Source organism: Aeromonas tecta (genome assembly GCF_000820185.1).
GTDB classification, from domain to species: domain Bacteria; phylum Pseudomonadota; class Gammaproteobacteria; order Enterobacterales; family Aeromonadaceae; genus Aeromonas; species Aeromonas tecta.
The window spans coordinates 229,291-342,738 of the sequence record NZ_CDCA01000025.1 but is presented as its reverse complement, the minus strand read 5'-3'; the positions used below and the strand labels follow the sequence as shown (position 1 = coordinate 342,738).

At 57.4% G+C, this 113,448-nt stretch carries 110 protein-coding genes, 1 pseudogene and 1 riboswitch (2 of these 112 cut by a window edge); of the genes and pseudogenes, 56 read left to right on the top strand and 55 right to left on the bottom strand.

Annotation, left to right across the window (positions count from 1 at the left end):
* Both BN1137_RS10705 and gloB read right to left on the bottom strand, forming a co-directional pair.
* Positions 1-172, bottom strand: partial view of a lytic transglycosylase gene (locus BN1137_RS10705; RefSeq protein WP_050718587.1) — the 5' portion only. 1,382 nt of this gene lie to the left of the window's left edge; the window shows 172 of its 1,554 coding nt (coding positions 1-172); the start codon lies at positions 170-172; its stop codon lies beyond the left edge, outside the window.
* Positions 173-242: 70 nt separating this feature from the next.
* Complete coding sequence (gene gloB / locus BN1137_RS10700) at positions 243-1,007, bottom strand: hydroxyacylglutathione hydrolase (protein ID WP_050718586.1); 765 nt, start codon at positions 1,005-1,007, stop codon at positions 243-245.
* Positions 1,008-1,088: 81 nt separating this feature from the next.
* On the opposite strand from gloB, the gene BN1137_RS10695 reads away from it, so the two are divergent.
* Positions 1,089-1,811: a class I SAM-dependent methyltransferase gene (locus tag BN1137_RS10695; RefSeq protein WP_050718585.1), complete on the top strand. Its 723-nt coding sequence runs from the start codon at positions 1,089-1,091 to the stop codon at positions 1,809-1,811.
* Here the strand turns inward: BN1137_RS10695 and rnhA are convergent.
* Both rnhA and BN1137_RS10685 read right to left on the bottom strand, forming a co-directional pair.
* The gene (rnhA, locus tag BN1137_RS10690) at positions 1,799-2,263 is read right to left on the bottom strand and encodes a ribonuclease HI (protein WP_050718584.1); all 465 of its coding nucleotides are present in this window, start codon (positions 2,261-2,263) and stop codon (positions 1,799-1,801) included. The genes BN1137_RS10695 and rnhA overlap by 13 nt on opposite strands.
* A gap of 394 nt (positions 2,264-2,657) precedes the next feature.
* Positions 2,658-3,230 (bottom strand): hypothetical protein, encoded by a 573-nt coding sequence (locus BN1137_RS10685; RefSeq protein WP_050718583.1) that lies wholly within the window; start codon positions 3,228-3,230, stop codon positions 2,658-2,660.
* Between the two features lie 119 nt (positions 3,231-3,349).
* On the opposite strand from BN1137_RS10685, the gene BN1137_RS21935 reads away from it, so the two are divergent.
* Entirely contained in the window at positions 3,350-3,556 is a 207-nt protein-coding gene (locus BN1137_RS21935) for a helix-turn-helix domain-containing protein (protein ID WP_083443423.1), read from the top strand.
* A gap of 115 nt (positions 3,557-3,671) precedes the next feature.
* On the opposite strand, the gene BN1137_RS21930 is transcribed toward BN1137_RS21935, so the two are convergent.
* Entirely contained in the window at positions 3,672-5,552 is a 1,881-nt protein-coding gene (locus tag BN1137_RS21930; protein ID WP_083443422.1) for a hypothetical protein, read from the bottom strand.
* 744 nt (positions 5,553-6,296) lie between these two features.
* Between BN1137_RS21930 and BN1137_RS10675 the strand changes: the two genes are divergently transcribed.
* Both BN1137_RS10675 and BN1137_RS10670 read left to right on the top strand, forming a co-directional pair.
* Positions 6,297-7,196 carry a HamA C-terminal domain-containing protein gene (locus tag BN1137_RS10675; protein ID WP_050718581.1) on the top strand — a complete coding sequence of 300 codons (900 nt, stop codon included), beginning with the start codon at positions 6,297-6,299 and terminating at the stop codon, positions 7,194-7,196.
* Positions 7,193-9,694, top strand: a complete 2,502-nt coding sequence (locus BN1137_RS10670; RefSeq protein WP_050718580.1) for a DEAD/DEAH box helicase — start codon at positions 7,193-7,195, stop codon at positions 9,692-9,694. The genes BN1137_RS10675 and BN1137_RS10670 overlap by 4 nt, the downstream gene beginning before the upstream one ends.
* On the opposite strand, the gene BN1137_RS21925 is transcribed toward BN1137_RS10670, so the two are convergent.
* The 3 genes from BN1137_RS21925 to BN1137_RS10655 form a co-directional block, all read right to left on the bottom strand.
* Positions 9,680-10,552, bottom strand: coding sequence for a hypothetical protein (locus BN1137_RS21925; protein ID WP_083443421.1), 873 nt, complete (start codon positions 10,550-10,552; stop codon positions 9,680-9,682). The two genes, BN1137_RS10670 and BN1137_RS21925, sit on opposite strands and share 15 nt — an antisense overlap.
* Before the next feature lie 299 nt (positions 10,553-10,851).
* Positions 10,852-11,259: an H-NS family histone-like protein gene (locus tag BN1137_RS10665; protein ID WP_050718579.1), complete on the bottom strand. Its 408-nt coding sequence runs from the start codon at positions 11,257-11,259 to the stop codon at positions 10,852-10,854.
* Between the two features lie 625 nt (positions 11,260-11,884).
* Positions 11,885-12,232 carry a hypothetical protein gene (locus BN1137_RS10655; protein ID WP_050718577.1) on the bottom strand — a complete coding sequence of 116 codons (348 nt, stop codon included), beginning with the start codon at positions 12,230-12,232 and terminating at the stop codon, positions 11,885-11,887.
* A gap of 518 nt (positions 12,233-12,750) precedes the next feature.
* Between BN1137_RS10655 and BN1137_RS21920 the strand changes: the two genes are divergently transcribed.
* Positions 12,751-13,200 carry an antitoxin Xre/MbcA/ParS toxin-binding domain-containing protein gene (locus tag BN1137_RS21920; RefSeq protein ID WP_083443420.1) on the top strand — a complete coding sequence of 150 codons (450 nt, stop codon included), beginning with the start codon at positions 12,751-12,753 and terminating at the stop codon, positions 13,198-13,200.
* A 199-nt stretch (positions 13,201-13,399) separates the two neighbouring features.
* On the opposite strand, the gene BN1137_RS10650 is transcribed toward BN1137_RS21920, so the two are convergent.
* The 10 genes from BN1137_RS10650 to BN1137_RS10605 all read right to left on the bottom strand — a co-directional run bounded on the left by BN1137_RS10650 (position 13,400) and on the right by BN1137_RS10605 (position 22,329).
* The gene (locus BN1137_RS10650) at positions 13,400-14,836 is read right to left on the bottom strand and encodes a glutathione synthase (RefSeq protein ID WP_050718576.1); all 1,437 of its coding nucleotides are present in this window, start codon (positions 14,834-14,836) and stop codon (positions 13,400-13,402) included.
* Between the two features lie 21 nt (positions 14,837-14,857).
* Positions 14,858-15,289: a glutaredoxin-dependent arsenate reductase gene (arsC, locus tag BN1137_RS10645; protein WP_050718575.1), complete on the bottom strand. Its 432-nt coding sequence runs from the start codon at positions 15,287-15,289 to the stop codon at positions 14,858-14,860.
* 2 nt (positions 15,290-15,291) lie between these two features.
* The gene (gene arsB, locus BN1137_RS10640) at positions 15,292-16,362 is read right to left on the bottom strand and encodes an ACR3 family arsenite efflux transporter (RefSeq protein ID WP_050718574.1); all 1,071 of its coding nucleotides are present in this window, start codon (positions 16,360-16,362) and stop codon (positions 15,292-15,294) included.
* Positions 16,359-17,603: an organoarsenical effux MFS transporter ArsJ gene (gene arsJ, locus BN1137_RS10635; RefSeq protein WP_050718573.1), complete on the bottom strand. Its 1,245-nt coding sequence runs from the start codon at positions 17,601-17,603 to the stop codon at positions 16,359-16,361. Before arsJ ends, arsB begins: the two co-directional genes overlap by 4 nt.
* Positions 17,604-17,610: 7 nt before the next feature.
* Positions 17,611-18,627 (bottom strand): ArsJ-associated glyceraldehyde-3-phosphate dehydrogenase, encoded by a 1,017-nt coding sequence (locus BN1137_RS10630; protein WP_050718572.1) that lies wholly within the window; start codon positions 18,625-18,627, stop codon positions 17,611-17,613.
* 10 nt (positions 18,628-18,637) lie between these two features.
* Positions 18,638-19,135: a phosphatase domain-containing protein gene (locus BN1137_RS10625; protein WP_230581507.1), complete on the bottom strand. Its 498-nt coding sequence runs from the start codon at positions 19,133-19,135 to the stop codon at positions 18,638-18,640.
* A 33-nt stretch (positions 19,136-19,168) separates the two neighbouring features.
* The gene (gene arsA / locus BN1137_RS10620; protein ID WP_050718571.1) at positions 19,169-20,944 is read right to left on the bottom strand and encodes an arsenical pump-driving ATPase; all 1,776 of its coding nucleotides are present in this window, start codon (positions 20,942-20,944) and stop codon (positions 19,169-19,171) included.
* 68 nt (positions 20,945-21,012) lie between these two features.
* A complete protein-coding gene (gene arsD, locus BN1137_RS10615; protein ID WP_050718570.1) occupies positions 21,013-21,432 on the bottom strand; it encodes an arsenite efflux transporter metallochaperone ArsD in 420 nt (139 codons plus the stop codon).
* Positions 21,433-21,565: 133 nt separating this feature from the next.
* Entirely contained in the window at positions 21,566-21,946 is a 381-nt protein-coding gene (locus BN1137_RS10610) for an ArsR/SmtB family transcription factor (RefSeq protein WP_050718569.1), read from the bottom strand.
* An 86-nt stretch (positions 21,947-22,032) separates the two neighbouring features.
* On the bottom strand, positions 22,033-22,329 hold the full coding sequence (locus BN1137_RS10605; protein ID WP_050718568.1) for an ArsR/SmtB family transcription factor: 297 nt from the start codon (positions 22,327-22,329) through the stop codon (positions 22,033-22,035).
* Between the two features lie 108 nt (positions 22,330-22,437).
* Here BN1137_RS10605 and BN1137_RS10600 point away from each other — a divergent pair, with 108 nt between their 5' ends.
* Positions 22,438-23,511, top strand: coding sequence for a permease (locus tag BN1137_RS10600; protein WP_050718666.1), 1,074 nt, complete (start codon positions 22,438-22,440; stop codon positions 23,509-23,511).
* 334 nt (positions 23,512-23,845) lie between these two features.
* Here BN1137_RS10600 and BN1137_RS22425 read toward each other — a convergent pair whose 3' ends face one another.
* The 4 genes from BN1137_RS22425 to BN1137_RS21915 are packed head-to-tail and all read right to left on the bottom strand — an operon-like array spanning position 23,846 to position 29,197.
* Entirely contained in the window at positions 23,846-24,259 is a 414-nt protein-coding gene (locus tag BN1137_RS22425; RefSeq protein ID WP_157433705.1) for a hypothetical protein, read from the bottom strand.
* Positions 24,259-26,325, bottom strand: a complete 2,067-nt coding sequence (locus BN1137_RS22420) for an integrase (protein ID WP_157433704.1) — start codon at positions 26,323-26,325, stop codon at positions 24,259-24,261. The genes BN1137_RS22425 and BN1137_RS22420 overlap by 1 nt, the downstream gene beginning before the upstream one ends.
* The gene (locus tag BN1137_RS22415; RefSeq protein ID WP_157433703.1) at positions 26,322-27,977 is read right to left on the bottom strand and encodes a site-specific integrase; all 1,656 of its coding nucleotides are present in this window, start codon (positions 27,975-27,977) and stop codon (positions 26,322-26,324) included. Before BN1137_RS22415 ends, BN1137_RS22420 begins: the two co-directional genes overlap by 4 nt.
* Complete coding sequence (locus BN1137_RS21915) at positions 27,977-29,197, bottom strand: tyrosine-type recombinase/integrase (RefSeq protein WP_083443419.1); 1,221 nt, start codon at positions 29,195-29,197, stop codon at positions 27,977-27,979. The genes BN1137_RS22415 and BN1137_RS21915 overlap by 1 nt, the downstream gene beginning before the upstream one ends.
* A gap of 137 nt (positions 29,198-29,334) precedes the next feature.
* Between BN1137_RS21915 and dnaQ the strand changes: the two genes are divergently transcribed.
* On the top strand, positions 29,335-30,057 hold the full coding sequence (gene dnaQ / locus BN1137_RS10590) for a DNA polymerase III subunit epsilon (protein WP_050718566.1): 723 nt from the start codon (positions 29,335-29,337) through the stop codon (positions 30,055-30,057).
* Positions 30,054-31,307, top strand: a complete 1,254-nt coding sequence (locus BN1137_RS10585; protein ID WP_050718565.1) for a TIGR03503 family protein — start codon at positions 30,054-30,056, stop codon at positions 31,305-31,307. The genes dnaQ and BN1137_RS10585 overlap by 4 nt, the downstream gene beginning before the upstream one ends.
* 74 nt (positions 31,308-31,381) lie before the next feature.
* Here the strand turns inward: BN1137_RS10585 and BN1137_RS10580 are convergent, their stop codons facing one another.
* The gene (locus tag BN1137_RS10580) at positions 31,382-32,899 is read right to left on the bottom strand and encodes an HD domain-containing phosphohydrolase (RefSeq protein WP_050718564.1); all 1,518 of its coding nucleotides are present in this window, start codon (positions 32,897-32,899) and stop codon (positions 31,382-31,384) included.
* Between the two features lie 177 nt (positions 32,900-33,076).
* On the bottom strand, positions 33,077-35,533 hold the full coding sequence (fadE, locus tag BN1137_RS10575; RefSeq protein ID WP_050718563.1) for an acyl-CoA dehydrogenase FadE: 2,457 nt from the start codon (positions 35,531-35,533) through the stop codon (positions 33,077-33,079).
* A gap of 258 nt (positions 35,534-35,791) precedes the next feature.
* Here fadE and lpcA point away from each other — a divergent pair, with 258 nt between their 5' ends.
* The 3 genes from lpcA to BN1137_RS10560 all read left to right on the top strand — a co-directional run bounded on the left by lpcA (position 35,792) and on the right by BN1137_RS10560 (position 37,926).
* Complete coding sequence (gene lpcA, locus BN1137_RS10570; RefSeq protein ID WP_050718562.1) at positions 35,792-36,370, top strand: D-sedoheptulose 7-phosphate isomerase; 579 nt, start codon at positions 35,792-35,794, stop codon at positions 36,368-36,370.
* Positions 36,371-36,491: 121 nt separating this feature from the next.
* Positions 36,492-37,274 carry a class II glutamine amidotransferase gene (locus tag BN1137_RS10565; RefSeq protein ID WP_050718561.1) on the top strand — a complete coding sequence of 261 codons (783 nt, stop codon included), beginning with the start codon at positions 36,492-36,494 and terminating at the stop codon, positions 37,272-37,274.
* Positions 37,275-37,590: 316 nt separating this feature from the next.
* Positions 37,591-37,926 (top strand): Hpt domain-containing protein, encoded by a 336-nt coding sequence (locus BN1137_RS10560; RefSeq protein WP_050718560.1) that lies wholly within the window; start codon positions 37,591-37,593, stop codon positions 37,924-37,926.
* A gap of 8 nt (positions 37,927-37,934) precedes the next feature.
* Here BN1137_RS10560 and BN1137_RS10555 read toward each other — a convergent pair whose 3' ends face one another.
* Entirely contained in the window at positions 37,935-38,858 is a 924-nt protein-coding gene (locus BN1137_RS10555; protein WP_050718559.1) for a gluconeogenesis factor YvcK family protein, read from the bottom strand.
* A 111-nt stretch (positions 38,859-38,969) separates the two neighbouring features.
* Between BN1137_RS10555 and BN1137_RS10550 the strand changes: the two genes are divergently transcribed.
* Together BN1137_RS10550 and BN1137_RS10545 are read left to right on the top strand one after the other, a co-directional pair.
* The gene (locus BN1137_RS10550) at positions 38,970-40,154 is read left to right on the top strand and encodes an FIST signal transduction protein (protein WP_050718558.1); all 1,185 of its coding nucleotides are present in this window, start codon (positions 38,970-38,972) and stop codon (positions 40,152-40,154) included.
* Between the two features lie 18 nt (positions 40,155-40,172).
* Positions 40,173-42,260 (top strand): ATP-binding protein, encoded by a 2,088-nt coding sequence (locus tag BN1137_RS10545; protein ID WP_050718557.1) that lies wholly within the window; start codon positions 40,173-40,175, stop codon positions 42,258-42,260.
* 237 nt (positions 42,261-42,497) lie between these two features.
* Here BN1137_RS10545 and BN1137_RS10540 read toward each other — a convergent pair whose 3' ends face one another.
* The 4 genes from BN1137_RS10540 to narQ all read right to left on the bottom strand — a co-directional run bounded on the left by BN1137_RS10540 (position 42,498) and on the right by narQ (position 46,384).
* The gene (locus BN1137_RS10540) at positions 42,498-43,073 is read right to left on the bottom strand and encodes an LON peptidase substrate-binding domain-containing protein (protein ID WP_050718556.1); all 576 of its coding nucleotides are present in this window, start codon (positions 43,071-43,073) and stop codon (positions 42,498-42,500) included.
* Between the two features lie 316 nt (positions 43,074-43,389).
* Complete coding sequence (locus tag BN1137_RS10535) at positions 43,390-43,815, bottom strand: globin domain-containing protein (RefSeq protein ID WP_050718555.1); 426 nt, start codon at positions 43,813-43,815, stop codon at positions 43,390-43,392.
* Positions 43,816-44,033: 218 nt separating this feature from the next.
* Positions 44,034-44,672, bottom strand: coding sequence for a two-component system response regulator NarL (narL, locus tag BN1137_RS10530; RefSeq protein WP_050718554.1), 639 nt, complete (start codon positions 44,670-44,672; stop codon positions 44,034-44,036).
* Entirely contained in the window at positions 44,672-46,384 is a 1,713-nt protein-coding gene (gene narQ, locus BN1137_RS10525) for a nitrate/nitrite two-component system sensor histidine kinase NarQ (protein ID WP_050718553.1), read from the bottom strand. Before narQ ends, narL begins: the two co-directional genes overlap by 1 nt.
* Positions 46,385-46,463: 79 nt before the next feature.
* Positions 46,464-46,617: riboswitch (molybdenum cofactor riboswitch) on the top strand.
* On the opposite strand from narQ, the gene moaA reads away from it, so the two are divergent.
* The 18 genes from moaA to BN1137_RS10435 all read left to right on the top strand — a co-directional run bounded on the left by moaA (position 46,605) and on the right by BN1137_RS10435 (position 61,934).
* The gene (gene moaA / locus BN1137_RS10520) at positions 46,605-47,585 is read left to right on the top strand and encodes a GTP 3',8-cyclase MoaA (protein ID WP_050718552.1); all 981 of its coding nucleotides are present in this window, start codon (positions 46,605-46,607) and stop codon (positions 47,583-47,585) included. (Overlaps the previous riboswitch by 13 nt.)
* A 252-nt stretch (positions 47,586-47,837) precedes the next feature.
* Positions 47,838-48,347, top strand: a complete 510-nt coding sequence (gene napF / locus BN1137_RS10515; protein ID WP_050718551.1) for a ferredoxin-type protein NapF — start codon at positions 47,838-47,840, stop codon at positions 48,345-48,347.
* 64 nt (positions 48,348-48,411) lie between these two features.
* Entirely contained in the window at positions 48,412-48,702 is a 291-nt protein-coding gene (locus tag BN1137_RS10510) for a chaperone NapD (protein ID WP_050718550.1), read from the top strand.
* A gap of 158 nt (positions 48,703-48,860) precedes the next feature.
* On the top strand, positions 48,861-51,350 hold the full coding sequence (napA, locus tag BN1137_RS10505) for a nitrate reductase catalytic subunit NapA (RefSeq protein WP_050718549.1): 2,490 nt from the start codon (positions 48,861-48,863) through the stop codon (positions 51,348-51,350).
* Between the two features lie 14 nt (positions 51,351-51,364).
* Positions 51,365-52,099: a ferredoxin-type protein NapG gene (gene napG / locus BN1137_RS10500; RefSeq protein ID WP_050718548.1), complete on the top strand. Its 735-nt coding sequence runs from the start codon at positions 51,365-51,367 to the stop codon at positions 52,097-52,099.
* A complete protein-coding gene (gene napH / locus BN1137_RS10495; protein WP_050718547.1) occupies positions 52,096-52,971 on the top strand; it encodes a quinol dehydrogenase ferredoxin subunit NapH in 876 nt (291 codons plus the stop codon). The genes napG and napH overlap by 4 nt, the downstream gene beginning before the upstream one ends.
* A complete protein-coding gene (locus BN1137_RS10490) occupies positions 52,971-53,426 on the top strand; it encodes a nitrate reductase cytochrome c-type subunit (protein ID WP_050718546.1) in 456 nt (151 codons plus the stop codon). Before napH ends, BN1137_RS10490 begins: the two co-directional genes overlap by 1 nt.
* A gap of 11 nt (positions 53,427-53,437) precedes the next feature.
* On the top strand, positions 53,438-54,028 hold the full coding sequence (locus BN1137_RS10485) for a cytochrome c3 family protein (RefSeq protein WP_050718545.1): 591 nt from the start codon (positions 53,438-53,440) through the stop codon (positions 54,026-54,028).
* A 235-nt stretch (positions 54,029-54,263) separates the two neighbouring features.
* A complete protein-coding gene (gene moaB, locus BN1137_RS10480) occupies positions 54,264-54,770 on the top strand; it encodes a molybdenum cofactor biosynthesis protein B (RefSeq protein WP_050718544.1) in 507 nt (168 codons plus the stop codon).
* A 174-nt stretch (positions 54,771-54,944) separates the two neighbouring features.
* Positions 54,945-55,460, top strand: a complete 516-nt coding sequence (gene moaC / locus BN1137_RS10475) for a cyclic pyranopterin monophosphate synthase MoaC (RefSeq protein ID WP_050718543.1) — start codon at positions 54,945-54,947, stop codon at positions 55,458-55,460.
* Complete coding sequence (moaD, locus tag BN1137_RS10470; RefSeq protein WP_050718542.1) at positions 55,457-55,702, top strand: molybdopterin synthase sulfur carrier subunit; 246 nt, start codon at positions 55,457-55,459, stop codon at positions 55,700-55,702. The genes moaC and moaD overlap by 4 nt, the downstream gene beginning before the upstream one ends.
* A 2-nt stretch (positions 55,703-55,704) precedes the next feature.
* On the top strand, positions 55,705-56,199 hold the full coding sequence (moaE, locus tag BN1137_RS10465; RefSeq protein WP_050718541.1) for a molybdopterin synthase catalytic subunit MoaE: 495 nt from the start codon (positions 55,705-55,707) through the stop codon (positions 56,197-56,199).
* A gap of 78 nt (positions 56,200-56,277) precedes the next feature.
* Entirely contained in the window at positions 56,278-57,006 is a 729-nt protein-coding gene (gene modA, locus BN1137_RS10460; protein WP_050718540.1) for a molybdate ABC transporter substrate-binding protein, read from the top strand.
* Positions 57,007-57,216: 210 nt separating this feature from the next.
* Positions 57,217-57,897 carry a molybdate ABC transporter permease subunit gene (gene modB, locus BN1137_RS10455; RefSeq protein WP_050718539.1) on the top strand — a complete coding sequence of 227 codons (681 nt, stop codon included), beginning with the start codon at positions 57,217-57,219 and terminating at the stop codon, positions 57,895-57,897.
* 97 nt (positions 57,898-57,994) lie between these two features.
* Positions 57,995-59,050, top strand: coding sequence for a molybdenum ABC transporter ATP-binding protein (gene modC / locus BN1137_RS10450; protein WP_050718538.1), 1,056 nt, complete (start codon positions 57,995-57,997; stop codon positions 59,048-59,050).
* A gap of 131 nt (positions 59,051-59,181) precedes the next feature.
* Positions 59,182-59,961, top strand: coding sequence for an alpha/beta fold hydrolase (locus tag BN1137_RS10445; protein WP_050718537.1), 780 nt, complete (start codon positions 59,182-59,184; stop codon positions 59,959-59,961).
* Between the two features lie 103 nt (positions 59,962-60,064).
* Positions 60,065-61,108, top strand: coding sequence for a plasmid segregation protein ParM domain-containing protein (parM, locus tag BN1137_RS10440; RefSeq protein WP_232306924.1), 1,044 nt, complete (start codon positions 60,065-60,067; stop codon positions 61,106-61,108).
* On the top strand, positions 61,101-61,934 hold the full coding sequence (locus tag BN1137_RS10435; RefSeq protein WP_232306923.1) for a hypothetical protein: 834 nt from the start codon (positions 61,101-61,103) through the stop codon (positions 61,932-61,934). The genes parM and BN1137_RS10435 overlap by 8 nt, the downstream gene beginning before the upstream one ends.
* Positions 61,935-62,038: 104 nt before the next feature.
* Here BN1137_RS10435 and moeB read toward each other — a convergent pair whose 3' ends face one another.
* Entirely contained in the window at positions 62,039-62,794 is a 756-nt protein-coding gene (moeB, locus tag BN1137_RS10430) for a molybdopterin-synthase adenylyltransferase MoeB (protein ID WP_050718536.1), read from the bottom strand.
* Entirely contained in the window at positions 62,791-64,017 is a 1,227-nt protein-coding gene (moeA, locus tag BN1137_RS10425) for a molybdopterin molybdotransferase MoeA (protein WP_050718663.1), read from the bottom strand. Before moeA ends, moeB begins: the two co-directional genes overlap by 4 nt.
* 308 nt (positions 64,018-64,325) lie before the next feature.
* Between moeA and folE the strand changes: the two genes are divergently transcribed.
* The 3 genes from folE (at position 64,326) to BN1137_RS10410 (ending at position 69,315) form a co-directional block, all read left to right on the top strand.
* Entirely contained in the window at positions 64,326-64,982 is a 657-nt protein-coding gene (gene folE / locus BN1137_RS10420) for a GTP cyclohydrolase I FolE (protein WP_050718535.1), read from the top strand.
* A gap of 328 nt (positions 64,983-65,310) precedes the next feature.
* On the top strand, positions 65,311-66,966 hold the full coding sequence (locus BN1137_RS10415) for a methyl-accepting chemotaxis protein (RefSeq protein WP_050718534.1): 1,656 nt from the start codon (positions 65,311-65,313) through the stop codon (positions 66,964-66,966).
* Between the two features lie 261 nt (positions 66,967-67,227).
* Positions 67,228-69,315, top strand: a complete 2,088-nt coding sequence (locus BN1137_RS10410) for a methyl-accepting chemotaxis protein (RefSeq protein ID WP_050718533.1) — start codon at positions 67,228-67,230, stop codon at positions 69,313-69,315.
* A gap of 152 nt (positions 69,316-69,467) precedes the next feature.
* Here BN1137_RS10410 and BN1137_RS10405 read toward each other — a convergent pair whose 3' ends face one another.
* A complete protein-coding gene (locus BN1137_RS10405) occupies positions 69,468-71,198 on the bottom strand; it encodes a formate--tetrahydrofolate ligase (protein ID WP_050718532.1) in 1,731 nt (576 codons plus the stop codon).
* 66 nt (positions 71,199-71,264) lie between these two features.
* Between BN1137_RS10405 and BN1137_RS10400 the strand changes: the two genes are divergently transcribed.
* Positions 71,265-71,702 carry a hypothetical protein gene (locus BN1137_RS10400; RefSeq protein WP_050718531.1) on the top strand — a complete coding sequence of 146 codons (438 nt, stop codon included), beginning with the start codon at positions 71,265-71,267 and terminating at the stop codon, positions 71,700-71,702.
* A 94-nt stretch (positions 71,703-71,796) separates the two neighbouring features.
* Here BN1137_RS10400 and BN1137_RS10395 read toward each other — a convergent pair whose 3' ends face one another.
* Positions 71,797-72,699, bottom strand: coding sequence for a LysR family transcriptional regulator (locus BN1137_RS10395; RefSeq protein ID WP_050718530.1), 903 nt, complete (start codon positions 72,697-72,699; stop codon positions 71,797-71,799).
* 109 nt (positions 72,700-72,808) lie between these two features.
* Between BN1137_RS10395 and BN1137_RS10390 the strand changes: the two genes are divergently transcribed.
* From BN1137_RS10390 to BN1137_RS10375, 4 genes are all read left to right on the top strand, one after another.
* Positions 72,809-73,369 (top strand): YceI family protein, encoded by a 561-nt coding sequence (locus tag BN1137_RS10390; protein ID WP_050718529.1) that lies wholly within the window; start codon positions 72,809-72,811, stop codon positions 73,367-73,369.
* Positions 73,369-74,106, top strand: a complete 738-nt coding sequence (locus BN1137_RS10385) for a hypothetical protein (RefSeq protein ID WP_050718528.1) — start codon at positions 73,369-73,371, stop codon at positions 74,104-74,106. Before BN1137_RS10390 ends, BN1137_RS10385 begins: the two co-directional genes overlap by 1 nt.
* 185 nt (positions 74,107-74,291) lie before the next feature.
* On the top strand, positions 74,292-75,413 hold the full coding sequence (locus BN1137_RS10380; protein WP_050718527.1) for an adenosylhomocysteinase: 1,122 nt from the start codon (positions 74,292-74,294) through the stop codon (positions 75,411-75,413).
* 76 nt (positions 75,414-75,489) lie between these two features.
* Complete coding sequence (locus BN1137_RS10375) at positions 75,490-75,798, top strand: Rdx family protein (RefSeq protein WP_050718526.1); 309 nt, start codon at positions 75,490-75,492, stop codon at positions 75,796-75,798.
* Between the two features lie 156 nt (positions 75,799-75,954).
* On the opposite strand, the gene pepT is transcribed toward BN1137_RS10375, so the two are convergent.
* Together pepT and BN1137_RS22410 are read right to left on the bottom strand one after the other, a co-directional pair.
* Positions 75,955-77,178, bottom strand: coding sequence for a peptidase T (gene pepT, locus BN1137_RS10370; RefSeq protein WP_050718525.1), 1,224 nt, complete (start codon positions 77,176-77,178; stop codon positions 75,955-75,957).
* 943 nt (positions 77,179-78,121) lie between these two features.
* Positions 78,122-78,268, bottom strand: a complete 147-nt coding sequence (locus tag BN1137_RS22410) for a hypothetical protein (RefSeq protein WP_157433702.1) — start codon at positions 78,266-78,268, stop codon at positions 78,122-78,124.
* Here BN1137_RS22410 and speA point away from each other — a divergent pair.
* Positions 78,249-80,150: a biosynthetic arginine decarboxylase gene (speA, locus tag BN1137_RS10365; RefSeq protein WP_050718524.1), complete on the top strand. Its 1,902-nt coding sequence runs from the start codon at positions 78,249-78,251 to the stop codon at positions 80,148-80,150. The genes BN1137_RS22410 and speA overlap by 20 nt on opposite strands.
* A gap of 93 nt (positions 80,151-80,243) precedes the next feature.
* On the opposite strand, the gene BN1137_RS10360 is transcribed toward speA, so the two are convergent.
* Positions 80,244-81,413, bottom strand: coding sequence for an LPS O-antigen chain length determinant protein WzzB (locus BN1137_RS10360; protein WP_050718523.1), 1,170 nt, complete (start codon positions 81,411-81,413; stop codon positions 80,244-80,246).
* Positions 81,414-81,600: 187 nt separating this feature from the next.
* Positions 81,601-81,822 carry a hypothetical protein gene (locus BN1137_RS10355; protein ID WP_050718522.1) on the bottom strand — a complete coding sequence of 74 codons (222 nt, stop codon included), beginning with the start codon at positions 81,820-81,822 and terminating at the stop codon, positions 81,601-81,603.
* Between the two features lie 157 nt (positions 81,823-81,979).
* Between BN1137_RS10355 and BN1137_RS10350 the strand changes: the two genes are divergently transcribed.
* Positions 81,980-82,567, top strand: a complete 588-nt coding sequence (locus BN1137_RS10350) for a histidine phosphatase family protein (RefSeq protein WP_050718521.1) — start codon at positions 81,980-81,982, stop codon at positions 82,565-82,567.
* A 63-nt stretch (positions 82,568-82,630) separates the two neighbouring features.
* Here the strand turns inward: BN1137_RS10350 and BN1137_RS10345 are convergent, their stop codons facing one another.
* Positions 82,631-83,149 (bottom strand): HNH endonuclease, encoded by a 519-nt coding sequence (locus BN1137_RS10345; protein WP_232306921.1) that lies wholly within the window; start codon positions 83,147-83,149, stop codon positions 82,631-82,633.
* 418 nt (positions 83,150-83,567) lie between these two features.
* On the opposite strand from BN1137_RS10345, the gene BN1137_RS10340 reads away from it, so the two are divergent.
* Positions 83,568-84,035 (top strand): hypothetical protein, encoded by a 468-nt coding sequence (locus BN1137_RS10340; RefSeq protein ID WP_050718519.1) that lies wholly within the window; start codon positions 83,568-83,570, stop codon positions 84,033-84,035.
* A gap of 116 nt (positions 84,036-84,151) precedes the next feature.
* Positions 84,152-84,520: a VOC family protein gene (locus BN1137_RS10335; protein WP_050718518.1), complete on the top strand. Its 369-nt coding sequence runs from the start codon at positions 84,152-84,154 to the stop codon at positions 84,518-84,520.
* Between the two features lie 110 nt (positions 84,521-84,630).
* Here the strand turns inward: BN1137_RS10335 and BN1137_RS10330 are convergent, their stop codons facing one another.
* Together BN1137_RS10330 and gdhA are read right to left on the bottom strand one after the other, a co-directional pair.
* Complete coding sequence (locus tag BN1137_RS10330; RefSeq protein WP_050718517.1) at positions 84,631-84,846, bottom strand: DUF3955 domain-containing protein; 216 nt, start codon at positions 84,844-84,846, stop codon at positions 84,631-84,633.
* 198 nt (positions 84,847-85,044) lie between these two features.
* A complete protein-coding gene (gene gdhA, locus BN1137_RS10325; protein ID WP_050718516.1) occupies positions 85,045-86,391 on the bottom strand; it encodes an NADP-specific glutamate dehydrogenase in 1,347 nt (448 codons plus the stop codon).
* A 581-nt stretch (positions 86,392-86,972) separates the two neighbouring features.
* Here gdhA and rluF point away from each other — a divergent pair.
* Entirely contained in the window at positions 86,973-87,989 is a 1,017-nt protein-coding gene (gene rluF / locus BN1137_RS10320; protein ID WP_050718515.1) for a 23S rRNA pseudouridine(2604) synthase RluF, read from the top strand.
* A 42-nt stretch (positions 87,990-88,031) separates the two neighbouring features.
* Here rluF and BN1137_RS10315 read toward each other — a convergent pair whose 3' ends face one another.
* On the bottom strand, positions 88,032-89,282 hold the full coding sequence (locus BN1137_RS10315; protein ID WP_050718514.1) for an MFS transporter: 1,251 nt from the start codon (positions 89,280-89,282) through the stop codon (positions 88,032-88,034).
* On the bottom strand, positions 89,275-89,778 hold the full coding sequence (locus BN1137_RS10310; RefSeq protein WP_050718513.1) for a nucleoside deaminase: 504 nt from the start codon (positions 89,776-89,778) through the stop codon (positions 89,275-89,277). Before BN1137_RS10310 ends, BN1137_RS10315 begins: the two co-directional genes overlap by 8 nt.
* Positions 89,779-89,903: 125 nt before the next feature.
* Between BN1137_RS10310 and BN1137_RS10305 the strand changes: the two genes are divergently transcribed.
* On the top strand, positions 89,904-90,746 hold the full coding sequence (locus BN1137_RS10305) for a LysR family transcriptional regulator (RefSeq protein ID WP_050718512.1): 843 nt from the start codon (positions 89,904-89,906) through the stop codon (positions 90,744-90,746).
* Between the two features lie 34 nt (positions 90,747-90,780).
* On the opposite strand, the gene BN1137_RS10300 is transcribed toward BN1137_RS10305, so the two are convergent.
* From BN1137_RS10300 to BN1137_RS10285, 4 genes and pseudogenes are all read right to left on the bottom strand, one after another.
* A complete protein-coding gene (locus BN1137_RS10300; RefSeq protein WP_050718511.1) occupies positions 90,781-91,248 on the bottom strand; it encodes a GyrI-like domain-containing protein in 468 nt (155 codons plus the stop codon).
* Positions 91,249-91,331: 83 nt separating this feature from the next.
* Positions 91,332-91,511: a pleiotropic regulatory protein RsmS gene (gene rsmS, locus BN1137_RS10295; RefSeq protein WP_050718510.1), complete on the bottom strand. Its 180-nt coding sequence runs from the start codon at positions 91,509-91,511 to the stop codon at positions 91,332-91,334.
* 99 nt (positions 91,512-91,610) lie between these two features.
* Positions 91,611-92,081 (bottom strand): annotated as a pseudogene (locus BN1137_RS10290) (acyl-CoA thioesterase).
* 162 nt (positions 92,082-92,243) lie between these two features.
* Positions 92,244-93,107, bottom strand: a complete 864-nt coding sequence (locus BN1137_RS10285; RefSeq protein ID WP_050718509.1) for a DMT family transporter — start codon at positions 93,105-93,107, stop codon at positions 92,244-92,246.
* A gap of 61 nt (positions 93,108-93,168) precedes the next feature.
* Between BN1137_RS10285 and BN1137_RS10280 the strand changes: the two genes are divergently transcribed.
* Both BN1137_RS10280 and BN1137_RS10275 read left to right on the top strand, forming a co-directional pair.
* A complete protein-coding gene (locus BN1137_RS10280; RefSeq protein WP_050718508.1) occupies positions 93,169-93,819 on the top strand; it encodes a tellurite resistance TerB family protein in 651 nt (216 codons plus the stop codon).
* A gap of 183 nt (positions 93,820-94,002) precedes the next feature.
* Positions 94,003-94,461 (top strand): GNAT family N-acetyltransferase, encoded by a 459-nt coding sequence (locus BN1137_RS10275; RefSeq protein ID WP_050718507.1) that lies wholly within the window; start codon positions 94,003-94,005, stop codon positions 94,459-94,461.
* Between the two features lie 30 nt (positions 94,462-94,491).
* Here the strand turns inward: BN1137_RS10275 and BN1137_RS10270 are convergent, their stop codons facing one another.
* Entirely contained in the window at positions 94,492-95,928 is a 1,437-nt protein-coding gene (locus BN1137_RS10270; RefSeq protein ID WP_050718506.1) for an aminotransferase-like domain-containing protein, read from the bottom strand.
* 120 nt (positions 95,929-96,048) lie between these two features.
* On the opposite strand from BN1137_RS10270, the gene BN1137_RS10265 reads away from it, so the two are divergent.
* Genes BN1137_RS10265 through cydX form a run of 3 tightly spaced genes read left to right on the top strand, consistent with a single transcriptional unit; the run spans position 96,049 to position 98,888 of the window.
* On the top strand, positions 96,049-97,620 hold the full coding sequence (locus BN1137_RS10265) for a cytochrome ubiquinol oxidase subunit I (RefSeq protein WP_050718505.1): 1,572 nt from the start codon (positions 96,049-96,051) through the stop codon (positions 97,618-97,620).
* Positions 97,620-98,747, top strand: coding sequence for a cytochrome d ubiquinol oxidase subunit II (cydB, locus tag BN1137_RS10260; RefSeq protein WP_050718504.1), 1,128 nt, complete (start codon positions 97,620-97,622; stop codon positions 98,745-98,747). The genes BN1137_RS10265 and cydB overlap by 1 nt, the downstream gene beginning before the upstream one ends.
* A 27-nt stretch (positions 98,748-98,774) precedes the next feature.
* Positions 98,775-98,888 (top strand): cytochrome bd-I oxidase subunit CydX, encoded by a 114-nt coding sequence (gene cydX, locus BN1137_RS10255; RefSeq protein WP_005310033.1) that lies wholly within the window; start codon positions 98,775-98,777, stop codon positions 98,886-98,888.
* A gap of 77 nt (positions 98,889-98,965) precedes the next feature.
* Here the strand turns inward: cydX and BN1137_RS10250 are convergent, their stop codons facing one another.
* From BN1137_RS10250 to BN1137_RS10225, 6 genes are all read right to left on the bottom strand, one after another.
* A complete protein-coding gene (locus BN1137_RS10250) occupies positions 98,966-100,138 on the bottom strand; it encodes an MFS transporter (protein WP_050718503.1) in 1,173 nt (390 codons plus the stop codon).
* A gap of 238 nt (positions 100,139-100,376) precedes the next feature.
* A complete protein-coding gene (dkgB, locus tag BN1137_RS10245; protein ID WP_050718662.1) occupies positions 100,377-101,180 on the bottom strand; it encodes a 2,5-didehydrogluconate reductase DkgB in 804 nt (267 codons plus the stop codon).
* Positions 101,181-101,291: 111 nt separating this feature from the next.
* On the bottom strand, positions 101,292-101,582 hold the full coding sequence (locus tag BN1137_RS10240; RefSeq protein ID WP_050718502.1) for a putative quinol monooxygenase: 291 nt from the start codon (positions 101,580-101,582) through the stop codon (positions 101,292-101,294).
* Positions 101,583-101,789: 207 nt separating this feature from the next.
* Positions 101,790-102,155, bottom strand: a complete 366-nt coding sequence (locus BN1137_RS10235; RefSeq protein ID WP_050718501.1) for a VOC family protein — start codon at positions 102,153-102,155, stop codon at positions 101,790-101,792.
* A 46-nt stretch (positions 102,156-102,201) separates the two neighbouring features.
* Positions 102,202-102,588 (bottom strand): DUF6404 family protein, encoded by a 387-nt coding sequence (locus BN1137_RS10230; protein ID WP_050718500.1) that lies wholly within the window; start codon positions 102,586-102,588, stop codon positions 102,202-102,204.
* 246 nt (positions 102,589-102,834) lie between these two features.
* Entirely contained in the window at positions 102,835-103,182 is a 348-nt protein-coding gene (locus tag BN1137_RS10225) for a GFA family protein (RefSeq protein ID WP_050718499.1), read from the bottom strand.
* A gap of 195 nt (positions 103,183-103,377) precedes the next feature.
* Here BN1137_RS10225 and BN1137_RS10220 point away from each other — a divergent pair, with 195 nt between their 5' ends.
* The 3 genes from BN1137_RS10220 (at position 103,378) to BN1137_RS10210 (ending at position 107,450) form a co-directional block, all read left to right on the top strand.
* Positions 103,378-104,859 carry a DUF1254 domain-containing protein gene (locus tag BN1137_RS10220; protein WP_050718498.1) on the top strand — a complete coding sequence of 494 codons (1,482 nt, stop codon included), beginning with the start codon at positions 103,378-103,380 and terminating at the stop codon, positions 104,857-104,859.
* 63 nt (positions 104,860-104,922) lie between these two features.
* Positions 104,923-106,386, top strand: a complete 1,464-nt coding sequence (locus tag BN1137_RS10215) for a DUF1254 domain-containing protein (protein ID WP_050718497.1) — start codon at positions 104,923-104,925, stop codon at positions 106,384-106,386.
* Positions 106,387-106,547: 161 nt separating this feature from the next.
* A complete protein-coding gene (locus tag BN1137_RS10210) occupies positions 106,548-107,450 on the top strand; it encodes a LysR substrate-binding domain-containing protein (RefSeq protein WP_050718496.1) in 903 nt (300 codons plus the stop codon).
* A 116-nt stretch (positions 107,451-107,566) separates the two neighbouring features.
* Here BN1137_RS10210 and glpK read toward each other — a convergent pair whose 3' ends face one another.
* Entirely contained in the window at positions 107,567-109,069 is a 1,503-nt protein-coding gene (gene glpK / locus BN1137_RS10205) for a glycerol kinase GlpK (RefSeq protein WP_050718495.1), read from the bottom strand.
* Between the two features lie 41 nt (positions 109,070-109,110).
* A complete protein-coding gene (locus BN1137_RS10200) occupies positions 109,111-109,962 on the bottom strand; it encodes an MIP/aquaporin family protein (RefSeq protein WP_050718494.1) in 852 nt (283 codons plus the stop codon).
* A gap of 487 nt (positions 109,963-110,449) precedes the next feature.
* Here BN1137_RS10200 and glpT point away from each other — a divergent pair, with 487 nt between their 5' ends.
* The 3 genes from glpT to glpD all read left to right on the top strand — a co-directional run.
* On the top strand, positions 110,450-111,808 hold the full coding sequence (gene glpT / locus BN1137_RS10195; RefSeq protein WP_050718493.1) for a glycerol-3-phosphate transporter: 1,359 nt from the start codon (positions 110,450-110,452) through the stop codon (positions 111,806-111,808).
* Positions 111,809-111,908: 100 nt separating this feature from the next.
* On the top strand, positions 111,909-112,667 hold the full coding sequence (locus BN1137_RS10190; protein ID WP_050718492.1) for a DeoR/GlpR family transcriptional regulator: 759 nt from the start codon (positions 111,909-111,911) through the stop codon (positions 112,665-112,667).
* A 321-nt stretch (positions 112,668-112,988) separates the two neighbouring features.
* Positions 112,989-113,448: the 5' end (the start) of a glycerol-3-phosphate dehydrogenase gene (glpD, locus tag BN1137_RS10180; protein WP_050718490.1), read on the top strand. The gene runs 1,025 nt beyond the window's last position; only the first 460 of its 1,485 coding nucleotides appear in the window; its start codon is at positions 112,989-112,991; its stop codon lies beyond the right edge, outside the window.

Sequence of the window (113,448 nt, the reverse complement as noted above, 5' to 3'; positions counted from 1 at the left end):
CAATCTGTTCATCACCGAACAGGAAGCGCGCTGAATGTTTCTTATACGTTTTCTTGCTGACTTGGGGCGATTTGATCGGCTCGATTGCCGTTACCGCCCGGTCATCCTGATGGCTCAGGTTCTGGCACCCGCTGAGAAACAGCGCCGCCAATAAGGCCGTTCGTAGCTTCATCTAGCTCAGGTCATCTTTAGGAAAAACAGCCCGCATCATAAGGGGCAATGGCCCCTTGATCAAGGTTTGTTCAAAAAACGTCCTTCCAGCCCCGTAGCACGGCGAATGTATCCTCTGGATTTTCCAAGCATTTAAGAGCGTATTTCTCAGCAGAAAATCTCACGGAATTCTGTTCGCAGCGCAGAAATACGTTGAAATGGCGCTCATCCCCGAGGCGGGAAGGAAGACTCGGAAGGCCCTGTTGACGCAGTTTGCTGATCATCCCGATCCGCTGCTGGATCGCCAGGTTGTCCGGCTCGACCGCGTGGGCGAAACGCAGGTTGGAGAGGGTGTATTCATGGGCACAATAAAGGAGGGTGTCGTCGGGCAGGGCCGCGAGCCGCTGCAAGGAGTCGTGCATCTGGGCGGGGGTGCCTTCGAACAGACGACCGCAGCCGGCGGAGAAGAGGGTATCACCACAAAACAGCATGCCATTGCCGTGGTAGGCGATGTGGCCAAGGGTATGACCGGGCACATGAATGACATCCAGCCCCAGGCCATGCCAGTTGATCCTGTCCCCGTCCTCGAGCCACTGGCCGTGGTGGGCCGGCATGGGATCGTGCCTCGGGCCGTAGAGGCTGGCATGGGGGAAGTGGCCGAGCAACTCGCCGACCCCGCCGACATGATCATGATGATGATGGGTCAGCAGGATGGCATCGAGTTCGAGCCCCAGGGTCTTGAGCCGCTCCAGCACCGGGGCCGCCTCGCCGGGATCGACAACCAGGCAGTGATTGTCGTGGCGGATCAACCAGATGTAGTTGTCGTTAAAGGCGGGAACTGTGATGACGGTATACATGGCTCGACTTCTCTTTGTGTTCTCTTTAGGGAAGGGATCTTATATAACAAGATGGCGTTTGAACCCCGGGTTGGTCCTATTATGCAGCTGGCACGTACCGAACAACAGATCGAGATCCCGACCAGCTGGTCGGCGCTGCCCATGGGGGACTGGGTGGCTGCCGAGCTGCAGGAGCGGCTCGACAACTGGTGTCCGCACCTGTTTGGCTATCATCTGCTGAAAATTGGCGCCCTGAGCGCCGAGCTCTCCTGCGGTGGCTCCTCCATTCGCCATCAGATAGGCATTGCCCCCGGTGGAAGACTGCTGGATCTCAAGGGCGATCCCCTTGCCTTGCCGGTGCGCACCGGCAGCGTAGATGCCTGCCTGCTGGCCCACTGCCTCGATTTTTCGCCGGATCCCCATCAGGTGCTGCGCGAAGCCGAGCGAGTGCTGACCGAGGATGGCTGGCTCATCGTCAGTGGTTACAACCCCACCAGCCTGGTGGGGTTGGGTCACTATCTGCCATTCATGCGCCATCAATTGCCCTGGTCGGCGCGGATGTTTACCCCGGCGCGGGTGACCGATTGGCTGCAACTGCTGGGGTGCGAGGTGATGTTTGACGAGCGCTTCGGCTTTTCGTTCATGGGCAAACAGAGCCGGATCGGCTGGTGGCGGGAGAGCCTGGGGCGGGACTATTGCCGACCCCTGGCATCTGTCTATGTGATCGCCGCCCGCAAGCGGCGCTTTCCCATCACGCCGGTGCGTCGGCGCTGGCGTCTGCCCGAGTCGATGGCCGCCCCGGGCATGGCGCGTCAGGGCTGGTAGCCGGTGTCTTCGGCGAGTTGCTTGCCGCTGGCGGCATCGCGTGCCAGTTCATCGCAGCGTTCGTTCTCCGGGTGACCGGAGTGGCCCTTGACCCAGAGCCATTCAATCTGATGGCGCACCACTTCCGCATCCAGCGCCTTCCAGAGATCGACGTTCTTGACTGGCTGACGGCTGGCGGTCATCCAGCCTTTCTTCTTCCAGCCGATGATCCATTGGGTGATCCCCTGGCGCACATACTGGCTGTCGGTGGTGAGGCGCACCTGGCAGGGTTCGTTGAGGGTACGCAGCCCCATGATGGCGGCCATCAGCTCCATCCGGTTATTGGTGGTCAGTCGAAAGCCGCCGGCGATCTCCTTGCGGTGGCTGCCATAGACCATGACTGCGCCGTAGCCGCCCGGGCCCGGATTACCGAGGCAGGAGCCATCTGTGTATAAATCAATCTGTTTCAGCATGAGCAATCAATCTGTTTTAACATGAGCCTTGGGGTAAACTAGCGAGCAAAGCCGAAGTTTGACATAGATTGGATCATGAACACACCTCAACTGAATCGCCAGATCGTTCTCTTCTATAAACTCCACTAGAGTGTAAACTTACTTTTTTGTTTCTTAAGTGATTGAAAATAAAGTTATTTATTGTTTTTGCTTGCCTGTTTACTTCGTGTTTTTACAAAAAAAAGTAAACTAACGCGTGTTTTGAGCTCAAAGTGTTTACACTTTGATGGAGCCACCACTATGGCAGATGTACCGTGCCATGTTTGGTGACTCCATACGCATTTCTATGAGTATTGCGGACACTGCTGCTTGGGTTGCTTCTAGAAGGTTCTCCGGTGGCCTGTAACGAATTGCTTCACATCCCACCAGAAACCCTAGTCCCTCCTAATCCCTTTATCACTGCCTCAACAGCACCAAGCTTGCCTCGCAACCCATGAAAATCCTTATAGGAGCGATGGAGGGCATTCTCAATGGTCATGTCCAGAGCAGGGAAGTCTGCTTGCAGCTTATTGTATTCAGCAATTGCTGCCTGGCACTCCTGAATTTCGATACGGTAGGATCGCGCCTTCGCTTCTAACTCACCTAAGAGAGCATCATTCGATTCCTCATTGTGCTCCTGGGCCACCTGAACCTTCTGAACCTCTGGGCCACTCGGTTCTTCTTGAAAGATCACATCATGAAAGATGGGGGTTTTTACAAAGCTTGGATGCAATCGCACATCATCAACATTTCTCCGTTCTAGAAGACCCATATTGACCAGCTTGATCAGACGACGATAGATGAGGCCATAACGTCTCTTATGAGCCTGATCATGCTCTGTGTCACCAAAGACTGCATACACGCACTCCGTCGTAGTGAAATCATCCATCTGCAATCGAATGAGCGCCGTGTAGAGTGGTATCGGCAACCAAACAACTTGGGCATCCATAACTTATCCTTTATCTCTTACGATAACTTGAAGTGGGTATTTACATTCGATTGCGGATTATAGTCCGTGGCATTGAGCCAGACAACTAGAGATAGTGCTCGCCTTTAGAGAGGCGATACATGCAAGATCTAGCAATTAAATTTGGCAATGCCTTACGCGAAAGGCGGCTTCAAACGGGGCTGTCTCAAGATAGACTCGCGTTAATGGCTGATATTGACAGAAGCTATGTTGGCCGTATTGAGCGTGGTGAAGTGAACGTCACACTAGAGATAGCATATTGCCTTGCTAGAGCTTTAGGTTGTGACATACGAGACTTATTACCCTAAGTCAATTTTCTAGATGGCATTAAAAGTTAAGGAGTGCGTTTAGTAGGAATTTAAACTTTTAATGCCTCGTAAATAATGGTGACTCACAGCAGCAATAAGTGCTGGCAACTGTCATTTAACCAATAGTAGAAATCGAATCCCGCACTCGCTTTACTATTAAGGCATCTTGGGATACCCGGTGGTTTAAGCTAGAGAGTTTAATAAATACTGGATTATCTAATAATTTTGAGCCTTTGCTGTAAGTAGATAATACTTTAAGCATCCATCCACCAAGCGCTACATAGCCTCCACCCGCCATATTAGTAGCTTCCATAACGGCCCCCGCAGCAGCTGGTAAGCCTGTTCCTATAAAGTCTAATGATGCTATTCTAGAACGATTTTTTTCTATTTGTTTGAGTTCTTTTCTTAGTAGATACATTTTCTCCATTCGTTGCTCATCATTGATATTGGCAAACTCACTTATTACTTTTGGTAAGGTTCTAATTAGGCTGCTAGCTAGTACATCATCTAACTCCAATATGCTCATATCGTTGTTGATCGTTAGCACTTCACTCAATAGCATAGTCAACTCTGACTCTCGTATATTCTGTGCGTTTTCGACTACGCCATTATATAATCCGCCAATAACTCGGCAGGCATCTACCTCTGAATAGCCATTAGAGTCGAACGGGAAATGATGAGCGCATAATCCCTGGGAAAATTCGTAACTAGAGCTTGCTGATGTTAATTCGATAGCCAGATCTCGTCCCCTATCCTTATACTCGCTTATAGCAAAACCCGACAAACCTAAGCGATACGTAGAAGCAGCGCCCTCTTTATTTACGATATACTCACCAATCTGCCACTGCTCGGATAGCATGTTCGCCAACCGCTGTAGCCCAGGATTTCCAGAACGAGCACACTGGTGCACAAAGTCATATTGCTCGTCGTTTGAGAATGTAGTTCCGACAATACCAGATTTATTTTGTATCCCTTGGATGGTTATTGCTGCTAAACGCCGTGAGAAAATAATTGCACTAGGGTTAACCGATATGATCTCCAATAGAAGTTCTTGAGAATATCTTGCAATGTTTTGTGGTGCAACAAACAATAATCGTCCACGAGAAATTAATTCTCGCAACTCAAAAGATCGGAGTTTAAACATTTGATAAAAATGGTCGGAGTCTTCATTTAAAGGCAATGCAATAATAACTTGTTCATAGAGAGTCAGGTACACTCTCAGATTTTGTCGAGAAAATACTGAGGCATCAACAAAGCAACGAGTCTTGTTTGTTTTTTCAAAGCTTGGCAGTAAGAAATGATCTCGTTGTTGAAAATGTTTACCACTAAACACCGACTGACGATTTTGAAGCCAAAAGTCTTCATCTTCTTCATAACGATCCAACAATAGTCTTGAAAACTGCTTTTGTATAAAACCACTAGCTGGGAGTTGCAAATTGTTAAATTGATTTGGTTTAAACACTACTTTGCCTGGATAATCACTGATACTAGGGTCATATTCAAAGATATAATCATATCCTTGATATCCCTGAGACTCACAAATCAATTGTATCTCTTCTTTATCACCTTCTGTAAGTTCAGTTTTAAATGTAATTCTAAATTCATTAGTATGATATTTAAAATCAAAATGGAAAGGATGATATTTTTGAGGGATGTTCAGGTTCAACTGATTAATCACCTCATTCATATTCATTGGTTGACCATGAAGGTTACTTTTTTCAAAGACATTTCGCAGGGCTATAGGTTCAAAGCCCTCCGGTATCTCATCAACGATAATTGCAGGTGGGACACCTGCTGTACGAAAATGATTATATTGCTCTTCTAGTTTTGCTAATAGTGCCTGATCATCTTTTACTTCCAGGATTACTGTAATCAGACGTTCACCATTAGTAAATAATCCCTTGTGTGAATACTGATGAGTATCAAGCCTAAATCGCTCATAGTCATGTCGGATCGCATCCATCAAAGGAAGATTATAAGGGTATTTATTATTCATTATTTACTCCTATGTTGGAGATTATGGTGTTAGAGCTGTGTTCTTTCTAACCAGTATCTGCTCTGTGAACAAGTAAAAAAGCACACTTCAAGATCTGGCTCAATAACTGCCATCCTTTTGCACAACATATCACAAATCATCTACTCAACTGTGATAAAGCCATGATTTATATAGATAATGTACTGTTCATCAGATGATGGAGTGACTCTTTCCAAGCATCATGACACCTTAAATGAGGCGAATAGCAGCCTTAATCGCCTCAAAAAACCGGCTAAAATGAGGCGAATAGCAATCTTAATCGCCTCATAAAACCGACAAAATGAGGATAATGACCTGGCGTAATTCGGCCCTGTGGCACAGGGTTTCGTCTTGCTGGCCGGGCTATTCACTCATGCTGTTGAGCCACTTCGGGCTGGCTGTAAAGTTTATCTAGGTGTAAAGGCCGTGGCTAAGTACACTTGGTTGCTCCGCGACATCAGTCACTAGGCAATGGTGCTCCGTTAACGGCTTGAACTCTTGCCACTTGAACATCTCACTCTCTTGAGTGACCTAAGCTTGAGGCTTCTGGAGTGTTCTGGAATGTAGGCTCGATTCACTTGGTCGATATGATCTAAGAGCTAACAATGCTCCATGTCTCATTTCCAGCCTACTGATGCTTAATCACATCAGATCATCTCGATACCCGATTGAAAATCATTGTGAAGTTGATATTATCTTTCTTATCAATGGCTAGCTGGCATTAATATGAGCGCTTACCTTCAACCACAACTAAAAAATTCTCAAGAAATAAAAAAAATTTTAAAGGATGTGAAAGTAACGCATGTGCTACGTGATGGACGCGAAGTTAAAACATTATTAGTCTACCTGCCGATCAAGCATGGCGTTAGTTGCCATGATGAGTTTTTTGAAAAAATCAAAAATGGCATTCTGTATAATTTTGTTTTTTCTTGTCGAGAAATTGAGAAGAAACTTGGCGTTGATGATACAAAAAGCGCACAGCGATTATTTGACCGTGCTATTAGAAAAATAAGTCAGCAAACAGCAAAAGGGGAACTGGGAGAGTTGATACTGTTTACTCTTCTGGATGTCTACTTTGAAGCGCCAAAAATATTGAGCAAGATATCCTTAAAAACAAATCCAAACATGCCAGTTTTCGGTGCCGATGCAGTGCATGGGAAGTATATAAATGGTGAATTTAGATTATATTTAGGTGAATCAAAACTTTATAAAAGCTTCAAAAGCGCAGCATCAGAGGCTGCTAAATCAATAAAGACAGCCAAAGATAAGTACAGTGATGAATTTGATTTACTGGAAAGTCACATGGACTTTCCAAATATAGATGATGAACTAGAAGAAAAGCTTCTAAGTCTACTAGATCCATTTTCAGACAATGATGTTTCAGACCTAATTCACTCCCCCTGTTTCATTGGATTTGCAGAGCCAGAAATCATTGGTCAGTCAGATACAGAAGACGATTTTGTTAGAATGTATAGTGAGCTAGCTCTTGCCTATATTGGTGATTTTTATCAAAAGGTTGAGCATCATGGCACTAAAATAGAAGAAGTCGCATTGATAATGCTTCCATATTCTTGTGTCGATGCATTGGTCAATGACTTTAAAGCATATCTTGGGATAAAAAAATGAGTGACTTTGCCACTAAACTTGCATCAAAAATAAAAAATAGCGATGGGTATATAAAAACAAGCAATAACTTATTCGGATCATATGTTTTATGGTTAACAGGAAATACTGACAATATAGAAAGAGATGAAGTAAAAAAACTAATAACATCAGCTCAAATTTTCTACAAATCTAATGATGAGGGAATAAGAAATGAGGGTGCGATTATACTCTCTATGTTGTTAGATATTTGTGCTGAGTTGCACCCAGATTTGGTTCCCATCGCCCGAAGTATTTTCACTCACTCGGGAGACTTTCCGAATATAAAGCTATTGAATAAAAGACACCCTGGAGTAGATTTTACATATAATTTCTATTCAGAGGCTCAGATAGATTTTAGAGAGAGTCTTAATACTGTTGAAGACCTTGATTTTATTTTAACAGACTATCAGCGCTCTTTATGGGCTAATCTATCATCAGATGAAGATATTATCACTGTTGCACCAACATCAGCAGGCAAAACCCATATTATTCTAAGTTATCTATTAAAGAGAGTATCTGAGTCTGAGGGTGCATTTGCAGCTATCGTTGTTCCCACTAGGGCATTGATTTCAGAAGTTGCAAGTAAGCTATATAAATTAGCACAAGAAAACAATGTAGAGAATGAAATTGAGATCTGCTCAGTGCCTAAAGAGGGGGAGTTTGGGGATAAAACCTTCTTTGTGATGACTCAGGAAAGGCTATATGAATTATTGCAACGTGGTGATATTTATTTTAACTATTTGTTTATAGATGAAGCTCACAATATATCAGATAAGAGTCGTGGTGTATTACTTCACCTCACAATTGAAAAGTTACTTGAAGATAGCTTCCCACAAATAATAATTAGTATGCCAGCGGAGAACTATCAAAATGCATTCTCTACTATATTTGGTGACATTGAATTCAAAAAGGAAATTACGCAACACTCCCCTGTATCAAAAATAATAATGTCTGTTACCCCCCAGAATAGATCTTTGGTTATATCTCGCCACAACTCCGAAAATATAAAGACAATACCCAAAGGATTCAAAAACAAAAGCCTGGCTGATATTGTATATAAGTTAGGGCATGGGCAAAGCAATATTATATATAGAAATAAAACAGATCATTGTGAAAATATTGCGGATGATATTGCAAAGCTCATTTTGGAAAATACTAATAATGAGTTGCTAAATGAGGCCGCTGATTATGTTGAAAAGTTTGTCCATAGTGATTTCTCGTTAGCAAGAAATCTTAGGAAAGGTGTTGCATTCCACTATGGTCCATTGCCTGGCTCTATTCGCATAATGGTTGAGAACCTGGCTAAAGATGATCATATAAAATTTATCGCATGTACGAGTACGCTTGCGGAAGGCGTTAATTTACCAGCTAAAAATCTTTTCCTAAAAAATCCAATCCAACAAATAATGCATCGGCCATCAGAGCGTGTTGAAGATGTTAAAATCAACAATATTACTGGCCGAGCAGGAAGAATGCTGCAACACTTCTCTGGCAATGTGTTTCTTATTGAACCTGATGAATGGACATTTGATGACTATTTTGATGATGACCAAAGTAAAGAAGAAAAAATACCAACATACTTTAAAACATTAAATGAAGAGCTAGGTAATATTATTCAGGCACTACAAGGCGAGTATTCTCATACTGATAATAACCAGTACAGATACTACACGATATCAAATAAGCTCATTAAAGAGTATGCCAGTGATGACTTGGAGAAAACATTCAACGCCAGTGAGCTTTTGCTAAGCAAACAAGAGCTGCAATTTCTAGAGCAGGAGATAAAGGCCGCGCATGATAAATTACGCGTAGCTCCATTTACCTTAGAAGCGAGCCCCACAGTTGGATATATTCAACAAAACAAATTATTCAATCATCTCAATTCATTACAGTCCTTCGATGGCTGGTTATTACCACACCCTAAATCTCCAGAACTATATGATGCATTGTTTAGAATAAGCAGCAAATTGCAAGAGTTTGGTATATATATACCTAGTGATGAATATTCACTTGATTACATATGCTTGATAACTCGAAAATGGATTAAAGGGAAGGGGCTAAAAGAAATAATTACAAATCAGATTAGTTGGAGCAAGGACAATGGAGAACTGTCTCCAAATATAAATGGCGCAGTTAGAAGTGTCATAAAGGTCATTAACAATGACATTACCTTCCGTCTATCGAATGCGCTTCGCTGCTATCAAGTATTGCTTTCGACAATATTGGCAAATAAAGGAATAGAGTTATCAAACGTTAAGCTTCACACATTTATAGAAGTCGGTGCATGCGATGACAGAATGATAAACCTAATCAACTTTGGGTTGTCTAGAGAGGCTGCAATCGAAATACATGATGCTTTACCAAAGCAGATAGAAATACACTCAACAAATAATCTAATGGAGCTATATCGTTCAGAAAAATTATCTGCTATTCATCCAATAACCAAGAAAGAGTTACTTAAGTTATTAGCCTCTGAATAGTCTCAGGTACTCTAGCATGGCAGCATCTAACACTTTCATTGATGATTCTTCATCAATGAATTTTTGCCGTGTCTGTATTTCGGTTCGATAATGATAGAATGCATTTCCAAAATCCAAACTTATTGAGGCACCTTTGCTATTGATACCTTTAACCTTCAAAACAGTACATCCATCATGTTCCGATAGATAGCTAACGATCTCAAGTAAATTATCTTTTGAGAAAGCCGACCCTGATGACTCATCAATTACAAGATCTAATGCTAGCTGCATATTGTTTTCAATGTATGGAGCGGAACTCAAATCTTTAATAAGCTTTGGTGCATCATCAGCCACATCTGACAGTGATGATGAGTTTATTTTAAAATGAAGGCTACTATATTCTGGCAGCTCTTTAAGAACAGAAAACTCTTTTTCTTTGGGAATGAAATTCAGTTTTATACTATTCTTACGATCATCATTGAATTGCTCTAACAGCGCTTTACCGACACCTTTTAAACTACCATTCGGGCCTGATGTAAAACCAAGTAAAATTTTTTCATTTGGCACAACAAAGAAAAAATATGGGTCACCAATAATCCCTTGATTTGAGGATGTGCCAGCTATTTTCCCATCCCTGCTTGCTCTAACTTGCCAAGTATTTCTCTCTCTAACCACAGTAATGAAGTATCCCTCAGCCCCCCATGAGCTTGGAGGAACAGATGTTTTTATGAGATATTTCTTATCTCGAACATTGAATATTCTCGTACAAAGAGCATTGTCTACATTCGCTACTATATTCGAAACAAAATTGCTAAAAAAAGTGTCGTTGGCTTCAATGGAAAAGAAAAGAACACTAACAGCCTTCTTCATTTTACTCATATGCTTCAACCTCAGACATAGACAATTAATTCAATAAGATACATTACCCAAATTCAGAGGGCTGTATAAATGCACAGTGCATGATAGCACGGGTATAGATGATTGTAAAATATAGGCCAGCTAGATTTACACTTGTAATGTCAACTTGAATTACTTAGTTTGTAATATTGAGTCTGCATGGCGCATTTTTATGAAAAAAACATATCCATAAATCACTCTGCCATTACCACGTAATACACTTATACAAAAAACAACATTATTAAAAAGCCCATGTATTATATACATGGGCTCAGTCAACATTAGATAAGAAACTCTTCTAAAGCTCTGCCGCTGGCCACAGCTTCTGCTATCGCTTTAGGCATTCTGCCTTGGCCAGTCCAACTCTTCTCCTGACCATTCTCGGTGTATCTATATTTTGCAGGACGAGGCGCTCGCTTGGATTTTTCAACACCTTCGCTCTTAACAGTGACGGAGGAGCCAACCAGCTCACTCGGGTCAATCCCTGCATCTCGCAACATCTCAGTGAACTGAGCCAGCTTCTGCTGACGTTCCGCAGACTCTTGTCTGATTTTGGTTTCTTGTTGCTCTCGCTCAAAAAACACTTCTTCAAATTTTTCTTTAACTTCTACAAGCTGCTCAAATGACAACTCACGCAACGCTGCACGAAGACTACGAATATTGAGCAGGGTTTTCAAAAAATCATTCATTTATGGCCTCATGTATCACACTATTATATAAGATGGATTATCACCCAATATCGCCAATAGCTCCATTAATTTTTACATCAAATGATATTAAACAAAATAATTGAGTGGCTTCACATGTAAGTTCACTCTCATTCAGGTAGCCTTCTTATTGCAAGGAAGACATCTGATGTAACAAACTATACAGCCAAGAGTCATCCTCAAATGAGGCATTGTTGATACCAAATTTTGTCGTGATACTACTACCACTCTCGTCATAGACGGGGATCGATGACCTGTTTTGTCAGTTCAATACCTTTAACGAATATGAACAGCTCCTTATCTGATTTGAAGAGGATAACCTTATCGATCAGGGAGAAAATGTTAACCCTGTGACTTCTTGGCATCGTCACGAATGATACCCTTCACATCAATGACTGTTGCCCCAACGGGGACGCTGAACGAGCTTGATAGCTCACCATTTTGAGTCCTGATAATCTCAGTATCCCCTTTGTACCAGCACCATTCATAGCCAGTTTTTGTGTCAGCAGCCTCTAAGATCCCGCAGCGATAGTCAAAATTGATGGCCATACGAAATGTTTCTCAACCTAATGCCAAATTGTGGAATTCAGTTTTCATCTATTACTGATCAGTCCAGATCTTGAGTTAAGCGCGTCAGTTCTCTAAGCGGGTTTTCAACACCAATTTTATCCGTAAGCACGATGATCTGCTTTCCAATATCAAAAGCAGGGGCAGCAACAGCCCGCCCAGTAAGCTCCAGCGATTGAATCACAGAGTTTGCCTTTTTTAACGTTTTAAAAGCCTTTGCAGTTTCAGGACTCAGACCCCACCACATACCCGTCATATCCGGGCTTGATGCGTACTTAACCAAGAACTCATCCTTATATGGATCATGAAGAAGCCAACCCAGCATTTTTGCGTGAGCTGGTAGCCCCCACGTTTGTTTCAATTCATGTACGGATGGCTCTTTGGTCATGACCTAACCTTCTTATTCAGGACAGGGTGTGAGATGAAAACATAGTCAATACACCATAAATTGGGCCTCATAAAGGCCTCAGATGAAATTTTGTCCAGAGGTTCACGAAAAGTGTTACCACTCTTCTGTTCACCCCTCTCTAGGCAGTTGCTCTCTTAGCTTGGTCATATACAGCTCCAAGTTTAATTCCAAGGGCAATTTGTGTTGCGTGTCTAGCTTGGTGGCTATTGGATGATCTTCGAAATGCCGAGATAGCCTTCTGGCTGAGTCCAAACAGCTCTCCCACATCCGCTTGGGACAAGCTTAGGCCGCTTGCGAGGATGCAGCAACCAGCCAGAATCACCAAAACACCTATTAAATCATGCTGTTATATATGATAAGCCGACGCCTGTTACACATATCACATCATCTAGATGTGTCCGTTGTTTGGCTAAGAGCAATTTTATGGTGATCGCGGAGCAGGGAACTCTTAGGATGGTTTGTTAGGGTCACGCCTTACTGACGGGGAACACTTATCGATGCCTCACGCCGTTCATCACCCTCGCACTCGGGTAACCGCTGTCAGCTCTGTCATTACCTCTCTGGGCATCCCTCACGGCCCGCTGGAGGCACACCAGTGGATTGTGGCTGGTGTCGAACCTAGCATCATCCCGAAGCTTGCTGGGTTGATTGGGGAGAGTGCTCGGGCGGTTTGTGCCTTGATTGGCATTAGCCAAAGCAGGCTCGCTCGCAAGATCGCAGCTAGTTCACCTCTATCCATTGAGCAGGGTGCCAGAGTTTACGGTGTTGTACTGGCTCTTGATGCAGCTCTCTCACTGCATGAGGGAGATATAGTGAAATCCACGTCGTGGTTAAACAGACCAGCCAGGGGACTGGGAGGGGAGAAACCTGTCAATGTATTGAGTACAGCGATGGGAGTTCAGGCTGTTATTGATCTCGCAGGACAAATCGAACATGGGGTGTATTAAACGAGCCTTCCTCCTCAGTTTGGTTAAAGACCACACTCTGTCGAACAAAAAATTATTCAACATTCCGCTGCGTTGCCGCGAATAGATCCACTCTCTTCTTTGCCCATAACCCCCCTCTTTTTTAGCTGTAAATCATCATACCTCATTGAATACCAGAGCAAATTTTAGAATATTGCTATAACTACCAACTTGAGAGTTCTCAATCACTGAATACCAGCGAGTCAAGAACACCTTGCCCGCTGTGAACGCCTCCTTCTGTCGATCCAGCTGATTTGCTGCGAATGAGATATCCAGCATAACAGTGCTCAATACTGGCAGGATTGCCATCTCCCTGAACGGTGAACATACCCAGTTCGCTGATCAAATCAGTCACCTGATGCAGTTCCCCTTTGCGCACAATCAATGCAGGCATAGATCTGGGAATGGGGTGTAAGCGGCGCATCAACGACCAGGCCTGATATTGTTGGGGAGCAAGCGTTGCCAGTTTTGCCAAGATGTCTGCCCCAAACAGGCAATGCCCGCCACCTTCTCCCTGATTTTTAAGCACCCAGCTATCGGAGGGAGCCGCTTTTACAAAGTCAGCGCTATCTGAGGTAACAGGATGCATCTCTCCCAGAAGATTTCCCGCTCTTGCGGCCTCTTGCGGGGTCAAACCAAATGCGACCAGTCCATCTTCTCCCAGACGAGATAGCAGCATTTGCACTTGCTTACTCGTTGCCAACTGCTGGGCAACCGTTGCATTGACTGCGACTCGATGTTGCTCAATCAACACACGAGTCGCCATCAGCGACTGGCAACATCTCAGCTCTTTGAGGTCGGCTGCTTCATAATCGGAATACTGATATCCGGCACGAAGGTAGACGGTATCGAGTGGCCCGACACCATTGAGGATCAATCTGTTGTTGGCGCCCGTGCTCAATTGATTGTGAAGCTCGCGAAACGTTCTGCGCAGTGTCTCTATCCCTTTCTGCTGGAGAGCAAACTCAAGCAGGTGCTGATCAAACACATTGTTTTCATGCTCTTGCACAATCATCAAAAACCTTGCTGGGCCAAGGTCACCAAACTCCTGCTTAATCTTGAAAGTAGCTTTGGCAATGCCTGCCGATAGCCCCTCAATGGCCTGATTATCGACAAGCTCCCCCACTGCCTGATGCGATAACTCGGCATATGCAGAGGGACATTGCTGTTGTAGATAACGGTGCAGTTCATGTATTCGCTGGCCGAATGGCCCCATACCAGCAGCGATGCCATTGAATTCAACAAGCTTGTGACCATCGCCCTTATCGTCCATAAAGTCGCTGCGCATAATGAGCAATGGCAGCCGGGGAGCCTGGCTGGGTGATGAGTGTATTTGTTGATGCATGCGAAGCAGGGCTGAAAAGAAGGGATCTCCAGCCGTGATGGGATTAATCGCATCGAACAGGAAACCGTGATCCTCAGATACTGAATAGATCAGTTTGCTGAGGATCTGGGCCACACTTTTTAACTGCTGATACCCCCCTCGGCTTATCGGTGTTGGCGTCAGGGTAAATGGGGTATGCACAGCAGAATGCACCGACTCCTTGGAGGCTACGCCGTGTGTTAACGCCCACTCGACTGCATCATCTTTGGTTTTTTGGATGCCAAGAGAACTCATCATATGCTCCTGATTGCTGGATCACTTAATACGATGCCCCTCTGCATCAACTACCCGCTCCCCATCTTCCTTGGTGAAGGCTCCTTGCTGGGGGTCTGGCAAGATATCCAGCACGACTTCTGACGGGCGGCACAGTTTGGTGCCAAGCGGGGTAACCACAATCGGACGGTTGATCAAGAGAGGATGAGACAGCATGGCATCGACCAACGCCTCATCACTGAACCGATCCTCTGCGAGGCCCAGTGCCTCATAAGGGGGGACATTCTTGCGCAGCAGGTCGCGCACCGGCATCCCCATCGCTTGAATAAGGGACTCCAGCGTCTCGCGGCTCGGCGGGGTCTCCAGGTAGTGGATGACTGTCGGCTCAACGCCGGAGTTGCGGATAAGCTCCAGGGTGTTGCGAGAGGTGCCACACGCCGGGTTGTGATAAATGGTGATCTTGGCGTCATTCATGATTAGGCCTCCGCTGTCACATAATTGCGCTTCATACGCAGGGCTACATTGACCAGGGCGATCAACACCGGTACTTCAACCAGCGGGCCGATGACCCCGGCGAAGGCCTGATCCGAGTTCAGCCCGAATACGGCGATGGAGACCGCAATGGCCAGCTCGAAGTTGTTGCCGGTGGCGGTAAAGGCGATGGAGGCATTCTTGTCATAGGGGATGCCGAGTTTCTTGCCGACCAGGAAGCTGGTGAAGAACATCAACACGAAATAGACGACCAGTGGCGCAGCGACCCGCAGCACATCCATCGGCAGCTCGACGATCATCTCCCCCTTGAGGCTGAACATCAGCACGATAGTGGCCAACAAGGCGATCAGCGTGATGGGCGAAATAGCCGGGATAAAGCGCTCGGTATACCATTTCTCTCCCTTCGCCTTGACCAGATATTTACGGCTCAAGAAGCCCGCAAGGAAGGGGATCCCCAGATAGATCAGCACGCTCTCGGCGATATCCAGCATGGTGATATCCACCGCAAACCCCTGCAAGCCGAACAGCGGGGGCAGTACGGTGATGAACAACCAGGCCATAAAGCTGTAGGTTAAGATCTGAAAACCGCTGTTGAGCGCCACCAGGCCAGCACCATACTCTTTGTTACCACCCCCCAGGTCGTTCCACACCAGCACCATGGCGATGCAACGCGCCAGACCAATCAGGATCAGGCCTACCATGTAGTCCGGGTAGTCATGTAAAAACACCAAGGCGATCACGAACATCAGGATGGGGCCGACGAACCAGTTCATCACCAATGAGAGTGTGATGGCCTGACGGTCGCGAGTCATCGCGCCCATGGTGCCGTAGTTCACCTTGGCGAGCGGCGGATACATCATCAGGATCAGGCCAATGGCCAGCGGAATATTGGTGGTGCCGACAGACATTGCCTCGTTCCACTGAGCCACCTGAGGGAACAGATATCCAATCCCGACCCCAATCGCCATGGCGACAAAGATCCAAAGGGTGAGGTTACGGTCGAGAAAGCTCATTTTTTTGCTGACGGGCAGATCGCAGCAGGCATTGGTACTCATTCTGAGGCTCCATGAGAGTTGGATGAAACGGAAGGCTGATGGCGTGGCAAGCCGATGGAGATGAATGCCGCCAACAGAATAAAGAGAGTGGAGATCCAGAGGCATGCCTCCAGACCGTAGAGCTGGAACACCAGCCCAGACAGCAGGGTGCCGAGCAAGCGCCCCAGGGCATTGGCCATGTAGTAGAAGCCCACATCCAGCGATACCCCATCAGCACCGGCATAGCTGACGATCAGATAGCTGTGCAGAGAAGAGTTGATGGCAAACAGGGCACCGAACAACATCAGACCGCCAACCAGGCTGATGGCCGGATGCACCCCATAGTGGAGCGCCAGCGCAATCAGGGCAGGGATCAAGGCCAGCGACAGCGCCCAGCGCATCGCCGCCTTACCATCGGGCACACGCCCCTGGCGCTTACCGGTAAATCGGGGAGCCTGGGTCTGCACCACCCCGTAAGCGATGATCCAGAGCGCGAGGAAGCCCCCCACATACCAGTGATCCCAGCCAAAGCTGGATGCGAGGTACACCGGTAGCGCCACCACGAACCACACATCGCGGGCACCGAACAGGAACAGGCGGGCTGCCGACAGGTAATTGATGGCGCGACTCTTGGAGAAGATTTCACTGAACTTGGGTTTATTCTTGGCCTTGCCCAAGTCACGTTTCAGCGTCAGCATGCTCACGCACCACACCAGCGCCAGTGCGAGGGCCATGACCAGCACAGTCCCCTGAAACCCGAGCAAGGTCAACAAGGCACCACCGAGGAAAAACCCCATCCCCTTCAAGGCATTTTTCGAACCAGTCAGCAGTGCCACCCACTGGTAGAGCTGACCCTGAGCCTCCCCCGGCACCAGCAACTTGATGGAGCTTTTAGCACTCATCTTGTTGAGATCTTTGGCAATCCCGGAGAGCGCCTGCGCCGCCATCACCCAAGGCACCGTCAGCCAGACTGACGGCACCAGCAGCATGCCCAGCGCCAGCACCTGGAGGGCCAGCCCTATGTTCATGGTGCGGTTAAGCCCAAGACGAGCACCGAGCCAGCCCCCCACCAGATTGGTCACCACCCCGAAGAACTCGTAGAAGAGAAACAGGGAGGCAATGGCCAGCGGGCTGTAGCCCAGCCCGTGGAAGTAGAGCACCACCAACATGCGCAGAGCGCCATCGGTCAGGGTAAAGGCCCAGTAGTTACCGGTTACCAGCAGATACTGGCGGGTCTCGGGGGAGAGTCGGGTCAGTGCCATGGCCGGGTTATCCTTGCACCTTGTCCATCTGACCAACCATGCGCATCAGTTCGGCAGTGCGGTTGGCATAGCCCCACTCGTTGTCATACCAGGCATAGATCTTCACCTGGGTGCCGTTGATCACCATGGTGGAGAGCGCATCGATGGTGCAAGAGCGCGGATCCGTCTTGTAATCCACCGATACCAGCGGGCGCTCTTCATACCCCATGATCCCCTTGAGCTCACTCTCGGCAGCGGCCTTGAGCAACCCATTGACCTCGGCTTCGGTAGTGGGACGGCTCACCTCGAACACACAGTCGGTGAGGGAGGCGTTGGCCAGCGGCACTCGCACGGCATGGCCATTCAGCTTGCCCTTGAGCTCGGGGAAGATATGAGTGATGGCGGTGGCAGAGCCGGTAGTGGTGGGGATGAGGCTCAAGCCACAAGCACGGGCACGGCGCAGATCTGCATGGGGGGCGTCCAGAATGGTCTGAGTGTTGGTGATGTCGTGAATGGTGGTCATGGAGCCATGCTTGATACCCAACTGCTCGTGGATCACCTTCACCACAGGTGCCAGGCAGTTGGTGGTGCAGGAGGCAGCCGTCACGATAGGATGCTGCGCTTTGTCGTAGAGGTGGTGGTTAACCCCCATCACTACGTTCAGGACACCCTCTTCCTTGACCGGAGCCGTGACCACGACGCGCTTTACCCCTTGTGCCAGGTAGGCGCTCAGCAGGGCTTTGGTCTTCATCTTGCCAGAGGCCTCGATTACCACATCACAATCCGACCAGTCAGTCTGACCGATCTCGTTGTTGCGGGTGCAGGGGATGCGATGGTTGCCAATCACCATCTCGTCACCTTCGGCGCGGGCCTCGTGATGCCAGCGGCCATGGACTGAATCGAAGGTGATGAGGTGTGCTAGGGAAGCTGCATCCCCAGCCGGGTCATTGATGCGCACAAACTCTACATCCGCCCAATCGAAGGCGGCGCGAAATGAGAGGCGGCCCATGCGGCCAAAGCCGTTGATACCAACTTTGATAGTCATGCTGCTTTCCTTAACCGGCGAATGAGTAGTGGGTGTTGAGGTAATTGACGTGAGGGGTCAGGGTCAACGCCTTGGGACGCAGCCCTTGCACCAGAGTCTTGACCTTGGCGGGAGCGTAGCCTGCCTCCAACAGCAAGATAGCCGCCATCAGTCCGGTACGGCCCGAGCCGCCTCGGCAATGAATGGCCAGGGTCTGGCCAGAGGCCAGTCGCGCCAGCAAGTCTGCCTTGTGACTCGTAAACGCTGCTGTGAATGGCGCCTCGGGCGCGCAATCATCCTCTACCGGTAGCTGGAACCAGGCCAGCCCCAATGCAGCACACTCGGCGGGCAAGGCATCAGCCTTGAATTCGCTAAGCTCGGCATCAGGCATCATGGTGACCACCGCATCAGCCCCAGCCTCTTGCAGGGTCTTAAGGGAGGCTTGCAGGGAAGCCTCCTTGGTGCCAGGGCAGGGAGTGAAGATAAGGCGGGCGCCATTATCCAGATTCAGGATGTCAAACGGGTGCATGATAAACAGCGTCTCCATGTCTCAATGAGAACGTCAGGTGGATTGGGATTGGTTGGTGTGACATAAATCTTGCAGAGCCTCCACGCCCACTGGCTCGGTCGCCAGCAAGGGCACTACGGCATAGCGCTGAGCATGCTCCCCCTTCACAGCATCGATGTGGGGTTGCTGGCGATATGCTCGCTGGGCAAGTAGGGGGGAAGTGACGCTGGCTGGGGCCAGCATGTGATTGACCACCCAGGCCCAGGGCTCGATGCCGGCACGGCGCAAGTCAGCTTGCAGATTGGCCGCCTCTTGCACCGGAGTTGGCTCGGGCAGAGTCACGATCATCACCTTGGTCTGTTTCGGGTCTTGCAGTTGCATCATGGGGGTGGTGAAGTGCATCCCTTTCCCGCCCATCTGGCGGGCAATTTCTCTGTGATAGGCGCCGGTCGCATCAAGCAGCAACAGGGTATGGCCAGTCGGCGCTGTATCCATCACCACGAAGCGCTTACCCGCCTCACGAATGATCCGTGAGAAGGCCTGAAACACTGCAATCTCTTCGGTGCAGGGGGAACGCAAATCTTCCTCCAACAAGGCTCGGCCCTGTTCATCCAGGCTCGCCCCCTTGGTAGCCAGCACCTGAGCACGGTAACGCTCAGTCTCTGCGTGAGGGTCAATGCGGCTGACTTCCAGGCTGGGCAGGGCACCTGCCAACGTCTCACCCAGATGGGCTGCGGGATCTGAGGTGGTCAGGTGAACAGGCAGTCCCCGATTGGCGAGCTCCACCGCGACCGCTGCCGCCAGGGTGGTTTTGCCCACTCCCCCCTTACCCATCAACATGATGAGCCCATGGCCATCGGTGGCCAGTTCATCGACCAATTGCTTCAAATCAGGGTGTTGCTCAGTGGTTGTGCTCTCGACCTCATAGGCCCCATTGACCGGTTCTGCGCTGAGTAACTGACGTAGGCTGTCTACACCTACCAGGTTGGTGGCCAAGAGCGGAACTCTGTCTTGTGGAAGACTTGCCAGCATCGCTGGCATATTAGCCATAGCCTGCTGCTCTCGTTGCCATACGGCTGCGGCCAAGGGGTCATCAACCTGCTCGCTTTCTGGGAAGATGCCATTGATGACCAGCTGCTGATTGGCAAGGCCAATGGCCGCCAGTTCATCATGAGTACGTGCCACTTCCCGCAGGGTCGAGGTTTGGGCACGGGCGACCAAGAGCAATCGTGTTTTCTCGGCATCCGACAAGGCAGCGACAGCCTCTGCGTATTGGCTGCGCTGTTTTTCCAGCCCCGCCAACGGCCCCAGACAAGAAGCGTCACCCTTGCCTTGTTCCAAGAACTCGCTCCATGCCCCTGGCAATTGCAATAAACGAATGGTGTGGCCCGTGGGTGCGGTGTCGAACACGATATGATCGTATTGACCCACTAAGTCACGGTCGGTCAGCAGGGCAGTGAATTCGTCAAAAGCGGCTATCTCTGTGGTACAGGCACCGGATAGCTGCTCTTCAATGCTGCGCACGATGCTCTCGGGCAATTTGCCACGTACTGGGCCAACAATCCGTTCACGGTACGCTTGCGCGGCAGCTTGCGGGTCAATCTCCAGCGCAGACAATCCCTCAACCTGCGGGATCTTGGTGACTTGGTTGCCTATCTTGGTATCGAACACCTGACCCACGTTTGAGGCTGGATCCGTGCTCACCAGCAGTACCTTTTTTCCACTGTCACACAGGGCAACCGCACTTGCGCAAGCCAGCGAGGTTTTACCCACGCCCCCCTTACCGGTGTAAAAGAGAAACGGTGGCGGATTGGTCAGAAACTGGAACATGAGAGACTCCTATCTGGAAGAACAAGGCAATGAACCGAACAGAGATCTTGCTAACTACGTGAGCTCGCTTAGCAGCAACCACTGCTGCCGGAACAGCATTCACTCTTGACGATCCCTTTGATGGCGCCCGCTTTGCTTGGCTCTGTATTGGCTTCTGCGCCATCCGTTTCAGGGGCTTTCGGTAACGCCAGACCGGCATAGCGCATCAGCTCAGTGCGGCTAGGATAACGACCGGTGAGTACCACCTGGCCATCGACCAAGGTCACAGGCAGCCCTTCTTCACCGGAGAGCTCTAGGAAAGAAGCCACCGCTGGGGTTTCAGCAAATACCAGGGGTTGTTGCGCCAGGTTGAAGCGATATAGAGATCCCCCCTGCTGCTTGAGCCATTCTGCATCGCCAGCGAAGATCACCAGGTTTTGGTCAATATCTGTGCCACATACGCCGCTGGAGCAGCACAGGGCAGGGTCAAATACTTGTATCAATCTCATGATCACTTCCTCACTTAATCTCAGTGGCAATCGCATCCAGAGCTGCTTTTAGCCCTCGCGATCTATCGAAAATCGGGATACACCTCAAGCAGGAGGGCTTCGATCCGCTTTCCCGTGCATGAACGCAGGATGTTCATGATGAACACCCTTCTTTGTTACAGGAGGTAAGAGGGGGAAGCACGTCGGGGGCACAATTGGCAGTGCCGCGCATATCTAAACACTGCTCGGGATGACCGCTACAACACTCCTCAGTGAGGTAACCGATCAGCTCAAGCATCAGTGGGATATTGCCGCGATAGCGTAAAAATCGGCCTTCTTGCTCCACCGAGACGAGGCCCGCGTGAAGCATGGCTTTCAGGTGAAATGACAGGGTATTCGGAGCGATATCGAGCTCACTGGCCAACTGACCAGCAACCATCCCTTCCAGCCCAGCTTTGACCAGCAGGCGCCATACATCGAGGCGGATACCGGACGACAGAGACTCGAAGACTTTAGTAGCAGTATCTTTATTCATTTGAACCTCTATCACTCATTTCATGATTACAACTATACAAGAACAGTTGAAATGATCAAGGCAGCTTGCCACTGCTTTGAATCTATTCAGGTTGAGCTGCCGTTTACGCAGCACTCTTCACGGAAAAATGCGATGACCTCTTCCAGCACCTCGAATTGAGACACGCACATGAGCGTGCGACTCTCTCGGTTCTGCTTGACGAGCCCTACCGATACCAGAGCCGAGATATGGTGGCTGAGGGTTGATGCAGGGATAGATAGTTGCTTTTGCAGCTCTCCAACAGGCAAGCCCTGCGTCCCAGCCTTGATGAGATGCTTGAAAATGAACAGGCGAGTTGGATGACCAAGCTCCTTCAACGCTTTAGCGACTTCTTCCAACGGCATGACCCAATCCCTCCACACGATGCATATTTCGATAATACCAGAAATATCTTGATCACCACATCATTTCCATTATTCTGGAAATGTGGTTTTTACGTGGAGAATATGAAGATGAATGACTGGTTAACCATGCTGACGGATGCATCTCAGATGTTTTTGTTCCTGGCCTTTGAGCTCTCTGTGCTGTTCCTGGTGATCAGTGCCGGGGTCAGCTTGATCCGCCAGAAGATACCCGACGCCAAGATCCAAGCCATGCTGGGGGCACGAAAAGGCAGAGGCTACTTGATCTCTGCGGTACTGGGCGCATTGACCCCATTTTGCAGTTGCTCAACCATCCCTATGCTGCGTGGACTCTTGTCTGCCAAAGCCGGTTTTGGGCCAACACTGACTTTCCTGTTTGTCTCACCGTTGCTCAATCCGATTATTGTCGGCCTGATGTGGGCTACCTTCGGATGGAAAGTGACGGTGCTGTATGCCGTGATCGCAGCTGGCGTCTCCGTACTGGCGAGCATGCTGCTGGACATGCTGGGGTTCGAGCGTCATGTCATTGACCCTAAAGATGCCCCAAAAAGCAGCTGTGGCACCAGTTGCGGCACTACTGCGAGTGAACCGGCCAGTGCGAATGCAACCGCTTGCTGTGCAAGCAGCACCATCAAGTCAGTCAAACCGATAAGTGCTGCGGCATCCTGCTGTGCCCCACAACCAGAGGCGACGCCAGCGCTCTCTTGCTGCGCAGATGGCACCGCGACCCTGACCCAGGCGCCAGTGATCCCCACTGCCTTTGCCAAAGCTCGTGCTGATGCCTGGCTGCAATTCAAAGAGGTGCTGCCCTACTTGTTGCTGGGGGTGCTGATCGGGTCATTTATCTACGGTTTTATTCCGTCAGAGTGGATCGCCGCCCACGCTGGGGCAGATAACCCTCTGGCTATTCCATTCAGTGCCATCGTGGGTATTCCGCTCTATATCCGGGCAGAAGCTGTTATCCCGCTTGCGTCGGTACTGATGAGTAAAGGGATGGGGATGGGGGCTGTGATGGCTCTGATCATCGGCAGTGCGGGGGCCAGCCTGACCGAGGTGATCCTACTCAAGTCGATGTTCAGAACCCCCATGATCGTGGCATTCCTCACCGTCATACTGGGGATGGCCGTCATGATGGGCTACCTGACTCAATTCTTGTTTTCATAAATAACAAAAGGGCCTTCTTGAACAGAGGCCCTTTTGCAAGAACAAGTTACTTGGTATTTTATTATTCACTCCAGAATGGCGTTTAATAAAAACATCGCTCTTTTTTTTTGTGAAGTTTACCACTTGCTTGTTTTATCTATAAATTAAATTGGTAGGGGGAGGGTAAATAATATCTAGTGTTAATGTAGGATCATATTTAGGTATAATCAGAAAGTACATGAATAAACACATGTACTTTCAGTTGTAATTTTTTCGAGAGATACCCCGCAGATATATAGGCGGGAGTTGTATACGTGCTGCATCCTACTGTTTTAAAAACTTTTTTATTATATTGTTACTCTTTGCGATTTTGTTTGGGTAGTTGCTTCATCAAGTGTGCAGGCGTCAAGCCATGGAGGCTAGCATTATGAATAAAACGCTGCGCAGTTTCTGCCATCCTCGTTAACTCTTGCCTTAATTGTATATTTTCCTGTTTCAGTCTAGAAATTTGTTCAATAGCAGCAGGCATACTCTTTGGCGTTGGAACGCCAGCTACTGCAAGTCGCTTCGCCTTTAGCTCGCCCTTTTTTGTCTTATAAGCATTTGTTAGTATTGCTTTTTTGGATAGTGCCTGACGTGTTGGCTTATAACCGATGACAACCTCAGAAGCATTACAAATGTTATCCCAAGTTAGTGACTCATCCTTTGGCCAATCTCTAATAATGTCAACAATGTGGTGAAGGTGTTTCGCAGTTATTGGGCTTGGCATTAATTTTCCTCCGAGAGCAGTCGTAGGCAGGCCGCAATCTCATCACTATGTCCAAAATCTATAATGTCAATGTTTTTATTTAATGGTTTTGCTGCTGTATTTTCTACAATCCGTATTTGATGGTTGAAGTCGTTGCCTTGAATCCTTATTGGACTCCCATCTTCTATGTCTTTGTCTGTCATAAGATCAATGAGTCGATTTAGTCTGTCGAGAGTTTGTTTATGAACTTGCTGCCAGCGACTGGCAACTCTGTGTCCTGCATCAATTTCAGCCTGTGTAGCAGCCAGATTTTCGGCGATGTGGTCACGTTCTTCAATCATCGCCTTAAGAGACCTCCTGTGTCCTTTGCATATCAGCAGCTCAGAGCAGTTTAGACAGTCAGCATGTTTGTTACAGGGGGTCACAGTGTAGTCGTGTGTACAGATCCCATAGCGAGTAGTGATGATGGGTCCAAAATCCATGAGACGGTATTCATCCTGAGTTAAAGGCCGTATGGTTGTTTGGCTTGGAGTCATACCTAGCTGAGCTGCTATTTTACTGGATTTTCGTTCTGGATCTTGGTGCATGTAGACGCGGCTTTGTGCCTGAGATGCTCTAGTCGACCAGCGTGTAATTACATCGATACTAACACCGGCTTCTTGCGCTAGGGTATTTAAAAAATGTCGTAGTTGGTGTGAACGTAACTCCATCCCTTCATAACCATGTTTGAGCAAAATACTCATGTTTACTGTCTTATTTCCGCGCTGCATATCCCTTGACTCAAGACGTTTGGCATAGAAATCACGGTTGGCAGGGGCCAGTAATATGGAACTAGTCTGATTCCTTGTGGATAATTGCATGTATCTAAGGCATATCAGAGACTCTGACATTTTCAATGGCTTATTGTGGGAGGCGTCAGCGGGGTCAACTTGATAGGGAAAATATGGATTTAATTTTTTGTGTTCAGCCATTATCAATGGCCATACTGAATTGAGCGTCCACCCTTTGTAGTTGTATCTACCTGTGCAGCGATAGATGAATGTTTCTGTTGATTTAGAGTTGTTAAATCCTAAAGCTTGGGTCAACTCTTCAACAGTTAAAACTTGATCATCAAGAACGTCAGGGCATTGGGAATGTCGATAAAATTGTTCTGGATTTTTTTCAATGTGAAGAGCTAGTCTGCGAGACTCCTCTGTGATAAGGCTGAGTCGTCTAACGGCTTCTCGTGCGAGATCAGCCATAACCTCAGGAATTTCCTTTCTGACATAAAGGCCATTCTTAGGAACCCAATAGGAAATGTAGACCTGTTTTTTACCATTGGAATCTAGCTCATCTCTTAGTGGGTTTTCTCTAAAATGCAGTATCTCATTAATACGCATCGGTGCACATAACAGTAGACAAGTAACACAAGTGATATAAATATCTTCGTCATCTTGGGTATCAGTAAAACCGTTAGCAAAAATCTCAGCTATAGCCAAAAGAGTATCATCAGATGGTAGTTTTTTTGCTATGGAGTCAGGGTCTGCCTTATTAACGGTAGCGTTGGAGTTTTCTCCTAAAAATGGATGTTGCCAGTATTTTAAGTTAGAGGTGGTAATATGCCAGTCTGATAAGTTTTTAGCTATGGTTTGGAGTGCGCCCCCGATCCCTTGTCGGTCTTTGAATTCCTCAGAAATCATTAATTGGATCGCTCTATCCAATTCCCGAGGTGTCACTTTGGTTACATCCGCCTTCATATTGGTTTCAAGTAATGCTGCTTCGAGTAGCTGCAATGCAGCTACGGTTCTCTTGATTGTTTTTGTTTTGTGCTTGTTTTGTGTATAGCGTATATAAGCCTTAGCAAACCATATAAATGGCGAGGTCATCAATTGCTGTTCTGTTGGTATTTTTGAAGCGTGCAATTTTCGTTCATATAGTTCTAAAAATCGTATGGAAGTCCAGTGAGTTGGCCATACAGAACTCTCCCATGTGAAGCCTTCCAGGTCACTCCAAAGGGGGATCTTGTCACGAGCAAGATTAATTAGGTTCCACAGATTATTTTCTGTGGATAGTGTTGCACTAGACTTAAAAATAACAATGTTGCTCATTCCTGATCCCTTAACACCGCTTTGCGATCTTCGCACAAAACAATAACTTCCTTGACAGCCTGAATATCTTTATCTAATTGGACTGGAACAAGCAATCGCCGCTTCATTCCTGGTCTAGGAACTTCATTTTCTAGGTGTTGCCGTTCTAGTAGTCGGTTCAGTACTTCATGATGGGGGCCGAACACCCATGGCTGGAATTTGGTACAGCGGTAGCAGGGGATTGGGACTGAGGCGGAACAAAATCCATGCTCACCGCATGTGCCAACCCCCAAAGCTTCATGCCCATCGAGCTCAATGCGGCTAGTTGGGTCATCACCTCTGGCTGCGCTTGCCTCGTTATCTTTGAGGTTCCCCTGAAAAGCTTGGGCTAGGGGGGCTAATAATGGGGCTATTTGATCGTTCAATACCCTTGCTCGTTCAGCAGGATCGTCGTAGTAGGTATCGATGGAATAATCTGTTTCATGTCCTAGCCAATATTGAAGTGCAGCTTTGGGGACGCCTGAACGAGCCAATTGTCGTGCGCGGGTGTACCTGAATCGATACGCATTTTGGACGAGTGGTTGCCCAGTTCTTTGAGAAATTACAGTTTCACCAAAAGGGCCGGTGGCTATCGTAGATGAAATTAAGCCACTAGCAACATGGAGGATAGAAGAAGCTAGCATATCGCTGTCAATTTCGTGAAGAAATTCGGAGGCTTCTATTTTCCTCTTTAAGATCCGGGTAGATCTATATGGGAATAATGGTAAATTTAACTTCTCTTGTTGGGTTAGCCTACGTCCTAGTGCCACTTCAAACCGAAGAATTGATTCCTCTTCTTGACGCTTGCAAAGATACCATAATTCATCACTCATAGGATGAACTTCTATTTTCGATTCCCTGAATCCATTAGAGTCCTTATCTTTGGCCCCAGGAAATTCAATGCGACGGCCAGAAACACCACAGCTTATACCTGTTTCTTGTAGGTCTACAATTTTTAGATGTGCTATTTGTATAGGGCGCCGTCCAAATTGTGCAGATAACAGGAGGACGCATGTTCTCCATAAGCTCCCTAGGCCAGACTCGTATGTACGCCAAATTGTTTGGACAAGAGAGTCATACTCTGAGTGGGTATACCATCCCTCAGTTGGGTCATCTGACCTAATTCTACTGCCAGCTGGTCTTTTAGGTTGTGGAAGCTGAACCTGGGATATGAAATTAAACTCATCATCGGAAACCCCCGGTAGATTTAGCTCATGCCACTTTATTAACAGTCGTTTTAGTAAGCCAAAGTAGGCGTGTGCGGCTTCGTGACTGCGACAGCTTTCGAGAAAAGATGATAGCGACTCAACAGTAATGCCATTTACATATGCAGTATTAATATAGCTTCTGAAAGCTGGAATGATATTTTCTAACGATGCTGTTTCATTATTATTTGTCAGCCATGAGATGACGCCAAGAAATGAGAGGAATTCTTTCTTTTCTAATTTTTTCTTGATAGATGAAAGACTGTACGATACCTCGCCAATTATAACCAATCTTGTGTTTTCCAAAATCACGTTTTTTGGAAAGTTAATGACAAACCTATGGCGTTTGGCTTCCTCTCGGAGACCAAGCGCCTTAGCTTTAACTGAGATTTCATCCTGATTTAATTTAAATGTATACCCCGAGCTCATCACAAGTCCTTTTTCTGAGTATCGTTGGCTATCCGTACACCTATATCAAACGCGAGCTCTTCAATGTATCGTCGATTGTAAATTTTTGATGAGGGGGAATTGTCTACCCAGCCCATACAGTACTCTCGCACAGCTCGTTCTGTCTTCTCATCCATTTTCAGCAAAGCCGCTTTCTGAGAAAATCGAAAATTCCAGTCGTGTCGTAATAAATGTGGATGGAGTTCACTTAATGTAGGGAATCTCTTCCTCAAGCGTTCTAATGAGGTATTGAAACTCTGGTTGCTAACACCTAACCCTTGTCGGGAGCCTCGCATGAAATTGACTAATAGGTAGGAGTTATCATGGAATCCTACGTGAGGGATTTTTGACCGTCGAACTAAGTAATCAGAAATTATGTGGGAAAGTTCATCATCAATTGCTAACCGACGGTTAAGCGTTTTAGCTACAGGCTGCTGGATTCGGTCATCTTCTATAGCGTCATGATTTCGGCGTATAACCAAGTAGGCTGGTTCGCCGCCAGAAGCGATAATAAAATCTTGCAGTTGAAGCCCTAGCACCTCTCCGATGCGCATTCCTGTAGAGTACATAATGTGCAAGGTAAGAATATTCCGATAGAGAGTGTTTTTTTGGGTCTCGTTTTTAATTCCATTTTCTGCATTTTTAAAGAGATTGAGTAGGGTTGCTCTTGCTTTGTCAGATAGCTTTTTGGTCAGATTTGCCTGCTGTTGCCTAGAAGTGGATCCCTGCCGTTTGTTGCAACGAGCATTGATTTCACTTTTCATATGCGTTACGGCTTTAGCGATCTTAGGTGAATTTGAATCAGAAATTATTTCGGTTGCGTACCATGTCAAGTACTCAGCAACAACATTTAATGTACGGTTATATCTCGGTCTTGAGATGGTGTTCCCTTGCCTATCCTTCTTCAACAAGTGGGCTGCTAATGAATCCACCTGGTAGGGTGCGAAAAATTGACGGGAGAGCAAGACATGGTGCAGGTCGAGAGCAGGTTTTTCCTGATGAGCCCAGTTGTAAAGTTTTTTGATCGCCTGGAGCTGTTCAACTTGGCTGCTGTGCATCTGGCCTCGTAGCCGTCTCGTCACATAAGCAGTTGGATAGAAGAGTGGAAACGCGGCATGATCAGAATCATCATGGTCAACATTGTACAGTAGCGAGAAACGCTCACCGTTTTGAGCAATGTAATGCCTGATCTGTAGTTTCATGTTTACACTTTTCAGGAGTTTGTTTGTGCATGTTCTCGCAGTTTACACTTTTTATCTTGACAATCAAAGTGATCTTAATCTAATTGCATGATATTATTGGATTAATGGTTTAGTTATCTAGAGTGGGGTTACAAAATATGTCTAATAGGATCGTTATTCTGGATACTGAAACCACAGGTATGAACACGGCAGGCGGTCCCGTCTACCTCGGACACCGTATCATCGAGATCGGCTGTGTGGAGGTGATCAACCGCAAACTGACCGGCAATCATTTCCATGTCTACATCAAGCCGGATAGGTTGGTGGATCCCGAGGCCATCCAGGTGCACGGCATTACCGATGCCTTCCTGGTGGACAAACCCGCCTTTAGCCAGATAGCCGATGATTTCATCGAGTTCATCCGCGGCGCCGAGCTCATCGCCCACAATGCGCCCTTTGACGTGGGCTTCATGGACTACGAGTTCAGCAAGCTCGGCCTTGACTTCAAGACGGCGGATATCTGCAGCATCACCGATACCCTGGCGATGGCGCGGGACCTCTTCCCCGGCAAGCGCAACAACCTGGATGTGCTGTGCGATCGCTACGGCATCGACAACTCCCACCGTACCCTGCACGGGGCCTTGCTCGATGCGGAGATCCTGGCAGACGTCTACCTGCTGATGACCGGTGGCCAGACCAAGCTCAATCTGGCCAATGAGAGCAGTGAGAATGACAGCAATCAGGACACTAGCATCCGTCGGCTGGAGAGTAACCGCCCAGCACTCAAGGTAGTGCGCGCCAATGACGAGATGTTGGCTGCTCACGAGGCGCGGCTCGATCTGGTGCAAAAGAAAGGAGGCGCCTGCCTGTGGCGGCAATGAGTCCATTTTGGGGAGGGCTGCTGCTGGCGACGCTCTCGCTTTCGGTGACGGCCAACGAAGTGTTTGCCCCCTCCGACATTCCCCTGCTCGATAATCGCTTTCGCATCGATTATGGGGTCAAAGAGATCACCTTCATCATCAAGCGCAAGCCGGGCACCCCTTCGGTGATCCTGGTGCGACCCGATGGCAGCAAGCTCTATGTCGGCAAGGTGACACCACCGGACGTGGGCTGGCTGGCGCTGCCGAGCCAGGATCTCATCACGGTACGGGATCCCATGCCGGGCCCCTGGCAGGCCATCGGAGGAGTGGATCCCGACAACAGGGTGCGGCTGCTGTCCGACATCCGGGTCGAGAGCGAGCCGCTGCCGAGCCGGCTCTATCAGGGAGAAAGGGTCAAGCTCCAGTCCCGCTTGCTGATCGATGGCGCGGCGCCCGGTGCGGACTATTACCTCACCGATCTGGGCATGACGGTGAAGCTGCAACAGTTCAACAATGCGGAGCAGAGCGGGGAGCCTCTGGTCGAGGAGACCCTGGGCCACTATCTGGATGACGGCAAGGGGCTCGATGAGGTACCGGGTGATGGCGTCATGACCGCCGACGCCGTGCTGGACATGCCGGCTGGCAAGTACCGTGCGCTTTACAGTACCGGCAACCAGGTGTTCTCCCGTGCCCAGTCCCAGCAGGTGCTGCTCTATCCGATGCCTGTGAGTTACAACCTGGCCGCCCCCTCTGGCGAGATGGGGGCCAAGCTCTCCTTCATCATTGACGCCGACGAGCTGGATCCGGCCTCCGTGGTTATCCAGGGCAAGGCCGCCAACAGCACCGGGGCCAGTCAGCCGTTCAATGCCGTGGCGAGCGAGCCCAGAATGGAGGTCGATCTCTCGGCGCTCAAGGCGGTGGGCCAGTACAAGGTCGAGGCGACCCTGTTTGGTACGACCCGATTGGGCCGTGAAATACAGCTGCAACTGCCGGTCAAGTCGTTCAACATCCTGCCAGTGCTGCCCCCGCCGCCCTCCGCGGCGCCGGCGACCGTGATACCGGCCAAGGCCAAGTTTGAGGCGCAGGAGAGTCGCGCCTGGTTGCCCTGGGCCCTGGGCGCGGGTGCTGGACTGCTGATCCTGCTGGGAGCAGGGGGATTTCTCTTGCAGCAAAAACGCCGGACCCTGCACAAGGCCATGGCGGCGCAGAAGGCGCAGAGTGAAAGTGCGGCGCCCTCGCTCAAGCTGGATCTCAATCTGCCGGAGCAATAGCGCAGAGCACATGGTAAAAAAGCCGCCCCATCGGGCGGCTTTTTTGTGGGGGTATCGACGGCAAGTCGCGTCGATCAGTGCGCCCCGATGTAGGTATCCTTGTGCTGATCGCGAATGTCGAGAAACTTGTCCAGATTGGTCAGCATCAGGTCCACCAACTGGGGATCGAAGTGCTGGCCACGCTCGGCTTCGATGAGCTCGAGCACCCGATCCAGCGGCCAGGCCTGTTTGTAGCAGCGATCCGAGCCCAGCGCATCGAACACGTCCGCCAGCGCCACGACCCGCCCTTCCAGCGGGATGCTATTGCCCTCAAGCCCACGAGGGTAGCCGCTGCCGTTCCATTTCTCATGGTGGCTGCCGGCGATGGTGGCGCCTATCTGGAACAGCGCCAGATCGCTGCCGGAGAGCATGTCCTGCCCCAGCTGGGCGTGAGTCTTCATGATCTCCCACTCCTCGGGAGTGAGCTTGCCCGGCTTGTGCAAGATGGCATCCGGGATCCCCACCTTGCCGATATCGTGCAAGGGCGAGGCGCGTTTGATGAGCTCGCAGCGCTCCTCGTTCATGCCGAGCAACTGGCAGAATAGCTCGGTATAGAGCGCTACCCGCTTGACGTGCAGGCCAGACTCCTTGGAGCGGGTCTCCACCAGTTCGCCGATGCGATAGATGATCTCGCGCTGGTTGTCACCGATCACCTCGTTGAGCCGGATGTTTTCCAGCGCCACTATGATGTTCTCGGTAAACAGACTTAGCAGACCGGTATCCATCTGGTTGAGCGGGCGTGTGGTCTCGATATGAAACAGCAGATGGTGGCGGGCATTCTGGCAGTAGAGCACCAGCTGGTTGCCGTCGTAGACATTGGCCCCCTTGGTCATGGCCCGGCGCAGGATGACGGGCGCCTCGCTCAGCCGGATCGAGGGTTCGTCGGCGAGCAGCGGCTCGAGCATCTGATCCCGCACCTCGTAGGCCAGATGCTTCACATCATAGATCTGGGATTCTTCCAGGTTGAGCAGGGCACTGAGCTGGGTCTGGGCCCCTTCGACGAACTGGCGCAGCGCCCGCTGCTCGAAGATCCCCTTGGAGGCTTCGATGACCTTCTCCAGCCCCTGTCGATTGCTCTCCAGGGTGCGGATATCCCGGTAGGAGCGCAGGCTGGCGCGCAGCAGGGTGCGCAGCTTCTGGGAGGTGAGTTCGGTCTTGTCTTTGTAGTCATTGATGTCGTAGTTGGTGACGACATCGTCCTCCGGCGCCTGGCCGGGCTGACCGGTACGCAACACGATGCGCACCATCTTGTTCTGCAGTTCATCGCGTACGAACTTCACCACATCCAGGCCCGCATGATCGGCCTCCATCACCACATCGAGCAGCAGCAGGGCGACATCCGGGGTGGCGGCGAGCAGCACCTTGGCCTCGGCGGCCGAATAGGCGTGCAGAAAATCGATGGGCTTGCCGTCGAATTCAAATTTGCTCAGGGTGATCTTGGTGATGCGATGTACTTCGGGCTCATCGTCCACGATCATCACCTTCCAACCGCCGGATCGCGGCTTGGGCTGGGGCAGATCGTCGTCGTCAATAATCAGGATTTGATCATCCATTATGCAATCCTGTTTGTGATCCTGTGCTTACATTAACCGCTTCATTAAAGATAGGAAACGGATAGATAACCAAAATATGATCCAGCGGGTGTCTCTTCTCTTGCCTCTGGTCGACCTGGTGATGGCCCCATGAAAAACGCCTCCACAAGGGAGGCGTTTGAGCATTTAACGGTGGGTTCAGGCCGCTCGGTGATAGGCCGAGGGTTCGAACATTGCCTTGTTGGCAACCAGGTCGACAGGATCGAAATCATCGACGTTGATGGTGTGCAAGCGGCTCTGCTCGGCGCGGCGCAGCAACTCGGCCTCGGCCTGGTTGATGACGCCCAGCGCCAGACCCTCGTCGGCCACCTTGTCCAGCTGGGTGAAGGGGCGCTTGCGGCCGTCAGCCTTGCAGATCTTCTCGAACAGTGGCTCTGCGGCCAGTACGTCATCGAGCGCCTGCTCCAGCAGACCGAAGGGGTTGCCCTCCTCGCGGGTGAGATACTGGCCTTCGGCCAGACGGTCACGGGTGGCACTCGGTGTCTGCAGCAGACGGGCAACCTGTTGGTCCAGCTTGTCGCTCGGACGTTTCAGATCACGACCCAGCGGCAACACGATGACGCGTAGGGCCAGCCCAATCCAGCGGTTCGGGAAGTTGCGCAGCAGCTCGTCAATGGCTTCCTGTGCCTTGAACATGGCGTCTTGCAGCGCCCAGTGCAGCAGCGGCAGATCCGCCTGCTGGCGACCCTCGTCCTGATAGCGCTTGAGGGCGCTGGAGGCGAGATAGAGCTGGCTCAGCACGTCGCCGAGGCGGGCAGAGACTCGCTCTTTACGCTTAAGCTCACCACCCAGAGTGCCCATCGCCATGTCGGACAGGAAGGCCAGGTTGGCGGAGAGTCGGGTCAGTTGCTGGTAGTAGCCCTTGGTCTGATCCTTGAACGGCGCCGCTGCCAGCTTGGCACCGGTCAGGCCGAGCCAGAAGCTGCGCACCAGGTTGCTGATGGCGAAACCGACGTGGCTGAACATCGCCTTGTCGAACTCTTTCAGCGCTTGCTCCTTGTCCGGATGGCTGGCGGCCAGCATCTCCGGCAACACATAGGGGTGGCAGCGGATGGCGCCCTGACCATAGATGATCATGCTGCGGGTCAGGATGTTGGCACCCTCGACGGTGACGGCGATGGGGGCACCCTGATAACCACGGGCCAGGTAGTTGTTCGGGCCCATGCAGATCGCCTTGCCGCCGTGGATGTCCATGGCATCGATGACGCACTTCTGGGCACGATCGGTCAGGTGATACTTGACGATGGCGGAGATGACCGAGGGTTTTTCCCCCAGATCGATGCCGGTCACCGTCAGCTTGGCGGCGGCGCCCATGATGTAGGCGTTGCCACCCAGGCGAGCCAGCGGCTCTTCGATGCCTTCCATCTTGCCTATGGGCAGCTTGAACTGGCGGCGGATACGGCTGTAGGCGCCGCTCGCCAGGGCCAGCATTTTGACGCCGCCGGTGCTGTTGGAGGGCAGGGTGATGCCGCGGCCGACCGAGAGACACTCGACCAGCATGCGCCAGCCCTGGCCGGCCATGGCCGGGCCACCGATGATGAAGTCGAGCGGAACAAATACCTCTTCGCCGCGGGTCGGGCCATTTTGGAACGGCACGTTGAGCGGGAAGTGACGACGGCCGATCTCGACTCCCTTGATGTGGGTCGGGATCAGGGCGCAGGTGATGCCGAGCTCTTCTTCTTCACCCAGCAGGTGATCCGGATCGCGTAGCTTGAACGCCAGTCCCAGCACGGTGGCGATCGGGGCGAGCGTGATGTAGCGCTTGTTCCAGGTCAGGCGCATACCAAGCACCTCTTCTCCTTCCCACTCACCCTTGGTGACGATGCCAAAGTCCGGGATGGAGCCGGCGTCCGAGCCTGCCTCCGGGCTGGTCAGGGCGAAACAGGGGATCTCTTTGCCAATCGCCAGGCGCGGCAGGTAGTGGTCTTTCTGCTCTTCGGTACCATAGTGCTGCAGCAGTTCACCCGGGCCCAGCGAATTGGGCACGCCGACGGTAGAGGCGAGCACGGCACTGGCGCCGCACAGTTTCTGCAGTACACAAGACTGGGCGTAGGCAGAGAATTCCAGCCCGCCGTATTTCTTCTTGATGATCATGGCGAAGAACTTGTGGTCCTTCAGATACTGCCACACCTCAGGGGAGAGATCGGCGCGCTCATGGGTCACTTCCCAGTCGTTGACCATGTGACACACGGTTTCTACCGGGCCATCCATGAAGGCCTGCTCTTCGGCGCTGAGGGTGCTGACCGGAATGGCGTGCAGTTTCTTCCAGTTCGGGTTACCGGCAAAGAGATCCGCTTCCCACCAGGTGGTGCCCGCTTCGATGGCTTCTTTCTCGGTACGAGACATCTCCGGCATGATGGACTTGTAGATCTTGAACAGGGGTTTGGTCAGCTGATTACGACGAAACTCCACCAGATTCAACGGGATGGCAACCAGGGCAAACAGTACCCACACCAGCAGGGGGACATGGCCATAGAGGGTGCCTATGACCAGAGCCGCGGCCGTGGCAAGCGTAGAGGTAAGCAGCGACGCCCGGCGATAAGCCATGGCACCGATCACCAGGATCACTCCGAGCAGAGTGAGGGTCGTCATCATTTTTTGCTCCTTGCATGAGTTGCCAACATTGGGTGAGAAGGGCTTGAACTGATCCAGAGGTCTGACCTGTTGGATGTGGTCTCTGTTGTAATTCATACGCACAAAATTATCAAGGTGTTTACAACTGCGTTACCTCCCGGCTGTGAGCGAGTTAACACACCCTCTTGCCGCTGTGGTGGGCGGGGGGCGACGGCGGGATTGGCTTGTGCGACAATGGGGCACCCTATGTTGGACCCTATAAAAGAGACATCAGAGACCATGTACCAAGAACTTATCCGCAATGAATTGACCGAAGCTGCCAGCGTGCTCCAGGTATTCCTGGCCGATGAGCAGAACCTGAAGAACATCGAAGCGGCCGCCCGTCTGCTGGCCGACTCCTTCAAGCAGGAAGGCAAGGTACTCTCCTGTGGTAATGGTGGTTCCCACTGTGATGCTATGCATTTTGCCGAAGAATTGACTGGCCGTTACCGGGAAAACCGCCCCGGTTACGCCGGCATCGCCATCTCGGATCCGAGCCACCTCTCCTGCGTCTCCAATGACTTTGGCTACGACTATGTCTTCTCCCGTTACGTGGAAGCGGTCGGTCGTCGTGGTGACGTGCTGCTCGGCATCTCCACCAGCGGCAACTCCGGCAACATCCTCAAGGCCATCGAGGCGGCTCACGCCAAGGGCATGAAGGTGATCGCGCTGACTGGCAAGGATGGCGGCAAGATGGCCGGCCTGGCAGATATCGAGATCCGGGTGCCGCATTTTGGCTATGCCGACCGCATTCAGGAAATACACATCAAGGTGATCCATATCCTGATCCAGCTGGTCGAGAAAGAGATGGCCAAGTAATCACAGAAATCTGCCGGAGGGGCACTGCCGGCGGCCATGCCGATGGTGTTGAGGCTCACACATCCGGCCAAAGTTGCTAAGTGAAGAAGCGTTGCTCAAGCCATTGGGGAGTGAACTGGATATGTGCGAACTGCTCGGCATGAGTGCCAATGTGCCGACCGACATCTGCTTCAGTTTTACCGGACTGATGCTGCGCGGTGGCAAGACAGGGCCCCACAAGGACGGCTGGGGCATCACCTTCTATGAGGGACGCGGCTTTCGTACCTTCAAGGATCCCGAGCCCAGCGCCCAGTCACCTATCGCCAAGCTGGTGCAGGCGCTGCCCATCAAGAGCCGCGCCGTGGTCAGCCATATCCGGCAGGCCAACCGGGGCTGCGTATCATTGGAAAATACTCATCCCTTCACCCGTGAGCTGTGGGGCCGTTACTGGACCTTCGCCCACAACGGTCAGTTGACCGGCTACAAGAAGCTGGCAACCGGGCGTCACCGTCCGGTTGGCGATACCGACAGCGAGCATGCCTTCTGCTGGCTGCTCGGCCAACTCGAGCAGAAATACCCCAAGCGCCCGGCCAACTTCCCGGCCATGTTCCGTTATCTGGCGAGCCTGTGTGACGAGTTGCGTGGATTGGGCGTGTTCAACATGCTGCTGTCGGATGGGGAGTTTGTGATGACCTATTGCAGCAACAACCTCTACTGGCTCACCCGCAGAGCCCCCTTTGGCGAGGCCCGCTTGCTGGATGAAGACGTGGCCATCGACTTCCAGAGCGAAACCACCCCAGACGACGTGGTCACTCTGGTGGCGACCCGGCCGCTGACCGGCAATGAAGACTGGGTCAAGATGACGGCAGGGGAGTTCTGTCTGTTCCGGTTGGGTGAACAGGTACTGGGCAACGCCGCCCCATAACTGACCGAATTCGAGATAAAAAAATACCAGGGTAGAATCCTACCCTGGTTCTTCGCAGCAGCCATACAGGCAAAAAGGGATGAGAGAGGTGTTGCTGAGCCGCATCATTCTCATGACTCATATTGTTATTTTAATGTTAATTTTGTGGCAACAATTATGTTGTCCTTTCGCATTCCTATTTTTCGATAACTTGAGCTGGCTCACATTATGGCAGTGATGAAGAAAGTGACCGGTGCTGCCGCTGCTGGCGGATGACAGCATGGGTGAGAATCGACTATATTGTGGTCTGTTTGGATACCATCAAAGGGAATAAAAGATGGAGTGGCTGGATCAGAAAGTGCTGCGGCAACTGGCAGAAGATATTGGTCAGGAGATGATGCCAGTCGTCATCTCGGTATTTGTCGAGGAAGTGGGTGAGCAACTCGCCCAGTTAAGGCCACTGTACGAGCAGCGGGATTGGTCCGCGCTTGCTCGTCTGGCTCACAGTATGAAGTCGTCCTGTGGCAGTTATGGTGCCGAGCCCAGCTACCGACAGGTGGTGGCGCTGGAGCTCGCCTGTCGACGGGAGGACGCGGAGGATGCTGGCCAGCTGCTGATACAGCTGGAGCACTCCTTGCCCCAGGTTTTCACTCATCTGGCCCGCTATCACTGAGTGCGGGTTTACCCTGCCTTGTAATGCCGGGCGTGCCAGCCCTGGATCACCCCATCCAGTGCCTGTCTTAGCTTGAGGCGATCGTGGCGATGGGGAAGGGCTGCCTCCCCCAGATCGGCCTGGACAAGGCAGTCCGCCAGCTCGGGGGCTGTATGGCCTTCGGGCGCCAGTATGGCGTCGACTCTGCCACGACCGATCCTCTCTTCCAGCCAGCGATATTGATTGAGCAGTGTCAGCTGACCGGCCGGCCCCTCTTCGGCGACCAGATTGCAGATGAAGACGACGATGGCCTTGCTGTCACGAATGGCAGTGGCCACCTCGCTGAGCAGCAGGGGAGGCATGACGGAGGTGAGGAAGCTGCCAGGCCCGAGGATAATCATGTCGGCCTGGTTCAAGGCCTGCACGGCTTCTTGAGTGGCCGGAACGGTTGGGCTCAGGCTCAAGGCGCGTGGTGGTGTGACAAGCTGATCGATGGACACCTCTCCCAGGATCTGATCGCCACAGACGGTATGGGCGCACAGATCGGTGGGCTGCTCAGACATGGGCAATAGCTGGGGCTCTATTTTCAGCATGTCACTGATGAGCCGGATGGCCTCCAGTGGGCGAACACAGAGATTGTCGAGCGCCAGCAGCATCAGGTTGCCGAGGTTGTGACCCGCCAGCTCGCCTTTGCCATTGAAGCGGTATTCAAACAACAGGCTGCCGAGGCTGGGATCGGTCACCAGCTGATTGAGGCAATTGCGCAGATCGCCCCAGGCTATACACTGCTGGCTCTTGCGCAAGCGTCCGGTCGAGCCGCCGTCATCCGTGGTGGTGACGATGCCGGTCAGCCGTCGCCCTAGAAACGAGAGGGAAGAGAGCACTCGGCCCATGCCGTGGCCACCACCGATGGCCACAACCCGGTCAAAATTACTGATATTTTTCTGCCACATGCAGCCATCCTGTGGGTGGGTCTGTGAGAACCATTCTAGCCAATGTGGCCAGGTAATCATTTGATAAGGGTATGATTTTTGCTTACAACCTGCATCGCATATCACTAGGAGATGGTGTTGAACTTCCTGACGGCTCACTCTCTTGCAGATACGACCCTGCTGGCCGCCCGACAGATAAGTGAGCGGCTGCTCGCTCAATCATCTCATTCCCCGTCGCTGTTGCTGGTCTATTTTACCCAAGCTCATGATGCTGCGGTACTGCGCCGCGCACTCAAATCCCATTTTCCAGATTGCCGTCTCATTGGTTGTAGCTCCTGTGGGGGGATCATGACCCAGGCAGGCCATCATGCTCAGCAAGGGTGGAGTCTGGCCGTGGCCGCCCTTTATGATGACAAGGGCGCCTATGGCGTGGCGGGACAGGCGGGAGAAACGCTGGATGTGCGCCAACTGCTACGTAGCGCCATCGCCGATGGTGGGCGCCCGGGTGAGCTGCCGCCACTCATCTTGTTGCATACCAGTCCCGGGCTGGAAGAGGTCATGCTGGCGGGGATCGAAGCCGAGTTTGGCACGACGGTTCCCGTCGTCGGTGGCTCGGCGGCGGATGATGGCGTGACGGGGGAATGGCAACTGTGCTGGGATGAGGGGGAGAGCCAGCAGGGCGCCGTGCTGGCGGTGCTCTACCCTGATTGCCAGCTGGCCTTCCAGTTTCACTCCGGCTATGTGCCCACCGAGCGGCATGGCACCATTACCGCGCTGGATGGGCGCGAGGTGCTGACCATAGATCACGAGCCTGCTGCCCGGGTGTATGCCCGCTGGACTGAGCGCAAGATACCCTGGCGGGTGGGACCCATCCTGAAGGAGGCGACGCTCTCCCCGTTGGCGCGTCAAGTCGGAACGCTCGATGACATGCCTTATTACAAGCTTTCTCATCCCGAGGCCGTGACCGAGCGGGAAGGGCTGCGGCTGTTTACCGAAACCCGGCTGGGAGAGCGGCTGCAGTTAATGTACAGCAGTCAGGAGGGGTTGCTGCAACGCAGCCTGAATGCGGTGCGTATCGAGCCCGAATATGGCATGGCGGGTGGCCTGCAGCCGTTCGGTGCGCTGGTGGTATTCTGCGCGGGCTGCCGTCTGGCTCTGGGGGAGGGGCTGAACGATGTGGTCGACCAGTTTCGCAGTCAGTTGGGAGAGATCCCCTTTATCACGCCATTTACCTTTGGTGAGCAGGGCCGGCTGCCCCATGGCGAGCTGGCGCATGGCAACCTCATGGTATCGAGCGTAATCTTCCTCGATAGCTGACACGGTGTTGGACACAAGATGATAGGCAATTCCGAACTCGAAGCTCTGGGTGACAAACTGCAGACCACGCTGGTAGAGCTGATGCGTTGCCGGGAGCGGGAGGCCAAATATCGCCAGGAGTCCCAGGCCTTGCTGTGCGGGGTGGCGACGTTGGCCGATGCCCAGAGCCTGGAGCAGGTACTGGACAGCCTCATTCAGGCGCTCAAACCCTTTATCGGCTTTGAGCACGCGGATGTGGTGGCCTGGGGCCCGTCGAGCGGCACTACCCATCTCAGCACAGACCTCGAGGAGATGGGCCGACCCTGGTCACTGACACCGCTCTTCTCGCGCGCCATTGCGGGAGAAACCCTGGTCATCTACGACCCCTCCCAACTGCCTGAACTGGCGCCCCTTGCGGGTTCCTCTGGGTGGGCCAGCGTCATGCTGACGGGGCTGCAGGCCCCAGGTTTTACCGGTGTCCTCATCTGTCGTCACGGCACAGTGGGCACCTTCGATCTCAAGAGCAAGGCGGCGATGCAGCGCTGTCGTCCCCTTATCTCTCAAGCGCTGGTCAATATCGCCTACCGGGCTCGATTGCAGGAGCAGGTCGAACTCAAGACCCTCGCCCTGCAGGCCAGTGAACAGCGTTTTCGCAGCTTCGCCGCCATGGCCTCGGACTGGTTCTGGGAGACAGATCCCGAGCACAGGCTCAGTTATGTGTCGGCCCCGGGTTATCAAAGGGAGCTGCTCGCCCGCCAGGCGGGCCGTAGTCTCTATGATTTTGCCCATGACAAGCGGGATCCCGAATGGGGCAAGTATCGGCGTCTGATCACCGGTCACCTGCCAGTGCGAGCGATGCGAGCCCAGGTGAGACTGGCCGAGGGTCCTTGCTGGATGGAGATCAACGCCGAGCCCTGCTTTGATACCGGTGGCGCCTTTGTCGGTTATCGGGGCACGGCACGGGAGATCGGCAACCAGATCCGCCGGGAGCAGGAGCTGGCGCGCGCCCGGGATGACGCCGAGACGGCCAACCGCGCCAAGTCACAGTTTCTGGCGATGATGACTCACGAGATCCGCTCTCCCATGAATGCGGTACTGGGGATGCTGGATCTGCTGCAACATGGGCAACTCGAAACCCCGCAGCAGGCCCTGCTTGGCCATGCCACTCATTCGGCTCATCTGCTGCAAACCATCATCGATGATGTCCTGGATTTTTCGAAGATAGAGTCTCATACCCTGGCGCTGCATTGTGAGCCACTGCACCCCGCTCAGCTGTGTCAGGCTCTGGTGGAACCCTTACAGGCGCAAGCGCATGCCAAGGGCATTCAGCTGCATTGGCAACTGGCGGCGACAGTGCCGGATCAACTACAGGGTGACCCGGTCCGCTTATCCCAGGTGATCGGCAATCTGCTCGGCAATGCGGTGAAGTTTACCGCGGCCGGTAGCGTGCAACTGGCGCTGGGATGGCAGGATGGACGGCTGCGGGTGTCGGTGACCGATACGGGGATCGGGATTGCCCTCGAGGATCAGGCGTTGCTATTCGAGCCGTTTGTTCAGGTCGACAATTCGGCCAGCCGCCGCTTCTCAGGCTCCGGTCTCGGGCTTGCCATCAGCCGTCGACTGGTGCAGTTGATGGGCGGGGAGATTAGCCTGCATAGCACGCCGGGCCAAGGCAGCTGTTTCTGGTTCGAATTGCCCGACATGGCGGCAACCCGTGTTGATCCGCTCAACCCTGTCATCGATGATGTCTCCGCGCTGGATCTGGATGTCCTGGTAGTGGAAGACAGTCCGGTCAATCAGCTGGTGGTGTCGCTCATGTTGCAAAAGCTGGTGTGCCGGGTTCGGCTGGCGGCCAATGGCCTGGAGGCGTTGGCGCAGGTCAGCGAGCGGCGACCCGATCTCATCTTGATGGATATGAGGATGCCGTATATGGATGGGCTGGAGGCGACTCGGCGCTTGCGTGAGATGGGCTGTGAGGTACCGATCGTCGCGTTGACGGCCAATGCCATGTTGGAAGATAGGGCTCGTTGCTTAGCGCAGGGCATGGACGACTTCCTGGCCAAACCCATCAGCCTGGTCCGGCTGCGCAGTTGCTTACAACGCCACTGTGGGACAGTAAGCACTTAATGTAGATAAAAAAATGGTCAACCTAGTGGTTGACCAATTCTTCAGCAAATACTGAAGAGAGCACGGGATAAATCGGGTTGTACACAATTCATATGAAAAATTCGTGCCAACTTGTAATAACTGGTTTTTGCGGCTTGTAGCTGAGCAATGACATAGTTACCGTGCCAGCTCGTTGCAAAATGCGAATTTAGTATTTTCATTGTAAGAATTTTCGCATTTTGCAACGTCATTATTGACTCACTGTGCGATCAGTCGGCGCAAGAACTGGCGCGCCGCTTCACTGTTTTGTTTGGCAATCAACATCTGTTTTTCATAGATCGGCATGGGCAGGATCTCTAGCCAGCGTTGGCAGAGCCAGGCCGCATCGTCAAACTGCTTGTCCGGATAGAGTTCATCCAGTTCAGGATATTGTTCAAAGACTTCTCTCAATCGACTCACCAGGGTGGTGTCACTGAAATCCGAATGGGCACTCGGCCAGTTGGGCAGTGTCTCCACCATGGCATGACGCAAACCGGTTTCGTCCGTTTCCATCTCATGAATGGAAAACCGTTCCAGACCAAGCACGGTAACGCCAAGCAAACCATCATTAAGGGTATAGAAATCAGTCACCTTGACGCGAGTGCCAACCGGCAGGATCCGCCCGCAGCTCCCCGTGCTGGTCGTCTCCTCCATGACGATGCCAAAACCCCGTTCATCGATGAACGACTCTTTGAGCATCTGTAGGTGGCGTGGCTCGAACAGGCGCAGGGGGAGTTTCCCGCCCGGCAGTATGTGTGAGGGCAAAGGGAACAGTGCCAAGGGTTGAAGTTTCATGTTCCGTCCTCCGATAAGTCGCATCTGAATATGACAATGCAGTGACTGTGCCAGAGGGAGAGAGAAATCAGCACATAGTGTCTATTAAAGACTGAGCGGTCTTAATAACTGTTTAAAATCATGTAGTTATATTTTATTGGTGATATCAACAAGATCAAAAGTTGGGCTGGATACAAGTGACTCGCTAGGGGCTCGAACATGACCCGTCTGCAGAATGGGGAATTGTTCGCATATTGCAAATGATTCCCATGCAGAATGCGCTGCAACGGTTATCTGTTTTTTTGGGGGATCTGTCTGGGATGAGGCCGAAGAGGGGTTAGGTGATTGATGCGGTGCGCTGGTTCAGCCCTTCCAGCATCAAGGCCGAGACCTCGTCATACATCTGGGACCAGGCTGCGGCCAGTTCAGGTTTGAAATTTTCCCCCAGGCGCCGTGCCAGTACAATCGTCATCGCCTGCTTCAACAGCGCGAACTGGTGTGGCTGCACGTTGAATTTTTGATGGCGGCGACCGAGATCCCGAATGATAAAGCCCAGGGCATCCAGTTGCTCCAGGCTGGTGATCACCGTATTCAGGGTCTCGGAGACCTTGGCAATTGGCATTCCCACAGGATCGGGAAACAGGTTGATCAATTCTGGCGACAGTCGAAACAACTCCTCATACACCTCCAGCACATAGCTGGTATTCAGTGCAGTGACCTTGCCCCAAGCCTTTTGTACCAGTTCGATCTGTGTGGTAGTCATGCCGCCCATCCTTCATTTGTGGTTGCCTGAAAATAATAATGCACTAACTCAATAGCGAACAGGCGAGGGTGTAGTATTTCATGCTGCTGGTGGATGGAGGTGTATAACAAGGGCCTAGCAAAAGGCCCCGACGCAGCGGGGCCTTATTTGGGCATCTATACAGCCTGGGCGCTATGCCAAGTCCGTGTTCCGGCGGTGCCCCGGATATGCCTGGCAGTCTAGTTGCGCTGCTCCAGATACATGACGGCGGCTTCCACCCGGCTCTGAGCCTCGAGTTTCTTCAGCAGGCTCTTCACGTGCACCTTGACCGTCCCCTCAGAAATATGGAGCACGGAGGCGACCTGCTTGTTGGAGAGCCCCTTGGCAATCTCGCGCAGGATCTGCATCTCGCGGCGAGTCAGGCTTTCCAGCTTCTGCTGCAGATGATCCAGCTCGTAGATGTTCTCGAGATAAGGACGCAGCGGCTCGCTCAGGATCTGCTTGCCGGTCATCACATCGGCCAGCTGGCCCAGCAACATATCGGGCTCGGTGTCCTTGAGCAGATAACCGTCTGCACCGGCCTTGAGCAGGGCAACCACATCCTGACGAGCATCGGAGACAGTCAGGATCACCACCCGGGAGGTCACCTCTTCGGCCCGCAGCGCCTTGAGGGTATCGAGACCGGACAGTCCCTTCATGTTGAGATCGAGCAGGATCAGGTCGGGTTCGGATGCCTTGGCCATGGCCACTGCATCGGTACCGTTGGAGGCTTCACCGATCACTTCGATGTTATCTTCCAGTTCCAACAGTTGCACAATCCCTTTGCGCATCAGGGGATGGTCATCCACGACCAGAACACTATATTTCATCTCGTCCATCAGGCGTCTCTTGTTAGGCTGGTGGGAAAGGTCAGGTGTACACGGGTGCCTCCGGACGGTGGTTCACTGATGGCCAGCTGACCGTGCAACTTGCTGGCGCGCTCGTTCATGATGCTGAGCCCGTAGTGATTGACCGCGGAGCTCGCGCCCCCTATTCCGACACCATCATCTGAAATCTGAACCTGAATGTTACCATCAGCCAGGGTCTCACAGCTAACCTCAATGCGCTGTGCGCCTGCATGTTTGATGGCATTGAGCACTGCCTCACGGATCAGTTGCAGGATGTGAATATGTTGCCCTGCTTCTAGATCGGTATCGGACAGACCGTATTGGAGCCGGATGTCGGCTTTGGTTTGTGGCTTGAGCTGCTCCAGCATGACCGCGATGGCCTCTCCCAGATTGGCGTCACCTATGCTGAGGCGGAAGGTACCGAGCAGCTCGCGCAGCTGGGTATAGGCATTACCGAGCCCCTCGTCGATCTGCTGCATGGCGGCCTCGGCCTTCACATTATCCCCCTTGGCGACGGAGCGCTTGAGCAGGGTGGACTGGATCTTGAGGTAGGAGAGCGCCTGGGCCAACGAGTCGTGCAGTTCACGGGCGATGACGGCGCGCTCCTCCATCAGCAGCAGGCGCTGATGCTGCAGTAGGGTCTGATCCTTGTGCAGCACCTGGGCCAGCAGCATGGAGAAGTTCTTCATCAGCCGCTCGTCTATGGGGTGATCGCTTATCATGTCGAGCCGCCCGTACTCCAAGTCGTCCATCTGCAGATAGAAGCTCACCACGGCATCGAGATCCCCGGGCCAGCCCTTGCGGCCAGTGATATAGACCGGCATGGCGTTATGCTCGAAGCGGGTCAGCCGGATGTAGTCGATGTGCTGGTGAGCGGCCGCTCGCTCCAGCAGCTTGAGCAGGGTGCGTCGGCTCAGCGGCGCGGCATGCAGCTTCTGGGCCGTCGAGTAGAGGAAGGAGAGGGTGTCGTTGGCCTGTTGCAGCTTGGCGGTCTTCTCCTCGACCTTGCTCTCCAGTTCCCGATAGAGCTTGCCGAGTTCATCCGCCATGGTGGCAAAGGCGCCTGACAGCTCCCCCAGCTCGTTGTCACAGTGAGGCGGCAGCGCCAGATCGAACTCCTGGCGCTGGATCTGACGGGCGCAATAGACCAGCTGATTGAGCGGGGCGACCACCTGCTGGCGGGTGAAGCGCACCGTGAACCAGGCGATGGTGATGATGGAGAGCAAGCCCAGGCCTTCGGCCAGCGCCAGCATGCGCACCTTGAACTCGACGTGGTACTGCATCTGATTGACGAAGTCATCGATGGCGGCGACGAACTGCTCGGTATTGTCGGTGTAACGTCTGGGGGTGGCATTCTCGATGTGCTCGCGCATCACCTGCCATTGCAGTAATACCTCGCCATAGGTGCGGCGCAGGGCGGCGGGCGTGATCCAGCGCTGGGTCTCCTGTAACTCGGGGGCATGCAGGGTCTGCTCGAACTGGGCAAGCCGGCCGAGCACGACCTGATCCTTCTCGATTTCGTAGGCCATACGATAGGCCTGCATCCGCAGGGATCCCGACAGGTTGATGGCCTTGGCATCGGGCACCGAATAGAACAGGGTGACCATGGCCACTACGGCGATCAGGCTCGCCATGAACAGGATGAGCACCATGGAGCGGCCAATGGCGCTGCTGACGGAATGCACTTTGAACCATTTTTCCATGCCGACTGGTTTCCCTCGCTTCAGGCAATAACCCCACAAAGTAGCATGGGAGTGTACTCCAACTTGTGCTAGCATCGAAAAACTAGATGAACTCCGAGCTGTTTTGCCTAAGTCCTTGAGATAGGGGGAAACAGCCGTCAGCCGGTTGTCGATCGTCAACAGCCGAGCTGTAAGGGTCAGGAAAGAAATGCCCTGGCCTCCCGTATTTGGAAAGGTGTTTATGTTGCCACTTGAAGATGGTTTTTCCCGTCGTTTTTACTATTTGCGGCTGTCGGTCACCGACGTCTGCAATTTCCGCTGTACCTACTGCCTGCCCGATGGTTATCGCCCCGATGGGCGTAAATCGTTTCTCTCGCAAGAGGAGATCCGTCGAGTCGTCTCCGGCTTTGCCGCCATGGGCACCCGCAAGGTGCGTCTGACCGGGGGCGAGCCCTCCTTGCGCCGTGATTTCACACAGATCATCGAGACCGTGGCCAATACGCCCGGCATCGAGAAGGTGGCCATGACCACCAATGGCTATCGCCTGAAAGAGCGGGCGCAGGAGTGGTTCGATGCGGGCCTGACGGCGCTCAATGTCAGCGTCGACAGCCTGGATCCGCGCCAGTTTCACCAGATCACCGGCGAGAACAAGCTGGCCGAGGTGATGGAGGGGATTGAGGCCGCACTGGCCGCCGGCTTCAAATCGGTGAAGATCAATGCGGTGCTGCTCAAGGGGCTCAACGATCAGCAGCTGGATGCGTTTCTGGCCTGGATCAAGCACAAGCCCATCGAGCTGCGTTTCATCGAACTGATGCAGACCGGAGAGATGGACAGCCTGTTTCGCGATCACCACGCCAGTGGCGAGCTCATCAAGCAGCAACTGCTCGCCAGTGGTTGGATTCAGCAGCTGCGCGGGGTGGACGATGGCCCGGCCCAGGTATTCATGCACCCGCAATCCCAAGGCGGGGTGGGGCTCATCATGCCCTACAGCAAGGATTTCTGTGCCGGCTGCAATCGACTGCGGGTCTCCTCGGTCGGCAAGTTGCATCTGTGTCTGTTTGGAGACCATGGGGTGGAGCTGCGGGATCTGCTCGCCGCAGACGCCCAGCAGGAGGAGTTGCAGCTGCGGATCCGCTCCGCCCTCGGCAGCAAGGTCGCCACTCATCGTCTCCATGAAGGCAATGCCGGCATGACGCCTCATCTGGCTTCCATCGGCGGCTGAAATGTTCAGCTGCCGTTCAAAATAGCCATCGATTAATAAGCAATCCTCACATAGGGGTATTTTAATCTACCCCTCTGTTGCTTTCTTGCGCCAAGGGTTTGATCCAGCGCAAGAATCCCCCTTGTTTATCTCCCAGGTGGTATATCCCTTAATTTGTCAGGGCCGCAATATACACCCACGCTTATAATTGGTATTAAAAATACCAGTCACCTAGTCTGCACTCGAGTCTTGTATCTGCGAAGAGGAAGCAATATGCCGGATGGGGTCAACCTGTCACGCCGTGGTCTGTTTCGAGGTCGACTGAGTGCGTCTGCGCCCGAGGTGCAGTTGCCGTGGTCCATTCCCTGGGCCGATTTCGTGGCCGATTGCACCCGTTGCGGCGACTGCCTCACCGCCTGCCCCGAGCAGATCCTGGTGAAGGGAGACGGTGGCTTTCCTACGGTGAACTTCCAGTTGGGGGAGTGCACCTTCTGCACCGACTGTGTGTCTGCGTGCACGCAGCCGCTGTTTCGTCCGACCACCGAGGTGGCCTGGCACTATGTGGCCCATATCGAGGTCGGTTGTCTGGCCCATGAACAGGTTTTCTGCCAGCGCTGCCAGGACAGTTGTGAGCCGCGGGCTATCCGGTTTTCTCCCCAGTTGGGACGTGTGCCGACCCCGGACATAGACACCGATCTCTGTAACGGCTGCGGCGCTTGTGTGGCAGATTGTCCCGTTTCAAGCATAAAAATCAGCACACCATATGGTGAGAAGACTGACTAATAGCGGACTTTAACCGCGGCTCGGCCCCCCGACAGATGTCCCGGTGCCGACCACCCTAGCAAGGATGAGCAAGTTGGAAAGCGAGATGAACAGCGACATGAAAAAAGCGGAGTTCCACGTATCTAGCCTGGTGGTGCTGACCCAACCTCCCTTGCGTCACCAGCTCGCCCAGCAGATTGGCGCCCTTGAAGGGGCCGAGATCCACGCCGTCAGCGACGAAGGCAAGCTGGTGGTGACCCTGGAGGGGCCCAGCCAGCGTCCCATCATGGATGCCATTGATGCCATTCAGGCCATGCCGGGGGTGCTCTCCGCCGCCCTCATCTACCACCAGTTCGATGATTCCGATGAGCAATAACAAGGAATGACGCGTCATCAGGCTAAGCCAACGGGAATCATCATGATGGCGGCCATTGATGCGATACAAGCGATGCCGGGTGTGTTGTTCAGCGCCCTGAGCGATCACCAGATCGATACACTCGACAACTTACGCGAAAAGCAATGTGAGGATATGCCATGAAGCTGAGTCGACGCGACTTTATGAAGGCCAATGCGGTGGCGGCAGCCGCTGCCGTGGCCGGTGTCAGTGCCCCTACCTTGGCGGCGAACCTGATCACCAGCACCGACAAGACCGCCATCACCTGGGATAAAGCCCCCTGCCGTTTCTGCGGCACCGGCTGCTCAGTGCTGGTGGGTTCCCAGGCCGGTCGCGTCGTCGCGACCCAGGGCGATCCCGATGCCCCGGTCAACCGGGGCCTGAACTGCATCAAGGGCTACTTCCTGTCGAAGATCATGTACGGCCAGGACCGGCTGACCCAGCCCATGCTGCGCATGACCGACGGCAAGTTCGACAAGAACGGTGACTTCGCCCCCATCAGCTGGGATCAGGCGTTTGACATCATGGCCGAGAAGTTCAAGGCCACCCTCAAGGAGAAAGGCCCGACCGCGGTCGGCATGTTCGGCTCCGGCCAGTGGACAGTGTGGGAAGGTTATGCCGCCTCCAAGTTGATGAAGGCGGGTTTTCGCTCCAACAACCTGGATCCCAACGCCCGTCACTGCATGGCCTCGGCCGTGGTCGGCTTCATGCGCACCTTCGGCATGGATGAGCCCATGGGCTGCTACGACGACATCGAGCAAGCCGACGCCTTCGTGCTGTGGGGCTCCAACATGGCCGAGATGCACCCGATCCTCTGGTCACGGATGTCCGATCGCCGCCTCTCCAATCCGGACGTGCAGGTGCATGTGCTCTCCACCTTCGAGCATCGCAGCTTCGAGCTCGCCGACAACGGCATGGTGTTCACACCGCAGACCGATCTGGCGATCCTCAACTACGTCGCCAACTACATCATCCAGAACGACAAGGTGAACTGGGAGTTCGTCAACAAGCACACCCAGTTCCGCAAGGGCGTCACCGACATCGGCTACGGCCTGCGTCCGACCAACCCGCTGCAGCAGCAGGCGAAGAACCCGGACAGCGGCGACTCCACCCCCATGAGCTTCGACGACTTTGCGAAATTCGTGGCGGATTACGACGTCGACTCGGTCTCCAAGCTCTCTGGCGTCTCCAAGGAGAAGCTGGTGAAACTGGCCGAGCTCTACGCCGATCCGAGCAAGAAGGTGGTCTCCTACTGGACCATGGGCTTCAACCAGCACACCCGTGGCGTCTGGGCCAACAACCTCTGCTACAACATCCACCTGCTGACCGGCAAGATCTCCACCCCGGGCAGCGGTCCCTTCTCCCTGACCGGCCAGCCGTCTGCCTGTGGCACCGCGCGGGAAGTGGGCACCTTCGCCCACCGCCTGCCTGCCGACATGGTAGTGACCGAGCCCAAGCACCGCGCCATTGCCGAGAAGATCTGGAAGCTGCCGGAAGGCACCATCCCGGAGAAGGTGGGTTATCACGCCGTGCTGCAGAGCCGCATGCTCAAAGACGGCAAGCTCAACGCCTACTGGGTGATGTGCAACAACAACATGCAGGCCGGCCCCAACATGAACGAGGAAGGGCTGCCCGGTTATCGCAACCCGGCCAACTTCATCGTGGTGTCCGACCCTTACCCGACCGTCACCGCCCAGGCCGCCGATCTCATCCTGCCCACCGCCATGTGGGTGGAGAAGGAAGGCGCCTATGGCAATGCCGAGCGCCGTACCCAGTTCTGGCACCAGCAGGTCAAGGCGCCGGAAGGGGCCAAGTCCGACTTGTGGCAGCTGATGGAGTTCGCCAAGCGCTTCACCGTGGAAGAGGTGTGGCCAGCCGAGCTTATCGCCAAGCAACCCGAGCTCAAGGGCAAGACCCTGTATGAGGTGCTCTACAAGAACGGTCAGGTCGATCAGTTCCCGAAAGAGCAGAGCAAGGGTGCGCTGAACGACGAGGCCGAGCACTTTGGCTTCTACGTACAAAAAGGCCTGTTCGAGGAGTACGCCAGCTTCGGCCGTGGCCACGGTCACGATCTGGCGCCGTTCGATCAATACCACGAAGCGCGCGGCCTGCGCTGGCCGGTGGTGGACGGCAAGGAGACCCTGTGGCGCTATCGCGAAGGCTTCGATCCTTATGTGAAGGCGGGCGAGGGGGTACGTTTCTACGGCAAGCCCGACGGCAAGGCGGTCATTTTTGCGCTGCCCTACGAGCCAGCCGCCGAAGCGCCGGACAAGGAATATGACATGTGGCTCTCCACCGGTCGGGTGCTGGAGCACTGGCACACCGGCTCCATGACTCGCCGCGTGCCCGAGCTCTATCGTGCCTTCCCGGATGCGGTGCTGTTCATGCACCCGGAAGACGCCAAGGCCCGTGGCGTGCGCCGTGGCGAAGAGGTGATCGTCGCCTCCCGCCGCGGTGAAGTGAAGACCCGCGTCGAGACCCGTGGTCGCAACAAGCCGCCCAGAGGCCTGGTGTTCATGCCCTTCTTCGATGCGAGCCAGCTGGTCAACAAGTTGACCCTGGACGCCACGGATCCGCTCTCCAAGGAGACGGATTACAAGAAGTGCGCCGTCAAGGTCATGAAGGCCTAAGGCGGGGCGCGGGGATGAGTCGCAGCCGTCGCCAGTTTCTGACCGACCTTGCCAAGGGGGCCTGCAGTGTGGGCCTGCTTGGCGCGGGTCTGGGGGGAGTGGCCCGGCAGCAGGCGCAAGCGGTGCCGGCCCAGGCACTGCGACCGCCTGCAGCGCTGGCGGAGGCCGAGTTTCTCGGTGCTTGCGTGCGCTGCGGACTCTGCGTAGAGGCTTGCCCCTACGACACCCTCAAACTCGCCAGACTGCTGGAGCCGGTGACCACGGGCACCCCTTACTTCGAGGCGCGCAGCGTCCCCTGCGAAATGTGCGAGGACATCCCTTGCGTGGTGGCCTGTCCGAGCGGGGCGCTGGATCCGGCCATGACCGACATCGATCAGGCGCGGATGGGGGTGGCGGTGCTCATCGACCATGAGACCTGCCTCAACTATCTGGGGCTGCGCTGCGATGTCTGTTACCGGGTCTGCCCGCTCATCGATCAGGCCATCACGCTGGAACTCGTGCGCAACCCGCGTACCGGCAAGCACGCCATGTTCCTGCCGACCGTGCACAGCGAGTTTTGCACCGGCTGTGGCAAGTGCGAGCACGCCTGCGTACTGGAGACGGCGGCCATCAAGGTAGTGCCTCCTCGGCTCGCCAAGGGGGAGCTGGGTCATCACTACCGACTTGGTTGGGAAGAGAAGCGCAAGGCGGGCAAGTCGCTCATCGGTGAGCGGCTCAGCCTGCCCACTCGCAAGCCGGAGGGATCATGAGCCGCTATCCGGGGCAAGAGGCGAGAGAGAAGCTCGGCTGGTGGCGGTCACATCGCTTCCTGTTGCTGCGTCGCTTGAGCCAATTCGGCGTGCTGGGGCTGTTCCTGCTGGGACCGCTGGCGGGCGTCTGGATCCTCAAGGGCAATCTCTCCAGCTCCCTGTTGCTGGAGACGGTGCCACTGACCGATCCGCTCACCCTGTTGCAGACGGTGGCGGCGGGTCATTGGCCGGTTGCCACCCTGTGGCTCGGGGCGGCCATAGTGCTGCTGGGGTACTGGCTGGTCGGGGGGCGGGTGTTCTGCTCCTGGGTCTGTCCGGTCAACCTCGTCACCGATGCGGCGGCCTGGCTGCGCGTCCGGCTCGGCCTCAAGGGCAACGGCCAGTTTGGTCGTCACCATCGCTACTGGCTGCTGGCCATGGTGCTGGTGGTCCCGGCCTTGGCGGGCGTGCTGGTGTGGGAGCTGGTCAACCCGGTCTCGCTCGCTCTGCGCGGTCTGCTGTTTGGCATGGGGGCGGGTTGGGGTGTGCTGGTGGCCCTGTTTCTGTTCGATTTGTTTGTGGTGGAGCGCGGCTGGTGTGGCCATCTGTGCCCGGTGGGGGCCTTTTATGCCCTGCTCAACCGGGTTGGCTTTATCAAGATTTCTGCCAAGGGACGCGCGCGTTGCAGCAACTGCATGGATTGTTATGCGGTCTGCCCCGAGCGTCCCATCCTGCGCGGCCCGGTTCACGGTGCCAAGCGCGGTCACGGGCCCTTGATTGTGGCTCAGGAGTGCACGAACTGCGGCCGTTGCATCGATGTCTGCGCGGAGCAAGTTTTCGAAATCACTGTAGGTTTTGCCGTCAAGGCAGAGAAAATGTCGGAGAACACATAATGAAAAAGCTGATTGGAGCAATGCTGGCCTGTCTGATGGCGGGTTCCTTGATGGCGGCAGTCCCCGAAATCACCAACAGCACGGGGGGCATCAAGTCGGAGCGGGGAAGCACGGATCTGGCGACCGAAGCCGAAGCCGCGCCGCTCAAAAATTATCGTAAGGATGGCGACATCTACGATCGCCAGTACATGCATCAGCCCCCGCTGATCCCGCACGATATTCGTAACTACGAGGTGGATAACAAGGTCAACAAGTGCCTGGCCTGCCACAGCTTCAAGAACGCCAGTGCCATGAAGGCCCCCAAGATCAGCCCGACTCACTTCGAGACCCGTGACGGCATGACCCTGGGGGAAGTCTCTCCCCGCCGCTACTTCTGCCTGCAGTGCCACGTGCCGCAAGCGGATGCCAAGCCACTGGTCGGGAATACGTTCAAGCCTGTCGAAGCCCTGAACTGAGGAACACATAGATGAAATTACCCGGTTTTGTGCAACGACTGTGGACCACCTTCAAGTCGCCCTCCAAGGCGGCGCTCTGGGTGCTGCTGATGATGGGTTTCTTCGGCGGTGTCATCTTCTGGGGCGGGTTCAACACCGCCATGGAGGCCTCCAACACCGAGAAGTTCTGTACCGGTTGCCACGAGATGAAGGACAACGTCTTCGTCGAGTACCGTGACACCATCCACTACGCCAACCGCTCCGGCGTGCGCGCCAGCTGCCCGGATTGCCACGTACCCCACGAATGGACCTACAAGATCATTCGCAAGGTGCAGGCTTCCAAGGAGCTGTGGGGCATGCTGACCGGCAAGGTCGATACTCGCGAGAAGTTCGAGAGTCATCGCCGGGAGATGGCCGAGCGGGAGTGGCAACGGATGAAGGACACGGATTCGAGGGAGTGCCGTAACTGCCACAACTTCGAATACATGGACTTCTCCCTGCAGGGGCGGCGTGCCGCCAAGATGCACTCCACCAACCTGGCGAGCGGGGAAAATACCTGCGTCGATTGCCACAAGGGGATTGCGCACCAGTTGCCTGACATGACGGGTGTGAAAGGGTTTTAAGCAGGTGGCCAGAGGGTCGGGGAGACCCGGCCCTCTGCTTTTTCATCTTTATGAACGCGTTAATCCCATCTGTACGACAACTTTTGGTAGAATCCGTGCGCGATAACGCGACTCCCGCCTGTTCTCCTCTCATCCGCCAGCATGGCGCGGGCGGTATCTGGCCGAGTGAGTGCGTTTCATCCCTTCCCCTCTCGTGGTTAATGATTGCAGGCATTGTTCTAAGGCATCCAAACACATGGCACCAAAAAGCAGTGAATTCATTCCTCTCAAGATTGCCGTACTGACGGTTTCCGACAGCCGCACCTCTGCCGACGACAGTTCGGGCGACTACCTGGTATCGGCCCTCACCCAAGCGGGGCACAAACTGGCTTATCGGGCGCTGTGCGCCGACAATCTGTTCCGGGTGCGGGCCCAGACCAGCGAGTGGATCGCCGATGAGGCGGTGCAGGTGGTGCTGATCAACGGTGGCACTGGCTTCAATGAGCAAAACCGGGTCCCGGAAGCGGTCGGTGTGCTGTTCGAGCGCACCGTGCAGGGTTTTGGCGAGATGTTCCGCCAGCTCTCGTTTGCCGAGATCAAGGGCTCGGCCATGCAGAGCCGGGCACTGGCCGGACTGGCCAATCGTACCCTCATCTTCTGTCTGCCAGGCTCCACCGGTGCCTGCCAGCTGGGCTGGGAGCAGCTCATTCGGGATCAGCTCGATGCCCGTACCAAGCCGTGCAACTTTGTGACCCATCTTTGAATCAAGGCGCGTGCCCGTCACGCGTCACTCATTCCAGCTCGCAAGCAAGGGGATAGTGATGAACCTGACCCACCTCAACCAGAGCGGTGAGGCCCATATCATATGGGATGTGACCGACCGACAGCGCACCGGGTGCGAGATCCTCGTCGGAACATTCGTGATTAAGGGGGGTAAATGAATCTGACTCATCTCAACCAGAGCGGTGAAGCTCATATGGTGGACGTCACCGACAAGCAGGTCACCGAGCGAGAGGCGCGCGCCGAGGCGTTCGTGACCATGGCGCCCGCAACCCTGGCGCTGATCCTGAGCGGCCAGCACCACAAGGGGGATGTGTTCGCCACTGCCCGCATCGCCGGCATCATGGCGGCCAAGAAGACCGCCGACCTCATTCCGCTCTGCCATCCGCTGGCCCTTACCCGGGTGGAGGTAGAGATTGAACCCCAACCCGAGCACAATAGGGTGCATATTCGCACCCTCTGCAAGCTCTCCGGCAAGACCGGGGTGGAGATGGAAGCCCTGACCGCCGCCTCGGTGGCGGCGCTCACCATCTACGACATGTGCAAGGCGGTGCAAAAGGACATGGTGATCGAACAACTGCGGCTGGTCGAGAAGCGGGGCGGCAAGTCCGGTCACTTCCTGGCCCCGACCGGCGAAGGCAGTGCGCAAGAGCATTCGGGAGAGCAGGCATGATCAAGGTACTGTTTTTTGCCCAGGTGCGGGAGCTGGTCGGTTGCGACGAGCTCAGCCTGCCTTGCGACTACGCCTGCGCCGAGGATCTTCGCCGGGCGTTAAGCGAGCGCGGTGACAAGTGGGCGCTGGCGCTCGAAGCCGGCAAGCTACTGGTGGCGGTCAACCAGACATTGGTACCGCTCACCGCGGCGCTGGCCGATGGCGACGAGGTGGCCTTCTTCCCCCCGGTCACCGGAGGCTGATCATGAGCGAGGCAACCACCACCGATCGTATTCTGGTGCAGCGGGCCGACTTCTCCCTCGGGGTCGAGTACGAGCGGCTCGCCGCCCGTCACGACACCGGCGCCATCGTCACCTTCGTCGGCAAGGTGCGTGACTTCAATCAGGGGGAGCAGGTCAAGGGACTGGCGCTCGAGCACTACCCCGGCATGACCGAGAAGGCGCTTGCCGATATTGTTGCGCAGGCGCGCAGCCGCTGGCCGTTGCAGGAGTGCACCCTGATTCACCGCATCGGTGAGCTGCTGCTCGGCGATCAAATCGTGCTGGTGGCGGTGAGCAGCGCCCATAGGGACGCTGCGTTTGAAGCCTGCCACTTCATCATGGATTTTTTGAAGACCCGGGCACCGTTCTGGAAAAAGGAACTGACCGCCGAGGGGCTACAGCGCTGGGTCGAGGCCAAGGAGAGCGATAACGCCGCCGCGGCCCGCTGGTCACCAGCAAGTTCACATCATAGGGAGTGAGTCCCGCGAGGGAATTCCCCCATTTTGGGGCCCGGCAGAACCTGGCCCTCATTAAGGTGCAATAAAGGGAGTAAGGGAATGAAACAGTTGTTATCCGTGGTGTTGATCGGTGCCTGCGCCGGTGTGTTGCACAGTGGCGTGGCGCAGGCCGATGAGGTCAAGGTGGCCGTGGCGGCCAACTTCAAGGGCACCATAGAGCGCATTGGCAAGGACTTCACCGCCAAGACCGGCCATACCCTGGCCATCTCCTCCGCCGCGACCGGGGTGCTCTACACCCAGATCACCCACGGTGCCCCCTTCGATCTCTTCCTCTCCGCCGATGTGAAGACTCCTCAAAAGCTGGAACAGGAAGGCAAGGGCAGCGAGCGCTTCACCTACGCCATCGGCCAGTTGGGCCTGTGGAAGAAGGGCGGCCCGGCACCCGATGAAGCCGCACTGCGCAGCTGGAAGGGCAACCTCGCCATTGCCAACCCGAAAACCGCACCCTATGGCACCGCCGCCATGGCGACCCTCGAGCACCTCAAGATCGATCCCAAGCAATATCGTCTGCTGACCGGCACCAACATCGGCCAGACCTGGCAGTTTGTGGACACCGGCAACGCCGAGATGGGCTTCGTCGCCTGGGCCAACCTGGTGGAAGCGGGCAAGACCGGCGAAGCCTGGGCCGTGCCGAATGCGTTCTACCCGGCCATCGAGCAGCAGGGCCTGGTCCTGAAGAAGGGCGAGGCGGTCGATGCCCTGGTGGCTTGGCTCAAGGGCCCGGGCCAGCAGCAGATCAAGGCTGCCGGCTACGCCCTGCCGCAATGATGGCGTGAGCGTTGACTCTGCATGATGACTGGCCGGCCCCTGGGCCGGCCAGTTTTTACCATAAGGATGCAAACCATGCTGTTGCGTGAACCCGAGAGGGGATCTGGGGATGAGTGAAGGTAATCTGCTGGCTGCGTCTCGCTTGACCCTGACGTTGCGGCATGTCACCTCGGGGCCAGTGTTGGTTATTCACATTCGAGAGGAAACGCCATGAGCGAAGGCGATCTGCTGGCTGTCTGGCTGACCCTGAAGCTGGCCGCCAGCACCACGGGCATACTCCTGTTGCTGTCACCGCCACTGGCCTGGTGGCTCTCTCGTAGCCAGCACCGGCTCAGACCCGTGGTGGAGGCGCTGGTGGCGCTGCCGCTGGTGTTGCCGCCGACTGTGCTCGGATTCTATCTGCTGCTGGCCTTCTCCCCCTCTTATGGCTTTGGTGCCTGGTGGCGGGAAACCTTCGGCGCTCCGCTGGCGTTCAGCTTCCTCGGCCTGCTGTTTGCCTCCATCCTCTACTCCTTGCCCTTCGTGGTGCAGCCGCTTACCTCCGCCTTCGTCAACATGGGCAACAAGGAGCTGGAAGCCGCCGCCACCCTGGGGCTTGGGCCACTGGAGCGCTTCTTTCACATCATACTGCCGATGACGCTGCCGAGCTTCGTGATGGCGGCGGCGCTGGGCTTTGCCCATACCCTGGGGGAATTCGGGGTGGTGTTGATGATTGGTGGCAATATTCCGGGGGAAACCCAGGTGCTCTCCATCGCCCTGTTCGATCACGTGGAAACCATGGATTACCAGAATGCTCACTACCTGGCCGGCGGCCTGATGGGCTTCTCCCTCATCATGCTGGTACTGGTCTATGGCGTGCTGCAACGCCGCCAGCGGAGGCTATTCGGATGATGCAGGATCTCAACGCCCAACGCTGTTTCGGCAACCGCGCACCCGATAGGGAGCTGGCCTACGGTATGTGGCAACTTCGTCAGTGGAGGCTGTTCGTATGAGCCTGCATCTCAAAGCCCAGCGCCGCTTCGGTGGCTTCGAGCTCGATTGCGATCTCAAGCTCCCGTTGGGGGGCATACTTGGGCTGTTCGGCCCCTCCGGTTGTGGCAAGAGCACCCTGCTGAGGATCCTGGCCGGGCTTGATCGCCAGCCGACGGATGGCTTGCACTGGCAAGGACGGGAGCTGGCCAATCTGCTGCCAGAGGCGCGTCGCATCGGGCTGGTGTTCCAGGACTCTCGACTGTTTCCGCACCTGACGGTGCTGGCCAATCTGCAGCTGGCCGCACGCAAGGGCAGGGGCCGTTGGCAACCCGAGCCACTGGCCGAGCGGCTCGGTTTTGCCGAGCTGCTTGGTCAGCCGGCCCACGGCCTCTCCGGCGGCCAGCGCCAGCGGGTGGCGCTGGGGCGGGCCCTGCTGGCCGAGCCAGACTTGCTGCTGCTGGATGAACCTTTCTCGGCGCTGGACAGGCGTAGCCGCATTCATCAGGCCCATGTGCTGAGGGGATTGCAGCGCGAGAGCGGTCTGCCGATGATCTTCGTCAGCCACGCCATGGAGGAGGTAAGCCTCCTGTGCGACCAGCTGGTGCTGCTGGCCGAGGGACGAGTAGAGGCACAAGGCCGACCCGGCGAGATCTTCGCTCGCACCGATTTGTCGCTCGCCAGCCGTGACGACGCCGGCGTCATGCTGGAGGCCACCCTGGCCCATTACGACTCGGTCTCGCAGATGGCGAGCCTGCAGCTTGGGGATCAGCTGCTGATGGTGACCATGGAGCATGCCCCCGACGAGACCGGATCCCTGCAGATCAAGGTAGCGGGGCGGGATGTGGTGATAGCCACCGCCCCCATCGATCACTCCAGCCTCTCCAACTGCCTGGAGACCCGTCTGCTTGAAATTCGCGAGGTCAGGCCGGGCCAAACCTTGTTGCAGTTGGCTCTGGGGCAGCAGATACTGCTGGCCCGGATCACCAGCCGCTCCGCCAAACGGCTCGCGCTGGCGCCGGATCAGCGTCTCTACGCCTACATCAAGGCGGTGAGCCTGGTGGGCGAGGGCTAAACGCACGGCACTGGCTGGGGTACCATGCCCCTCCCGCAAGGAGCCAGCTCGCAGAGAACCGAAGGCATAGCCGACAGCGTAACGACAGTCAGATCATCAGGACAGGCATAGAGCCAACAGGGAGAGCGCGGGTGCGTCGCAACCAGGTAATGAAATCCCATGGGTTAGCCTTGCGCAGTGCGGGGGAGGGGCCGCTGCTGTTGCTGCTGCATGGGCTCGGCTCCTCCAGCCTCGACTGGCAGGCCCAGCTCGAGCACTTTTCTGAGCACTATCGGGTGGTGGCCCTCGACTTGCGCGGTCACGGCCAGAGCATGCAAGAAGGCCCCTTCGATGTCGGCACCCTGAGCGCCGACGTGGCGCGCTGGCTCGATGATCAACCAGAGCCCGCCTGGGTGGTGGGGCTCTCCCTGGGGGCCATGGTGGCGCTGGAGCTGGCGTTGCAGCTGCCCGGCAAGATCCGCGGCCTGGTGCTGGTCAACGGTTTCAGCGAGTTTTTGCTGGAGACCCCCAAGGAGCAGGAGCGTTACGCCCAGCGGCTGAAATGGCTGCGCTGGTTTGGCATGCGCCCCCTCGCCTGGTGGCTGGCGCGGGAACTCTTCCCCGGCCCCGAACTCGCCCAGTTGCGCAGCACCTTCCGGCTGCGGTTTGTGCAGAGCAACAAGAAGAAAGTCTACAGGGCCTTGCTCGGCGCCTTGCCCGGCTGGTCGGCCCGGGCAAGGCTCGGCGCCATCTGGCAGCCGGTGGCCATCATCTCCACGGCGCAGGACTATCTACCCCTCGCCAAACGGGTGGAACAATTCGCTGCCCTGCCCAACGCTAGCATCCACACCCCGCCGGGACACCACGCCTGGCCGGCAGAAGATCCCTCCGGATTCAATCATTTGCTTCACCGGATTTTAGAAACTCATTAAACTTGTCGCCCTTTAAGTCGTGTATGTATTGGTCCGATCGCCTTGCCAATGGCAAAAGGCAAGGCAATCGGACCCATTTTGCTCTCTCAATAGGTATTTCCTCATGTCTGAAGTAATAAAAATGGCCATCGATGATGGTTCGACCAACGTCAAGGTGAGCTGGATTGAGAACAAGGTGCTCAAGACCATCATCTCTCCCAACTCTTTTCGCAAGGATTGGAAGAGTGCCGCCCTGCGCAAAGACAAGAAGATCTACAACTACGAGATAGGCAATACCAAGTACACCTATGACGCCACCTCGGACAAGTCGCTGGCAACCACCCATGTGGAGTATCAGTACGACGACCTGAACCTGCTGTCGGTACACCATGCCCTGTTGCAAACCGCAGTTGCCCCCTGCGAGGTCGCCATCACGGTTACCCTGCCCATCACCGAGTTCTACAACCCGGACGATTGCCAGCGCAACGAAGAGAAGATAGAGAAGAAACGCCGCAACCTGATGCGCGACATCTCCCTCAACAAGGGCGAACTGTTCAATATCGTCAGCGTGGAAGTGATGCCGGAGAGCCTGCCGGCGGCCCTGTCCCGACTGATCGGTTCTGGCTGCAACGAGTTCACCAAGACGCTGGTGATCGACTGCGGTGGTACCACCCTGGACATGGGCATCATCGTCGGAGAGTTTGACGATGTATCCGACGTCTATGGCAACAACGAGATCGGTGTCTCCATGGTGACGGATGCGGTACGCAAGGCCCTGGCCGCTGCCGACAGCGACTCCAGCTACCTGGTCGCCAACGAATTCATCAAGCGCCGTCACGACATGAGCTTCGTGCGTGATGTGGTCAACGATGAGGTCCAGATCCCCAAGATCCTCGAGAAGATGCAGAACAAGATTGACGAGCTGGGTTCCCAGGTCGCCCACGAGGCGAAGAAGTTTGCCAAGAACCCGAACCGGGTCTACCTGGTTGGTGGCGGCGCTTCTCTGATCCACGAGGCTATCAAGGCAGCCTACCCGACTCTGGGTGAGCGGGTCGAACTGCTGGACGATGCGCAATCCGCGCTGGCTCGCGAGATCTGCCTCTACACCACCGAGGAAGACGAAGTCTATCGCGAGTCTGCGGTGATGGCCGGGGTTGATGATGAGTAGTCAACTCAAGCGCATGACCTTCTCCATCTACATGGATCCGGGTGCGCTGGAGTCTGATCGTTACGCGGTCGGGGTGTTGCAGAACTGGTATCAGCGCGCCCGCAAGATCCAGGACGGGGCGGAGCAGTTCGACTTCTCCAAGAGCCGCTTCCACAAGGATATCTACCTCTCTGGCATGTTCATGTACGTGTTGGCGCCGAACCTGTGCAAGGTCATCGCCAATGCGCTCGGGCCAGAGCAGGTCAGCCTGACCACCCTGCGCCACGCCTTTGCCAGCTGCGGTTTCAATCTGGGGGAGGGGAGCGAGACGGCCCCCTCCGTGACGGATGAGATGGTCGATCAGATAGTGGCGCGGCTGGCCCCCCGGCTGGGTCAGGGCAACACGGCCGAGATGATGGAGGAGATAGTGCAACGCCTGGGTCAGCCCCAGCCGATGGCGAACCCCGATCATCTGGTGGATGAGATTGTCAGCCGACTCGGTGAACAACAACCCACCGAGTTATGGGACGAGCTGAGGCAGGGGCTGCCGGGGTCGCTGGACCATGATCAGCTGGCCGAGGCCATCGCGGGAAAGCTGCCAGTGGCGGCGGTCGAGCCGGATCTGGCGCCGCTGCAGAGCAGCATCTTGCAGCTTTCTCGTCAGCTGGAAGAGCAATCCAAGCTCATTCGAGAGCAGCACCGGCTGATCCAGCGGCTGATCCAGCGGCTGGCCAGTCAGCCGGGCCGATCCGCTGGGCTGGACGAGTCGATGGCCGAGCCATTGATCGAGGATCTCTCGAGCCAGGTGGCCAACATGAAGAAAGTCAAGGCGAAGGGGCTTTTTTAAACCCCTGCCCAGCTTGTCTTCTGTTGATGCGAACAGCGATTCATGCAAAAAGCCGACCCTCGGGGTCGGCTTTTTATTGCGCAGATATTGCGTGGAGGAGGCTACTAGGGCTGCGAGCAGACCGGGCAGTCGGGGCGCTTGGGTAACTTCATCTCGCGAAAACCACCGGTCAGACCCTCGATCATCAGCAGGCGACCGCTGTAGCTCTTGCCCATACCGGCCAGCAGCTTGATGGCTTCGAGGGCCTGCAGGCTGCCCACCAGTCCCACCATGGGGGCCAGCACGCCCGCCTCGACGCAGGTCAGCGACTGCTCGCCAAACAAGGAGCTGAGGCAGGCGTAGCAGGGCTCATTCTCTTGCCAGGTGAAACTGCACAGCTGCCCCTCCAGCCGGATGGCGGCGCCGGAGACCAGCGGCACCCCGTGCTGGCGGGCACGCTGGTTGAGCAGGTTGCGGATGGTGACGTTATCGGTGCAATCGAGCACCAGCTGGTGGCTGGGCAACAGAGCATCGAGCAGCGCCTCATCGGCCAGTGTCGCATGGGTCTTCACCTCGAGCCAGGGGTTGAGGGCGCGCAGCGACTCGGCGGCGGAATCCACCTTGTATTGACCGATACGCTCATCGCTGTGCAGCACCTGGCGTTGCAGGTTGGAGAGCTCCACCTTGTCGAAATCCACCAGGGTCAGCTGGCCGACCCCGGCCACCGCCAGATACTGGGCGGCGGCGCAGCCCAGACCTCCGGCGCCAATGACCAGCACATGGGCCTGCTTGAGCGCCTCCTGCCCCTCGAAGTCGAAGGATTTGAGGATGATCTGGCGGTTGTAGCGCAAGAGCTCGGCGTCCGAGAGGATCTCGCTCACAGCAACAGCCCCGCGAAGGGCTCGACGGTGACGCTTTCCCCTGCTGCTACTCTGCCTCGTTCCTGCTCCAGCACTATGTAGCAGTTCGCCTTGGAGAGGGAGCTGAACACGCCGGAGTCCTGGGAGCCGGTGCTGCGCACCTCGAGGCCGCTCGGGCCCTGGCTCAGGATGCCGCGCTGGAAGTCCAGCCGACCTGGCGCTTTTTTCAAGGGTTCGCTCGCGGCGGCGCTGATGCGCAGGGGCGGCACCCAGGTCTGGCCGGCCAGTTTGGCCAGGGCCGGACGCACCAGTTGATCGAAGGTGACCATGGCGGAGACAGGGTTGCCCGGCAGGCCGAAGAACCAGGCGTTGGGCAGGCGGCCGAAGGCGAACGGCTTGCCCGGCTTGATGGCGAGCTTCCAAAAACCGATCTCGCCGAGCTCTTCGAGCAACTGCTTGGTGAAATCCGCCTCGCCGACCGAGACGCCGCCTGTGGTGATCAAGGCATCGGCCTCGCGATCGGCTTTGATAAAAGCGGCGCGAAGCGCAGCCGGATCGTCCGGGATGATACCAAGGTCGAGGCAATCGATGCCGAGCCGCGTGAGCATGGCCTTGACGCCGTAGCGATTGGAGTCGTAGATGTCGCCGTGGGCAAGGGGGGTACCGACCGGTTTGAGCTCATCCCCGGTGCTGAAGATGGCCACTTTCAGAGGGCGACGCACCGTCACGGTGGCGATGCCAAGGGATGCCAGCAGCGGCAGCTCACGGGGGCTCAGGCGCAGGCCGCTCGCCAGCACCTGCGAGCCTTCTGCCATGTCTTCACCGCGGCGGCGGATGTTCTGGCCGGGTCTGGGCTGGCTGGCAAAGCGCACCAGTTCTCCCTCGAGCTGCGCTTCCTCTTGCATGATGACCGCCTCGGTACCGGCGGGAACGGGGGCGCCCGTCATGATGCGGATGCAGTGGCCAGCGAGCCACTCGCCCTGATAGGGCTGACCGGCGAAGGCCTTGCCCGCCACTTTCAGCGGGGTGCCGGCGGCGAGATCGGCCAGGCGCACGGCGTAACCGTCCATGGCGGAGTTATCAAAGGGCGGTACCGACAGCGGGGAGGTGATGTCCTGGGCCAGGATCCGATCCAGCGCCTCTGGCAACGGCAGTTGCTCGGTGTCGCAGCTGCAGGCGAGTTGGTCCAGCATCCCTTGCAGGGCCTCGTTCAAGGGGAGCAGTGCGCCAGTGTCGAATCCCATCATCATGACCTCTTTGGTGTGGTAGAAGGCGGATTATCCCAAAAAAACCGCCACATGGGCAGGTTCGGTGCACAGGAATACGCGGCGAGCGGGCCTCGGGGAGTGAAAGGTGAGATTATCTCGCGTAATGCCCCCCATCTGGACGGCCTGTATGACAGGTAAAACACCACGGATTGACATAAAGTCAGGTGCTGGGCTTGAGTTAGTTCGAATTATGACAATAATCGCCCTGTAAGATTGCGCCACAGTAGAATGTCGCCTCAACAGAAGGCGGCCATCACAGTCCCTGAGCGTGGGAGAGTAAGAGAATGACGAATTTGAGTCAGGAAGCCCTGTTGGTCAGGGCAGCCCTCGAGGCCCAGGGCCTGGAGACACCGCTGGTGGCCAATGAACTGAACAGCCAGCAGAAGAGAGAGAAGATCGAAGGCCATATGCGCTCCATCATGGAGACGCTGGGGCTGGACTTGACGGATGACAGTCTGACCGAGACGCCGCACCGCATCGCCAAGATGTACGTGAACGAGATCTTCTCCGGCCTCGATTACAGCACCTTCCCCAAGGTGACGGTGATCGAGAACAAGATGAAGGTGGATGAGATGATCATGGTGCGGGACATCAGTCTCACCAGCACCTGCGAGCACCACTTCGTCACCATCGACGGGCTGGCCCACGTGGCCTATATCCCCCGTGGCAAGGTGATTGGGCTGTCCAAAATCAACCGTATCGTGCAGTTCTTCGCCCGGCGTCCCCAGGTGCAGGAGCGCCTCACCCAGCAGATCCTGCTGGCGCTGCAGACCCTGCTCGGGACCCGCGACGTGGCCATCAGCATCCGCGCGACCCACTACTGCGTGAAGGCCCGCGGCGTGATGGACTCCACCTCCTACACCACCACCACCTCCCTCGGTGGGGTATTCAAAACCCAGCCGGACACCCGTTCCGAGTTTCTGGGCGGTCTGAAAGGCTGATCTGCCAGAGGCATGCCATCGCGGCATGCCTTATCTTTACTCCTCCTCACTATTTTGTGCTGAGTTTTAATCAAAAAACTCCTAAAGGCATGGCTGTATCGGGTCGATATAGCTCTCCATGCCAGTGGGTGATCGGTGCGAAGCACAGGATGCTCTCGCGGCGATGACCCGTTTCGACCAGGGCCTGCGAGCCAAGGCCCTGGTGCCCCCGTTTCAGCGAGGCGGGAGCGCTTGATGTACTGCAATGGATGGCAGCTATCGTGTTCCGTGCCAGGAGGGCACAACCCAGAAGACGGATGCTAGTTAATCACCCATTGCAGGACATGCCATGAATCCCAGTACCATGACGATAGGCAAGAAACTCACCGCCGGCTTTGCCGTGCTCGGCCTGATGATGGCCTTCATCGGCGGCTTCTCGCTGCTGCAGTTTGGCAACATGAACCGGGCCGCCACCGGTTTCACCGACAGTATCTTGCCTGCCGTGGTGCGCACCAGCACCCTGGGTGAGACCATCAATGCCCTGCGCCGCTATGAGCTGGACGTGTTCCTGGTGGCAGACGATCCCCAGCAGAGAGCCCATTACCGCGATGCCAGCGAGCAGAGCCTGCGCGAAGCCGATCGGCAGGTAGCGGCCCATGACGCCACCATCTGGGCGGAGGATGTGGCAGAGCGCCGCGCCTTCGACATCGTCAAGGCGGACTGGAGCAAGTACGTCGCCCTGCACCAGCGCATCAAACAGATGCAGGACAGCGGCCAGATGGCGGAGGCCCAGCGCATCTTTATGGCGGAGGGGGTCAACCTCTATACCACTTTGTCCAAGTCGGTGGCGGATCTTATTCAGATCAACCACGGCTATGCCGTCAACTCCCGGGCCCAGGTTGTATCCGCCTTTGACAGCGCCAAGCTGAGCATCATCGTCGCCTTGCTGCTGGGGTTGGGGCTGGTGGCCGTGCTCTCCACCGTGCTGACCCGTCAGATCCGGGACCCGCTGGTGATGCTGGCCCGTCAGGCCCAGCGTATTGCCAGTGGCGATCTCGGCAAGGGTGAGCTGCAAGAATGGATCCGCAACGCTCGCTTCAAGCGCGATGAACTGGGCCAGCTCGGCACGGCCATCGATCGCATGCAGGGCTCCCTTGCGGATCTGGTGAGCGAGATCTCGGGCTCGGTCAGCCAGCTCAGCAGCGCGGTGGAGGAGATGAGTGCTATCTCCGAGCAGTCCGCCAAGGGCATGGCCAGCCAGCAGAACGAGGTGTCCCAGGTCGCCACCGCCATGAACGAGATGCAGTCCACCGTCTTTGAAGTGGCGCGCAACACCACGGATGCCATGAGCGCCGCCAAGGCCGCGTCCCACACCTCGAGTGAAGGTCATCGGGTGGTGGGGCGTGCCATCGGCAGCATCGAGCAGGTGTCCCAGCAGATTGAGCAGGCGGGCGGCGTGGTGCAGCAACTGGAGCAGGACAGCGCCAACATCAGCATGGTGCTTGACGTTATTCGCGGCATCGCCGAGCAGACCAACCTACTGGCGCTCAACGCTGCCATCGAAGCGGCCCGGGCCGGCGAGCAGGGCCGTGGCTTTGCGGTCGTCGCTGACGAGGTGCGCTCCCTGGCGCAGCGTACCCAGAACTCCACCGCCGAGATCAGCAAGATGATCGAGGTGTTGCAAGGGCGCACGACGGAGGCGGGCAGTGCCATGCAGCTGAGTCGTCAGCAGATGCAAAGCAGCGTCGAGCTGGCGCGGGAAGCGGGCAACAGCATCGACAGCATCAACGGCGCCGTCACCCAGATCTCGGACATGAATACCCTGATCGCCACCGCCACCGAAGAGCAGAATGCGGTGACCGAAGAGCTCAACCGCAACATCGTCAACATCCACAATGCTGCCGACGAGAACGCACTGGGCGCCCAGCAAACCGCGCAGGCCTGCGTCGAGCTGAGCAAGCTGGCCACCTCGCTGCACCACATGACCCAGCGCTTCACGCTCTGAGTCTGATGGCAGTGAGATAAACCAAGGCCCCGCCCGTCAGCGGGGCCTTGTGTTTGTCGGCCATGGGCAGGTGATTGGTGAAGTAATTCGCTGCCTGGCTCGGCTTTGACCTTGCTCTTTATCTGCCTACTGCCGGGTTTATCGCAGGCTATTCGGCCTCGCTCACAAAAGCGCGATGAATTTCACTGTGGTGAGTTCACGCCGCTCACATCAGCCCTTATGATGCCCCCCTTTTTTGACCCTTGAGACGCCACTTTCGCCATGTTCCGTTCCATCAAATACCAAGTCATGTTTTTTGCGGGTTGCATCCTGCTGGCCACCGTCCTCAGTGTGGTGGGGTATAGCTACGTCTCCCTGGCCAGCCTGCAGGAGAAGATCCAGCAAGAGAGCCACGACACTGCCCGCCAGCAGGCCAAACAGTGGTTGCTGACCCTGGCGGATGGTCAGGCGAGCGAGGTGGCGCGTTCCTTCGAACTGGCGCTGGATGCGGGGGAAACTCTGGCGGCGCTGCTGGCGGGCAACGTCCATCAACGCGAGCCCCTGAACCGGGACGAGGTCACCGCGCTGCTCAAGGATATCGGCGATCGCAACCCGGATTTTCTCAGCATCTACAGCGGCTGGGAGGCCAATCGCTTTGACGGTCAGGATGCGCTTCATACCGGGAACGGCCAACATAGCCAGGCATCGGGCAACTTCGCCCCCTACTGGAGCCGTGGTGCGGCCGGTTTTAGCCTCAAACCGCTCGGCGATTTCTACAGCAAGACGCCGAGCGCGACCGGGATCCGCGCCTCCGAGTGGTATCTCTGCCCGCAGGAGAGCAAGGCCAGCTGCGCGGTGGATCCGTCCGTCTATCAGGTCAACGGTCAGCCGACCCTGCTGACCTCCTTCGTGGTGCCGGTGCTGGATGGTGATCACTACCTCGGTATGGTGGGGGTCGATTATTCCCTGAACTACCTGCAACGCCTCGCCGCCAACATCAGCCAGCGAGTGTTCGAGGGGCAGGGGCGGGTGCGCATCATCAGCCCCATGGGCATCATCGCCGCCGACTCTCGCGATGGCGCCGCGGTCGGCCAGCGGCTGCAGGATCCGCAGTTGCTGGCACAGCTGCAGCGCGGCCAGGCGGGCAGTGAGGAGAATGGCGATCAGCTGCGGGTCTTCGCCCCCATCAACCTCAACAAGGTGACGCGGGCCTGGGGGATTGTCATCGAGGTGCCGAGCAGCGCGCTCTATGCCGACTACGAGCTGACGGCGCAGGCCCGTGCCAAGGCCTTTGGCAACGGGATCTGGACCCAACTGCTGGTGGGCATGCTGGTAGCTGGTGCCGGCTTGGCCGGCATCGCCCTGGCGGCGGGATCCATCTCCAGGCCGGTGCAGCAGACGGCCCGCATGGTGACGCGGCTTTCCAGTGCCGGCGGCGATCTGACCCAGCGTCTGGATCAGAGCCGCCGTGACGAGACCGGGGCCCTGGCCCAGGGGATCAACCAGTTTGTGGCGACGGTGCAGGGCATAGTGACCGACACCGCTGCCAGCGTGCATGAATTGCAGCAGGCAGCGGCGAACTCGGCCCGCCAGGCGCAGCAGGGGTTGGCCAACAGCCGCCACCAGCTGGAGCAGGTCGAACTGGTGGCCACCGCCATTCATGAAATGTCCTCGACCGCGGACTCGGTCGCCAGCAGCGCCCAGATCACGGCGCAGGCGGTAGATGAGACCCGCCATGCGGTGCACAAGGGCCAGCAGGTGGTGAGTGCCTCCGCCAACGGCATACGTCAGCTGAGCGAGCAGGTGAGCGAGGTGTCTGACAAGATCACCGCCCTGCAGCAGCAGGGGATGCAGATAGGCAGCATCCTGGACGTGATCCAGACCATCTCGGAGCAGACCAATCTGCTGGCGCTCAACGCCGCCATCGAGGCGGCTCGCGCCGGTGAGCATGGACGAGGGTTTGCGGTGGTGGCCGACGAGGTACGCACGTTGGCATCCAAGACCCGGACCTCGACCCAGGAGATCCAGCAGATGATCGACCGGCTGCGGGAGACCACCAGCGCCGCGGTCAGTACCATGACCGAGGGCCGCCATTTGAGCAGCCTGGCGCTGCAGGATGCGGAGCAGGCGGTGGTGGAGCTGGCAACCATAGTGCAGGCCGCCGATCGCATCGGCGACATGGCGACCCAGATAGCGAGCGCCGCCGAGCAGCAGTCCAAGGTGAGCGAGGAGATCAACCACAACGTCAGCAACATCCACGAGCTGGCGACCGCCTCCACCCAGGTGGCCAGGGAGCAGGATGCCCAGAGCCAGCAGATGCATGGGCTGACGGAGACGGTGATGAGCAAGCTGGGCCGTTTCCACTATTGATGGAACACTGACATGCTCATAAAAAAGACCCCGCCGATTGGCGGGGTCTTTTGTTTCGGGAGGTAGCAGTACGACAGGCTGTTATTAGCTCAGTCCTACTATCTCGCCGTTGTCATCGATATCGATATGACGGGTCATTGGGGCAGGCTGCTTCAGCTCAGTCCGACGATGTCGCCGTTGTCGTCAATATCGATATGACGGTAGGCGGGCAGGCTGCCAAGGCCCGGCATGGTCATGATGGGGCCCGCCAGGGCGTAGACGAAGCCGGCGCCGGCGCACAGTCTCACCTCTTCGATGGGCACCTCGAAGTCGGTGGGCACGCCCTTGAGGGCGGGATCGTGACTGAGCGAGAGCGGCGTCTTGGCCATGCAGATGGGCAGATGGTCCCAGCCCGCCTGTGACAGCGCCGCCAGCTGACCCTTGGCCTTGTCCGAGAGGATGACGCCGCGGCCGCCATAGCCACACTCCACCAGGGTGGCGAGCTTGGCGCTGAGGCTCATGGTGTCGGGGTAGAGCAGTTTGATATCGCTTGGGCGCTCGCAGGCTTCGACCACGGCGCGGGCCAGCTCGCTCGCCCCAGCACCGCCCTGAGTGAAGGCGTGGGAGAGGGCGACGCCACAGGCACCGGCCCGGTTGGCCTCGGCCATCAACAGATCCAGCTCGGCCTGGCTGTCGCTCGGGAAGCGGTTGACCGCCACCACCACGGGCACCCCGTAGCGGCGGGCGTTGGCGATGTGCCAGGCGAGGTTGGCGCAGCCCTGGCGCAGGGTCGGCAGATCCTCTTCCCCAAGGCTCGCCGGCAGTGGCTGGCCGGGGCGGATGTCGAGCAGGCCGCTGTTGGCCTTGAGACTGCGCACCGTGGCCACCAGCACCACGCAGGATGGGGCTATGCCGGACTGGCGGTACTTGATGTTGAAGAACTTCTCCAGCCCCATGTCGGAGCCAAAGCCCGCCTCGGTCACCACGTAGTCGGTCAACCCCAGGGCGATGTGATCGGCGATGACCGACGAGTTGCCGTGGGCGATGTTGGCGAAGGGGCCGGCGTGCACCAGCACCGGCGTCTGCTCCGTGGTCTGCATCAGGGTCGGTTGCAGCGCCTCCTTGAGCAGCACCGTCATGGCGCCGGCCACTTCCAGCTGTTCGGCGGTGATGGGCTTGCCGTGCAGATCCAGCGCCAGCTGGATGCGACCGATGCGACTGCGCAGATCTTGAAGGCCGGTGGCCAGCGCCAGGATGGCCATCAGCTCGGAGGCGGCGGTGATGACGAAGCGATCTTGGCGCTCTACCCCATCGTTCGGACTGCCCTGACCGACGCTCAGGTGGCGCAGGGCGCGATCGTTCATATCCAGGGTGCGTGGCCAGAGGATGTTGGCGGCATCGATATCGAGCCGTGCCAAGCCGGTCTTGGCGGTGAATTCGGCGCCGAGCCGTTGTTCGTGGAACAGGCGGGCATCGAGCGCCGCGGCTGCCAGGTTGTGGGCGGCGCTGAGGGCGTGGAAATCACCGGTCAGGTGCAGGTTCATCTCCTCCATCGGCACCACCTGGGCGTGGCCACCGCCGGCGGCGCCCCCCTTGACCCCGAACACAGGCCCGAGGCTCGGCTGGCGGATGGTGGCGATGCTGGGCTGACCGATGTGATTGAGGCCCATGGAGAGGCCGAGGGTGGTCACTGTCTTGCCCTCGCCAAGGGGGGTGGGGGTTATGGCGCTCACCAGCACCAGCTTGCCTCGCTGATCGCTCGACTGTTTGAGCAGATCTAGGCTCAGTTTGCCCTTGTGATGACCCTGGGGGCTGAGCTGGGCGGCCGGAATACGCAGGCGCCGGGCCAGTTCGTCGATGTGCAGGCGGGGGGACTGGCGGGAGATCTCGATATCGCTTAGCATCAGCACCTCGTTGGCATGTCAGGTTGAAACTGCGGCGAAGTCTAGAGGAATCAATAAGGTTATCCAATGAGTAATAATATTTTATCCGGCAGTCGTGAGCCCCATCAAAGCCCCATCCTGCTGGATCTCAATGCGCTCTATCATCCCCCCAAACAGCCGTTGACCGCGCTTGGCATCGTCAGCGCCTTCATCCCCTTGTTTGGTTACGGTTGGCAGGCGATGACCCAGGATCCCCTGACTCATTTTCGCCATGAGATAGCCAAGCGCATCAACAAGCACAAGACGGATGAGGCCAACCTCACCCTGATCCTGCAACTGGCGGGCATGCTTGACTGCCATTGCCTGCACATTACCTTGCCCTATGTGCCGAGTGATGAGCAGCTCGCCACCCTGCAGCGCCGGCTGCCACGCTGGCAGCTGACCCTGTGCGAGCAACTGCTGGTGGCCGAGCTACCGTTGCCCGCCAAGGCGGCTAACCCGCAGAGCGAGCCGCCCCGGCCCTGATCCGGGCCTCTGTTTCCCCTCAGTCACCAGGCCGCCCTCGGCCTGGCTAGCTGCGCTGCACCTCGTTGGCATCTCTGCCATATATCCCGACGGTTCAGACCTCGCGATCCCAGTAATGGGGCGCGAGGTAGCGCTCCTGCACAAATTCGATGAAGCAGCGCACCTTGGCCGAGACGAAACGGCGGTGGGGATAGAGCGCATAGAGGCCGATCTGCCCCTTGTCCCACTCGGGGAAGAGCGAGACCAGCTCGCCTGAGCGCAGTGCATCCCCGACGATGAAGGTGGGCTGCCAGATGATCCCCATGTGATTGCAGGCGGCCCGGGTCAGCACCACCCCATTGTTGGCCCGCAGCGGCCCTTGCGGGCGCACGCTCAGCTGCTCGCCGTTGCGTTTAAACACCCAGTCCGGCTGGGTCAGGGTGTAGATGAGGCAGTCGTGCTGCTTGAGCTCCTCCGGGCTCTTGGGGGTGCCGTGCTTCGCCAGATAGGCCGGGCTGGCACAGACGTCCAGTTTCATCATGGCCAGCGGCTTGGCGATCAGCGAGGAGTCCGGCAGATTGCCGATGCGCAGCGCCAGATCGAAGCCCTCTTCCACCAGCGCCACCCGCCGATCGCTGTACTCAATCTCCAGCTTCAGATCGGGAAAGCGCTCGCGAAACAGCGGCAGGGCGGGGGAGAGGTGCAAGTAGCCAAAGTCCATCGGCACCGACAGCTTGAGGGTGCCCTGGGGTTGCTGGTTGTTGCGAGTGAGCTGGCTGTGGGTCTCTTCCAGCTCGGCCAGCAGGGCCTGGGAGCGCTGGTAGTAGAACTGGCCCGCCTCGGTCGGGTTGACCTGACGGGTGGTGCGCGACAGCAGCCGGGTCGACAGCGACTCCTCGAGCTGCTGCATCAGCTTGGAGGTCATGGCGACCGAGATGCCGAGCTGGTGGGCGGCCTTGGTAAAACTCTGGCACTCCACCACCTTGATGAAGGTACGCATGGCGGCTATCTGATCCATATTCCACTCTCAGTTGATAATTATTTTAATAAATCGATGATTATCTATTGCTACAGGGAGGTTAGCATTTTGGGTATCGATGTGAACCCCCAATGAAGGAACGAACCGAATGAAAATGACCAAGGCCCTGCTGGCTTCCTGCCTGTTTATGGCGGCTCCCCTGATGGCGGCCGATTATGATGTCGACGCGGCGCACACCACTGTGCAGTTCAAGGTGGGCCACCTCGGCTTCTCCGAACTGATCGGCCGTTTCGACACCTTCAGCGGTACCTTCAGCATGGATGAGGCCAACCCGACCTCGGCCAAGGCGAGCTTCGAAATCGACGCCGCCAGCGTGGATTCCAACCACGAGGCGCGCGACAAGCACCTGCGCAGCCCCGACTTCCTGGACGTGAAACAGTACCCCAAGATGACCTTCGTCAGCAGCGGCTATGAAGGCAGCAAGGACAAGGGCGTGCTCAAGGGTACCCTGACCCTGCACGGCGTCAGCAAAGAGGTGGCCTTCGATTTGGTCCACATCGGCGAAGGCAAGGATCCTTGGGGCGGCTATCGCAGCGGCTTCAACGCCACCACCACCATCAAGCGCAGCGAGTTTGGCGTGAACTACATGCTGCCCGGCATTCCTGACGAGATGAGCATCAACCTGTTCGTCGAAGGCGTGCGCAAGTAATGGGCGCAGCACTCCTGCTACAAACCCTGGCGGCTCCTTTGGGGGCCGCTTTGCTGTCATGGCGCTGGCCACGGCTGGGGTATCTGTGGGGCGCCCTAGCCATCTGGCTGGTGGGCTGCCTGCTCGGCGGTGCCTATGGCCTGCCGGTCAAGGCCTGGCAATGGCTGCCGCTGACTCTGCTGGTGCCCGCCATCGCGGCGCAACTGACCGACAAGCGGGCCGCCGTTGCGCTGTTCGCCCTGCTCGCCGCCCTGGTGTGGTGGCAGGGGCTGGCCTCGGTGCTGGGCAGCGAACCCCGGATCTGGCTGGCCCTGCTGCCGGCCATCGCCTGGTTTGGCTGGACCCAATGGTGCGGTGACAGCCAGGAAGGGCTGGGCTTTGCGCTCGGTTTCATCTGGCTGGCACTGGTCATCGGCATCGATGGCAGCCTGCTGATCGCCCAGCTGGCAGGGGCGCTGGCGGCCTTCGCCGGTTTCCGTGCCCTGCTCGGCGCCTTCGCCGCTCGGCCGGCATCCCCTGGCGCGCTGGCGCTCGCCCTGGCCTTGGTGCAGATGCTCGCCTGGCAGTATGTGGAAGTGCCGCTCGTGGTGCTGCTGCCGGTCTGGTTGTTGCCGCTGCTGGAGTGGGCATTGCGCAACAAGCCCTGGCTGCCCCGTTGGGGCCTGCTGATCCTGGTGGCAGGGATAGGTGCAGGAATGAGTCTGTGGTGGGTCTGGCCTGAAGCATCCCTTTATTAAATTTTGCATGAAAAACATGCGATTAACTCAGGATTTGATGGGTCAGTCATAGTCTGCGCAGATAAAGATTGAGCACCATGGTGGTTTCAGATAAAAAGGATTTTCAATTATCTGGATACACACAGAACCCGGCCATGCCGGGTTCTGTTTGCCTGCTTGTTTGCGGCACGCTAAGGAGGCCACAGTTGCGCAGTCAAGGATCTGAGCATCTGTTTTTTCGCCATTTCACCGAGCAGGGACGCCTCGAGGGCCTCTGTATTCTGCTGGTCACCCATTTGCTCCCCGATCGACCCCAATTTATCCGGGCACTCGATCAGATAGGGCGCATCGGCGCCATTTTGCCAAAACCCAAGTCAGTTCACGGAGCGACACTGATCTGGGCCCAACAGCACTACCCTGTACTGCCCCTCAACCGCCACTGGACCAATGATCCCGAAGGGGTGATTGCCCAGATAGTCCCGCTGGTGCAAGCCCACGAGCGGCTCATCATCCTGGACATCGGCGGTTATTTCGCCAAGACCCAGGCCATCTTGCACGAGCACTTCGGCAGCCGCTTTCTCGGGGTGGTGGAGATGACCGAAAACGGTCACCAGCGCTACGAGCTGGAGCCGCTGTCGACACCGGTCATCTCGGTGGCGCGCAGCCCGCTCAAGCAGGCCGAAGACATCCAGATTGGCCTGAGCGTGGTCTACTCCGCCGAATCCCTGGCCCGCACCCTCAACCGCACCTTCAATGTCTGCCAGGCGGCCCTGTTTGGTTACGGCAAGGTGGGGCGCAGCATCGCCCGCGAGCTCAGGTGTCGCAACCTGCATCTGGAGCTGGTGGAGACGGATGCCCTGCGCCAGGTGGAGGCGATATCCCACGGCTTCAAGCTGGTGGGCAAGGAAGAGGCGCTCAGCCGGGCCGAACTGGTGATCTGCTCCACCGGCAACGGTTCGCTGGATCTCGCCGATCTGCAGGCGCTGCGCCCGGGGGCCATGCTGGCCTCGGTGACCTCCGCCGATGATGAGTTCGCGTTTTGCCTCTCCCGGCTCTCTTGGCCGAGCGAGGAGGTGTGCCCCCATGTGCTGGCGCTGACCCGCCCGGATGGCAGCACCATCTTCCTGCTCAACCACGGCGAGGCCGTCAACTTCGTGCACGGCGCCGTCATCGGCGAGTACGTCTATCTGGTGCTGGCGGAGATCATCGAGGGGGTGCGTCAGTTGGCGCAGCAGGAGACGCTGCCTGGCCTGTTCGATCTGCCGCAGGCTACCATGAATGCCATCGCCCGCCACTGGCTGGCGGATTTTCACGGGGTCACACAATGACAACAGCGGCCACACTCATTGTTGAGCGCCATCCTGGCCATCCCCACCGACTGGCAGCACCGCAAGGAGCCACCCCATGACTGAGACCACCCCGATGCTCAAGCCCCGCATCGAGATCCGCTACTGCACCCTCTGCCGCTGGATGCTGCGCGCCGCCTGGCTGGCCCAGGAGCTGCTCTCCACCTTCGACAGTGATCTGGGGGAGGTGGCGCTGGTCCCCGCCAGCAAGGGGGAGTTCAAGATCCTGGTGAATGGCATTCAGGTATGGGACAGGGTGATTGACGAGGGGTTCCCCGAGGCCAAGGAGATCAAGCAGCGGGTGCGCGATATCATCGCCCCCGAGCGCGACCTCGGTCATTCGGATCGCAAACCCGCCACCGAGTGAGATCTGGCGACAGAATAACTAAAAGGGAGGCTATGCCTCCCTTTTGCTTGATGGCAGTCAGTCTGGCTATAAACGTGAGCATTTATGGCATGTCTGTCTGCTGAGTGATGACAGGGTGAGCGGCTGGCCCGCCCTGCCTGTGGTGTCGTACCCCGCTCAGGCCTTCTCGGTGGCGGTGAGGCGGACCAGCTCCACCAGGGTGGTGACCGCTTTTTCCATGGATTGCAGCGGAATGAACTCGTGCTTGCCGTGGAAGTTGTGACCCCCGGTGAAGATATTCGGGCAAGGCAGCCCCATGAAGGAGAGGCGGGCGCCGTCGGTGCCACCGCGAATGGGCTTGATCTTGGGCACCACGTCGGCGGCGACCATGGCGGCCTTGGCCAGCTCGACGATGTGCATGTGCGGCTCTATCTGGCTGCGCATGTTGCGATAGCTATCGGTGATCTCGAGCTCGATACGCGCCTTGGGGCTCTCCAGCTGCAGCGAGGCGACCCGCTCCTTGAGTTGGGCCTTGCGGGCGGCGAAGGCGTCGTCATCAAAATCGCGGATGATGTAGTGCAACTCGCTCTGCTCGACGTTGCCGCTCATCTGCGCCAGGTGGAAGAAGCCCTCATAACCGTCGGTGCACTCCGGCGTCTGCTCGGGTGGCATGGCGGCATGGAAGCGGGCGGCCAGGGTCTGGCTGTTGATCATGCTGCCCTTGGCGGTGCCGGGGTGCACGTTGTTGCCGATGAAGCGCACCGTGGCGCTGGCGGCGTTGAAGTTTTCGTATTCGAGCTCGCCCAGCTCACCGCCGTCGACCGTGTAGGCCCACTTGGCCGGGAATCTGTCCAGCGGGAACAAGTCGGCGCCGCGGCCAATTTCCTCATCCGGGGTGAAACCGACCCAGACATCGCCACGGGGGATCTCGGGATGGGCCTGCAGATGGGCGATGGCGGTCAGGATCTCGGCGATGCCTGCCTTGTCATCGGCGCCGAGCAGGGTGGTGCCGTCGGTGGTGATGAGATCCTGGCCGAGATAGTTTTTCAGGCAGCGGTACTGATGAATGGCCAGCACCTCGTCCCCCTTGCCGAGGCAGATATCCCCCCCCTGATAGCATTCGACTATCTGCGGCACCACCCGCTCGGCCTCGTAATCGGCGGTGTCCATGTGGGCGATGAGGCCGATGGCCGGCGCACCCGGCCGGTTGCCCGGCAGGCAGGCGGTGAGGTAGCCATGTTCATCCAGGATGACCTGGCTCAAGCCAAGTTGTTCCATTTCCACCCGCAGGGCTTGGGCGAAGACGCGCTGGCCCTCGCTGCTGGGGCAGGCGGAATTGGTCGCATCGGAGCGGGTATGAAAAGTCAGGTAACGCAGAAAACGCTCAAGCAGGGTATCCATTGACAGGCCTCGGACAGATGATGAGCGGCCATTGTGGCCAATCCTGCCCACTGGCTTATTGCGTCAGCGCAGTTTTTTGGCGCATTTGTCTAACTGGGGTAGGGCGGGTCAAGGAAGGGCGGTGGCAGGAACGCGAGAGACAGTTGTGTCGGTCATTGAATAAAAATGCCAAATAAAAAACTGATTAAGCACATGAGGGAGGGGCGAATATGACCCCGGCCCAGCACTGGCAGGGGGTGAGCACAAATGCCGGGTTCACCTGTTATTTTCAGGGCTAATCGGACGGGGGCGTATCCCTTCCTATCCCAGAGCCCGCCTAGCTGGCAGCCGGATCTGAACAGCTAAATAAAACCCGTTTTTTTACGCGATTTTTTATTGTCAGTGGCCGCGGTAAATGTGTACACTCCGCGCCGATCCGAGGTAACCCTGAGCAGGCAACGCCGCCAGACACCGAGAGGATCACACGCCTATAGGGCGAGGCACGCAGAAACGACAGACACTGCTAGGGCATGGTTTCTTTAATACCGGTTAGGCTCCGGTATCAGGGAGAACAACGGACTCTCATCACTCAGCCGACCGAGTGAGCCAACGGCTCATCATCTCCCTTGTCATGGGCGGTCACTGGTGTTGAGTTGGCTGTGGCGGTTGTCGTCTAACAACACGGTTGCGTGCTGACGTCTTCCCTCTCTTCCTCGATCCCACCCTTGTTGTCGTGATGGCTGCCGAATGATGAACCAACGGCGTGGCTGATGCCGCTGGTCATCAAAGTACCGCGGCGCTGCTTGGCAGCACCGCATACCGTTGAGCTTGATGTAAAGCCACCAGCCCCACATCAAGACTCGTTACTTCCCAAGATCCACCAGGCAGCTTCGGCTTGCCGCGATGTGCAGACAGATGGTCTGGATGTGACTGAAGGTAAGGAAGGCGGCCAGCGGCCGTTCATTCACGCCCCGTCACGTGCCAGGGTCCAGCAGGCCGCTTTGGCTTGCCGCTGTGTGTCATCGATGGTCTGGATGTGATTGAGGGTAACGAAGGCGGCCTTCTGGCCGCTCATTTGCGAGGCATAGCCCATGACTAACTGGTCCAGCAAGGACTCCTTGAAGGTCTACAACGTTCCCTACTGGGGTGCGGGTTTTTTCAATATCAATGACGCCGGTCATGTGACCGTCGCCCCCGACAAGTCTCGCCCCGAGGCGCAGATCGTGCTGTCCGATGCCATCGAACAGCTGCGCCAATCCGGGCTGACCACCCCGGTATTGCTGCGTTTCCCCGACATCCTCAAGAGCCGGGTCGATGCGTTGTTCAACGCCTTCGGTCAGGCCATCGAGAAGTCAGGCTATGAAGGGGATTATCTGTGCGTTTACCCGATCAAGGTAAACCAGCAGCGCCGCGTCATCGAGACCATCAGCCAGTCCTACAGCGACAAGCCAAGGCTTGGGCTGGAAGCCGGCTCCAAACCGGAGCTGTTGGCCGTGTTGTCCCATCACCATGAGCAAGGCTCGGTGATTGTGTGCAACGGCTACAAGGACCGCGAATATATCCGCCACGCCCTCCTGGGCAACCTGATGGGCCACAAGGTCTACATCGTGGTGGAAAAACCCTCCGAGCTGGAAATGGTGCTGGACGAGTCAGTTCGTCTCAACATCAAGCCCAACATCGGGGTGCGTGCCAAGCTCGCCTCTACCGGTTCCGGTATGTGGGAATCGAGCGGCGGCTCCATGTCCAAGTTCGGCCTCTCCGCGTCCCAGATTTTGGCGCTGGTCGAGCGTCTGCGCAGCCTCGGCAAGCTCGACTGCCTGCAACTGCTGCACTTCCACCTCGGCTCCCAGATCGCCAACATCCGCGATATCCAGGGTGGCATCCGTGAGTGCGGCCGCTTCTACGCCGAACTGCGTCGCCTTGGCGTGCCCATCGACGTGGTCGATGTCGGCGGCGGTCTGGGTGTGGACTATGAGGGCACTCGCTCCCAGAGCCACTGCTCCGCCAACTACAGCCTGTCCGAGTACGCCAACAACGTGGTGTGGGGCATCGGCGACGTGTGCCGCGAGTTCGACCTGCCGCACCCGACCATCATCAGCGAGTCCGGCCGTGCCCTGACCGCTCACCACGCCGTGCTGGTCACCAACCTGATTGGTGCCGAAGGGGTGGAGATGAACGACATCAGCGAGCCGGGCGAGGATGCGCCGACCATTCTGCAGAACATGTGGAAAGGCTGGCTGGACCTGCGCAGTGACGATCCCTCCCTGCTGGAGATCTATCACGACTCGGTGGCTGACCTTGGCGATGTGAACACCCAGTACACCATGGGCTTGCTCAACCTGGAGCAACGCGCCTGGGCCGAGATGCTGCACCAGAACACCTGTCTGGCGCTCAAAGAGCTGCTCAACCCGGTCAACCGCAACCACCGCGCCCTGGCCGACGAGCTCTCCGAGAAATTGGCGGACAAATGCTTCGCCAACTTCTCCCTGTTCCAGTCGCTGCCCGATGCCTGGGGTATCGGCCAGGTGTTCCCGGTGATGCCGCTGACCGGCCTTGAGCGTCCGCTCACCCGCCGTGGCATCCTGATGGACATCACCTGCGACTCCGATGGTCAGGTCGAACACTACGTCGACGGTCTGGGTGTCGAGAGCACCCTGCCGATGCCGGAGTACGGTGAAGACGAAGTGTGCCACGTCGGCTTCTTCCTGGTCGGTGCCTATCAGGAGATCCTCGGCGATCTGCACAACCTGTTCGGTGACACCCACTGCGCGGAAGTGTGGCTCGATGAAGAAGGCAAGATGGACATCCGTAACGTGGTGCGTGGCGACACCGTCGACCAGCTGCTGCGTTACGTCAACATCGATCCTTCGGTTATTCGCGAGAACTATCAGCGCATCGCCTCCCACCCGGCGCTGGACGACGCAACCCGCAAGGCCCTGCTCGACGAGCTGGAGCTGGGTCTGCAAGGCTACGCCTACCTGGAAGACGAATAGGTCTCTGGCTTGTTCGCCCCGTCGGTAGAAAAAGACGGGAATAAAAAACGGCGCCTTCGGGCGCCGTTTTTGTTTATTTTTTTAACATTCGTGTTAGCCAGCTTTGGCATATTCAGGCTGGTAGTCGTAACCTGATATCCGAGTTCTCTTTTGCTGTCTGAGCGCATGTTGGAGCAGCACCATAGCGATGCCTAACATGCCTCCAAGCATTGTCGCTAAGATGACAATTAATGGGCGTTTAGGTTGGTCACGCTTCAATGGTGAGCTGGGGGTATCTAGATAAGAGAAGGGCACTAGTTTCATATTATTGAAGCTGATGTTTTCCAATCTATTGAGTTTTACCTTTAACTCCATTACTTCTGGCATATAATCTTCAATTTTTAACGACTTGAGTATGGTGAGCTTTCTCTCTAACGCATCTTTTCCTAGCGTGATGGGGAAGCGATCACCATAATTGAAGTTTTCTAACGGCTTGCTCACTCCTGCAGCATTGGCGATACTCATGCTGTATTCAATTCCCTCAATCTCTCTTGCCAGGCTACGCTTGGCATCTTCAGTGCTGAGTTTTATCTTTAGACGCAGGTTCTCGATTTGGCTGCTTTTGTTATCCTCTAAAACTTCAAATAACTCTTTGCTCTGTAATCCGACAATATAATCTATATAGCCAGTCAACATGGGTAAGACATCTGCTTTTTTAAAAAAGGAGAAAGAAAGATGGATACCTGGCAATCCTCCTTTTTTATCTTCAAGAGATACCTTCATCCACTCTGACCAAGTTCTCAGTAACCTCTGCTGCTCCAAATTATTCAAGTTATTACTTTTAACATAGTCTTTGATCTGAGTCGTGGTTTGCAAATAGTCGCTTATATTATTATAAGATTTAAATTCCAATAAAAAATCATTATAGATAGCGGCGTTACTTTTTGTGCCTACTAAGCCTTGTATATCAAGTATGGCCCTGAGGCGATCCAATTCCAGAGTGTCTCGTGGCTTAGGTTGATAAATAGTTGCATTGGCAGTCCACTGTTCAGAAGCTGTCATGGCATACAATAATCCCAGGCAACCACAGATAAACATCGCGAGAAAGATCCGAAATTTTTTCCTCCACAATAATGAGATCAGTTCGGAAAGATCGATCTCATCATCGCGATGTGCTATTTCATGTCTATCGCTGAGCTTGTTGTCTATTCTATCATTCATGGCTGAGTTGGTCATAAATTGTCGCAGGTCTTCGTTTATACTGCATTTGAGACCTGTTTTCACCTATTTATTCATTATTTCTAGATAGTAAATGGATTCCTGGTCCTCCTATGAGTACGTTTATTTTTTGTTTCTTAATTGTGAGTTATTGTTGATTTTCTAAATTAATGAACGAGTGCTGGAGATGGAGATATAGAGGACGAATAACGGCTGTGCCTAGTCATTTTCTGCTAAGGATTATGATCAGTGATCATTGCATATTATTAACGACGCTGTTCGGGCTAAGTAGGGATTTAGCTATCACCAGCAGAAAATGACAGAAAGTGTAGATGCCATTGGCGTGAGGATATTTCTGGACCACATAGGTGATGTTGGACCTGTACTTCTCGATGGCCTGCGCCTCGGTATTTGCGTAGATAACGTCATCTTTCACTTCAAACTCTTGATCCAGCAGGGTGATCTTGTCCTCCATGAATATGGGGCGTTGGCATCCAGATAGGTATAGGCCCGCTGACGCACAGCATTTTCCGCTAGAGCCAAGACGGCAACGATCCATGGCGCCGCCACTCAGGGTGGATATCTGTTATCCTGTCTCTTCGTCTTATCTCGTTGAACCTGTTGGATAAACTATGTCTCGCACCCTCTATCTACTGCGCCACGGCCAGACCCGCTACAACGCCGAGCAGCGGCTGCAGGGGCGCTGCAACTCGGATCTGACCGCCAAGGGTGAAGCCCAGGCCATCGCCATGGGCGTTCGTTTACGTGAACAGTTACACGATCCCGCCCAATGGACTATCTATGCCAGCCCGCTTGGCCGGGCTCGCCAGACGGCAGAATTCGTCTGCCAGCAGTTGGGGTTGGATAGCGAGCGCATCATCTGGGATGAGCGGCTGGTTGAGCTCGGTATGGGGGAGTGGGAGAGCTGCCGGGTACCGGATCTGCTGGCAGATCATCCGACGCTGGATATCAGCCAGCCGGACTGGTATCTGCAGGCCCCGGCCGGAGAGGATTTTCAAAGCATCCAGCGTCGGGCCCAGAACTGGCTGATGGACCCGGCGATTGCCGAGCGCGCCATCATCGTCTCCCACGGCCTGCTCGGCGCCATGCTACGCGGCGTCTACGCCGATCTCGACTACGCCACCACCTGGTCACAAGACCTGCCGCAAGATGCCTTCTTCAAGCTCAGCGGCGGCCACATCGAGCGGATCGCGTGCTAAGTCGTAACGAAAACGGCTCGCCATTGGCGAGCCGTTAGGAAAACCAGGTCAGCAAGGATCCGATTATTCCCGCACTAGCCTGGCTAACCGCTGGTACAGCGCCTCCTTCAAGGCAAATTGATGGGCGCTATAGTGCAAGGCGCGGTGGCAATTAGGGCACAGTGCCACCGTATTACCGACGGTATCTGAGCCATTCTCGGCCAAGGTGCGCAGGTGATGCACCTCCAAGAAGGACTCACCGGTGGCGGTGATAAAGGGCGCCTGTTGGCCACAAGATTCGCACTTGCCGTCAGCCACCTTGAGCACCCACGCCTTCACCCTGGGGTCACGGCTATAGCGAGTTGTTGTGCCGTAGTGCGGCTTTGGTTCTTGGGTACCGCCGGGCATGGTCAGCAGTGGTTTTGCCTTGCTGTGGATGACCTCGTGTTCGAATGTGGCTAATCCCCTGTTAGGTTGTCCGCTCAGTTCGCAGAGCAGGCGTTCGATGATGGGGGCGTTATGGGGGCCGACATTCTTGGCCGGTTTTAACCCCGTGACCCAAGGGCGACCCAGCAGGGAGCAGATGTAAGAGATGTTCTGCATGCGATATTCAAACGACTTCGGAGTACGACCAAACCGATTGGCGAGGCTCGCGTAATAGTGCTTCTTAACGAAGGGGGTCGCGCTCAACTCCTTTGCCCGCATCTCTAGGTATGCCTCGACGGCTGCTCTTAACTCTTCTTCTGTCCAACTACCGCTCAAGGCTCGTCCTCTCATCCAACTGGGTAGATGATTCCCGCCTCTTATCCGGCTCAATGCGGCAAGCGAGGTTTCATCTGGGTTAAGTTATGCAAACTCGCATCTTAATCCAAATGACGCCTTCATTCAGCCTGGGCCGCGTGATCCCGTCCATAGCCCCGATAAATTTATACAAATAAATCAGTAGGCTACTATTGGCCTTGGCCAATCCTTGCGCATTGGCCTGATAAGGGCTTAGCAAGACAAACACCAGGAGGGTGCGATGGATCCGGTTTCTTATCTTTTTTCGGCCTATCTCAATTTGGTGCAGCAACAGGTGTCGGATCACTATGAGGCCGAGCTTAAAACCTTGGCGGTGGAGTATGAGGGGGAGCAGGTGCCTTTTGCCCTCCAGTTCTGGAACATTCAGCCCAAGAGTGTCTGCCGTCCCTATGAGCAGGATGTGCGGCGCTTCAGCCAGTGCACCGTCAAGGCGACCGCGCTGTTTGGCAAGTTGTGCGATGAGCTGTCGCGCCAGGATGACCGCGGTTGGCAGCTAGCCAAGTATCGCTCCATGTATTGCTCGGCCGCCCACAGCTACCGCCCCATGATCGCCGAGATTGGTGATGCCAGTCAGGATGCTACTCGCCTGGCGGAACGTGCTTGCAATCAGGCCATTCTGGCCGCGATGGACAGCGAGGATGTGGTGCTTTTGGCTCAGCGTGACCAGGCCTGCGCCCCGCGGCGATGAGCATATTTCCTGTAGAAAATAGGTGCTCGGTTGTGGCGCTTTGCATGCCATGACGCAGTTTCCCTCGCCGAGCCTGGCTATGATGGAGCCAGATGCTGAGGTGAACAGGAGGAAGCATGATCAGCCATATCGACCATCTGGTATTGACGGTGAGCGACATCGAGCGCTCGGCCGCATTTTACAGTTCGGTACTCAAAATGGAGGCCGTCACCTTCGGGGCAGGGCGGCGGGCGCTGCGCTTTGGCAACCAGAAGATCAATCTGCAACTGCTGGGGCAGGAGCCGCGCAACCGAGCGCAGGTGGGGGCGGGGGATCTTTGCCTCATCACCCGCTGGCCGCTGGATCAGGTGATATTGCAGCTCAGCGACCAGGGGGTTGAGATAGTGGAGGGGCCGGTGACCAAGAGCGGTGCCTGCGGACCCATCGAATCTGTCTATTTTCTGGACCCGGATCAGCACCTTATCGAGATAAGCCGTTACCTATAAGGTTGAGTATGCTGGTTTAGATAAAAAAGCAGCGAATAATACCTGTGGCGAAATGAATCTCAGAGACTTTGACTGCCATGGCCTCTGATTGGGGAATATCGACCGCTGGCTCAGTCAGGCTGTGAGGGTCTTGGCCGACGTCTCGCCCTGACTAACCCGAAGAGGACCAGTCCCGCCCCCGCCAGCAGCAACAGATAGCCAAGGGGGAGCAGGGCGAAGGGCTCTTGCAAGAATCCCTGTTGATCGAGAGTGGAGCCGATCAGGCTGAACGCCATAAAGCTGGCGATCCCCATCACTATCAAGAGCATGCCTATTCTGACCATCATATTGATCTCGCTACGCGTTGAAGAGCACGCAGACTCCCATGCCAGGGTGAAGGGAGTGTGAAGTGGGGCGTGAAAGGCACAGAGTGCCAAGCCATCTGCAAGCACGATGGAAAAGGGCAGCCCTGGGCTGCCCTTTTGTTACCTGAAGTGTGCTATCTGACGGGAACGAGTTGCTCGCCCCTCGCTATGCCTTGAGGATTAACAGACTCCTTGCGCCAGCATGGCATCGGCGACTTTCACGAAGCCGGCGATATTGGCGCCGCTCTCGTAGTTCACATGATGCTCGCCGTCCTGGCCATAGCGCACGCAGGTGCTGTGAATGCTGGTCATGATCTCCTTGAGGCGTGCATCCACCTCTTCCCGGCTCCAGTTAAAGCGCTGAGCGTTCTGGCTCATCTCCAGACCCGAGGTAGCGACGCCCCCCGCGTTGGCGGCCTTGCCCGGCGCAAACAGCACCCGGGCTTGATGGAACGCCTGGATGGCGGCGGCGCTGCTCGGCATGTTGGCCCCCTCGGCCACCAGCTGCACGCCGTTGGCAATCAAGGCAGCCGCGTCTGACTCGTCCAACTCGTTTTGAGTGGCGCAGGGCAGCGCGACCTGAGTCGGCAGATGCCAGGGAGTGCGACCGGTGAAGAACTCCAGCCCCTGCTCATGGGCATAATCGGCGACCCGCTGGCGCTGCTCGTTCTTGAGTTCCATCAGGCGAGCCAGCTTCTCGGGGGTGAAGCCGTCCGGATCATAGACGGTGCCGCCGGAGTCGGAGGCGGTGATGACGCGGGCGCCGAGCGCCATCGCCTTCTCGATAGCGTATTGCGCCACGTTGCCCGAGCCCGATACGGACACCGTCATGCCCGCCAGCGACTGGCCGCGGTGGGCCAGCATGGCTTCTACGAAGTAGAGCAGGCCATAACCGGTGGCTTCCGGGCGAATGAGGCTGCCGCCAAAGGAGAGTCCCTTGCCGGTGAAGACGCACTCGGCGCTGTTGGTGAGCTTCTTCATCATGCCCGCCATGTAGCTAACCTCGCGCCCGCCGACGCCGATGTCGCCGGCCGGCACGTCGGTGTTGGCGCCAAGGTGGCGATAGAGCTCCAGCATCAGCGCCTGACAGAAGCGCATCACTTCTCCTTCGCTCTTGCCCTTGGGATCGAAATCACTGCCGCCCTTGCCGCCGCCCATGGGCAGGGTGGTGAGGGCGTTCTTGAAGGTCTGCTCGAAGGCCAGGAATTTCAGCACCGAGAGATCCACCGAGGGGTGGAAGCGCATGCCGCCCTTGAAGGGGCCGATGGCGGAGCTGTGCTGGATGCGATAGCCACGGTTGACCCGCACCTGGCCCCTGTCATCTACCCAGCTGACGCGAAATTGAATGAGTCGTTCCGGCTCTACCAGCCGCTCCAGCAGACCCTGTTGCAGATAGCGAGGGTGGCGCTCGATAAAGGGCCAAATGGAGGCAACCACCTCGCTCACCGCCTGAATGAACTCGGGCTGATGGGCGTTGCGCGCGGCCACCTGGGCCAGGAACTCTGTCTGGGAAAGGGAATGACTCATCTGTAACTCCTGTAATAAAGGGAAAATTGGCCTCGTGCCAGAGAAGGGATCATGCCCGCATTCAGTTTTATGTTCGATGTTGAAAGTGAATGCGGGTAAAAATTTGTTTAGCGACGGGAATTGCCGACAATGATGGAACTGACGCCGTTGCATGGCCGAAACGAGAGTGATAATTCGCGCTGCCTAAAATCTTTTTATGCATTTTTAGTTAATAAATAGCAAGCGATAGTTCTCCGGCGCTGTGCGATCGGCGTCATCCCCTCGGTGCCACTTTGGATGGGGCGAAACAGAGCGGCGAAGGTGGCCGGTGCGCGGTGGATTACCGGGTCATCGGGCGCACAGAGGGGTTGGCGAGCCGACCGGGGTGGAGGTGAGGGGCGTAGCGCCGGGGCCGGACGTAACTATCCGGCGAATGGATCGGGGCAATATGCTACTGTAGCGGCGTTTTTTTGAAGAACACGCAGGCTTTGACCCTTTTGAAGATGCTTTTTGCAGATGGAATGGTATGCAGACTAACTCGATGATGACCCGGCTGACCCAGCCAACAATCCCCATGAATTCAATGATGTGGCAGGTGACCCATGCTGGCTGATGAATCCATGCGCCTTAATAAATACATCAGCGAGAGCGGCATCTGCTCGCGCCGTGAGGCCGATCGCTTCATCGAGCAGGGCCACGTCTTCATCAATGGCAAGCGAGCCGGCATCGGCGATCAGGTGTTTGCCGGGGATCTGGTCAAGGTCAACGGTCAGGTGATCGAGGCGCGCGAAGCGGACAGCCTGGTATTCATCGTGCTCAACAAACCGGTGGGCATCGTCTCCACTACCGAGTCGGGCGAGAAGGACAACATCGTCGACTTCGTCAACCACAGTACCCGTATCTTCCCCATCGGCCGACTCGACAAAGATTCCCAGGGGCTCATCTTCCTGACCAACCACGGCGATCTGGTCAACAAGATCCTGCGGGCCGGCAACGATCACGAGAAAGAGTACCTGGTGACCGTCGACAAGCCGGTGACCGATGAGTTCATTCGCGGCATGGGCGCCGGGGTGCCGATCCTCGGCGCCGTCACCAAGAAGTGCAAGGTGAAGCGCGAGGCCCCCTTCGTGTTTCGCATCACCCTGGTGCAGGGCTTGAACCGCCAGATCCGCCGCATGTGCGAGCACTTCGGCTTCGAAGTCACCAAGCTCGAGCGGGTTCGCATCATGAATGTCAGCCTCAAGGGGCTGCCGGTAGGCGAGTGGCGCGATCTGACCGACGACGAGCTGATCGAGCTGTTCAAGCTGATTGAAGACTCCTCCTCCGAGGTGAAACCCGCCAAGGGGGCGCAGCCCGCCAGCGTGCAAGGGGCCAAGCCCAAGGCGGCCAGCGCGCAGGGCAAGAAGCCCCGTCGGGACGATGACCACGAGATTGGCGGGCGCCCCAACGTGCCCGGGCCCTCGGCGTTTGAGAACAAGAGCCCTGCGGGCAAGGGTGGCGCAGGCAAGGTGGCGGCCGGTAAAGGCGCCGCTGGCAAGGGCGCTCCGGCCAAGGGCGGCAAACCGGCTGCGGGCAAACCGCGTTCCCCCCAGGCCGGACGGCAGAAGAAGGGGCGCTAAGGCGCCCCGTCACTCGCTTTCCATGCTCCCAATACACCGGCCCTAGGCCGGTGTATTGCTTTGCGCCAAGGGAGAAATGGCGCTGGCGACCGGCTCGGGCACCTGGGCAGGCAGGCGCATCGCGCGCGGGTAGTGCAAGGGATTGAGCCGCAGCACCAGCAGGCTCATCAGCATCAAACCGCCGAGCTGCCACTGCCAGGCGGCGGCAAAGTCGCCGCTGTGGTGGTAGAGGCGGGCCGCCACCCAGGGGCCGGTGGCCGCAAGCATGAAGCCGACCCCTTGCATCAGGGCACTCAAGCTCCCGGCCCGGCGCGGATCCGGCAGGTGATCGAGCGCTATCACCATGATGAGGGAGAAGCTGCCACCGAGCCCGGCGCCGCACAGCATGCACCAGAGAATGGGGGCGCTGGCCGGCGCCAGCCAGAGGCCGCCAAAACCCAGCACCTGCAGCAAGATGGCGAGCCCCATCCAGGGGCGCCTGTCCAATCTACGCGCCGCCAGCACCGGCAGGCCGAGGCCGCTCAGGGTCTGGGCCAGCGCCAGCCAGGCGACCAGTTCTCCCCCTTGCTGGGCACTCAGGCCCTGCGCCATGTAGGCCGGTGCCAGCCAGGCCACGACGATGCCGTAGCCGCTGTTGATGATGCCAAAGCAGAGGATCAGCAGCCAGCTGCGGGGCAGGCCGATCAATCGCTGCTCTCCCTGTGGCTGCGGGACGCGGGTCGCCGTCGGCAGCCGCACCCGCCAGCCGAGCCAGATCAGTGCTAGCAGCACCGGCAGGCTCCACAGCGCCAGCACCCTTGACCAGTTCAGCTGGCTCGCGAGCTGGGGGCTGAGCACGGCGCCAAGGGCGCCGCCCCCCATCATGCAGGCGGAAAAGATCCCCATCACCAGTGGCACCCGCTGGGCGAAGGCGCCCTTGATGAGGCCGGGCAGCACCCCCTGCACCAGCGCCGAGCCCAGACCGCAGAGGGCGGCGCTGATGATGAGCAGGGCGCCGCTGCTCAGGTCAAAGCGCAGGGCACTGCCGAGCGCCAGCAGCAGCAGCGCCGCGCCGAGCAGTTGGCGCGGGCTGGTACGGCGCAGCAGGGCGGGGGTAAACAGCACGCCGACCCCGATCAGCAGCAGCGGCAGCAGCGTCACCCAGGCGAGGTTATCCATGCCGAGCGACAGCCGCGCGTCTATCTGCCCCGCGAGGGGGCCTATGGCGGTGAGGAAGGGGCGCAAGTTGATGCCAATCAGCATCACCAGCACCAGCAAGGCACCGTTGCCTTCCTGAATAGATGGCTTACTCATGGGTGGTATGGCCGTAGAGGGTGGCGGCCGAGATGGGGCTCGGCAGCTTGATGAGCGGCAGGGGCGGCGGGTTGAGGGGCAGCCGCAAGGCGGCGTAGGCCGCACTGCTGTCAAAACCGAAGGGGGCGGCGTCCTGATTGTCGAAGGCGTAGTAGACGGCGCTGATGCCGTTCATCACCAGCGCACTCAGGCACATGGGGCAGGGGTGGCCGCTGGCGTAGACCACGGCGCCCTTGAGCGGCCCTTGCTGGCTGGCGCCCCGCAGCGCCTCCATCTCCGCGTGACGGGTGGGATCGCCTGCCTCCAGCATGCGATTGACCGCACTCGCCACCAGCCGGTTGTCTCGCACCAGCAAGGCGGCGAAGGGGCGGCCGCCCTGTTGGCGATGAGTCAGCGCCAGGTGCAACACCTGCTCCAGCCACTCCTGATGACTGACATTGGTGAGAGAGGTCAGTGAATTGACGAGCCGGGCACCGGACTGAGCGGTCTGTGGCATGGGGAGATCCTGCAAGAAAGGGGCGTGGGGGCAGCCTAGCGGCCTCGCAATGCATTTGGAAATTAAATGATAGAATGACTATCAGTGATTTTATAAATGGATATCTAGGCCAAATGGAGAGACCCATGCTGGATCCCCAGTTGCTGCGCAGCTTTGTCGCCATTCTCGAGACCGGCAGCTTCACCCGAGCGGGTGAGCGGGTCCATCTGACCCAGTCCACCATCAGCCAGCAGATGCGACGCCTCGAAGAGCAGCTCGGCTGCCCCTTGCTCGACAGAAGTGGACGCACCGTGGTGACCACGGTGGCTGGTGAGAAGCTGCTAGGGTTGGCACGGCGCATCCTGGCGCTGCTGGACGAGGCCCGGGAGCGGGTCAGCGAGGCGAGTATGCCGCTGCGCCTCGGGGTGCCGGAGGATTTCGCGGCCGGGGCCATGGCGCCGGTGCTGGCAGCCTTCGCCCGCCAATATCCGACGGTCAGACTGGAGGTGCAGAGCGGCCTCAGCCACGAGTTGTGGCGCAGTTTCGAGGAAGGGGGGCTGGATCTGGCCCTGGTCAAGCAGGCGCGGGGGCAGGGTGACCCCGTCGCCCGCTGGCGCGAGCCGCTGGCCTGGGTCGACAGCCGTGACTGGCCCGCCAGTGGCAGCGATCCCGTGCCGCTGGTGGTGTTTCCGAGTGAAGGGCTCTATCGACGTCAGCTGACCGATAGCCTCGACGTGATGGGGCTGCGCTGGCGTATCGCCTATGTCAGTGCCAGCCTCGCCAGCCTGCAGGGGGCGGTGAGTGCCGGCATCGGCGTCAGCCTGCTGCCGCGCCGGTTGTTGCTGCCGGATCAGCAGGAGCTGTCAGATTGGCCTTCGGTGCGCTCCATCGAGCTGGCGTTGCACCTAAATGCGGGGGGCGGCAAACCGCTGATCCAGCTCAGCCAGGCCCTTATCGCCCTGTGCGAGGAAGTGATGGGGCCGCGCTGAGGGGCTGAGCTGAGGCATCAGGAAGAAGTCGTGCTCAGGCGATAGCCTGTCTGGGCAGCACGGCGAGCCAGATTTCCACTTCGCCGCTGCCGGTCAAAGGATCAAACTCGGCGCCGTAGCGCTCGAAATCGGGCTTGTGGGCAGACCCATAATCGGATTGTGCCAGCCAGTCCAGCGCCCCTTGCCAGGTTTGTGGCAGGGTAGCGACATGGCCCCGATGCAGAAAGACGGCGTAGGTCTGGGGGGCGATGCGCATCCGGCCAAGAGCCTTGGGCAAGACCTCCAGCGTGCCCACTTCCACCGCGCACATATACTCGCAGCCGCTCTCGTCGGCGCCGCAGATGACGCCGTAGGCGTGCTCCCCGAGCTGGCCTGGTAGTGGCCCCAGTGCACCGAAGTCGCGCCACTGGCCTGCGAAATCCCCCTGTTGAAACAGGTGATGACGGCGCAAGCCCCCCAGCAGCATGGGGCGACCTTGCTCGAATCGGATGGGTGCTGTCATGACGTCTCCTCTCTGCCGGTTGGATAAATGAGGCCTGTTGCTATTCGGCCGCCAGCGCGGCCTGTTCAGCCGCGCGTTTCCCCTCAGTCGTGGTCAGTGCCGTCTGCTTGCGTGTGCGTGGCCTGCTGGACCTTTCGCTCATAGTCCCGCTGCACTATGGCCAGCGCCGCCAGGGCCAGGGCCGGATCGATCTCGTTGGTTTCCAGTAGCTCGATAAGATCCACCGCGAGTTTGATCTCGGGCGGTGCATTTTCCAGTGACATCCTCTTCTCCGCGTCTCGTCTGATGCTGGCGGCCAGTATACAGGGCCACGGCCAGATTGGGGCAGGCTAGGCGGGTGCTTCTGCGGCTGGTGGCCCGGGTCACAGATGCTGGCGCATCTCCTTGTCTATCTCCTCGCGCAGCGCCATCAATTTCTGGGCGTATTGTTGCAGCTGTTTATCGGCAGCGGAGACCGGCTGCCATTGGGGCACCTTGCTCGGTTTACCGCTCTCGTCCATGGCGACGAAGATGATGATGCAGTGGGTAGTCTTGTGGCGCTCCCGGCTGGCGGGGTGGCGGCTGTAGACATCCACCGCCAGGTGCATGCTGGTGGTGCCGGTGTGGATCACCTGGGCGTGCACCTCCACCAGCTAGCCTATCTGGATGGGGCGCAGGAAGCGAATGCCACCGACATAGACGGTGACGGCGTAGCCACTGCACCAGCCGGCGGCGCAGGCATAGCCCGCCTGATCGATCCACTTCATCACCATGCCGCCGTGCACCTTGCCACCGAAATTGACGTCGGCGGGCTCGGCCAGAAATTGCAGGGTCAGCTCGCGGGGTGGGGTCATGGGGTCTCCTCTGATGATGTTGCTGTCGGTCATGGTGATTGGATGATAAAGGATGCTGGTTCAATGGGCGCCGGGCTGACAGCGCTCTTTTCAGTCACCCCTGTTTACCCATGACCAGCTGGCTGGACGAGTGCTTGAAATGGCGCGCCTGCATGACCATGTTCAGGTTTTGTCGGGTGCATTTCGCTCGGCGCCGGGGCGTCCCCATATGACCAGGGCTATGCCCCCGACTATGCCCAGGGTTGACAATAACAGCCGCCATGACCATGACTCATCCAACCAGATGAGCCCGCCGAGGGCCGCGAGCAGGGGGACCAGCAGCTGGACGCTGGCGGCCAGGGTACGCCCGAGCTGAGGCAACACCCGATACCAGAGCGCGTAACCCAGCCCGGAGGCGAGGGCCCCCGAGGCCAGGGCGTAGCCGATGGCGGTCGGGCTGGCTTCAAGCCGTCCCAGCAACAGGTAGAGCAAGGCTGCCAGTAGGCTGGCACGCAAGAAGTGGCCGGCGTTGGCGGCGAGGGGATCGCTAAAGCGCGGTGCGCGCAGGCTGTAGCAGGCCCAGGCGATGCCGGCTGCCATCATCAGCACGGCTCCCAGGGGATCCGGCGCGGTGATCCCGGGCAGTAGCAGCACAATCAACCCCGCCATGGCGAGCAGCAGACCGCCCCACTGACGAGGGGGCAGCCGTTCGCCCCGGAGCAGGGGCGGGATCAGCATGCTGAGCTGAACGGCGGCAAACAGCAGCAGGGCTCCGGTGCCCGTGGTCAGGGTGAGGTAGGCAAAAGAGAAGGCGGCGGCGTAGGTGATGAGGGCCAGTGCACCGCCCCAATCCCCCTGGCGCGGGGGACTGGGACGGCGCGTGGCACAGAGCAGGAACAACATCAGGGCGCCGCTGGTCAGACGCAGCAGAGTGAACAGTGCCGGATCCATCCGCTCGTCGAACAGGGCAAGGCGGCAGAGCAGCGAGTTGGCGGCGAACGCCATCAGCGTCAACAGGGTCAGTAGCTGCAGGCGTGATAATGGCATTTATTCACCTTGAGTTCAGTGGGTGCGACCCAGCATGAGCAATATGTAACGAGGAGGGCCTATGAAACAGATACTCGATCAACTGCTGGGCAGCGGCAAGAGCTGGCTCAATGATGGCGGCGACAGCCGCAAGGCGCAGATGAAAGGCATGGCGCAAGGTGGCCTGGCCGCCGGCGCCATGGCCTTGTTGCTCGGCAATAAGAAGCTGCGCAGCTATGGCGGCAAGGTGGCGGCGGTAGGCGGTGCGGCGGCCCTCGGCGGCCTCGCCTACAAGCTCTATCAGGATTGGCAGGCCCAGCAGGGCGGGGCAACGCAACCGAGCCAGCCCCTCGATAGCCTGCAGGGCCAGGCGCTGGATGCACGCGCTACCTTGCTGGTGCGCGCCATGGTGGCGGCGGCCAGGGCCGATGGTCACATCGACGACGCCGAGCGCCAGAAGATCCAACAGTATCTGACCGAGCAGGGCCAGAGCGACGCGGCGCGCTGGATTGAGGCCGAGCTGGCTCGCCCGCTCGATCCCCAGGCGCTGGCCCGGGAAGTGACCGACATGGAGCAGGCCACCGAGGTCTATCTCGCTTCCCTGCTCACCGTCGAGGTGGATCACTTCATGGAGCGTGGCTATCTGGACGAGCTGGCGCGCGCCCTCAAGCTCGATGACAACCTCAAGGCCAGCATAGAGCGGCAGGTGGCCCAGCTGGACGCACCGAGCTGATCAGCTCTTCATCGTGCAGGACAAACAAGGCCCCATCATGGGGCCTTGTTGTTGGTGCTTGGTGGATAAAAAGCCTCAAACGGATTTCTTTTTCCCCTTGGCTGCCGTTATGATTGACCCATTCGCCCCCTGCTGGGGGCGGTATTGTTGACTTCGAAAGTGCGACATTGCAGGGAGCAGCCATTGAACATACGCAAGGCAACCGAACAGGATATCGATGCCATCCTCGAACTGAATCGGCAGATCGGATTGATCCATGTCGAGCAGGCCCCCGAGGTGTTTTGTCCGCCTTCACCGGAGGAGCGTGAATTTTTGCTCAATGCCATCGGCGCCGAGGGACGATTGTTCTGTGTGGCGGTGGATGAGCAGCAGGTGTTGGGATTTCTGACCGCCAGGGTAGATATCAATGACTCTGTCCCCTTTCTCAGCAAGCTTCCTATTTGTCGCATCGGCTCCGTGGTGGTCGATGAGGCCCACCGCTCTCGCGGCATCGGCAAGGCACTGATCGCCCATTGCGACCATTGGGCCAAGGCCCATGACGCGAGTCAGATCCGTCTTGAGGTGATGTCCTTCAATGAGAGGGCCAAGTCGCTTTACGAATCCCTTGGCTTCACCAGGCAATCCGAAATCTACGCCCGATAAGCGGGGTATTTCTCTACGTTCAAGGCCCCATTATGGGGCCTTGTTGTTGACGGTGCCTTGCTGGTCTAGCTGCTGGTGGATCAGCGCCGCCAGCCGGGTAAGCGCCGCCTCCAATTCGGGGCTCCAGGGATGGGAGCTGTTGAGGCGTAGGCAGTGGTTGTACTGACCCAGGCTCGAGAACAGGGCCCCCGGTGCCAGCGAGAAGCCGCAGGCCAACGCCTGGGCATGCAGCGCCCGACTGTCGAGCCGGGCATCAAATTCCAGCCAGAGGAAGTAGCCGCCATCCGGGGCACTGATGCGCACCTCGGGGAAGAGGCGCAGCAAGGCCGCCCGCATCTGCTGCTGGCGCTGGGCCAGGGTATGGCGCAGGCGTCGAAAGTGCGCATCCACCCCGCCCTGGCGCAGCATGTCGGCCAGCGCTAGCTGGCTCGGCACATTGGTCGACAGGGTCGACATCAGCTGCAACCGTTGAATGCGCTCGGCATGGGGCCCGGCCACCACCCAGCCGACCCGAAAACCCGGCGCCAGGCACTTGGTCCAGGAGCTGCACAGCAGGCTGTCGCCGCGGGCGTCCCAATATTTGATGGGCCTGGGCCGCTCACGACCAAAATAGAGCTCGGCGTAGACGTCGTCCTCCACCAGCGGCACCCGGTGCTCGTTGAGCAGCGCCATCAGGGCCTGCTTGTGGCCATCCGGCATGGTATGGCCGAGCGGGTGCTGGACGTTGCCCATCAGCCAGCACGCCTTGATGGGGCGTTGGGCCAGCGCCTCGATCAACAGGGCGAGATCGATACCCACCCCGGGGATCACCGGGATCTCCACCACGTTGAGTTTCAAGCGCTCGATGGCCTGCAGCGCGCCGTAGAAGGTGGGGGATTCCACCACCACCCAGTCCCCCGGCTCGGTCAGTGCCTGCAGGCCGAGGGAGAGCGCCTCCATGGCGCCGGTGGTGATGATGATTTGCTGGGGGTCGACCGCCAGCCCGTCGCTGGCATAGCGCTGGGCGATGGCGCGGCGCAGCGCCTCGTTGCCGGGGGGGAGATCTGCCACCGTGCTGAAGGGGTCGAGCCGGCGCATACAACTGGCCAGGGCCCGGCCGAGTTGCGGGTGAGGGAAGAGGGCGGGATCCGCCACCGCCATGCCAAGGGGCACCAGCTCCCGGGACTTGCTGGTCTGCAACACCTCGAACACCAGATCGTTGATGTCCACCGAGCCGGTGTAGTGCGCCTGTTGCGGGGCGCGGGTGCGCAGCGCGGAGGAGGCGGCCTTGACGTAGTAACCGGATTGGGGCCGCGCCAGGATGAGGCCGCGGCTTTCGAGCAGCTGATAGGCCTGCAGCACCGTCATGGGGCTTAAGTTATGGGTCTTGCAGCTCTGGCGGATGGAGGGGATGCGATCCCCCGGTTGCCAGAGGCCGCGCTCTATCTGTTGTTGCAGCAGGGCTGCCAGTTGGCCGTAGCGGGACATGGTGGGCTCAAACTGTTATAGGTGTATTTCACTATAACTGCATCTGTTATAGGTGTCATGACTCATGGTGTACTTGGCAGGCGAAAACCTGTCTGTTAAATGCAACATAGAGAGTCCTGCATGATTAGCCTGGATGATGTGGTAAGCCTGTCCCGATTGCAGTTCGGGGCCACGGCCATGTTTCACTTCCTGTTTGTGCCCCTCACCCTGGGGTTGTCCTGGATCCTGGTGATCGCCGAATCCGCCTACGTGATGACCGGCAAGGTGATCTACAAGGACATCACCCGTTTCTGGGGCAAGCTGTTTGGGATCAACTTCGTGATGGGGGTGACCACGGGGATCACCCTGGAGTTTCAGTTCGGCACCAACTGGGCCTACTACTCCCACTATGTCGGCGATATCTTCGGCGCTCCCCTGGCGGTGGAAGGGTTGATGGCCTTCTTCCTCGAGTCCACCCTGGTGGGCCTGTTCTTCTTCGGCTGGGACAGACTCTCCCGCGGTCAGCACCTGATGGTGACCGCCTTGGTGGCGCTTGGCTCCAACCTTTCCGCGCTCTGGATCCTCATCGCCAACGGCTGGATGCAAAACCCCGTCGGCGCCGAGTTCAACCCCATGACGATGCGCATGGAGCTGACCGATGTGACCGCCGTGCTGTTCAACCCGGTGGCCCAGGTCAAGTTCGTGCACACGGTGGCGGCGGGTTACGTGGCCGCGTCCCTGTTCGTGATGGGGATCAGCAGCTGGTATCTGCTGCGTCGGATGGAAGTGCGCTTCGCTCTGCGCTCCTTCGCCATTGCCTCCGGTTTTGGCTTGGCCGCCATCCTCTCGGTCATCGTGCTCGGGGATGAGTCCGGTTATCGCACCGGCGAGGTGCAGAAGGTCAAGCTCGCCGCCATCGAGGCGGAGTGGGAGACCGAATCCGCTCCGGCGGCCTTCACCCTTTTCGGCTGGCCGGATCAGAGTGCCGAGAAGACCCATGCGGCCGTGAAGATCCCCTATCTGATGGGCATCATCGCCACCCGCTCCCTGGATGAGGCGGTGACTGGCATCAAGGATCTCAAGGCCGATCACGAGGTGCGTATCCGTAGCGGCATGCTGGCCTATGGCGCGCTGGAGGCGCTGCGCCAGGATGGTGGCAACGGCGCCGCCCGCGCCACCTTCGAGCAGCACCGCCAGGATCTCGGCTACGGTCTGCTGCTCACCCCCCATGCCAAGGACATTGCCAAGGCGGACGAAGCGGCCATCGCCCTGGCGGTGGAGGATTCCGTGCCCCAGGTGGCCCCGTTGTTCTGGAGCTTCCGGCTGATGGTGGGCATCGGCGTGGTGTTGCTCGGGCTCTTTGCCGCCGCCTTCCTGCAACTGTGCAGGGGCCGGTTGGTGCAGTCGCCGCGTCTCTTGAGGGCGCTGTTCTGGAGCATACCGCTGCCCTGGATTGCCATCGAGGCGGGCTGGTTCGTGGCCGAGTTTGGTCGCCAGCCCTGGACCATCAGCGAGGTGCTGCCGGTGTCGGCCTCGGTCTCCTTGCTGCAGCCGGGCCAGATCTGGTTCAGCCTCATCTCCATCAGCCTCATCTACACCAGCCTGCTGGTGGTGGAGCTGTTCTTGTTGCGTCATGTGATCCGCAAAGGGCCCGCCAGCCTGCAGACGGGTCGTTATCAAGGTGAAGTCTTGGCAAGCGGGAGTGCGCTCTGATGGATTACGAAACCCTGAAATTGATCTGGTGGGGTCTGGTGCTGTTCCTGCTCATCGGCTTCGTGGTGATGGACGGCTTCGATCTGGGGGTGGGCCTGCTGTTGCCCATCGTCGGCAAAACCGATGAGGAGCGGCGGGTGCTGCTCAACAGCGTCGGCCCGGTGTGGGAGGGCAACCAGGTGTGGCTCATCGCCGGCGCCGGTACCCTGTTCGCCGCCTGGCCGCTGGTCTATGCCGCCGCCTTCTCGGCGCTCTACGTGCCCTTCATGTTCCTGCTGTTTGGCCTCTTCCTGCGTCCGGTCGGTTTCGACTATCGCAGCAAGCTGCCTGACCCCGTGTGGCGCCGCTGGTGGGACCGCGCTTTGGTGACCGGCGCCCTGCTGCCGACCCTGGTGTTTGGCGCGACGCTGGGCTTTTTGCTGCAAGGCTTGCCGTTTCGCTTCGACTCGCACCTTCGCATCCACTACGGCGTCTTCGATTTTAACTGGCCGCTGCTGCTGACCTGCATGGGCACGGCGCTGGCCCTGCTGATGCTCCATGGCGCCAGCTTCCTGCAGTGCAAGACCCAAGGGGTGATAGCGGAACGCTGCGCCCGCCACAGCCTCTGGCTCGGCCCTCTGGCGAGCGGTCTGTTTGCCCTCGGCGGCTTCTGGCTCAGCCAGATGCGGGGATACCAGATTGCGGAAATAGGGGATCTCAACAGCGCCCTCACCCCGTTGATGAAGCAGGTGATGACGGCGCCGGATGGCTGGTTTGGCAACTTCGTGGCGCAGCCCTGGCTCTGGTGCGTGCCAGTCCTGGGCCTGCTGCTGCCCTTGGTGAGCAGCCTCGCCAGTTTCCGTGGCCGGCCGCGCTTGGCGATCATGGCCAGCGGCGGCGCCTGCGCCAGCATGATGCTGACCATCGCCATCGCCCTGTTCCCCTTCGTGCTGCCCTCGTCGTTGGATCCGTCGAGCAGCCTGACCCTGTGGGATGGCACCTCCAGCGAGGGCACCCTGCTGATCATGCTGGGAATAGTGGGGGTGCTGATGCCCATCAACATCGGCTACACCCTCTGGGTCTACCGGGTGGTGCGCGGCAAGGTCAGCACCGAACAGGTTCGCCAGCACGGCCATAGCCTCTACTAACCGCCTTCTACTCAAGGGAGTTTCGATATGTGGTATTTCACCTGGATTTTGGGGCTGGGGTTTGCCCTGCTGTGCGGCCTGGTCAACCTGCTCTGGCTGGAGGCGCGCTGGGCCGCGGATGAGGATCTCAAGGAGTCTTGAGTCTCTTCGCCTTGGAAATGAAAAAGGCCGACACCCAGTGTCGGCCTTTTCGTTTGGTCTTGCGTCTGCATGGCGAATTAGATGGCCAGCGCCAATTTGGCTTCGCGCTTCTCGCTGACGTGGGTCAGGCCATAGGCCAGCAGCACTATGAGGGCCCCAATCCAGGGGGTGTGCATCAACCCCAGATGCTCCACCACCTGACCACCGACCACGGAGCCGAGCGCGATGCCGACGTTGAAGGCGGCGATGTTGAGACCGGAGGCCACGTCCACGGCGTTGGGGGTATGGATCTCGGCCTGTTTCACCACCAGCACCTGCAGGCCGGGCACGTTGCCAAAGGCGAAGGCGCCCCACACCAGCACGGTCAGCACCGCCAACACAGGGTGCGGCGCGGTGAAGGTGAGCATCAGCAGCACCAGGGCCAACCCGGCAAACATCAGTTTCAGGGCGGGCAGGGGGCCCATCTTGTCCGCCAGCTTGCCGCCCCAGATATTGCCGACCGCCACCGATACCCCGTACACCAGCAGAATGAGGCTGACCGCGTTGGCGCCAAAGCCGCTCACCTGTTGCAGTATGGGGGCGAGGAAGGTAAAGGCGGTGAAGGCGCCGCCGTAGCCAAGTGCGGTCTTGGCGTAGACCAGCAGCAGCGGCTTCTTGGTCAGCACCGAGAGTTGCTCACGGATGCTGGAAGCGGCGCCCTTGGGCAGGTTACTCGGGATCAGCAGCAGGCTGCCCACCATGGCGATGAGGCCGAGCAGGCTGACCACCAGGAAGGTCTCGCGCCAGCCAAACTGTTGGCCAATCCAGGTACCAAGCGGCACGCCGGTCACCAGCGCGACGGTGAGGCCGCTGAACATGATGGCGATGGCGCTGGCCGCCTTCTCTTTGGCCACCAGACCGGTGGCGATGGTGCTACCCACCGAGAAGAAGACCCCGTGGGCCAGCCCGGTCAGCACCCGGGCGACGATCAGGCTTTCGTAACCGGGCGCCTGCGAGGCCAGCAGGTTGCCGGCGGTGAACAGCGCCATCAGGCCGACCAGCAGCCACTTGCGCGGCAGCTTGCCGGTCAGCGCGGTCAACAGCGGCGCACCGATAGCGACGCCGAGGGCGTAGAGGCTGACCAAGAGGCCGGCCGAGGGCAGGGATACGTGAAGCTGCTCGGCGATGGTGGGAATGAGCCCGACTATCACAAATTCGGTGGTGCCGATCGCAAAGGCACTCAGGGTGAGGGCAAATAATGCCAGTGGCATACAAACTCCTTGGATAATGGCTCCCGATGGGAGAATGGCGCCAGTATGCCCCTGGAGTTTGTTGGCAAAAATGACGATAACATCAAATTACTTTTGATCAATTTGCAGCAATGACAACGATGAGATCGGGGTTTAGCGGGCGGGAAATGACGTGGGTAGCGCACCCAACCAAAAAAAGCGGGAGGCACAGTGCCTCCCGCTTTCACGCAATCATGATGTAGTTAAATATTCTTATGGATTAATCCCAGGCAGGTGAAAAGTCCGGGTTGGCGCAGCGCTCGCCCCGCTCCAGAGTGGCAATCTGTGCCATCTCGTCGCTACTCAGTTTGAGCTCGAGGGCGGCCAGGTTGGCGGCCAGATTGGCGCGCTTGGTGGAGCTCGGGATCACCGTCATGTCCTGCGCCAGCAGCCAGGCCAGGGAGACCTGGGCGGCCGAGACGCCATGGCGCGCGGCAATTTGCTGCATCAGGGGCTCGGCGAGCACCTTGCCGTAGGCCAGCGGCATATAGGCGGTGATGGCGATGCCCTGCTCGCGGCAGAACTCCACCACCTTGCGGTTTTGCAGCAGCGGGTGAATTTCGACCTGCTGGTGGGCGATGGCTCCCGGCCCCAGGATGTCGATGGCTTCCTTAAGCTGGGCGACCGTGAAGTTGGAGACCCCGATCTCCCGGGTCAGGCCCTGGGCCTTGGCTTCGGCCAGCTGCTCCAGATAGACCGCCATCGGCACCTCATCCTTGGGGGAGGGCCAGTGAATGAGCGCCAAATCCAGATAGTCGGTACGCAGCTTCTCGAGGCTTATCTTCAGGCTCGGGATCAACTTGCCCTGGCCGAACTCGCTGGTCCACACCTTGGTGGTGAGGTAGATATCCTGGCGGGGCACACCGCTCTCGCTCATCAGCAGGCCGACTTCGGCCTCGTTGTCATAGATCTGGGCGGTGTCGATGTGGCGATAGCCGAGCTCGAGTCCCATGGTCAGCGAATCGCGCAGGGGTTGGTCTTTCAGGCGGAAGGTCCCCAGACCCATCATTGGCATTTTCATTATCAAATTCCTCATGTTCTGCATTTTTACGTTCTTGTTTATCGGGGTTGCTCATCAGTCAGGGTCGCCGTCGGTGGCTGAACCTGCCGATGGGCAGCAAAATGGTGCAGGCGGTCAGCTCAACTGATAGCGGCGAACGGTGCTGCTGGCAAACCAGTGCTCGGTGTTGGCCACGAAGGCGATGAAGTGGGGCGTCTGCTGGTGGGCCTTGAGCGCGGCGTCGCTCTCCCACTCTTCGTGCAGCATCCAGCCGTGGGGGTTATCCAGGCTCTGGTGCAGTTGGTAGCGCAGGCAGCCGACTTCTTGCAGGGTTGCCGCGATCAGCGGTGTCAGGGCGGCTCGAAACTCGGTGCTAAATTGGGGTTTGGCTTCTAGTTGGGCAATGACGATAACAGCAGATGACATCCGAACCTCCTCGATGAAACGGCAGTCAGTATGCCCGCGGCGGAAGGGGGGAAACAGGGCGGCAGCCGCAAAACACTATTGAGGAGAGCGCAGCAATGGGGGCGAGCGAGACTGAGATGGGCCCAGGAGACGACGGATGAACGCGCTTCTCTTCATTGTCCACAAGGCCGCCCATACCGGGGAATTGGCGGCCTTGCGGGTTATCAATCAGGCCGTTGCCGCTTCTGACCAGACCGCAAATTCATTGCCGCTGGGTTCGACAAAGTGGAAGCGGCGGCCGCCGGGGAAGTCAAACAGCGGGCGAATGATGGTGCCGCCGTGCTGGAACACCTTGGCCTGGGTCGCCTCGATATCGGCGCTGTAGAACACCAGCAGGGCGCCGCCCTGGACGCTCTGGCCGCAGAGATCCGCCCGATAGAAGCCGCCATCGAGCCCTTCCCCGGCAAAGGCCGCGTAATCGGGGCCGTAATCCACAAACTGCCAGCCAAAGGTGGCGGTAAAGAAGGCCTTGGTGGCCGCGAGATCCCTGGCGGCAAACTCCACGTAGTTCAGTTTTTCATGAGCCTTGGTCATGGCTGCTTCCTGTTGTTTCAAACGATCTGTGATGGCGGCGCCGCGATTATTTGGGCTGCCAGCGCTTCTGGGTCTGTGGGGTGGAGCTGGGCAGTGCCTCCCAGGGGGTCAGCTTGAGCTGTCGGCGGCGAATCTGGAAGGCGATGGCCATCAGCAGGCCGACACCGATGGCAAAGACACCGGTCTGGCGCAGGGCATACCCCAGGCTCACCTCATGCTCCCAGCCGAAGAACCACATCAGCAGACCCCAGATGATGCCTATCGGTAGCCCCATGGTGATCAGGTTGATCATAAAGCGCTCATAGTGGGGCGGTCTCAGTTGCCAGCCGGCTCGGCGCAGCAGGCGGCTTATTGGTGGGTCGTAGTTAATTACCTTCACGCCCTTGCTGGCCAGCTCTTGATGGGCGGCGAACAGGCGGTGTTCAAATGACATCGTGCTTCCTTTGTGTGACGGCAGAGCAGGGCTGGCGAAAATACGCCGGCTCCGAACATCCCTGTGTGGGCGCCGATTGTAGCCTAACTGGCGGCTGGGGTGTATGCACAGGATCACATCCTCGGTGCTAGGAATGGGTAAAGCGAGGGGGCAGGTCGGTGGCGGGAAGAAGCTGTGCTACGGGGGACTTATCGCACGCCAGGGCTCGATTGCCCCGGCGTGCGAATGACTGGGCTCAGCGCCCGCTCACAGGGCCCGGCCATCGTAGTGCTGCACCGGCAATGCGTCGGGATCGACCCCTTCCAGGCAGCGGATATTAACGGCGACGATGTGATTGCCCTTGGGATCCACGCCATCGCAATAGGGGTGGATGCCGCAGACCGGGCAGAAGCGGTGTTTGACCACGTGCTTGTGGAAGGTGTAGGTGCTGGCCGCCTCGTCCGGGGTCAGCAGCGTCATCTTGGCGCGCGGCAGCATCCACAGCAGGGATCCCTTGCGCTGACAGATGGAGCAGTTGCAGGCCATGGCCTGGGTCAGCTCCCCCTCCACTTCGAATGCCACCTTGCCGCAGTGGCAGCTTCCCTTGTATTTCATTTCATCCCTCCTGATTGGCATGAATTCGGCCGGATGGCCAAGGCATCTGTGTACTGCATTTTGCGTATTTTCATTTCGAAAGAAGCATATACGTTAATCCCATGTTGTGTTGACCATGCACTCAACAGAGACCATTCTCGTAAGCGGCATCTCATTAGACATCTCTCGCCGACGACACAAATGAAGGCATCGCATATGAAATATGGATATCTCGCATCGACGATCCTCATCGCCCTGCTCGGGGCCAGCCCCATGATGGCGCGGGCGGAAGCGCCCATGTCCCCCCTGATGACCCAGCTGAACAAAGGCAACTGGCTGGCGGAGTCCGAAGCGAAAACCCTGAGCGACGAGCTCTACTACCAGGACGCGGTGCAGGCCTATCTGGTCTCCCTGCCGCTGATGAACACCATAGGTCTGCGCGATGGCTCAGAGGCCGCCTTTGGCAGCGGCTACAACGTGTTGCCGGTGTGGAAGCAGCGCATGGACAGCCGCGCCGTGGTGCCGACCCCCAATGGCGACGTCATCTACTCCATGAGTTATCTGGATCTCAAGAAGACCGGTCCGCTGGTCATCAAGGCGCCGGCCAACGTCATCGGCATGTTCACCGACTTCTTCCAGCAGACCATCACGGACGTGGGGGCCATCGGCCCGGATCGCGCCCGTGGCGGCCTCTACCTCCTGCTGCCGCCAGACTATGAAGGGCCGGTGCCGCAAGGGTATTTCGCGTTCAAGTCATCGACCTACAACGTCTTCCTGTTCTTCCGCACCATCATGGGCAAGGGGGAGGGCAAGCCGGATCCGGCCCCGGCGGTCAAGAATGCCGAAACCACCCGGGTCTATCCCCTGTGGGACGTGGAGAAGGATGTCAAACCGATGCAGTTCCCGGATGCGAGCGGCAAGCGGGTCACCATGATGTATCCGACGGATGGGACTTATTGGCAAAAACTGAAGGCGTTCGTCGATTACGAACCGCTGACGGCCATTCCGGATCAGACCCGCAGCGCCCTGCTCAGCATCGGCATCGTCAAAGGCAAGCCGTTCAACCCGACCAAGGAGCAAGAGGCGGCGCTTAAAAAAGCGGTAGAGATGGCGCCTCGCATGATCCTGGCCCGCCGTCAGGTGGGACGTGACGATCAGCGCCAGCTCTACTACCCGAACCGCCAGTGGGAGAACTCCTGGGCGGGGGCCACCGCCGAGTGGATGCAGTACGGCACCCTGGACAAGAACCAGCGCGCCGCCTTCTTCCAGATTGCCTACTCGAGTGCGGCGGCCATGGTGATGCACACCACGGGGGCGGGCTCCAAGTATCCCTATGCGACCAAGGATAAAGACGGCAAGCACCTGGACGGTGGCAACACCTACAAGCTGCATCTGCCAGCCAACCCGCCGGCGGCCCTGTTCTGGGCGGTGACCGCCTACAACATCACCGACGGCACCATGCCGGAGACGGATCAGCTGCTGCCCTCCACCAACGGTTATTACGACATTCCGAAGAACCAGGATGGCTCCATCGATCTCTGGTTCGGGCCCAGCAAGCCAAAAGATGTCGCAGACAGTGCCTTTATCAAGACCATCGAGGGGCGTAATTTCCTGGTGGCGCTGCGCCTTTATGGCACCGAAGACGGTTTCTATGACCAGACCTGGATCCCGGACGATCTGGTCAAGGTAAGCAAGTGAGTCAGACCCAGTCCCGGTGTGGCCATGGTGCCACGCCGGGAACATTCCTGTGAGGAGACATAGATGCAACTCAAGAAACTCGTCTGGTTGACCGCGCTCGCGCTGAGTGCGGGGGCTATGGCCCAGTCGGCCCCCCTGACCATTCCCCATCCCACGGCGTTCGATCAACTCAGCAAGCCTGTGGCCGAGGTGCAGATGCCGGAAGCCTATGTGAAGGCCATCGCCCAGCAGGCTTACATCTGGGGTTATCCCATGGTGAACCAGTTCAATCGCCGGGCCACCATCACCAAGGCACCCTATCCGGCCCTCAACGGCGGTATGGTGCCGGTCGCCCCCATGGGGCAGCTCAGCATGCTGACGGATTACATCAAACCAGCAGAAACCTTTGTCACCTGCCCGAATCAGGACGTGGTCTACGGGCTCGGCTTCTTCGAGCTGGATAAAGAACCGGTGGTGATCCAGGTGCCGGACTTTGGCGATCGCTTCTGGGTCTACGCCATTTACGATGCCCGCACCGATCAGATAGCGAACCTCGGCAAGCCTTATGGCTCCAAGCCCGGCTTCTACCTGCTGGTGGGGCCAAATTGGCAGGGTGAGATTCCCAAGGGGATCGAAGGAGTCATCCGCTCCTCCACCGAGATGGCCAACGTGATCCCGCGGGTGCAGATGGATGACACCAAGGCCGATCGCGCGGCCATCCAGGCACCGGTGCGGGAGGTGATGACTTACCCGCTCAGCAAGTTCGACGGCAAGATGAAGTCTTATGACTACGCCAACATCCCCTCCATCGGCGAGAAGCCCAATCCCAGCGCCGGGGAGACCAAGTGGGTCATCCCGGACAAGTTCTTCGATCAGCTGGACAATGTGTTGACCAAGGTCGCGCCGCTGCCCGGTGAAGAGGCGCTCTATGCCCAGTTCCGCCATCTGGTCGCCGCCGGCAAGCAGGATCCCAAGGTGCGCCAGTGGATGAACGAGGCGGCGGAGCAGACCGACAAGACGGTGATCGCCGACTTCTTCAAGTGGCAGAACAACGGGGTGCCAGCGGGCAACGGCTGGAACCGCTCCAAGAACAACGCCCAGTTCGGGGTGGACTACTACAACCGCACCGGCACCTCCAAGTCGAACATGTTCGACAACAAACCCGATGAGACCCAGTACTTCTACACGGACAACGATGGCGGCGGCGTGCAGCTCGACGGTGCCCACAGCTATCGGGTGACCTTCGCCAAGGGGCAGTTGCCGCCGGTGAAGGGCTTCTGGTCCCTGACTCTCTACAACAGCAAACACCTGTTCAGCCCGAACGAGCTCAACCGCTATTCGCTTGGCACCAAGAACAAGGATCTGAAACTCAATCCCGACGGCTCTCTCACCATCCACGTGAGCCGCAAGGCGCCGGCCAAGACTGAGCTCAACAACTGGCTGCCGGCCCCCGAGGGTCACTTCTCCCTCTACATCCGCGCCTACTGGGGCGAGAAACCCATACTCGATGGCAGCTGGACCCCGCCCAAGATCGAGAAGTTGAAATAACCCATCGGCCGAAGGCCGATGTCGATGCAAGCCCCACGCCGTGGGGCTTGTTCATATTGGCGTGGTGCAGGCGCCATCGCGCGCTGGCTCGACGATTTTGGCTTGCCTATTTATCGACATTGCGTCTATAAAACGCCATTGCTCTTGCCGGGATAACAACAATGAAGACCCATTCCGATGAACTGACCCTGTTTGTGGCCGTGGTGGAGGCGGGCAGCTTTCGCCAGGCGGCGGAGAACCTGGGGATGGACAACTCAGTGGTGAGCCGCGGCATCAAGCGGCTCGAAGAGAAGCTCGCCACCGTGTTGCTCAACCGCACCACCCGCCGGGTCAGCCTGACCGAGGAGGGGAGCTGGTTCTATCAACGGGCGGTCAAGGTGCTGACCGAGATGAGCGAGGCCGAAAGCCACCTGCTGATGCGCCGGGAACAACCCGAGGGCATATTGCGAGTCGATGCCGCTACCCCCTTCATCCTGCACCGGTTGGTGCCCATTATCGGCGAGTTTCGCCGCCGCTACCCTGGCATCGAGCTGCAACTGCACAGCTCCGAGGGCTTCATCAACCTGATGGAGCGGCGGGTGGACATGGCCATTCGCATCGGCGAGCTGACGGATTCCTCCCTGCGCGCCTTGCCGCTCGGTCGCTCCAAGTTGCGGCTGCTGGCGTCCCCTGGCTATTTGGCAGAGCGCGGTACCCCACGCCAGCCGGCGGATCTGCTGGAAGGGCACGAGCTGCTCGGTTTTTTGCACCCCGATCACCTCAACCACTGGCCGCTGTTAAGCGCAGAGCAAGGGGACCGATTTGCCATCACCCCGACCCTGCGCGCCAGCAGCGGCGAGACTCTGCGTCAACTGGCGCTGGCGGATCAGGGGATCGTCTGTCTGTCGGACTTCATGACCGGGCAGGACAGGGCGAGCGGCGCCCTGGTGGAGGTGCTGGCGCGCAGCAACAGCGGGGCGTCCCGTCCCATCCACGGGGTGTTTTACTCCGATGCCCAGCGCGACATCCGGCTGCGGGTCTGGCTCGACTTTTTGAAGGAGCGACTCGGCGCCCATGAGCTGTGACGAGCCGATTTTGACAGTGTATTCATGCTGCTTTTGATGATTTTTACAGCATAAACAAGAGGCCGACATCGCTGTCGGCCTCTTTGTTAGCTAAGGGAAAAGGGATGGTCGCTCTATCACTCGTCCTCGGCCCAGCGGCGGGAGCGCTCTACGGCTTTCTTCCAGCCGTTGTAACGCTTGTCCCGATCCGCGTGATCCATCTGCGGGATAAACTCGCGATCCACGCTGAACTTGTCCTGCAGCTCGTCCGAGCTCTGCCAGAAGCCAACCGCGAGGCCTGCCAGGAAGGCGGCGCCCATGGCGGTGGTCTCGATGCGGGTCGGGCGCACCACTGGGGTGTGCATCATGTCGGACTGGAACTGCATCAGGAAGTCGTTGGCCACGGCGCCGCCGTCCACTTTCAGGGCTGCCAGCTTGATGCCGGAGTCCTGCTGCATGGCGTCGAGCACATCGCGGCTCTGGTAGGCGATGGATTCGAGCGCAGCGCGGATGATGTGGTTGCGGTTTGCGCCTCGGGTCAGGCCGACCATGGTGCCTCGAGCGTACGGGTCCCAATAAGGGGCGCCCAGGCCGACGAAGGCCGGTACCAGGTAGACGCCGTTGGTATCGCCCACCTTGGAGGCGAAGTAGTCGGTGTCGCGCGCATCGTGGATGATTTTCAGCTCATCGCGCAGCCACTGGATGGTGGCGCCGCCCATAAACACCGCCCCTTCCAGCGCGTAGTTCACTTCCCCTTTCGGGCCGATGGCGACCGTGGTCAGCAGGCCGTTGTTCGAGCGAACCGGCTCGGTGCCGGTGTTCATCAGCATGAAGCAGCCGGTGCCATAGGTGTTCTTGGCCATGCCTTTCTCGAAGCAGAGCTGGCCGAACAGGGCGGACTGCTGGTCACCGGCGATGCCGGCGATGGGAATGCGGGCGCCGCCGCCACGGGTGGTGTAGCCATAAACCTCGGAGGAGGGTTTGACCTCCGGCAGCATGGACATGGGGATGCCGAGCTCGTCCAGCATGCGCTGATCCCACTTCAGATCGCGGATGTTGTAGAGCATGGTGCGCGATGCGTTGGTCGGATCGGTGACGTGCACCTCGCCGTTGGTCATCTTCCACACCAGCCAGGTGTCGATGGTGCCAAACAGCAGCTCGCCGTTCATCGCCTGCTCACGGGCACCTTCCACGTTGTCCAAAATCCATTTCACCTTGGTGCCGGAGAAGTAGGCATCCAGCACCAGGCCGGTGTTGTCGCGCACGTACTCTTCCAGACCGCGGGCTTTGAGCTCCTCGCAGATGGCGGCGGTGCGGCGGCACTGCCAGACGATGGCGTTATGGATGGGTTTGCCGGTGGCTTTTTCCCACACCACTGTGGTTTCACGCTGGTTGGTGATGCCGATGGCGGCGATCTGCTCGCTGTGCAGGCCGGTCTTGGCCAGCACCTCGGTGAAGACGGAAGACTGGGTCGCCCAGATCTCCATGGGATCGTGCTCGACCCAGCCCGCCTTGGGGTAGTGCTGGGTGAATTCGCGCTGGGAGGTCGCGACTATATTGGCATCCTGGTCAAACACGATGGCGCGGGACGAGGTGGTGCCTTGATCCAGGGCGACGACATATTTCTTTTCAGCAGACATGATGTTCTCCACGTTCTTATTTTCCACGTTAGGAACCGCTCTTAGGCGGCGGCCTCTTCTTTATTAGACAGTTTGGCGGCTTCTTCGGTAGTGGCGACACGGTTGCCCGGTACGCAGGGAGCCAGCACTTTCACATAGAGGGCGGTACCCAGCTGGGCGCCGACGATGGGGCCGAGGATGGGCACCCAGAAATAGGGGTTGTCACGACCGCCGGTCAGGGCCACATCACCCCAGCCTGCGACGAAGGCGAACAGTTTGGGGCCAAAGTCACGGGCCGGGTTCATGGCGAAACCGGTTAAGGGGCCGAGGGAGGCGCCGATCACCGCGATCAGGATACCGATCAGCAGGGCGGCGGCGAAGCCTTTGGGGGCGCCGTTGTTGTTGTCACCGAGCGCCATGATGCCGAGCATCAGCACGGCGGTGATCACCAGCTCGACCGCGAATGCCTGCAGGTTGGAGAGCAGGGGATTGGGGTAGGTGGAGAAGATGCCGGCGGTGCCGAGGCTCTCGACGCTGCCGCGCACCACGTTGTGGGTCAGCTCCCACTGAGTGAACAGGCCGCCATAGAGGAAGTAGACCAGGGCGGCGAAGCAGAAGGCGCCCGCTATCTGGGCAATGATGTAGGGCACCACTTTGCGCTTGTCAAAACCGGCGAAGGTCATCAGTGCCAGGGTCACGGCAGGGTTTAAGTGGGCACCCGAGATGCCACCGGTGACATAAATGGCGATGGCGACACCGAGGCCCCAGGTAATGGAGATTTCCCATTGCCCGAAGTTGGCACCGGTCAGCACCAGGGCCGCCACACAACCGACGCCGAAGAAGATCAGCAGGCCGGTTCCGATAAACTCGGCGATGCACTCGCCAAGCAGGGTATTGGGTCTTTGTATGCTCATACGTTTATTCCTTTTATCCACCCAGAGTAGGTTTGATGTTCCATTTCGTTGTCGTTTTGTCCCATCTATTGCGCCCGAAAACGTTTCTTGTTGTTGTTTGAGTCGGCGCAAACGTTATGCTCGTTTACGCTCGTTCTTGGACGGGAGAGAAAATAACCCTTCTGTGCCAATTCACCATACCCCCGCCACCGGAAATGTGGACAAGATCCCACTCATTGCTAAGAAAATGTGACGAAAAGCAATCATCATCGCCACAATTACTCCTTATGAGGTAAGTGAAAGCCTTGCGCTGCAAGGGCTGGATCTCGATGAGCGATCACTCATTTGGTGATTTATTTTGTAATAAATCTGCAATATTTGAGTCTGCATCACAGATTAAATGTTCACAAATGAGCACAATTGGCTCGCTTACGAATCAGGACTCGTCTGGTCGTTGGCTGGACCAGGGCGCTCTCAACCGCCCACTACAACAATAAGGAAGCAGAACATGCTTAGTCTTTTCAGGCCTGCACCCCACATCGACCGGCTACCCGCCGACAAGGTCGATCCCTTCTACAAGCGCATGCGTTGGCAGGTGTTTTTCGGGATCTTCTTCGGTTATGCCGGCTACTATCTGGTTCGCAAGAACTTCAGTCTGGCGATGCCCTATCTCATCGAGCAGGGCTTCTCCCGCGGTGATCTGGGCCTGGCCCTGTCCGGGGTCTCCATTGCTTACGGTCTGTCCAAGTTCCTGATGGGGAACGTGTCGGATCGCTCAAACGCGCGCTATTTCCTCTCCGCCGGCCTGCTGCTGTCGGCCGGTATCATGTTCATGATGGGGACGGTGCACTGGGCTACCTCCAGCATCGCCATCATGTTCGTGCTGTTGTTCCTGAACGGTTGGGTACAGGGCATGGGCTGGCCTCCCTGTGGTCGCACCATGGTGCACTGGTGGTCGCAGAAAGAGCGCGGCGAAGTGGTTGCCGTCTGGAACGTGGCGCACAACGTCGGCGGCGGCATGATAGGCCCGCTGTTCATCCTCGGCATGGGCTGGTTCAACGACTGGCGCAGCGCCTTCTATGTGCCTGCAGCCGCGGCTGCGGCCATCGCGGTGATCGCCTTCTTCGTGATGCGCGACACCCCGCAATCCGTCGGCCTGCCTCCCATCGAGGAGTACAAGGACGACTATCCGAAGGATTACAACGAAAGCCACGAGAAGGAGTTCTCCGCCAAGGAGATCTTCATGAAGTACGTGCTGCACAACAAGCTGCTGTGGTACATCGCCATCGCCAACGCCTTCGTTTACCTGATTCGTTACGGTGTGCTGGACTGGGCACCGACCTACCTGAAAGAAGCCAAAGACTTCAGCGTGGATCACTCCTCCTGGGCTTACTTCCTCTATGAGTGGGCGGGGATCCCGGGCACCCTGCTGTGCGGCTGGATCTCTGACAAGATGTTCCAGGGCCGCCGCGCACCGGCCGGCATCCTGTTCATGGTGCTGGTGACCGTCGCCGTGCTGGTCTACTGGCTCAACCCGGCCGGCAACCCGACCGTCGACATGCTAGCGCTGGTGGCCATCGGCTTCCTCATCTACGGCCCTGTCATGCTGATCGGTCTCTATGCCCTTGAGCTGGCACCGAAGAAGGCGGCGGGTACCGCTGCCGGTTTCACCGGGCTGTTTGGTTATCTGGGTGGCGCCGTGGCGGCCAACGCCATGCTGGGCTACACCGTTGACCACTTCGGCTGGGACGGTGGCTTCATGGTGCTGACGGCATCTTGCGTGCTCTCCATCATCTTGCTGGCGATGACCCTCAAGCATGAGAACATCGCCGTGGCGGCCCGCAAGGCGGCTGCCGATAAGGCATAAAACGTGATCCTGCCCTTATCGATTCGAAAAGGGATAAGGTAGACTGACCAAGGCCCCGCATCGCCGGGGCCTTTTTTCGTCTCATCATCGGAGTGCAAGCGTGAAGCAAACCCAACGACATCTGGAGATCCTAGACGTCCTGACGCGGCAGGGATTTGTCTCGACCGACGATCTGGTGACCCATTTTGACGTCAGCCCCCAGACCATTCGCCGGGATCTGAACGATCTCGCCGAGCAGAACAAGATCCGGCGCCATCATGGCGGTGCCTCCCTGCATTCGAGTACCGTCAATACCGCCTACAGTGCCCGTAAGGTTATGCAGCTCAAGGAGAAAGAGCGCATCGCCCGCGAGGTGGCCGCCAACATCCCGGACGGCTCCTCACTGTTCATCGATATCGGCACCACCACCGAGGCTATCGCCCGTGCCCTGCTCGATCACCGCGAGCTGCGCATCGTCACCAACAACCTGAACGTCGCCAGCATCCTCACCGCCAAGGATGACTTCACCGTCATCATCGCCGGTGGCGAGATCCGCAACCGGGACGGCGGCATCGTCGGGGAGGCGACCCGCGACTTCATCGGCCAGTTCCGCATGGACTATGGCGTCATCGGCATCTCCGGCATCGACAACGACGGCTCCCTGCTCGATTTCGATTACCACGAGGTGAAGATTGCCCAGGCCATCATCGCCCACTCTCGCCAGGTGTTCCTGGCCGCCGACCACACCAAGTTCGGCCGCAATGCCATGGTCAATCTCGGCAACCTCAGCCAGATCCACGCCATGTTCACGGATCAGGAGCCGCCGGAGAAGCTGATGCGGTTGATGTCCCAGCATCAGATCGAGTGCCATATCTGCTGATCTGTCTGCGGATCAACGGCTAACCCGTATTGGCATCAGGCCGCCGCTCTGGCGGCCGCTTTTCATCCTCTTCCCGCCTCTTTTCGACCCGCCGCCCTCCTGCGCCATCTCCGTTCCTGACGTCACCCAGTGCTGTATCGAGAGCCTTCTTCGCCCCATTGCGAAGGCATTGTCACCGACTGGCAGCATTTTTAGCATTGTCAGAACAATCGCGATCACATTTCCCTCATAAAATGTTCGTTTATCGCTTTTTCATGTTCTAATATGAGCGAAATCAAACATTGCCATCATGGCAAACCCAAAATAAGAAAGTAGGTGAACATGAGCGAACATTATGATCTGGTCGTCGTCGGCGGTGGCATCAACGGGGTCGGCATCGCGGCGGATGCGGCGGGGCGGGGGCTGAAGGTGGCGTTGTTCGAAGCGCAAGATCTCGCCTCGGCCACCTCTTCCAACTCCAGCAAGCTGATCCACGGCGGCCTGCGCTATCTCGAGCATTACGAATTCCGGCTGGTGAAAGAGGCGCTGGCGGAGCGGGAGGTGCTGCTCGGCATGGCCCCGCACATCGCCCGTCCCATGCGCTTTCGGCTGCCCCATCGCCCGCACCTGCGCCCGGCCTGGATGATCCGCGCCGGCCTGTTCCTCTACGACAACCTGGCCAAGCGCGACAAGCTCAAGGGCAGCTGCGGCGTGCGTTTCCTGCCGCAAGATGGCCTGAAAAATGGCATCAACAAGGGCTTCGAGTATTCCGATGCCTGGGTCGACGATGCCCGGCTGGTGG

Coding starts and splice junctions, on each gene's coding strand:
- moaC (WP_050718543.1), top strand. CDS start 54,945: ATGAATCTGACTCATCTCAACCAGAGCGGTGAAGCTCATATGGTGGAC.
- modC (WP_050718538.1), top strand. CDS start 57,995: ATGAGCCTGCATCTCAAAGCCCAGCGCCGCTTCGGTGGCTTCGAGCTC.
- BN1137_RS10270 (WP_050718506.1), bottom strand. CDS start 95,928: ATGTCCCGCTACGGCCAACTGGCAGCCCTGCTGCAACAACAGATAGAG.
- BN1137_RS10540 (WP_050718556.1), bottom strand. CDS start 43,073: ATGAAACTTCAACCCTTGGCACTGTTCCCTTTGCCCTCACACATACTG.
- BN1137_RS10220 (WP_050718498.1), top strand. CDS start 103,378: ATGAAATATGGATATCTCGCATCGACGATCCTCATCGCCCTGCTCGGG.
- modA (WP_050718540.1), top strand. CDS start 56,278: ATGAAACAGTTGTTATCCGTGGTGTTGATCGGTGCCTGCGCCGGTGTG.
- napA (WP_050718549.1), top strand. CDS start 48,861: ATGAAGCTGAGTCGACGCGACTTTATGAAGGCCAATGCGGTGGCGGCA.
- BN1137_RS10215 (WP_050718497.1), top strand. CDS start 104,923: ATGCAACTCAAGAAACTCGTCTGGTTGACCGCGCTCGCGCTGAGTGCG.
- pepT (WP_050718525.1), bottom strand. CDS start 77,178: ATGGATACCCTGCTTGAGCGTTTTCTGCGTTACCTGACTTTTCATACC.
- BN1137_RS10310 (WP_050718513.1), bottom strand. CDS start 89,778: ATGCCACAGACCGCTCAGTCCGGTGCCCGGCTCGTCAATTCACTGACC.
- BN1137_RS10330 (WP_050718517.1), bottom strand. CDS start 84,846: ATGATGGTCAGAATAGGCATGCTCTTGATAGTGATGGGGATCGCCAGC.
- speA (WP_050718524.1), top strand. CDS start 78,249: ATGACTAACTGGTCCAGCAAGGACTCCTTGAAGGTCTACAACGTTCCC.
- BN1137_RS10510 (WP_050718550.1), top strand. CDS start 48,412: ATGAGCAAGTTGGAAAGCGAGATGAACAGCGACATGAAAAAAGCGGAG.
- BN1137_RS21920 (WP_083443420.1), top strand. CDS start 12,751: ATGCCTCACGCCGTTCATCACCCTCGCACTCGGGTAACCGCTGTCAGC.
- BN1137_RS10340 (WP_050718519.1), top strand. CDS start 83,568: ATGGATCCGGTTTCTTATCTTTTTTCGGCCTATCTCAATTTGGTGCAG.
- moaB (WP_050718544.1), top strand. CDS start 54,264: ATGGCACCAAAAAGCAGTGAATTCATTCCTCTCAAGATTGCCGTACTG.
- dnaQ (WP_050718566.1), top strand. CDS start 29,335: ATGTCTAATAGGATCGTTATTCTGGATACTGAAACCACAGGTATGAAC.
- BN1137_RS22420 (WP_157433704.1), bottom strand. CDS start 26,325: ATGAGCAACATTGTTATTTTTAAGTCTAGTGCAACACTATCCACAGAA.
- narL (WP_050718554.1), bottom strand. CDS start 44,672: ATGGACGAGATGAAATATAGTGTTCTGGTCGTGGATGACCATCCCCTG.
- BN1137_RS10415 (WP_050718534.1), top strand. CDS start 65,311: ATGAATCCCAGTACCATGACGATAGGCAAGAAACTCACCGCCGGCTTT.
- BN1137_RS10410 (WP_050718533.1), top strand. CDS start 67,228: ATGTTCCGTTCCATCAAATACCAAGTCATGTTTTTTGCGGGTTGCATC.
- BN1137_RS10535 (WP_050718555.1), bottom strand. CDS start 43,815: ATGACTACCACACAGATCGAACTGGTACAAAAGGCTTGGGGCAAGGTC.
- BN1137_RS10250 (WP_050718503.1), bottom strand. CDS start 100,138: ATGCCACTGGCATTATTTGCCCTCACCCTGAGTGCCTTTGCGATCGGC.
- parM (WP_232306924.1), top strand. CDS start 60,065: ATGTCTGAAGTAATAAAAATGGCCATCGATGATGGTTCGACCAACGTC.
- arsA (WP_050718571.1), bottom strand. CDS start 20,944: ATGTTCCAGTTTCTGACCAATCCGCCACCGTTTCTCTTTTACACCGGT.
- cydX (WP_005310033.1), top strand. CDS start 98,775: ATGTGGTATTTCACCTGGATTTTGGGGCTGGGGTTTGCCCTGCTGTGC.
- glpT (WP_050718493.1), top strand. CDS start 110,450: ATGCTTAGTCTTTTCAGGCCTGCACCCCACATCGACCGGCTACCCGCC.
- arsD (WP_050718570.1), bottom strand. CDS start 21,432: ATGAGATTGATACAAGTATTTGACCCTGCCCTGTGCTGCTCCAGCGGC.
- rluF (WP_050718515.1), top strand. CDS start 86,973: ATGCTGGCTGATGAATCCATGCGCCTTAATAAATACATCAGCGAGAGC.
- modB (WP_050718539.1), top strand. CDS start 57,217: ATGAGCGAAGGCGATCTGCTGGCTGTCTGGCTGACCCTGAAGCTGGCC.
- BN1137_RS10355 (WP_050718522.1), bottom strand. CDS start 81,822: ATGGAGGACAAGATCACCCTGCTGGATCAAGAGTTTGAAGTGAAAGAT.
- BN1137_RS10390 (WP_050718529.1), top strand. CDS start 72,809: ATGAAAATGACCAAGGCCCTGCTGGCTTCCTGCCTGTTTATGGCGGCT.
- BN1137_RS10490 (WP_050718546.1), top strand. CDS start 52,971: ATGAAAAAGCTGATTGGAGCAATGCTGGCCTGTCTGATGGCGGGTTCC.
- gloB (WP_050718586.1), bottom strand. CDS start 1,007: ATGTATACCGTCATCACAGTTCCCGCCTTTAACGACAACTACATCTGG.
- BN1137_RS10695 (WP_050718585.1), top strand. CDS start 1,089: ATGCAGCTGGCACGTACCGAACAACAGATCGAGATCCCGACCAGCTGG.
- BN1137_RS10210 (WP_050718496.1), top strand. CDS start 106,548: ATGAAGACCCATTCCGATGAACTGACCCTGTTTGTGGCCGTGGTGGAG.
- BN1137_RS10335 (WP_050718518.1), top strand. CDS start 84,152: ATGATCAGCCATATCGACCATCTGGTATTGACGGTGAGCGACATCGAG.
- BN1137_RS10385 (WP_050718528.1), top strand. CDS start 73,369: ATGGGCGCAGCACTCCTGCTACAAACCCTGGCGGCTCCTTTGGGGGCC.
- napG (WP_050718548.1), top strand. CDS start 51,365: ATGAGTCGCAGCCGTCGCCAGTTTCTGACCGACCTTGCCAAGGGGGCC.
- BN1137_RS10665 (WP_050718579.1), bottom strand. CDS start 11,259: ATGAATGATTTTTTGAAAACCCTGCTCAATATTCGTAGTCTTCGTGCA.
- BN1137_RS10405 (WP_050718532.1), bottom strand. CDS start 71,198: ATGCTAAGCGATATCGAGATCTCCCGCCAGTCCCCCCGCCTGCACATC.
- lpcA (WP_050718562.1), top strand. CDS start 35,792: ATGTACCAAGAACTTATCCGCAATGAATTGACCGAAGCTGCCAGCGTG.
- BN1137_RS10280 (WP_050718508.1), top strand. CDS start 93,169: ATGAAACAGATACTCGATCAACTGCTGGGCAGCGGCAAGAGCTGGCTC.
- BN1137_RS10630 (WP_050718572.1), bottom strand. CDS start 18,627: ATGACTATCAAAGTTGGTATCAACGGCTTTGGCCGCATGGGCCGCCTC.
- BN1137_RS10670 (WP_050718580.1), top strand. CDS start 7,193: ATGAGTGACTTTGCCACTAAACTTGCATCAAAAATAAAAAATAGCGAT.
- BN1137_RS10345 (WP_232306921.1), bottom strand. CDS start 83,149: ATGCAGAACATCTCTTACATCTGCTCCCTGCTGGGTCGCCCTTGGGTC.
- BN1137_RS10555 (WP_050718559.1), bottom strand. CDS start 38,858: ATGTGGCAGAAAAATATCAGTAATTTTGACCGGGTTGTGGCCATCGGT.
- cydB (WP_050718504.1), top strand. CDS start 97,620: ATGGATTACGAAACCCTGAAATTGATCTGGTGGGGTCTGGTGCTGTTC.
- BN1137_RS10435 (WP_232306923.1), top strand. CDS start 61,101: ATGAGTAGTCAACTCAAGCGCATGACCTTCTCCATCTACATGGATCCG.
- gdhA (WP_050718516.1), bottom strand. CDS start 86,391: ATGAGTCATTCCCTTTCCCAGACAGAGTTCCTGGCCCAGGTGGCCGCG.
- napF (WP_050718551.1), top strand. CDS start 47,838: ATGCCGGATGGGGTCAACCTGTCACGCCGTGGTCTGTTTCGAGGTCGA.
- BN1137_RS10300 (WP_050718511.1), bottom strand. CDS start 91,248: ATGACAGCACCCATCCGATTCGAGCAAGGTCGCCCCATGCTGCTGGGG.
- BN1137_RS10305 (WP_050718512.1), top strand. CDS start 89,904: ATGCTGGATCCCCAGTTGCTGCGCAGCTTTGTCGCCATTCTCGAGACC.
- BN1137_RS21915 (WP_083443419.1), bottom strand. CDS start 29,197: ATGAAACTACAGATCAGGCATTACATTGCTCAAAACGGTGAGCGTTTC.
- rnhA (WP_050718584.1), bottom strand. CDS start 2,263: ATGCTGAAACAGATTGATTTATACACAGATGGCTCCTGCCTCGGTAAT.
- BN1137_RS10285 (WP_050718509.1), bottom strand. CDS start 93,107: ATGCCATTATCACGCCTGCAGCTACTGACCCTGTTGACGCTGATGGCG.
- BN1137_RS22425 (WP_157433705.1), bottom strand. CDS start 24,259: ATGCCAAGCCCAATAACTGCGAAACACCTTCACCACATTGTTGACATT.
- BN1137_RS10240 (WP_050718502.1), bottom strand. CDS start 101,582: ATGTCATCTGCTGTTATCGTCATTGCCCAACTAGAAGCCAAACCCCAA.
- BN1137_RS10375 (WP_050718526.1), top strand. CDS start 75,490: ATGACTGAGACCACCCCGATGCTCAAGCCCCGCATCGAGATCCGCTAC.
- moaE (WP_050718541.1), top strand. CDS start 55,705: ATGAGCGAGGCAACCACCACCGATCGTATTCTGGTGCAGCGGGCCGAC.
- BN1137_RS10315 (WP_050718514.1), bottom strand. CDS start 89,282: ATGAGTAAGCCATCTATTCAGGAAGGCAACGGTGCCTTGCTGGTGCTG.
- BN1137_RS10395 (WP_050718530.1), bottom strand. CDS start 72,699: ATGGATCAGATAGCCGCCATGCGTACCTTCATCAAGGTGGTGGAGTGC.
- BN1137_RS10650 (WP_050718576.1), bottom strand. CDS start 14,836: ATGAGTTCTCTTGGCATCCAAAAAACCAAAGATGATGCAGTCGAGTGG.
- fadE (WP_050718563.1), bottom strand. CDS start 35,533: ATGATGACGACCCTCACTCTGCTCGGAGTGATCCTGGTGATCGGTGCC.
- moaD (WP_050718542.1), top strand. CDS start 55,457: ATGATCAAGGTACTGTTTTTTGCCCAGGTGCGGGAGCTGGTCGGTTGC.
- BN1137_RS10230 (WP_050718500.1), bottom strand. CDS start 102,588: ATGTCATTTGAACACCGCCTGTTCGCCGCCCATCAAGAGCTGGCCAGC.
- glpK (WP_050718495.1), bottom strand. CDS start 109,069: ATGTCTGCTGAAAAGAAATATGTCGTCGCCCTGGATCAAGGCACCACC.
- BN1137_RS10655 (WP_050718577.1), bottom strand. CDS start 12,232: ATGACCAAAGAGCCATCCGTACATGAATTGAAACAAACGTGGGGGCTA.
- BN1137_RS10265 (WP_050718505.1), top strand. CDS start 96,049: ATGATTAGCCTGGATGATGTGGTAAGCCTGTCCCGATTGCAGTTCGGG.
- BN1137_RS21925 (WP_083443421.1), bottom strand. CDS start 10,552: ATGAGTAAAATGAAGAAGGCTGTTAGTGTTCTTTTCTTTTCCATTGAA.
- BN1137_RS10545 (WP_050718557.1), top strand. CDS start 40,173: ATGATAGGCAATTCCGAACTCGAAGCTCTGGGTGACAAACTGCAGACC.
- BN1137_RS10550 (WP_050718558.1), top strand. CDS start 38,970: ATGGTGTTGAACTTCCTGACGGCTCACTCTCTTGCAGATACGACCCTG.
- BN1137_RS10580 (WP_050718564.1), bottom strand. CDS start 32,899: ATGGATGATCAAATCCTGATTATTGACGACGACGATCTGCCCCAGCCC.
- BN1137_RS10685 (WP_050718583.1), bottom strand. CDS start 3,230: ATGGATGCCCAAGTTGTTTGGTTGCCGATACCACTCTACACGGCGCTC.
- BN1137_RS10675 (WP_050718581.1), top strand. CDS start 6,297: ATGAGCGCTTACCTTCAACCACAACTAAAAAATTCTCAAGAAATAAAA.
- BN1137_RS10565 (WP_050718561.1), top strand. CDS start 36,492: ATGTGCGAACTGCTCGGCATGAGTGCCAATGTGCCGACCGACATCTGC.
- BN1137_RS10400 (WP_050718531.1), top strand. CDS start 71,265: ATGAGTAATAATATTTTATCCGGCAGTCGTGAGCCCCATCAAAGCCCC.
- napH (WP_050718547.1), top strand. CDS start 52,096: ATGAGCCGCTATCCGGGGCAAGAGGCGAGAGAGAAGCTCGGCTGGTGG.
- BN1137_RS10560 (WP_050718560.1), top strand. CDS start 37,591: ATGGAGTGGCTGGATCAGAAAGTGCTGCGGCAACTGGCAGAAGATATT.
- BN1137_RS21930 (WP_083443422.1), bottom strand. CDS start 5,552: ATGAATAATAAATACCCTTATAATCTTCCTTTGATGGATGCGATCCGA.
- BN1137_RS10585 (WP_050718565.1), top strand. CDS start 30,054: ATGAGTCCATTTTGGGGAGGGCTGCTGCTGGCGACGCTCTCGCTTTCG.
- moeA (WP_050718663.1), bottom strand. CDS start 64,017: ATGGGATTCGACACTGGCGCACTGCTCCCCTTGAACGAGGCCCTGCAA.
- moaA (WP_050718552.1), top strand. CDS start 46,605: ATGTTGCCACTTGAAGATGGTTTTTCCCGTCGTTTTTACTATTTGCGG.
- arsB (WP_050718574.1), bottom strand. CDS start 16,362: ATGAGTACCAATGCCTGCTGCGATCTGCCCGTCAGCAAAAAAATGAGC.
- rsmS (WP_050718510.1), bottom strand. CDS start 91,511: ATGTCACTGGAAAATGCACCGCCCGAGATCAAACTCGCGGTGGATCTT.
- BN1137_RS22415 (WP_157433703.1), bottom strand. CDS start 27,977: ATGAGCTCGGGGTATACATTTAAATTAAATCAGGATGAAATCTCAGTT.
- arsC (WP_050718575.1), bottom strand. CDS start 15,289: ATGAATGACGCCAAGATCACCATTTATCACAACCCGGCGTGTGGCACC.
- BN1137_RS10235 (WP_050718501.1), bottom strand. CDS start 102,155: ATGACCAAGGCTCATGAAAAACTGAACTACGTGGAGTTTGCCGCCAGG.
- BN1137_RS10625 (WP_230581507.1), bottom strand. CDS start 19,135: ATGCACCCGTTTGACATCCTGAATCTGGATAATGGCGCCCGCCTTATC.
- folE (WP_050718535.1), top strand. CDS start 64,326: ATGACGAATTTGAGTCAGGAAGCCCTGTTGGTCAGGGCAGCCCTCGAG.
- BN1137_RS10605 (WP_050718568.1), bottom strand. CDS start 22,329: ATGCCGTTGGAAGAAGTCGCTAAAGCGTTGAAGGAGCTTGGTCATCCA.
- BN1137_RS10350 (WP_050718521.1), top strand. CDS start 81,980: ATGTCTCGCACCCTCTATCTACTGCGCCACGGCCAGACCCGCTACAAC.
- BN1137_RS10610 (WP_050718569.1), bottom strand. CDS start 21,946: ATGAATAAAGATACTGCTACTAAAGTCTTCGAGTCTCTGTCGTCCGGT.
- BN1137_RS21935 (WP_083443423.1), top strand. CDS start 3,350: ATGCAAGATCTAGCAATTAAATTTGGCAATGCCTTACGCGAAAGGCGG.
- BN1137_RS10600 (WP_050718666.1), top strand. CDS start 22,438: ATGAATGACTGGTTAACCATGCTGACGGATGCATCTCAGATGTTTTTG.
- BN1137_RS10225 (WP_050718499.1), bottom strand. CDS start 103,182: ATGAAATACAAGGGAAGCTGCCACTGCGGCAAGGTGGCATTCGAAGTG.
- arsJ (WP_050718573.1), bottom strand. CDS start 17,603: ATGGCACTGACCCGACTCTCCCCCGAGACCCGCCAGTATCTGCTGGTA.
- BN1137_RS10200 (WP_050718494.1), bottom strand. CDS start 109,962: ATGAGCATACAAAGACCCAATACCCTGCTTGGCGAGTGCATCGCCGAG.
- narQ (WP_050718553.1), bottom strand. CDS start 46,384: ATGGAAAAATGGTTCAAAGTGCATTCCGTCAGCAGCGCCATTGGCCGC.
- BN1137_RS10485 (WP_050718545.1), top strand. CDS start 53,438: ATGAAATTACCCGGTTTTGTGCAACGACTGTGGACCACCTTCAAGTCG.